This is a genomic window from Micromonospora endolithica (genome assembly GCF_003626595.1).
Taxonomy (GTDB): Bacteria; Actinomycetota; Actinomycetes; order Mycobacteriales; family Micromonosporaceae; genus Micromonospora; species Micromonospora endolithica.
Genome location: NZ_RBAK01000008.1, coordinates 1 through 115,343, shown reverse-complemented (window position 1 = coordinate 115,343; position 115,343 = coordinate 1). Strand labels below are relative to the sequence as shown.

Genomic DNA, 115,343 nt, shown 5'->3' with positions numbered 1-115,343 from the left:
GGCCGCCTCGCCGAGCTGACGATGCCGATCCCGGCCGCCGGCGAGACCAAGGCGCACGAGATCAAGGTCACCTACGCGGACTACGGCAAGGCCACCGGCGCGCAGAAGCCGCCGGCGGACAAGGTCATCGAGGCGTCCCCCGAGACGTACGAGATGTTCCAGTAGCACCCAACACTCGAACGGGGCGGCCCATCGGCCGCCCCGTTCGTCGTCTCCAGGCGGCCTGTCCCCGGTGCGGGCGGGCCGGTCCGGCGGGTGCGCGGATCCTCCCGACGGGGGAACCGGACGAACCGGTGATTGTGCGGCGCGCTGGCAGGGAACTAGGTGGGTGCGACCCGATCGGCCCGCTCCGGCGACCGCCCGGCGTTCGCGCGGCGCAGCCGACAGTCGCTGCGTCGCCCGGTTTCCGGCCGCCACCCGGCGAGTCGGGTGACCCCAACGGGAGACACAGATGACCGTTCGACGCCTGAGCGCCGGCCTGGTGGCCGCCGCGTTGTTCACGCCCGGCCTCGTCGCCTGCAACGCCGCCGGGACCCCGCAGGCCGGCTCCTCCGCCACTCCGACCGCGTCCGGCTCGGCCGCACCCACCGCGTCCGGCGTGAACTCCGACGCCAAGCAGGCCCTGCTCGACTCCACGCGGGAGATCAGCAACGGCAACTTCCGCTTCACCATGTCCGGTGCCGGCTCCAGCGCCGAGGGTCAGGTGCACGAACCGAGCCAGAGCGCCGAGATGCGGATCACCATCGGTCAGCCCACCGACGACCTGGCGATGAAGCTCGACCTGATCCACGCCAAGCCGGACAGCTGGGTCAAGCTGGAACTCGGCGGGAAGACCGCCAACAGCATCCCGGGCGTGCAGAAGCTGAACCTCGGCAAGTACCAGCACCTCGACCAGACCCGGATCCAGGGCAACCGCAACCTGGGCTTCGACTTCGACAAGGTCGACCCGGCCGGCAGCGCCGTGCTCACCCAGGGCATCACCGACGTACGGGAGACCGGCGAGGGCACGTACGCGGGCACGCTCGACGTGTCGAAGGCGGCGGAGGCCGGCTCGGTCGACCCGACCGTGGTCACCGCCCTCGGCCCGCAGGCGAAGTCGGTGCCCTTCACCGCCAAGCTGGACCCGCAGGGGCGGCTCAGCGAGATGGTCGTCCAGATCCCGGCCGCCGGTCAGGCCGCGGCGCAGGAGATCCGGATCACCTACTCCGACTACGGCAACGCCGCCGCCGCCCAGAAGCCGGCGGCGGACCAGGTCGTCGAGGCCCCGGCCGAGCTGTACAACCTGTTCAACTGACCCGACCGGCGCGGGTGGGGCGGCCTCCGGCCGCCCCACCGCTCCGCGTCTGCGCGCGCAGTTTCACAAAACAGTGGCCATTCTCGTCGGGATGGCCACTGTCTTCCCGAAACTGCGGGGTCCGTCGAGGCGGGTCCGCGGGTGGGGGGCTGGGTTCAGGTGGGGCTGTCCTGGCGGGCCGCGTCGATCCGGGCTCGGGCGCCGTCCAGCCACTCCTGGCAGATCTCGGCCAGTTTCTCGCCGCGCTCCCAGAGCGCCAGCGACTCCTCCAGCGTCGTCCCGCCGGCCTCCAGCCGCTCCACCACCGAGGCCAACTCGGCGCGGGCCTGCTCGTAGCTGGGCCGCTGGTCCTTCGTCTCGTCAGTCATCGCCCACATCCCACCACACCGGGCCGACGCGCCCGCCCCCGCGCCGCACCGCCGCTCGCCGCGTCGCCGCGCTCGCCGCGTCGCCCCGCGCTCGCCGCATGATCGCGCTCGATCGCGGATGTAGTGGCATTCCTGCGGCTCGGATGCCACTACATCAGGGTTAGAGCGCGATCATGCGGCTTGCGCAGGGGCAGGGCGGGGAGCGGTCGGCGCCCGCTCAGCGGTCGACGGTGGCGGCCAACTCGCCGTCGGCGAGGCGTACCCGCAGGGGGTCGCCCTTGCCGACCTCGGACGCCGCGCGGACCACGTGGCCGTCGGCGCGTTGCACGATCGCGTACCCGCGGTCGAGGGTGGCGGCGGGGGAGAGCGCGCGGAGCCGGGCGAGGGTGTGTCGCAGGTCCTCGTGGCCGGCCGCGAGGCGGTGGTCCAGGCAGCGGTCCGCCCGGCGGCGCAACGCGGCCAGGTCGGTCTCCCGCTGGTCGACCATCACCTGGGGGCGGGCCAGCACCGGGCGGGAGCGGAGCAGGTCGAGGCGGTGCGACTCCCGGTCCACCAGGTTGCCGACCGCGCGCTCCAGGCGGGAGCGGGCCTGCCGGATGAGGCGTACCTCCTCGGTGAGGTCCGGGACGACGCGCTTGGCCGCGTCGGTGGGGGTGGACGCGCGGACGTCGGCGACGTAGTCCAGCAGCGGCGTGTCGGTCTCGTGGCCGATCGCGCTGACCACCGGCGTACGACAGGCGAAGACCGCCCGGCACAGCGCCTCGTCGGAGAAGGGCAGCAGGTCCTCGATGCCTCCGCCGCCGCGGGCGATGATGATCACGTCGATGCTCGGGTCGGCGTCCAGCACCTTGAGCGCGTCCATGATCTGCGGTACCGCACCCGGCCCCTGCACCGCCACGTTGACCGTGCGGAACTCCACCGCCGGCCAGCGTCGCCGGGCGTTGGTGAGCACGTCCCGTTCCGCGGCCGAGGCACGCCCGGTGATCAGGCCGATCCGCCCCGGCAGGAACGGCGGGCGGCGCTTGCGGGCCCGGTCGAAGAGGCCCTCGGCGGCCAGCAGCTTCTTCAGCTTCTCCAGCCGGGCCAGCAGCTCACCCAGCCCTACCTGGCGGATCTCGTCGGCACGCAGGCTGAGCGTGCCCCGGGCGGCGTAGAACTCCGGCTTGGCGTGCAGCACCACCCGGGCGCCCTCGCGCAACTCCGGGGCGCCGGCGTCGAGGACGTCCCGGTTGGTGGTGACGGTCAGGCTGAGGTCGGCCGACGGGTCCCGCAGGGTCAGGAACACGGTGCTCGCGCCGGGACGCCGGCTGATCTGCGCCACCTGCCCGTCCACCCAGACCCAGCCGAGCTTGGCGATCCAGGCACCGACCTTCTGGCTGACCACTCGGACCGGCCAGGGCTCGTCCGAACTGCTGCGTGGAACCTCTGCCGAACTCACCCGGTCACCCTACGGCCAGTCCCCGGTCAGGTGCCCGTCCGCGCTGTGGCGGGGGTCGCGGCCGCTGCCCGGTACGGGGCCGGCACGTACGATGGACGGGTGACTGAGGCTGAGGCGACCCCCCGGACCGGCAAGCGCGTGCTCCTGGCAAAGCCCCGCGGCTACTGCGCGGGCGTCGACCGCGCGGTGCAGACCGTCGAGGAGGCACTCAAGCTCTACGGCGCTCCGATCTACGTACGCAAGGAGATCGTGCACAACAAGCACGTGGTGCGGACGCTGGAGGCGCAGGGAGCCGTCTTCGTCGAGGAGAACGAGGAGGTGCCCGAGGGGGCCACCGTCATCTTCTCCGCGCACGGCGTCGCCCCCGAGGTCTACGAGCAGGCCAGGCAGCGCTCGCTGAAGGCGATCGACGCGACCTGCCCGCTGGTGACGAAGGTGCACCAGGAGGCGAAGCGGTTCGCCGCCGAGGACTACGACATCCTGCTGATCGGTCACGAGGGGCACGAGGAGGTCATCGGCACCGCCGGCGAGGCCCCGGAGCACATCCAGCTGGTCGACGGCCCGGAGGACGCCGACCGGATCACCGTCCGCGACCCGAACAAGGTCGTCTGGCTGTCCCAGACCACCCTGTCGGTCGACGAGACGCTGGAGACGGTGGCCCGGCTGAAGAAGCGCCTGCCGATGCTCCAGTCGCCGCCCAGCGACGACATCTGCTACGCCACCTCCAACCGGCAGCACGTGGTCAAGGAGATCGCGCCGGACTGCGACGTGGTGATCGTGGTCGGCTCGCGCAACTCCTCGAACTCGGTGCGGCTGGTCGAGGTCGCCCTGGACGCGGGTGCCCGCGCCGGCCACCTCGTCGACTTCGCCCACGAGATCGACGAGGCGTGGCTGGCGGGGGCCACCACGGTCGGCCTGACCTCCGGCGCGAGCGTCCCGGACGAGCTGGTCCAGGACGTCCTGGCCTACCTGGCCGCGCGCGGCTTCACCGACGTGGACGAGGTGGTGACCGCGAACGAGCGGCTCACCTTCTCGCTGCCGCAGGAGCTGAAGCGGGACATGAAGGCCGCCGCGGCGCGCGGCTGAGGATGGGAACGAACCGCGCCCTGCGTACGTCAGATCCGGCATGAGGAACCTTCGGCTCGCCGTCCCCGCGCTGGCCGTCTGCATGGCGCTCGGTGCCTGTGGCGGCCAGGGCGGCGGCGACGGCACCCCCACCTCCACCCCCACGGGAGACCTGCCGGTGACCAGCCAGCCCACGCCCGACCCGAGCGTCCCGCCGACCGCCGGCCCCACCCCGCCGACGGCCGCCCCCACCCCGCCGCCGCCGAGCCTGCCACCGCTGCCCACCGGGAAGCCGGGCAAGCCGACCCTGCCCCCGCCGGTCGGTGGCACCGAGCTCACCGGCACGATCGCCACCGGCGTCGAGCCGAACTGCCTGCTCCTCGACGGGTTCCTGCTGATCGGGGGCCCCCGCGACGTGCTGCGGCCGGGCGCGCGGGTCACCGTCACCGGCCAGGTGCAGCCCGACGTGATGAGCACCTGCCAGCAGGGCACCCCGTTCGTGGTGGAGAACGCCCGCCGGTCCTGAGCGCGGTCGGTCCGGCCGGCCGACACCGCCGTGCCGGACCCCGGCTCGCCCAACCGACCGGTGAGCCGCTCGTCCCGCACCGGACGATCCGCACCGTGACGCGCGGGAGCCCGCCCCCGAAGGTTCGGGGACGGGCTCCAGCGGTGTTACGGACGGATCAGTTGACGGCGCCGACGGAGACGGCACCGCGACCGACGATCGCGCCCTCCGTGGTCACCACGGCGAGCTCGCCGTACAGCTCCCGGCCGGCGGCCGGGGTGGACAGGGCGGTCACCGCACCGGTGAGGGTGGCGGTGGCGCCGTTGGCCAGGGTGAGCGGGGTGCTCGGGGCCGACAGGCTACCCAGCGCGGCCGCCGAGAACGAGTCCCGGTAGTCGTACGCCGTGCTGCCGCCGGCACCGTCCACCGCGTAGCCCTCGACGACCACCCGGTAGGTGCCGGGCGTCGGGTTGGCGAGGGTCACCGCCTCCTCGGAGTCACCGTCGGCCTGCTGCCCGACCAGGGTGGTCCCCCGGAAGACGTACAGGTCCAGGTCGGCGCTGGCGTTGGCCGGGTTGCCGATCCGAGCGGTGAACCGCGAAGCGCCCGCCGGCACCTCGACGGTGTATTCCTGGGTGGCCAGCTCGGCGATGGTCGGCCGCTCGTCGCGGACGCTGGAGAGCGGACCGCCCTGGCCGGTCACCGCGACCGGACCGAAGGTGTTGGTCAGGTTCCAGGTCACCGGGGTCGGCTCACCGGCGTCGACCGCCGGCAGCTCGACCACGGCCGGCTCGACCGCGACGCCCTGCACCCGAGCCGTGAGCTGGTACGGGTTGTTCAGCGACGGCGAGGTGCGGCGCGACTCGACCTCGATCTCCCAGACACCCGGGATCGGGTTCTGGTAGTCCCGCTCCTGCGGCTTGCAGGCGTTGGCGTCCGAGAAGTTGGTGTAGCACGCCAGGCTGGACGTGCTCTCCACCGGAACGCCGTACGGGTTGAAGGCGATGAACCGGGTCTGCGACCCGGTGGCGATGCCGGCGAGGTTCACCTGCAGCGCACCGGTGCCCGGGGGCACCGTCACGAAGTGCGACGTGGTGCTGTTGCGGTCCACCGAGCCCTCGGCCGAGAAGGCGAAGGTCGGCTTCTTGACGTCGTTCGAGGCGACCACGACGGCGGACACCTCGAAGTCGATCATCCCGGTCGCCGGGTCGTCGATCGTCACGATCGTGCCGTGCGCACCGATGGTCCGGGGCCTGGCGGTGACGTTGATCGTGACGGTCCGGTTCAGCGGCAGCGCGACGGTCTTCGGCGCGGAGAACGTGCCGTCGTTGCCGCGCAGACCGACGTTGTGCCGGACGGTGCCGGTCGGGCCGCTGGTGCGGGTCAGCTTGACCTGGTAGGTCTTCGCCTGGTTGACCTTGTGGCCGCCGTCGGCGGAACCACAGCGGTTGTAGACGCCGGTGCCCCGGTTCGGGGTGGCCAGCTGCTCCGACAGGACGGTGCAGACCGCCGCCTCGGAGGTGTACGACCGGGTGGTCAGGTCCGTGCGCAGCAGCTTCCAGGCGCCCGGCACGTTGAACATGCCGTAGCCCTGGCCGTACGTCGGGACGTCCTTGATCGGCTTGGCCGACGAGTAGATCGCCCGGCGCAGCGCGGCCGGCGTGACGCCCCGGTCGGTCGCCTTGGCGGCCGACAGGAGCAGTGCGGCGGCGCCGGCGGCCTGCGGGGAGGCCATCGACGTGCCGTTGAACATGCCGTAGCCCGGCGGGAGGGCGTAGCCGGCCTCGGGGACCGGGCCACCGGCCTGCCAGGTCGGGGTGGTGGAGATGGCCGAACCCGGAGCGGCGATGTTCGGCTTGGCGCCACCGTCCTCACGGGGACCGCGCGAGGAGAAGTTGAACAGCGCGTTCTTCTTCTTCACCACGGAGCCGTAGTTGGCCAGCCAGGTGTCCTTGCTGACGCTCGCCGCGACGCTGACCACGTCGGCCGACGCGGACGGGTCGCCGATGGTGTTCACACCCGGACCGGAGTTGCCGGCCGAGATGAACATCTGCACGCCGTAGGTGTTGATCAGGTTGTTGTACAGCTCGGCGCGGGCGTTGTTGCCGTCGTTCAGCGCCGGCAGGCCGCCGATCGACATGTTGATGACGCTCACGCCCCGGTTGATCACCAGGTCGGCCATGCCGGTGGTGAGGGCGGCGTAGGTGCAGCCGCCGCCCCACGAGCAGGCGCGGGCGGAGACGAGCTTCGCGCCCGGTGCGGCGCCGTCGAAGGCGTCGTTGCCCAGCATGTCGTTGGCGGCGGTGATGCCGGCGACGTGCGAGCCGTGCGCGCTCTCCACGATGCCGATGTTGACGTAGTCGGACGTGCCCGGTTCGCCGATCGGACGCGTGTCGACGTTCTTGCGGTACTCGACCACGAACGACATCCGCTCGGCGATCGCCGTCGCCGGGTTGTCGGTGCCGAAGAAGCCGATGTCGAACTTCTCCTTGTACGGCCGCATCACGGCCTCGTCGGTGAAGTCCTTGTCCTGGTCGGTGTCCACCCAGATGTCGTTGGTCACCGGGTTGTAGAGCACCCCGAACACGTCGGTGATGTCGCCGTCGCGGTTGACGTCACCGCCGGGCTCGCTGTTGCGGGTGATCGACTCGGCGAACAGCCCGAGGCGGAACGTGCCAGCCGGGGAGGTCCAGGTGCCCGCTTCGGTGCTGAAGGACGGGCCCGTGACGGCGGTGTTCATCCGCAGCCAGGTGCCGTCCTCGAGCGGGTCGGTGGCGGTGACCCAGTCGACGATCTTGCGCTCACCGGTCGTGGTCTTCTGCAACGCCGGGTGCATCAGGTCCACACCGGAGTCCATGATGCCGATGGTGACACCCCGGCCGTCCCACGCCGGGTGCTGCTCGACGAAGCGAACGGCACCGGTCTCGTTGGTCGGCATGTAGGGGTTGGCGGCGCGGGTCGAGTCGCCCGGCCCGGCGAGGGTGGTTGCCTGCTTCGCCGCCTTCCGCCCGTTGGACGCGGCTTCCGGCTTGGGATCGGGGAGCTGGATCTTCTCGTCCAGGTCCACCGCGGCGACGCCGGGCAGGGTGGCCGCCTTGACCACCTTGTCGGTGGGCACCTTGGCCAGCACGTAGCCGATCGTGTCGTACCGCTCGCTGACCGCGCCGCCGAGACCCTTCAGGTCCTCGGCGACGTCCTTGGCCTCACCCTTGTCGGTGGCGACGATCAGGGTGACGGTGGGGGCCTTCCTGGCCTCCGCCTCGGCGAGCAGCTTGGCGTCGTGCGATCCGAGCGCCTCGACCGGGGTGGCCGGCGCGGCGTCGGGTCCAGAGGGCGCGGCGCTCGCGGAAGCGGCACCGCCCGCGACGGTCACGGCGCTCGCCGCCATGACCGACGCGAAGAGCGCGGCGGAGGTACGCCGGCTCAGGTTTCGGGGTTTGCTCACGTTCTCTTTCCTCCAGAGAACAGTGCCCTCATATTCAGGGCGCGCGTGAGGGATCCTTCGTGGTATCGACGGGCGCTGTCACTACCGGCGAGTTCGTTGTGACCATCTCGTGACATGAGCGGTCGCACATTGTCACAGCGATTCCGCTATGTGGACCGCGGAAGCGCTTCCACTCACGACGGTGGGGAGGTCTCCTCCGCGGGGGATTCCAGCAGCTCCGGGGCCTGCGGTTGGCGGGGCGCCAGCTCGACCTGGGCGGGGGTCGCCAACTCCTGGTCGGAGACCCCCAGCTCGGCGAGCTTGCGGGCGCTGACCAGCACCCGCGCCTCCAGCGACCCCACCGCCCGGTTGTACGCGGTCACCGCCCCGCCCAGCGACGCGCCGAGCTTGCCGACGTGGTCGCCGAGGGTGGACAGCCGCCCGTACAACTCCTTGGCCACCGAGTGCACGGTGGCCGCGTTGCGGGCCAGCACCTCCTGGCGCCACGAGTAGGCGACGGTCCGCAGCAGCGCCACCAGGGTGGCCGGGGTGGCCAGCACGACGTCCCGGGCGAAGGCGTGCTCCAGCAGTGTCGGGTCGCGTTGCAGCGCCACGTCGAGGAACGGGTCGGCCGGCACGAACAGCACCACGAACTCGGGACTGATGTCGAACGCCGACCAGTAGGACTTCGCGGCCAGCGCGTCCACGTGCGCGCGCAGGTGCCGCGCGTGCGCGTCGAGGTGGGTGTCCCGGCCCCGCTCGTCGCGGGCCTCCATGGCGGTGAGGTACGCGTCGAACGGCGCCTTCGCGTCCACCACCACCGACCTGCCGCCGTGCAGCCGGACCACCAGGTCCGGGCGGACCATCTGGCGGTCCGTGGACGCGGTGACCTGCTCGGAGAAGTCGCAGTGCTCCAGCATCCCGGCCGCCTCCACGATGCGGCGCAACTGGTGCTCGCCCCACCGGCCCCGCACCTGCGGCGCCCGCAGCGCGGCCACCAGTTGCTTGGTCTCGGTGCGCAGTTCCCCGGAGACCGAGGACATGGCCCGGACCTGTTCGCGCAGCTCCGCGTACGCGTCGACGCGGTCGTGCTCCAGCTCGGCGACCCGAGACTCGTAGCGTCGCAGCGTGTCGTGCAGCGGCGCCACGGCCCGAGCCACCGCCTCCTGCGACTGGGCCGTCGCCTCGTAGCTGAGCGCGCGCATGGACTGCTCCAACCGGCCCTCGCCCTCCCGGGTGGCGCGCAGCGTGGCGTCCAGGCGGGCGATCTCCGCCGCCGCCCGGGACCGGGCGGCGAGCCAGCCGACCGCGCCGCCCGCGGCGAGGCAGACGACCACCACGGCCAGCGTCGAGAAGCTCATGCCGCAGAGCTTGCCAAACGGGTACGACCCGCGAACGGTGGGTACGTACCGGGGATGAGAACTCTGCTGTGTCTCGGCATCCTCGCCGTCGGCGCCGTGGTCGCGTTCGCGATCGTCACCGCGCAGTCGAGGGCCCGCCGGGGTGACCAACTCGGTGACGCGCGCGCGGAGGCGCAGCGGTGGTACGAACGCCTCGGCGGCCAGGTGATGAGCCTGCACGGCGACCAGCCGGCGGTACGGCAGGCGTTGGCCGACGCCGGTGAGCGGTACAACGCCGCCGGATCGCAGTTGGAGCAGGCGCGGACGGTCAACCAGTTCGGGCTGGCCCGGGAGACCGCGTTGGAGGGGCTCTCGTACATCCGGGCGGCCCGGACGGCGCTCGGCATCGACCCCGGCCCGGAGCTGCCGCCGCTGGCCGCGGCCCGGGGTGCCGGCCAGCTCACCCTGGAACGCCAGGTGGACGTGCGGGGACAGACCGTGAAGGCCGGCCCGCGACCCGGCCCGGACACGCCCTACTACTACCCGGGTGGGCGGATGCAGGGCCGGCCGGTTCCGGCCGGCTGGTACTCGACGCCCTGGTGGAAGACCGCGCTGGGAGCCGGCGCCGGCGTCGTCGGCGGCCTGCTGATCGCCGACGCCCTCTTCTCGCCCGGGTGGGGAGACCCGGGCTACGGCGAGGGCTACCAGGAAGGCTTCGCCGACGGCACCGATGGTGCGGACGGCGCCGACCAGGGCGACCTCGGCGGCGACGCCGGCGGGACCGATCAGGCGGGCGATTTCGGCGGTGGCGACTTCGGGGGCGGCGGATTCGGCGGTGGCGACTTCGGGGGCGGCGGCGACTTCGGCGGCGGCGACTGGTGACGCCGCCGCCCACGGTGCAAGGAAGGGCCCCTTGTTAACACCCGAGCAGCGCGTGGGTGTTGTTAACAAGGGGCCCTTCCTCTACCGCAGGCGTTAAGAAGGGGCCCTTCCTTACACCTCAGCCGGTGTTGCGCATGCCGGCGGCGATGCCGTTGACCGTGGTGAGCAGCGCCCGTTCCAGCGCGGTGCCGTCGTTGGGCGCGCGGCGGCCGCCCGGTGCGGTCGCCACCGCCCGGCCGGCCGCCCCGGAGTCCCGATACTGCCGCAGCAGCGCCACCTGGAGGTGGTGCAGCGGTTCCAGGTAGGTGTCCCGTACCGCGAGGGTGCGCTGGAGCACCGGCGAGTTGTCCAGCAGGGCCGGCGCGGCGGTCACCGCCAGCACCTCCCGCCGGGTCAGCTCGTACTCCTGCTCGATGGTGTGGAAGATCGGGTGCAGCTTCTTCGGCACCAGGGTCTCCACGTACCGGCGGGCGATGCCCAGGTCGGTCTTGGTCAGCATCATCTCCACGTTCGACAGGAACGTGCGGAAGAAGTGCCAGTTCCGGTTCATCTCGGCCAGCACGTCGGCCAGCCCCGCCTCGCGCGCGGCGGCCAGCCCGGAGCCCACCCCGAACCAACCGGGCACGATCTGCCGGGTCTGGGTCCAGCCGAACACCCACGGGATCGCCCGCAGCCCTCCCAGGCCGGCGCCGGTGTTCGGCCGCTTCGCCGGACGGGAGCCGATGTTCAGCGCGCCGAGCAGTTCCGTCGGCGTCGACGCCCAGAAGTACGCGGGCAGGTCCGGGTCCTCGACCAGGGACCGGTAAGAGCGGAAGGCCGACTCGGAGACGACGTCCATCGCCGCGTCCCAGCGTTCCAGCTGCTCGGCCGGCTGCCGGGGAGCGGTGTGCACCAGCGTGGCCTGGAGGACCGCCGCCACGGTCAGTTCCAGGTTCTCCCGGGCCAGCGCCGGCAGGGTGTACTTGTCGGAGATGACCTCGCCCTGCTCGGTAACCTTGATCGCGCCGTCCAGGGTGCCGTACGGCTGGGCCAGGATCGCGTCGTGCGTCGGCCCACCGCCGCGACCCACGGTGCCGCCCCGGCCGTGGAACAGCCGCAGGCGTACGCCGTGCCGGGCGGCCACGTCGCGCAGCGCCCGCTGGGCCCGGTGGATCGACCACTGGCTGGTGGTGATGCCGGCCTCCTTGTTGGAGTCGGAGTAGCCGAGCATCACCTCCTGCACGTCGCCGCGGGCCGCGACCAGCGCCCTGTACGCGGGCAGCGACAGCAGCTCGTCGAGGAGCTCGCCGCCGGCGTTCAGCTCGGCCGGGGTCTCCAGCAGCGGCACGAAGCCGATCCGCGAGCGGCGGCCGTGCACGTCGACCAGGCCGGCCTCGCGGGCCAACAGCACGGCGGCGAGCACGTCGTCCACGCCGAGGGTCATCGAGATGATGTAGGACTCGATCACCTCGGCGCCGAACCGGTCCTGCGCCTCCCGGATGGTGCCGAAGACGTCGAACGTCTTGCGGGCCGCCTCGGTCAGCGGGGTGTCGGCGGTGGACAGCGGCCGACGGCCGGCCAGCTCGTCGGCGAGCAGCTTGGTGCGCTCCAGCCGACTCAGCGACGGGTAGTCGGAGACCTCACCGACCGCCCGGTAGAACTGGGTGAGCACCTCGTGGTGCTTCTCGGCGTGCTCCCGGACGTCCATCGTCGCCAGGTGCAGGCCGAACGCGGACACCGTACGGATGGTGGACGCCAGCCGCCCGACGGCGGTGAGCTGCCCGGCGTTGCGGGCCAGCGACCCGCGCAGCAGCTCCAGGTCGGCGATCAGCTCGGCGGCGCCGCGGTAGTCCCGGCCGGGCACGTGCGGGGTGGCCTGCCGCAGCCGCTGCCGGGTGTTGGCCAGCTTCGCCTTCACGCAGCGTGCCTTGAGCCGGTAGGGCTCCTCGGCGTTGACCCGGCGGAACCGGGGCGCGACCTCGGGCAGCGCGTCCAGGTCGGCGGCGAGGCTGGCGGAGAGGTCCAGCGACACCCCGCGCAGCCGCCGGGAGACCGACACCTCGTTGATCAGCTCGTCCATCGCCTTCTCGGTGGCGGCGATGCCGTGCTCGTGCTGGATGACCAGCACGTCGCGGGTCACCGTCGGGGTGACGAACGGGTTGCCGTCCCGGTCACCGCCGATCCAGGTGCCGAAGGTCAGCGGCCGGGCCGTCGGGGACGTCTCCACCCCGAGGGCGCGCAGCGTGTCGGCCAGGTCGTCGAGCACCTGCGGGGCCGCCTCGGCGTAGAGGTCGCGCAGGTAGTAGACGGCGTTGCGGGCCTCGTCGGTGGGGTCCGGCCGGTCCAGTCGAAGCTCGTCGGTCTGCCACATCAGGTCGAGCAGTTCGGCGAGGCGGCGGTTGGCCGGACCCTCGTCGCTGGCGCCGTAGAGGATCGCGTTGGCGGTCTCGGTGTCCAGTTCGTCGGCGATGGCGCGCAGCTTGGACAGGATGGACCGGCGGGCCGCCTCGGTCGGGTGGGCGGTGAAGACCGGCCGGACGGCGAGCCGCCGGGCCGCGGCGGCGATCTCCTCGGCCGGCACCCCACGTTCGGCGATCATCTTGGCCGCCTGGTCGAGCCAGCCCCCGTGGGTGGCCCGGCGACGACGCAGGTCCCGGGCCCGGTGCACCTGCTCGGTGATGTTCGCCAGGTGGAAGTAGGTGGAGAAGGCGCGGGCCAGCTTGGTGCCCGTGGTGACGTCGAGGCCACCGAGGCGACGGGCGGCGGAGGGGGCGTCGGAGCGGACCTGGGCGCGGATCTCCTCGACCAGGTCGAGCAGTGGGCGGCCCTCCTGGCGGGCGAGGGTCTGCCCGAGCAGGGTGCCGAGGCGGCGGATGTCGGCGCGTAGCGCGGCGTCGGGGCCGTCGTGGTCGTACTGGTCGGTCACGGTGCGCTCCTTACGTGCGTACGAAGGACAGCGCTGTCCGAACACCTGGATCGTATCCGCGCCGGGGCCGGATGTAAGGAGGGGCCCCTTGTTAACGCCTGGCGTTGTAAAAGGGTCCCTTCCTAACACCTCAGCCGCCGGAGTGAGCATTCGCGCTGGTGGGAGAGCTGTCGGGGCGGGCGGTGCCGCGACGCGCCCGGCGTCGGGCGTGGAAGATCGTGGCGGTGAGCACACCGAGTGCGCCGAGCAGTGTCCAGACGGTGAGACCGGCCAGCGGCCAGCCCGCCCCACGCCGGTCGAAGTACACCACCGACTTGATCAGATCGGTGCAGAGACCGGCGGCGTTCCAGCGGTGCATGCCGCGCAGCACGGTGGGCAGGAACTCCGGCGCGTAGATCCCACCGGACCCCGGGTTGCCCAGCACCACCAGCAGCACGATGACCAGGCCGGTGCCGAGCAGCCCGAGCCACGCCTGGATCGCGGCGGCCACCATCGCCGCCGCGAAGACGGTGAGCGCGCCCGTCGCCGCCACCACCGGCAGGTCGTGGTCCCACACGCCGACCACCGGCCCCACCACCACCGCGCCGGCCACCCCCAGGATCATGGCGTACGCGGCCAGCGCCGCCGTCCGCAGCGCGGCCCACCGGACGGTGCGGGGTGCGGTGCCGGTGCGCAGCCCGAGGGCGGTGGCGGCGAGGTAGCCGCCCAGTACGTACCCGACGGCGAGATAGAAGGGGACCACCCCGCGCGGGTCGCTGTCCTCCACCGGGACCTGGTCACCGACCCGCAACGGGAGTCGCGCCTGCCGGGCGGCCTCGCCGAGCACCCGGTCGACCACGTCGACGGCGGCCGGCGCGGCGGCACTGGCGGTGGTGAGGCGCAACCCGCCGGCCGGGTCGGTGGCGAGCACCGCGTACACCTCGCGGGACAGCAGCCCGTCGTCGGCGGCGGCCTGGTCGTCGTACGCGATGATCTTGATCATGTCGGTGCGGTCCCGGACGGCGGTGAGGAGCGTCCGGGCGCGCTGGTCGCTCGACGCGACGCCGACCGGCACGTCGCGCGGCGTGGGCTCGTGCAGGGCACCGACGTAGGCCCCGATGAACGCGGTCGCGATGAGCAGCGTGCCGAGCAGCAGCCCGGCGGTGCGCGGCAACCAGTCGCGCACGGTGGGTTCCGGCTCCTCCTGCACACCGTCAGCCTAGGGAGGGGATGTACCGCTTCATGGCGTTTCGCCCACCCGGAGGCGGGACGGGCGGACCACGCCGACCTCATCGACGGGACGGCCCGGCGGAGCGCCACCACCCGGGGCGTCCGTGTCGCCGCCCGGCCGGAGGTGCCGCACAGGGGCGTACGGCACCTCCGGGTGGTTGACCGGCGGCGGGCCGCCGGTGCGGCGCCCGGCTGCCGGAGCTGCGGGCCTCCCCGAACAGGTCCGCCCACTCCGGCGGCCACCGTGTGCGCGGTGGCCCGGGGTACGTCATCCATCCTCGGCGCGGGCGGGTGGGAAGTCTTGAAGATCCTTGCGCGTTTGCCGCCCCGCGGCGGGTGAGCCGTCGGCGGCGTTAACAAGGGGCCCTTCCTCTACCGCAGGCGTTAATGGGGGGCCCTTCCTTACACCCCGTCCCTACGCGGTGAGGAGGTGGCGGAGGTGGGCCGGCGGGTGGCCGACCTGGGCCCGGACGACGCGGGTGAGGTGCGCCTGGTCGGCGAAGCCGTACTCGGAGGCGACCACCCGCAGCGGTGGCCCGTCGGACTCGGCGAGGGTGTCCAGGACCGCGCGGACCCGTAGCTGGTTGCGCCAGGCGGTGAGGCTGGTCCCGGTGACCCGCTGGAACACCCGGCTGAGGTGGTGCGGTGAGGCGCCCACCGCCCGGGCGACCTCCTCCAGGCCGATCGAGAAGTCACCGGCGGCGAGCACCTCGCGCGCCCGGTCGGCGAGCTGTCGGTGGGCGGCCAGGGTGGCGGCGCGGCGGCCGACGGCCCGGTCCAGGTCCACGTCGGGCGACTCGCGGTCGGGGGAGACGAACCCGAGCAGCCGGCCGAGGAAGCGATGCAGCCGCTCGGCCATCTCGAAGTGGTCCAGGCCGCGGCGCAGGTCGGCCGCCAGCATCCGGTGGGCCAGGTCCAGCGCGCCGTCCGAGGAGCCCGCCCAGCCGGTGCCGCCGAACCAGCGGCGGGCGTCCGGCCGCCGGGCCAGCACCTCCGCGTCGACCTCCAGGCAGGTGTACGAGTCACCGCAGCCCAGCGGGTGCGACACCGCCATCTCGTCGCCGGGGCGCAGGAGCAGGACGGAGGTGGCGTCGGCGAAGGCGGTGCGTCCGTTCACCCGGCGCCGGTAGACCCCCGCCCGCCCGAGGACGACCTTGTAGGTGGTCTCCGCGGCCGGTGCGGACCAGCCGTGGTTCTCGACGATGCAGCGGGCCTGGTACACCAGGATCCCGTCCGGATGCCCCAGCACCCGCCAACGGGCGGGCGAGGTGCGCCGGCGCGGGTCACTGCCGATTCCTTCCGGCATCTGTCCGTCCTCCCGGGGGTGCTCGCCGCGGCACGTGACCGGATCCACCCGGCACGGGCGTCGGTCGTCCCACCAGAGAGATAGTGTCGACCGGTGGACCCCCCGTCCAGCCCGGACGAGGGGTGATCGTCGTGCCACCGCACTGGAGCAGATCACATGCTGACCGGACTCTTCGCCGCCGCCCTCGCCGACCCGGCGCTGGCCCGGGCCCGCGACCTGGCGCGTTCCGGTGCGGCGCAGGTCGACGGCCTCGACCTGACCGCCCCGGCGGCACTGCGCCCGTTCGCGGTCGCGGCGGTCGCCGCCGACGAGTCCGACGGGGGCGCCGGACGGCCGGTGCTGGCGGTCACCGCGACCAGCCGGGAGGCCGACGACCTCGCCTCCGCGTTGGGCAGCCTGCTGCCCCCGGGGCAGGTGGCGGTCTTCCCGTCCTGGGAGACGCTGCCCCACGAGCGGCTCTCGCCCCGCTCCGACACCGTCGGCCGGCGGCTGGCCGTGCTGCGCCGCCTGGCCCACCCGGCCGCCGCCGACCCGCACGGCCGCACCGGGCCGCTGCGGGTCGTCGTGGCGCCCGTCCGGTCGCTGCTGCAACCGCAGCTCAAGGGGCTCGGCGACCTGGAGCCGGTGCAGCTCGCCGCCGGCGCGGAGGCGGACCTGGAGGGCGTGGCCCGCCGGCTCACCGACATGGCGTACGCGCGGGTCGACCTGGTCACCAAGCGCGGCGAGTTCGCGGTGCGCGGCGGCATCCTGGACGTCTTCCCGCCCACCGACGAGCACCCGTCCCGGGTCGAGTTCTGGGGTGACGAGGTGGAGGAGATCCGCACCTTCGCCGTCGCCGACCAGCGCACCATCGAGCAGGTGGCGCAGCTGTGGGCGCCGCCGTGCCGGGAGTTGCTGCTCACCCCGTCGGTGCGCAAGCGGGCCGCCGCGCTGGCCGAGGAGCACCCGGAGCTGACCGAGATCCTGGACAAGCTGGCCGAGGGCATCCCGGTGGAGGGGATGGAGTCGCTGGTGCCGGCGCTGCTCGGCGACGAGAGCCTGGAACTGCTGGTGGACACCATGCCGGCCGGCACCCACGTGCTGCTCTGCGACCCGGAGCGGATCCGCACCCGGGCGCACGACCTGGTGCGTACCTCCGAGGAGTTCCTCCAGGCCAGCTGGGCCGCGGCCGCCGTCGGTGGCCAGGCCCCGGTCGACCTCGGCGCCGCCGCTTTCAAGACCCTCGCCGACGTACGCTCCGCCGCCCGCGCCCTGCGGCAGCCGTGGTGGACGCTGTCGCCGTTCGGGCTGGCCGGTGCCGACGCGCCGGCCGAGCGGCAGCCCTGGGAGGACGCGCCGACCGAGGTCGACGTGACGCCGGACGACGCGATCGCGGTGACCCTGGCCGCCCAGCCGGCGCCGCTCTACCACGGCGAGACCGCCCGGGTGGTCGACGACATCCAGCGCTGGGCCGGCGCGGGCTGGTCGATCGCGCTGGTCTTCGAGGGGCACGGTCCCGCCCAGCGGGCGGTCGAGGTGCTGCGCGACGCCGGCCTGGGCGCCCGGATGACCGAGGAGGTGCCGACCGCGCCCGCACCCGGCGAGGTGGTCGTCTCCTGCGGCTGCCTGACCGCCGGCTTCGTCGACGAGGCGTCGAGGTTCGCGCTGCTCACCGGCAACGACGTCACCGGCGGGCGGGGCACGTCCACCCGGGACATGCGCAAGATGCCCAGCCGGCGGCGCAACACCATCGACCCGCTGGAGCTGCGGGCCGGCGACCACGTGGTGCACGAGCAGCACGGCATCGGCCGGTACGTCGAGCTGGTGCAGCGCACCGTCAACGGCGCCAGCCGGGAGTACCTGGTCATCGAGTACGCGGCGAGCAAGCGCGGCCAGCCCGGCGACCGGCTCTTCGTCCCCACCGACCAGCTCGACCAGCTCTCCCGCTACGTCGGCGGCGAGCAGCCCACCCTGCACAAGATGGGCGGCTCGGACTGGCAGAAGTCCAAGGCGCGGGCCCGCAAGGCGGTCCGGGAGATCGCCGCGCAGCTCATCCAGCTGTACGCGGCCCGCAAGGCGTCCAAGGGCCACTCCTTCGGCCCGGACACCCCGTGGCAGCGGGAGCTGGAGGACGCCTTCCCCTGGCAGGAGACGCCGGACCAGCTGGCCGCCATCGAGGAGGTCAAGCGGGACATGGAGCAGACCGTCCCGATGGACCGGCTGATCTGCGGCGACGTGGGCTACGGCAAGACCGAGATCGCGGTCCGGGCGGCGTTCAAGGCGGTGCAGGACGGCAAGCAGGTGGCGGTGCTGGTGCCCACCACCCTGCTGGTGCAGCAGCACTACAACACCTTCGCCGAGCGGATGAGCCAGTTCCCGGTCCAGATCCGGCAACTGTCCCGTTTCCAGACGCCGAAGGAGACCGAGCGGACCCTGGAGATGGTCGCCGACGGCACCGTCGACATCGTCATCGGCACCCACCGGCTGCTCCAGACCGCCACCCGGTTCAAACAGCTCGGGATGGTGGTCATCGACGAGGAGCAGCGCTTCGGCGTCGAGCACAAGGAGCACCTGAAGACGCTGCGTGCCTCCGTTGACGTGCTCAGCATGTCGGCCACCCCGATCCCGCGGACGTTGGAGATGGCGATCACCGGCATCCGGGAGATGTCCACCATCGCCACCCCGCCGGAGGAGCGGCACCCGGTGCTCACCTCCGTCGGGGCGTACGACGACCGGCAGGTGGCCGCCGCCATCCACCGTGAGCTGCTTCGCGACGGGCAGGTCTTCTACCTGCACAACCGGGTCGAGTCGATCGACCGGACCGCCCGGAAGCTGCGGGAGCTGGTGCCCGACGCGCGGGTCGCGGTGGCGCACGGCCAGATGGGTGAGGACGCGCTGGAGAAGGTGATGGTCGGCTTCTGGGAGAAGGAGTTCGACGTCCTGGTCTGCACCACGATCGTGGAGTCCGGCATCGACATCCCGAACGCCAACACCCTGATCGTGGAGCGGGCCGACCTGCTCGGCCTGGCCCAGCTGCACCAGATCCGGGGTCGGGTCGGCCGGGGCCGGGAGCGGGCGTACGCGTACTTCCTCTACCCGCCGGAGAAGCCGCTGACCGAGAACGCGCACGAGCGGCTGGCCACCATCGCGCAGCACACCGAGCTGGGCGCCGGCATGTACGTGGCGATGAAGGACCTGGAGATCCGGGGTGCCGGCAACCTGCTCGGCGGAGAGCAGTCCGGGCACATCGAGGGCGTGGGCTTCGACCTCTACGTGCGGATGGTCGGCGAGGCCGTCTCGGCGTTCAAGGGCGAGCGTCAGGAGGAGGAGACCGACGTCAAGATCGACCTGCCGGTCGACGCGCACCTGCCGCACGACTACGTGGCCGTGGAGCGGCTGCGCCTGGAGATGTACCGCAAGCTCGCCGAGGCCCGCGACGACGCGCGCCTGGACGAGGTGGTCGCCGAGATGACCGACCGGTACGGCGAGCCGCCGGCCCCGGTGCAGAACCTGGTCGCGGTGGCCCGCTTCCGCCTGCTGGCCCGGCGGTACGGGCTCACCGACGTGAGCATGCAGGGCAAGCACCTGCGGTTCGGCCCGCTGCCGTTGCCCGACTCCAAGCAGTTGCGGCTCAAGCGCTACCACCCGGACTCGGTCTACAAGCAGGCCCTGGACCAGGTCAGCGTGCCGCGGCCGAGCACCCGCCGGGTGGGTGGCGAGCCGCTGCGCGACCAGGCGCTGCTCCAGTGGTGCGCCCAGCTCCTGAGCGACGTCCTGGGCGAGCCCGCCGCGCTGGCCGGCGCGACACACTGACCACACGACGGGGGTGGGGGGCGTCACAGCGACGGCGGGACAGCGTGAGAGAGTGACCGTCATGCGTGCTCGCCGTCTTGTCGCCGTCGCCAGCGTGGCGGTCGGCCTCGTCGCCCTCGCCGGTTGTCGCACCGAGCCGGGTGTCGCCGCCTACGTCGGCGACGTCCGGATCACCGAAACCGCGGTCGACGCGATCGTCCAGGAGCTGGCCACCGCCTCGCCGGCCCCGCAGGCTCCCGGTGAGCCTCCGGCGGAGCGTCCGGAGTTCCGCCGGCCGCAGATCGTCAGCACGCTCGTGCTGCACGAGGTCTGCCAGCGGGTCTCCGCCGACAAGGGCTACCGGGCGCAGACGCCGCCGGAGCCGGAGCAGGTGCGCCAGGCGCTCGGTCTCGCGCCGGGCAGCGTGTTCGCGCAGCGGCAGGCCGAGCTGAACAGCTGCCTGTCCGGCCTGCCGGTCGGCTCGCCGGTGGCGCCGACGCAGGAGGAGATGACCGACCTGGTCGAGGCCGGCAAGACCGCCGGGGTGATCCCGGCCGAGGTGACCGTGGAGCAGGCCGCCGGCCAGCTCGACGGCGACCAGTTGCGCCGGGCGCTGGCCGCGAAGAAGTCCCTCGGTGACGCGGTCGGCGACTACGACGTGACGGTGAACCCGCGCTACCGGCCGCTGGAGTTCCCGGTGCTGTCGTTCAACAGCGACGCGCCGGCGGTGAGCGTCCTGCTGGGCGAGGAGGGCACCGGCGCGGTCACCGACGTCAGCACCCCGGACCCGCTGCCGTCGGTCGAGCCGACCGACGGTGAGCAGGTCGAGCCGCAGCCCGGGACGGTCGACGGCTGAGCATGACGTCCCGGATCGTCCTGCTGGTCACCTCGCCCCGGCTGCCGGCCGGGTTGCTGACGGCGGCGGCCTGGGACGTCGTACGCCAGGCTCCGGTGCTGGCCGCGGCGGAGAGTGAGCTGACCACGGCGCTGCGGGTGGCCGGCGTCGAGGTGACCGTGGTGGACGGCCCGGCGACGCAGGCGTTGCTGGACGCGGTGGCCGCGCACGGCACGGTGGTCTGGCTGGCCGGTCCGGCAGGCGACGAGTCGCTGGCCCGGCAGCTGGGGTTGCGGCTGGCCCGCGAGCCCGGACTGGCCGAGTTGGAGCTGATGTACGGCTCGTGGGACCCACCGGGTGCCCGTCTCCTCGACGCGGCGGCGGTGATCGACCGGTTGGCGTCGCCGGGTGGCGACCCGTGGAAGCGGGCACAGACCCACCGGAGTCTCGCCGGGTTCCTGCTGGAGGAGTGCTACGAGACGTACGACGCGATCAGCGCCGACGACACCGACGCGCTCCGCGAGGAGCTGGGCGACGTGCTGCTCCAGGTGCTGCTGCACGCCCGGCTCGCCGAGGAGCTGCCGGAGGAGCGGCGGTGGACCGTCGACGACGTGGCCGGTGGGCTGGTCGACAAGATGGTCCGGCGCAACCCGCACGTGTTCGCCGACGGTGCCACCGGCACGCTGGAGGAGATCGAGGCGAGCTGGGAGCGGATCAAGCGGGCCGAGAAGGCGCGTGACTCGGTGCTGGACGGCATCGCGTGGAGCCAACCCGCGCTCGCCCTGGCGGCGAAGATCCTGGACCGGGCCGCCCGGATCGGCCTGGCGGTCCCACCTCCGCTGGCCGCGTCCCAGGTCGACGAGGAGGCCAGGCTGGGAGCATCCCTCCTGACCACGGTCGCCGCCGCGAGGAAGGCCGGCCAGGACCCCGAGGCCGCCCTCCGCCGGGCCACCCTGGCCTATGCCGAAGCCGTCCGCGCCGCCGAGCGGCGGTCCACCCCTCCGCCCCACCCAGGTTGATCATCAAGTGGTTGTCACGACACGCCGATGTGGCGGGTGACAACTTCGTGATCGACGGGGTTCGTCGGGCGCGCGGTGGGGTGCGGGGTCGGTAGGGTTTGGCGGGTGGAGGACTTTGGGACGTTGGCCGAGCGGATTGTCGAGGCCGTCCTCGTCAGCCGACCCGGGCTGGCCACCTCGGTGGGTGACCACCGTTACGACGACCGGCTGCCGGACCGCTCCACCGACGCGGTGGCGGCCGACCGGGCGATGCTGCGCGAGGCCGGTGACGCCCTCGCCGAGATAGACCCGGACTCTCTCGACGTCGAGGAGTCCGTGGACCACGCCCTGCTGACCGCCCTGGTGGACCGGGAGCTGTTCGAGTCCGGGGAGATCCGCTCGCACGAGTGGAACCCGCTCGCGCACAATCCGGGCCCGCTGCTGCACGCGCTGGTCGCCCGCCCGTACGCGCCGGTCGAGGTGCGACTGGACAGCCTCGCCGGCCGGCTCGCCGCCGTACCCGACGCCCTCGCCACCGCCCGCGCGACGCTGCGGGACATGCCGCGGGTGCACGCCGAGACGGCGGTCGGCCAGTTCACCGGCACCGCCGCGCTGATCCGCGACGAGGTGCCGGCGCTGCTCGCCCAGGCACCGGCCGGACACGACCGGTTGGCGCCGGCGGCCACGGCGGCGATCGCGGCCTGCGAGGAGTTCGTCGCCTGGCTGCGCGCCGGCCTGGCCGCCGACCCGGGCCCCGGGCCGGATCCCCGGCTCGGCCGCCGCCGCTGGGAGGCGCGGCTCTGGCACACCCTGGACACCGAGCTGGGCGCCGCCGAGGTGCAGCGTCGCGCCTGGGCCAACCTGGACCGGGTGACCGAGGAGATCCGCGCGGCGGCCGTCGAGCTGGTCGGTGGGCCGGCCGACGACGAGACGGTGCGCCGGGCGTTGGACCTGCTCGGCGCCGAGCACCCGGACAACTCGACCATCGTGGAGCTCGCCTCGGTCACGCTGGACGAGGCGAGCGACTTCGTCCGCCTGCACGACCTGGTGACGCTCGTCGACGACCCGTGCGTCATCCAGGAGATGCCCGAGTTCGCCCGGGGCGTCGCGGTCGCCTACTGCGACTCGCCGGGGCTGCTCGAGACCGCGGACGTGCCCACCTTCTACTGCATCTCGCCGACCCCGGAGGACTGGCCGGCGCAGCGGGTCGAGTCGTTCTACCGCGAATACAACGACCACATGATCCGCAACCTGACCGTGCACGAGGCGATGCCCGGGCACTTCCTCCAACTCGCCCACGCCCGGCGCTGGGCCGGCCGCACCCGGGTGCGACCGCTGACCCAGTCCGGCGTGTTCATCGAGGGGTGGGCGGTGCACGCCGAGGAGGTGATGGCCGGGCTCGGCTTCGGCGGCCTGCCGGTGCGGATGCAGCAGCTGAAGATGCAGCTCCGGATGACCATCAACGCCCTGCTCGACCAGCTGGTGCACTGCGACGACCTGTCCGAGGCCGACGCGACGGCGCTGATGACCGGGCGCGGCTTCCAGGAGGAGGGCGAGGCGGCCGGCAAGTGGCGGCGGGCCCTGCTCACGTCGACGCAACTGTCCACGTACTTCGTCGGTTGGAGCGAGATGGCCGACATCGCCCGCGTCCGGCCGGACGGCGTGTCGGTGCGGGACTGGCACGACGCGATGCTCTCCCACGGCTGCCCCCCGCCCCGCCACCTGCGCACCCTCCTCGCCGCGTGAGGTGTAAGGAAGGGCCCCTTATTAACGCCTGCGGTATAGGAAGGGCCCCCTATTAACGCCGCGGCGGGCGGCGTCGCGGCGGGCGGCGTCGCGGCGGGCGGCGCCGCGGCGGGCGGCGCCGCGGCGGGCGGCGCCGCGGCGGGTGGCGTGGCGGCGGGCGGCGCGTCGGGTGGCGTCGCGGCGGGCGGTGTCGCGGCTCAGGTGGGTGCGGCGGTCACCGCCGCGTCGACCAGCCAGCGGGAGATGGAGTACGCGGGCGGCAGTTCCGCCGGCAGCGCGTCCAGCGGGAACCAGCGCGCCTCGGTCAGCTCGGTGGAGTCGACCACGGGTTCGGCGCGCGGGTCGGTGGCGCGGGCGGTGAAGCCGACCAGCAGGGTTCCCGGGCCGGACAGCGCCCACGGCTGGCTGCCGAAGTAGCGCAGCCCGTCGACGGTCAGGCCCACCTCCTCGCCGACCTCCCGTCGGACGGCCGATTCCAGCGACTCGCCGGCCTCCACGAAGCCGGCCACCAGGGCCCACAGGTGGGTCGGCCCGTACGCGTGCCGGACCAGGAGCAGCTCGTCGGGACGGCCGGGCGGTCCGGGCCGGGTGATCGCCGTCAGGACGGCGGCGGAGAGCCGCATCGGGACGTACAGGTCGCAGTCGGGGCAGCGGCGCGAGGTCTCGCCGGGCACGTCGGCCAGCGCGGCCCGGCAGGCCCCGCACCACCGGTGCGTACGCCGCCAGGTGACCACGGCGACCGCCCGTCCGGCGAGTGCGGCGAGCGGTTCGGGCAGTTCGGCGGCGATGCCCGTCCAGCCGCGCCAGCGGCCGGCGTGCTGGTCGGTCGACGGCACCTCGGTCGCCCACGCCGGTCGTCCGTCGAGGGTGCCGAGCGGCACCCAGGCGGTGCCGGCCGGCAGGTCCGCGACCCGGAGCAGGGTGCCGTCCTCCCGGGTCCCGATGCGGCGTCCGGCGACCGGGAGGGCCGGATCCGCTGGTGCCGGTGGGGTGGACGCGTCCGCGCCCGGCACGAACCCGCCGGCGCCGGGCATGGTCACGGGGCGGCGGTCAGGAGGTGGCGGTGCGGCGGTCCACCACGCCGGCGCCGGGCGGTAGCTCGAACGCGTCTCCGGCCACGGCCTCCTGGTATTCGGTCAGGGCCAGCTCCACCCGCGCGCCGTCGACCTGACCGGTGAAACTGCCGAGGGCCCCCTCGGTGGTCACGCAGGCGGTGAAGTCGTCGCCCGACTGCTGGACGTCGACGCAGGTGGCGTGCCGGCCGGCCAGGGTGGTGTCGCTCTGCTCGATCACCGCCTCGGGGTCCAGGGCGGCGGCGGTCAGCAGCTGCATGACCACCGGCGGGGTGACCAGCCCGCGCTTCTTGGCCTCGGTGAACAGGGTGACCGACGGCTTGGCGTTGGCGGCCGGCGGTGCCTCCAGCGTGCAGACCGTACGGCTGCCGCCGGTCTCGCAGCGGGCCGTGGCGTCCTGGGTGACGGTCAGCTTCCCGCCCGGCCAGGTGTACGCGGACCGGACCGGGTCCTGCGCCTGGGCGATGGTGGCGGTCTGCCCGGCGGGAAGCTGGTATTCGGCCGAGTAGGTCAGCGTCAGCGCCCGGTCGAGGCGGGCGGCGAGGTCGTTGACGAGGTCGGAGCGCCCGATGGCCCGCCCGGCGTCGTCCAGGGTCTGGCAACCGGTGACCGTGAGCGACGCGATGACCGACACGGCGAGAATGCGGAGGGTGGTCGAGGCGGCGGGCATGACGACCAGCCTTGCCGATCGGATCAACCGCGCGCAAACCGGTTGCCGGTTGACGTACGAGAATACGGGAATGTCCGTGTCGCCCGTCCTCCTGGGCAGGATTCGGGCCGGAAGTGGCGCGTGGCGCCGCTTCCGCGTGTCGGTGCGTCCCGGCGGTGGGGTCGGCCCCGAAGGGCGTGTGGGCGGTCGTCGCCCGATACGCTGCGTGGTAACACCTGCCTCAGCCGCACCGTCGCGGCCCATAACGGACCGGTACACACAAACGAGGAGCGACTCAGTGGCAACCATCGAGGGAATCGTCGCCCGGGAGATTCTCGACTCGCGGGGCAATCCCACGGTCGAGGTCGAGGTCGGCCTGGACGACGGCACGATCGCCCGCGCGGCGGTGCCGTCCGGCGCCTCCACCGGCGCCTTCGAGGCGATCGAGCTGCGCGACGGTGACTCCGACCGCTACCTGGGCAAGGGTGTCGAGAAGGCGGTCTCGAACATCGAGGACAAGATCGTCGACGAGCTGATCGGCTACGAGGCCAGCGAGCAGCGGCTGATCGACCAGAAGATGCTGGACATCGACGGCACCGACAACAAGGGCGAGCTGGGCGCGAACGCGATCCTGGGCGTGTCCCTGGCGGTGGCGAAGGCGGCGGCCGGCAGCGCCGAGCTGAGCCTGTTCCGCTACCTGGGCGGTCCGAACGCCCACCTGCTGCCGGTGCCGATGATGAACATCCTCAACGGCGGCGCGCACGCGGACTCGAACGTCGACATCCAGGAATTCATGATCGCGCCGATCGGCGCGCCGAGCTTCCGGGAGGCGGTGCGCTCCGGCGCGGAGGTCTACCACGCGCTGAAGTCGGTGCTGAAGAAGAAGGACCTCTCCACCGGCCTGGGCGACGAGGGCGGCTTCGCGCCGAACCTGCCGACCAACGCCGCCGCCCTGGACCTGATCGCGGAGGCGGTGGAGAAGGCCGGCTACCGGCTGGGCACCGACATCGTGTTCGCGCTGGACGTCGCGGCCACCGAGTTCTTCGACAACGGGACCTACACGTTCGAGGGCACCGCGAAGAGCGCCGAGGAGATGAGCGCCTACTACACCAAGCTCGCCGACGCGTACCCGATCGTGTCGATCGAGGACCCGCTGGCCGAGGACGACTGGTCCGGTTGGCAGACGCTGACCGCGTCGGTGGGGGAGCGGATCCAGATCGTCGGCGACGACCTGTTCGTCACCAACCCGCAGCGGATCGCCCGGGGCATCGCCGAGAAGGCGGCCAACGCGGTGCTGGTGAAGGTCAACCAGATCGGTTCGCTGACCGAGACGCTGGACGCGGTGGACCTGGCCCACCGGGCCGGCTTCAAGTGCATGATGAGCCACCGTTCCGGCGAGACCGAGGACACCACCATCGCCGACCTGGCGGTGGCCACCGGCTGCGGCCAGATCAAGACCGGCGCGCCGGCCCGCTCGGACCGGGTCGCGAAGTACAACCAGCTCCTGCGGATCGAGGAGGAGCTGGCCGACGCGGCGCGCTACGCCGGTGCGGGCGCGTTCCCGCGCTACCGTTCGGCCTGAGCACGCGAAGCCTCGGGGGAGGGGTGTGACGATGCAGCGCCGCACGCCGGGTGGCCAGCGTCCCGCCCGGCCGGGCCAGTCCGGCCGGCCGGGCGGGTCCCGTGCCGCCCGGACGCCGGCCCGGGAGGGCGGCGTCCGCGCCGAGCAGCGGGCGACCTCCGGTCGCGCTCCGGGCACCACCCGGGCGACCGAGGGCGTACGCGCGACGAACCGTCCCGCGGCGGCCCGGCGTACGGCGTCCGGCGGCACCGTCCGGCGGCTCTCCGCTCCCCACCCCCGGGGCTTCACCGGGCGTGCCACCGTGCTGTTCGCGGTGCTGATCGCGCTCGCCCTCGGCTACACCTACCCGGTGCGGGTCTACCTGGACCAGCAGGCCGACATCGAGCGGATGGAGGCGGCGCAGGCGGCCCAGCGCCGGGCGATCGACGAGTTGGCCGTCGAGGCCGCGAAGTGGCAGGACGAGAGATACATCGCGATCAAGGCGCGGGAACGGTTCCAGATGGGCCGTCCCGGGGAGACGCTGCTGGTGGTGCTCTCCGCCCCGGAGGACGCCGCCGGGGACGCCGGTCGACCGGCCGGTGCGGGCCAGCCGACCGCGCCCGCCGCCTGGTACGACACGCTGTGGTCGAGTGTGCAGGGCGCGAACGTCGCCCAGCCCGACCAGTGAGCAGTGGCACCGAAGCACCGACACGAGAGATGGGCACCGTGACTGTCGTACCACCGCAGGAGCCGGCGGCGGCCTCCGTACCCCTGCCGCAGCGGGAGCCGGCCACCGAGGCCGACCTGGCCGCGGTGGCCGCGCAGCTCGGACGCCCGCCCCGCGGCACCCGGGCGGTGGCCCACCGTTGCCCCTGCGGCCTGCCCGACGTGGTGGAGACGACCCCGCGCCTGGCCGACGGCACGCCCTTCCCGACGTTGTTCTACCTGACCTGCCCGCGGGCGACCGCGGCGTGCAGCCGGCTGGAGTCGGCCGGGCTGATGAAGGAGATGGCCGACCGGCTCGCCGAGGACCCGGAGCTGGCGGCCCACTACCGGGCGGCGCACGAGGACTACCTGGCCCGCCGCGAGGCGATCGGGCAGGTGCCGGAGATCGCCGGCGTCTCGGCCGGCGGCATGCCGGGCCGGGTGAAGTGCCTGCACGTGCACCTGGGGCACGCGCTGGGCGCCGGGCCGGGGGTGAACCCGTTCGGCGACGAGGTGCTGGACGTGGTGGAGCCGTGGTGGGCCGCCGGGCCGTGCGTGGACGTGCCGGCGGACGAGTGACCATGGTCGGGCCCGACGAGATCGCGGTGCGGCGGGCGCGGACCTCCGACGTACGGGGGATCCGGCGGCTGGTGGACACCTACACCGACGACCGGCGGTTGCTCAGCAAGGCGACGGTCACCCTCTACGAGGACGTGCAGGAGTTCCGGGTCGCGGTGACCGGCGACGGTGCCGTGGTGGGCTGCGGTGCGCTGCACGTGATGTGGGAGGACCTGGCCGAGATCCGTACGGTGGCGGTGGACCCGGTCTGCCGGGGCCGGAAGATCGGGCACCGGATCGTCGGCGAGCTGATCGACGTGGCCCGGGAGCTGGGTGTGGCGCGGATCTTCGTGCTCACCTTCGAGACCCGGTTCTTCGCGTCGTTCGGCTTCCGCGAGATCGACGCCGCGCCGGTGCCGCAGCCGGTGTACGAGCAGTTGCTGCGCTCGTACGACGAGGGTGTCGCCGAGTTCCTGGACCTGGAACGGGTCAAGCCGAACACCCTGGGCAACACCCGCATGCTGCTGCGCCTGTAGCGCGCCGTCACCGGGCCCGGCGTGGGTGGGCGGCGAAGAAGTCCCAGATCAGTTCGGTCGCGACGAGCCCCGCGTCGGCGTCGGCGAGCTGGCCGCTGCGCGCGCCGGGCCAGCGGTGCCCCATCTCCGGCAGGGTGTAGACGGTGACGTCGCTGCCGTCGGCGCACGTCGCGTCGGTCCGGCTGATCCGCTGCGGGCCCGGCACCCGGGGGGCGGCCTTCGGTCGGCAGCCGAGTCGGCGCTGCCAGGTCCGTACGCCCTCGGCGAACGCCCCGGCGTACTGGTCCTGACCGCCGATGAACGTGATGACCGACACCGGGCTGTCGGGTACGTAGTCCTCCGGTGCCGTCCGGGGACCGCTGTAGCCACCGCTGACCACGCCGACCGCCGCGAAGAGCCCGTCCGCCTCGACGGCGGCCCGGAAGCTCATGTCACCGCCGTTGGAGATACCGGTCAGGTAGACCCGGTCGGGGTCGGCCCGCCACGTCTTCACCAGGTGCTCGGTGAGAGCCCGGAGGAAACCGACGTCGTCCCCGGTGCCGCAACAGATCAACGCGTTGAACCCGCCGTTCTGCCCGTCCGGGTAGGCGACCAGGACGTTCTCCCGGTCGGCCACCGCGTCCAGGCCCACCATCTCGCGGATCCCGCTGCCGCTGCCGGGATAGAAGTGCAGGGCGATCACCAGCGCGGTGGGCCGGGCCGGGTCGTAGCCGGCCGGCGCGTACAGCTGGTAGGTGCGTTCCACCCCGCCGTGCGTGAGGCTCAGCTGGTGCTCGCCGGCGGCGGGACGTTCCACCGGAGCCGAGGGAGACGGCGTGGGCTCGGCCGGGGTACGCCCCCGTGCCCCGCACGCCCCGACCGCGATGGCCACCGACAACCCCGCCAGCACCACCGTCGTCCGCCGCACGCCCGCCCCCCTCGTGGACCCCGCTCCACTCTGGAACCCGGCCGGTGACCGATCAAGCCTTTCGGTTCAGGCCGAAGACCGGCAGTCTGTTGCCATGCTTCGCCTTGAGCTTGGGTCGGCGGACCTGTGCCAGGTGCGGTTCGCCGACCGGCTGCACCCGGTCGGCATGACGATGATGGCCAGCCAGGCGCTGCGCGACTCCACCGGATCCGTGTTGGTGCCGAGCCTGGCCGAGCGGGCGGCATCGGCCAGGGCGGGCGGCGAGGCACGGGCGGCGACCGCGACGCTGCGACACCTGCTGCCCGCCCGGGGGCGGCTGCCGGACTTCCTCACCCCGTTCGGCGGGTCGGAGTCGGTGACGGCCGGTCTGGAGGCGATCCGCGCCACCGCGTCGTGGCGGATCCGGGCCGAGGTCACCGCGGCGTACGCGGACGTCGCCGCGACGCCGCTGCGGCGTCGGTTCGCGGCGGCCGACCCGGAGGCGCTGGACCTGTTCGGGCAGGCCGTGGACACCTGGTTCGGGACCGTACTGAAGCCGCACTGGTCGGAGCTGACGTCGGCGCACCGGCAGCAGGTGACCGGTGCCGCCCAGCGGCTGGCCCTGGGCGGGCTGGCCGGCCTCTTCGCGGGGTTGCACCCGGCGATCCGCTGGCGGCCCCCGGTGCTGGAGGTGCGGACGTGGTGGAGCGGGGAGCTGACCGGCACCGGGCACGGCCTGCTCCTGCTGCCCACCCCGCTGGCCGGTCCGCTGCCCCGGGTGCTGGTCGAGCCGGGTCATCCGGTCCTGCTGGTCTATCCCGTGCCGATGCCGCACCACGGCGCGGCCCCGACCGCGGGTGCCCTCGGCCGGCTCCTCGGCGTCACCCGGGCCGGGGTGCTGCGCCGACTGGCGGAGTCCGGCGAGCTGAGCACCACCGCGCTGGCGGACGCCGCGGGGGTGAGTCTCTCCTCGGCGTCCGAGCACGCCACGGCGTTGCGGGCGGCCGGTCTGATCACCAGCGACCGGCGCGGTGGGGCGGTCGGGCACCGGCTGACGCCGCTCGGCGCGCACCTGCTCGGCCAGGTGCCCGCCACCGCCGTCGACGCGCCTTCACCGGCCGGTCCGCGCCCGGCCCACCTGCCGTAGGGTTGCCGCGTGACGACGCGCGTCGCCGCCATCGACTGCGGCACCAACTCCATCCGCCTGCTGGTGGCCGACCTGCCCGACGCCGACGCCGGCCCGCGGGCCCCACTGGCCGACGTGAGCCGCCGGATGGAGATCGTCCGGCTCGGTCAGGGCGTGGACCGGACCGGTCGGCTGTCCGACGAGGCCATCGAGCGGACCCGGGTGGCGCTCGCCTCCTACGCGGAGGAGATCGGCAAGCTCGGCGTCGAACGGGTCCGGATGTGCGCCACGTCGGCCTCCCGGGACGCTTCCAACGCCGCCGACTTCCGGGGCATGGTGCAGCAGACCCTGGGGGTGGCCCCGGAGGTGGTGACCGGCGACGAGGAGGCGCGGCTCTCCTTCACCGGCGCGGTGCGCGGGCTGCCGGCCGACGCCCGCGAGCCGTACCTGGTCGTCGACATCGGCGGCGGCTCGACCGAGTTCGTGGTGGGCACCCGCTCCGGCGGTGTCCAGGCGGCGATCTCGATGGACATCGGCTGCGTCCGGATGACCGAGCGGCACCTGCACGGCGACCCGCCGAGCCAGGCCGAGATCACCGCCGCGCAGGCCGACATCGCCGATGCGGTGGACCGCGCGCTGGCGGCCGTCCCCGGCCGCGAGGCCGCCACGCTGGTCGGCCTGGCCGGGTCGGTCACCACCGTCGTCGCGATCGCCCAGGACCTTCAGGAGTACGACCCGGAGCGCATCCACCACGCCCGCGTCCCGTACGACCAGGTGGCCGACGTGACGGCCGACCTGCTGGCGAAGACCCGTGAGCAGCGGCTGGCGATCCCGGTGATGCACCCCGGCCGGGCGGACGTGATCGGGGCGGGCGCGCTGGTGCTCCGAGTGATCATGGAGCGGGCCGGGATGGACGCGGTGGTCGCCTCCGAGCACGACATCCTCGACGGCATCGCCTGGAGCCTGCTCTAGACCTGTTCCGCCGCATGATCGACTCGACGTCATTGATGTCGGGGTATCCGGGACAGGTTTCCGCCCGACTTCACGGACATCGAGGGGACCTGTGCCGGGGCGGGCTTCAGTCGGTCGCCAACTCGGGGCGGTGCTCCCGGATCCACGCCTCCACGTCCGACTTCCGCCAGACCTTGCCCATCGCCAACACGGCGATCGGCTCCGGGAAGTTCCGCTGATTGGCGATCACGGACGCACGCTGGCGCGAGACGTTTCCGAGCATCGCCCGAATCTCCGACACGCCGACAAGCTCCACGGGTTGACGATCGCAGTGCACGCGTCGCTAGGCGGCGACAACTACGCAGTCTGTTGACACTGACAACAGCGCCGGACATTATGGGGGGATGGCAGCCTCGAACGTTTCGCCCGTACACGATCGTCAGCGGCGGGTCATTCGGCCGCACCTGGCGATGCGGCCGCTCTGGCGTTGCCGGGTGTGCGCGGGGCCGTGGCCGTGCCAGCCGGCCCGGTTGTTGCTGTTGATGGAGTACCGGCGGGACCGCGTCGGACTGTCGATCTACATGGCGACCTGCCTGTTCGACGCGACCGCCGACCTGATGGCCCTCAACCCCGATCCGGGACCGTCTCCGGCGGAGTTGTTCGAGCGGTTCGTCGGCTGGACGGCCCGACGGGCCGACCACGATCAGGACGCGGTGGACGCCGGTCAGTCCGTCGACGCGGACGACGTGGGTTCGGTGAACGGCACGCCCATCGGTCGTTCCGGCACGGTCGGGCGGCAGCGCGGGTCCAGCACCGGCGACGGCCGGCGCAACCGTCCCGCCCCGGAGAGCACCGAGTCCTCGATGTGCAGGCCGAACACGAACAGCCGGTAGCGGGCGGCCCGTCCCTCGTCCGGGCAGAGGACCCGGTCGCCGACCCGCCGGTTGGGGATGAACTCGACGCCGCCGCTGCTGCGCAGTACGGCGGTGGTGGTGTCGTTGACCTCGACCACGTGACCCCGGACGGGCTGCGGCGGTTCGTCGCCCTCGCCGGTCACGGTGACCACGCCGCGGGGCAGCACCGGCGCGGTGAAGACCGGTGCCGCCGCCAGCACCACCAGGGCCAGGGCGGTGACCTGCGCCACCGAGGAGAACGGCCGGGCCAGGCCGGCCGGGATCGGGCGGGTGGCACCGAGCGCGACCAGCACCGGCGGGGCCAGCACGAGCAGCGCCGGCACCGCGTACCCCTGGATCGTCGCCGAGACCGCGACCGGCCCGAAGACCGCCAGGTAGGCGGCGGCGGCGAGGAGCCAGCCGGTGCGACGCGGACGGGTCGGGTGCAGGCCGAACGCGGCGCAGGCCGCGAGCAGCAGCAGCGGCAGGTAGAGCAGTTGCCAGGTGAGCGCGGCCAGCGCGAACGCCATGATCCGCAGCCAGCGGGGCGCGGCCCAGGAGAGCTGGGCGAACAGCGATCCCCAGGTCAACGTGGCGGTGCCGGTGCGCCGCCCGCGACGGGTGACCGCGCCGACGGTGAAGACCGCGACCAGCGCCGCCGAGACCAGCCAGGTGGCGGTGACCACCAGGCTGGCGAGTAGGTTCACCGGTCCGACGTTGGCCACCAGCAGCAGGGTGGTCTCCAGGTCGCCCGCCTCGGCCCACAGCCGCAGCACCGAGACCAGGGCGGGCAGGCCGACCGCGACCGTCCAGAACGCCTCCCGGTCGAACGGCCGCGCGGAGATCGGTGGCAGAGCCGCGTCCCCGGCCGGCGGCGGAACCGCCCGGTCGGGGGCCGCTCGGTCGAGGGCTGGCCGGTCCGGTGCCGGCCGGTCGGGAGCTGGCCGGTCGGGAGCTGGCCGGTCGGGGGCTGGCCGGTCGGGAGCTGGCTGGTCGGGGGCTGGCCGGTCCGGTGCCGGCCGGTCCGGGGCGCTCACCGGCGGGTGCGGCGACGCGGACGGGTGGCCACGGTGGCCGCGCCCCGGCCCGGTGGCAGGACCGGCTGGTCCGGTGCGGACGCGGTGCCCGGCTGGCCGGCCCGGCCGATGACGCCGGCCGCCCGGTAGCGGTCCCGGTAGTCGCGCAGCCGCTCGTACTCCCGGGGTTGTGGTTGTCGCCGGTCGCCGAGCACCTTGGCCAGCGTCCTGTTCCACGCCTTCTGCCATGCGCCGCTCTCGCCGCGCTCGTAGCTGTCCAGCAGGAAGTTGCCGATCACCACGCGCAGCCGCTCGTCGTCGTTGGCGACCGCGATGCCGTACTCCTCGGTCTGGTCGAGGACCAGCTCGACCAGGTCGAGCTTGGCGCCGTGCCGCTCCTTGTAACCGGCGAGCACCGCCTCGTCGAGCATGAAGGCGTCGTACCGTCCGGCCAGTACGCCGTCCACGCAGTCCTCGCTGGTCGCCGCGCCCTCGAAGCGGTTGAAGCCCCGGCCCCGGAGGGCGTCCTCCGAGGTGGAGCTGCCCACCGTGCAGAGCTTCGCGCCGAGGTCGCCGATCCGGCGCATGCTGACCGAGTCGTCGGCGTCGAAGAGTCCCGGCCTGGTGAGCAGCTCCGGCTGGCTGAGCAGGTACGGCGTGGCGAAGTTGACCACCTCCTCCCGCTGCGGGGTCACCGAGTAGGTGGCCACGACCACGTCGACCGTGTCGTTGTTGAGGTCCACGCTGCGGTTCTGCACCTGCGTCTCGATCAGGTGCACCTGGTCGTCGGTGAAGCCGAGGTAGTGCGCGAGTTCCCGGATCAGCTCGATCTGGAACCCGACGTGGTCCTTGATGGACGTCGAGGCGCGCTTGTCCGGGGCGGCCCAACTGAGCAGCGGTTCGTCCTTGAAGACGCCGACCCGCAGGACGACCCGGTTCTCGCCGAGGCCGGACCGGTCGAGGTACGCGTCGACGGTGTCGTCGTCGGAGGCGACCAGGGCCCAGGAGGTCGTACCGATCGCCAGCAGCAGGGCGGTGGCGGAGGCCAGGACGGCTGTCTTGCCGTTGCGGGAGAGTTCCGAGAACTGTCGGCGGATGTCGGTCACGGTGGCCCTTCCTGATCGACCGGAGGTGCAGCGACGGGAGGTGCAGCGACAGCGTCGGCGCCGGAGGGCCTTTTCATTGAAGCCCACCGCCGCCACGTCCGGTTCGGTGAAACGCTGGCGCTACTTCGCATTGCGCACTACTGTGCATCGCGTGGACACCACACAGTTGCTGAAGGGCGTACTGGATCTCGCGGTCCTCGCCGTGCTCCGCGACGCCGACGGCTACGGCTACGACATCCTGCGCCGGCTGCGCGAGGCCGGGCTGGAGGAGGTCGGCGACGCCTCGGTCTACGGCACCCTGCGCCGCCTCTTCGCCGCCGGCCTGCTCACCACCTACGTCGTGCCCAGCGAGTCCGGGCCGCACCGCAAGTACTACTCACTCAACGCCGCCGGCCGCGACCAGCTCACCCGGTCCGGCAAGCTCTGGCGCTCGTTCGCCACCACCATGGACACGCTGCTCGACGATCGGGGGATGGCGGCATGACCGTCACGGAGCAGGAGATCACGGAATACGTCGACCGGGTTCGCGCCGCTCTGGCCGACCTGCCGCCGGAGGTCCGCGACGAGTTGACCGAGGACCTGCCGGAACACCTCCGGGAGGTCGCCGCCGAGACCGACGGGTCGCTCACCGACCGGCTCGGCGCGCCCGAGGCGTACGCCCTCGAACTGCGCACCGCCGCCGGCGTCGGCACCATCCGGAGGGGGCGCCTGCACCGCCTGACCGGGACGGCGCGCCGAGCCCGCGACCAGATCAGCGCCCTGGACCGTCAACTCGGCCCACCTCTCGGGTATCCCACGGTGAGCGAGTTCCTCCGCCTGCTGCGCCCGGGTTGGTGGGTCCTGCGCGCCTACCTGGCGGCGATGGTCGTCACCACCGTGAGCACGGGCGGCTCGTTCGGTCTGCTTCCCCGCTTCGGTGGCGACCTCCTCACCGGCCTGCTCATGCTGGTCGGCCTCGTGTTGGCCTCGGTCTGGTGGGGGCGTCGCAGTGACGGGTTGCGCGGCTGGCCACGGCAGGCACTCCAGATCGGGAACGTGGCCCTGGTCGTGTTCGCGCTGATCGGGCTGGCGGACATGGAGGATCGAGCCGGCTACGACTTCGACTACGAGTCGATCGCGGTCGACGGCCGTTACGACCACGTCCGCGACGTCTTCGTGTACGACAGCGAGGGCCGGCTGGTACGCGACGCGCGGCTCTTCGACCAGAACGGCGACCCGATCCGGCTCGGCCACCCGGAGTGCCGCGATCCCCGGGACCTCACCGTCCCGGGCAACCCGCGGCTGCGGCCGTATCCGTACTGCCCGGACTCGGCGCCCTTCGCGCCCGGCCCACCGGCGTCCGTCCCGCCGGCGGCGCCCGCGCTGCCGCCGCTGTCCATCCCGCCCGCCACCCCGTCGCCCACCGCCACCCAGTCGCCCACCGCCACCCCGTCGCCCACCGCGACCCCGTCGCCGACGGCCACGCCGTCGCCCACGACGCCCGCGCCCCGTGTGTCCTGAGTGTTAGGAAGGGCCCCTTCCTCTACACCAGGCGTTAACAGGGGGCCCTTCCTTACATCTCGTTCCTGGGAAATGGCTGAACGGATGAGGTTGACGGGGCGGTGTCAGCCGCAGTTGATCGTTACGGTGTCGTCTGCTCACCAACCCCTCGGAAGGAAAACCCGTGTCAGAGCAGGTCGCACCGCCCCCCGCGCCGAACGCCGCGCCGCCCGAGCCCGGCGTCCAGCCGCCGCCACCGGCCGAGCCGCCGGCGAAGAAGACCGGCGGTCGCAAGGCGCTGGGCATCATCGGCGCGATCGTCGCGTTCCTCGTCATCGCCGGCCTGAAGTTCGGTGTCGGCTCGGCGATCGGCAACTTCCTGAACAAGGACGAGACCGCCGAGGCCAAGTCCGGCGACTGCATCGCCGAGCTGCCCGAGGTGACCGGCGCACAGGAGGAGAAGGTCGACGGCGCCAAGGTCGTCGAGTGCACCTCCACCGAGGCGGCGTTCACGGTGGTCGGCCGCGCCGACGGGCAGACCGCCGCCCAGGCTCGTGCCGGCGACGCGTGCGAGCAGTTCTTCAAGGAGGGCGAGGAGGGTTACGTCTTCTCCAGCATCGAGCCGGGCAAGACCGGCTACGTGCTCTGCCTGACCAAGAAGGCCTGATCCGCTCGGCCGTCGATTGTTAAGAAGGGGCCCTTCCTCTACGCCAGGCGTTAAGGAGGGGCCCTTCCTTACGCGAACAGGAGGTGAATGCCACTACTTGCGTGTCTTCCCGGCGCGGGTGCGGCGTGGCAGGCTACCGGCACGTAGGACCACTGGGCGACCAGCCAACGTTGACTGACCGCTAGGAGGACGGGCCGATGGGCGAGATGGTGAGGTACCCCGGTACCGGAGGTACGGGCGAGGGGTATCTCGCGATACCCTCCGGCGGTGCGGCCAGCCCGGCGGTCATCGTCATCCAGGACTGGTGGGGCCTGGTGCCGCACGTCCGGTCGGTCGTGGACCGGTTCGCCGACGCCGGTTTCGTCGCACTCGCCCCGGACTTCCGGCGCGGCCCGGCGGTCAAGCCCGACGAGCCCCGGCAGATGCTGAACGCCGCGCAGATGGACGAGGCCGCGGCGGACATCGCCGCCGCCGCCGACTACCTCGCCGGGCGTACCGAGGTCACCGGCAAGGTCGGCGCGGCCGGCTTCTGCGCGGGCGCCAGCCTGGCCCTCTGGGCGGCCACCCGCTCGGAGCGGATCGTGGCCACCGCCGCGTTCTACCCGAGGCTGCCGTGGGACGGCATGCGCGCGGAGTGGGACGACTACGCGGGCAAGGCCGCGGTCATCCACTGCTCGGAGGCCGACGGCCTCTCCGCCGACGACGGCGTGCAGGGCGCCCGCCGGGCCATCGAGGCCGCCGGTGGCACCTGCCAGACCTACGACTACCCGGGCACCGCGCACGCGTTCTTCAACGAGGACCGGCCGGAGAACTACGACCAGCGGGCCGCCGCGACCGCCTGGGCGCGCACCCTCGAACTCTTCCGGGCCAAGCTTGGCTGAGCCGCGTACCCCCGGCGAGGTCGTCGCCCGCGCCGCGCGGGCGACCGACCTGGCCGACCTCGACGCCGGGGTCGCGGAGTGCTTCGCCTGCCCCCGGCTGGTCTCCTGGCGGGAGGAGGTCGCGCGGACCCGGCGGGCCGCCTTCCGGGACCAGGAGTACTGGGGGCGACCGGTGCCCGGCTTCGGCGCACCGGACAACCGCACCGGCCGGGGCGGGTCCGGCCCGCCGGCCGCGGTGCCGGCGACGGAGGCCCGGATCGCCGTCCTGGGGCTGGCGCCGGCCGCGCACGGCGGTAACCGCACCGGCCGGGTCTTCACCGGTGACCGCTCCGGCGACGTCCTGTTCGCCGCGCTGCACCGTGCCGGCCTGGCCAACCAGCCCACCAGCGTGGCCGCCGACGACGGACTGGCTTTGCGGCACACCCGCATCTTCGCCGCGGTGCGCTGTGCGCCGCCGGACAACAAGCCCACCCCGACCGAGCGCGACACCTGCGCACCGTGGGTGCACCGCGAGGTCGCGCTGATCCGGCCCACCCTGCGCGTCGTGGTCGCGCTGGGTGCCTTCGCCTGGGCCGCCTGGTGGCCGGTGCTCCGCGACGTGTACGGCGTGCGTCCGCCCAGCCCGCGACCCGCGTTCGGTCATGGGGCACACTGGTCCGGAACGGCCGCACCGGAACTCCTCGGCTGCTACCACGTGAGCCAGCAGAACACCTTCACCGGGCGGCTCACACCAGGGATGCTGGACGATGTGTTCGCCCGGGCGAAGCGGTTGGCCGGGGTGGACTGAGGCTGCGGGGCGGTGGCGATGACGGACCTCAACGCGCTGCGCAGGTGGTGGCCGGTGGCGGCGGTGGCGCTCCTGCTGGCCGGCCTCACCGTGGCCGCCGCCCACTCCTCGATCGGGGCCAGCCGGATCCCGCCGGCGGCGGAGAACGTGCCGTTCGTTCCGGAGTACCCGACCGCCGAACCGGTCCCGTCGATCCCGGTGGAACCGCGCGACACGACGGCGTCGACCGGGGCCTCCGTTCCGAGGTGGATCGTCGTGGTCGCGCTCGGGCTGCTCGGCCTGGCCGTGCTGGGCGTGTTCGGCTGGCTGCTCTGGACGCTGGTCCGCGGCGCGGTCCGCCGCACCACCCGCAAGCTGCCGGCCGGCCGGCCCCGCCGCGACGCCGAGGGCACCGCCCGCGAGGTGGTCGCCGCCCTCGACGCCGGCCTGGTCGACCTGGACGACGCCGACACCGACCCGCGCACCGCGGTGATCGCCTGCTGGGTACGGCTGGAGGAGGCCGCCGCCGGCGCGGGCCTGTCCCGGCTGCCCGGTGACACGCCGACCGACCTGGTCACCCGCCTGCTGCGCGGCGACCCGGCCACCGGCGTCCCGGCAATCGCGAGCGCCGACGTGCTCGGCGAGTTCGCCCACGTCTACCGGGAGGCCCGGTACGCCACCCGGCCGGTCGACGAACGCACCCGCGACCAGGCCCGCGCCGCCCTGCGCCGGTTACGCGGTGAACTGGCCGCCGTGGTGGCCGGAGCCGGCGAGGTGGTGCCGTGAGTGAGGTGACGGCGTGAGCAGCACCAGCATCGACGATCTGCTCAGCTCGTCGGAGGAGGGCTCCGGCCCGGTCGAGCGTCCACGTGGCGGACGCCTCCGGCGGGTGCTGCGTACGCTCGTCGTCACGGCGGCCATGGTGGTCGTCCTGGTCGCCGGCCTGCGCGCGGTCGGGTTGCGGGTGCCGCTGGTGGTGCTGGTGGCCGCGGTGCTCGCGGTGCTCGCGGTCCGGCGGGTGACCGCCGGCCTGGCGCCCCCGCCGCCGCCCCGCGCCGGCTCCCGCACGTTCGACGGCGACGTCCCGGCTCCCCGGGACGCGGTGCGGACCGCCATCAACGGGTGGGAGGTGCCGCTGGACTGGTCGGCCAACCGCCCGGAACGCTTCACGCAGGTGGTGCTGCCCCGGATCGGTGACCTCGCCGACGAACGCCTGCGGCTGCGGCACGGCGTCACCCGCGAATCGGACCCGGCCCGGGCCCGCGCCCTGCTGGGCGAGCGGCTCTGGACCTTCCTGGAAACACCGCCCCGTCGCACCCCGTCGCCGCGCGACCTCGCGGCGATCGTCGCCGAACTGGAGAAGACATGAACGACGTGGACCGCAGCATCCCCGCCACCGAGGTCGGCCACCTCGCGCGGGCGGTGCTGGACGCGGTAGGCCAGGTCGTCGTCGGCAAGCGGGACGCGCTGGAGCTGGTGCTGGCCGGGATCCTGGCCGGCGGGCACGTGCTGCTGGAGGACCTGCCCGGCCTGGGCAAGACGCTCACCGCGCGCTCGTTCGCGCAGGCGCTCGGGCTGGACTTCCGCCGGCTCCAGTTCACTCCCGACCTGCTCCCCGCCGACGTCACCGGTTCCTTCCTGTACGACCAACGCACCGGCGACTTCTCGTTCCGCGCCGGCCCGGTCTTCACCAACCTGCTGCTGGCCGACGAGATCAACCGGACCCCGCCGAAGACGCAGTCCGCCCTGCTGGAGGCCATGCAGGAGAAGCAGGTGTCGGTGGAGGGCGTCACCTACCGCCTGGACGAGCCGTTCCACGTGCTCGCCACCGCCAACCCGATCGAGTACGAGGGCACCTACCCGCTGCCCGAGGCGCAGCTCGACCGGTTCCTGCTGCGGGTCTCCTTCGGCTATCCCCGGCACGACGAGGAGTGGGAGGTGCTGCGCCGGCGGATGGCCCGCCGCCGCGAGGAGGCGGAGATCAAACCGGTCGTCGACGCCGCCACCCTGCGGGCGATGCAGTCGGCGCTGGAGGACGTGGTGGTCGAGGATTCCGTCGGCCACTACATGGTGTCGCTGACCGCGGCCACCCGTGAGCACCCGTCGGTGCTGGTCGGCGCGTCGCCGCGTGGCTCGCTGGCGCTGCTGCTGCTGTCCCGCGTCCGCGCGGTGATGGCCGGTCGGGACTACGTGGTGCCGGAGGACGTGAAGGAGGTGGCGGTGCCCGCGCTGGCGCACCGCATCACGCTGCGGCCGGAGATGTGGCTGCGCCGGGTCGATCCGTCCTTCGTGGTCGGTGAGGTGCTGGAGGGCACGCCGGCCCCGGCCAGCGGCGCGCTGCCCAGCTACGCGGCCGGCCGGCCCGGACGCTGATGGTCACGGCCACCGGACCCGCCCGGAGCGAGGTGTCGGACCCGGAGCCGGCGACCGGTTGGACGCCGACCCGGGCGCTGGGCCGTGCCGTGCTGCTGACCGGTCTGCTCCTGGTCGCCGGGGTGCTGCTGGGCCGGGTCGACCTGATCGTGCTCGCCGCGCCCCTCGCGCTGGGCACCGCGTACGCGCTGCGCCGCCGGCCGGTCGCCCTGCCGCAGGTGTGGATCAGCCAGGACGAGGAGCACCTGGTGGAGGGCGGCGAACTGACCGCCACGGTCAGCGTCGGCAACCCGGACCTGGTCGACTACGACGTGGCGGTGGCCCGCGCCCGGGTGTCGTCCTGGCTGCGGATCGAACGGAGCACGATCGGCGGGGCGACCCACCTCTCCGACGCGGCGTCGCCGGCCGACCGTCCCTTCGTGACCGGCGTCCCCCGGGACACCGCCGTGGACCTGACCCTGCAGGGACGCGCCCTGCGCTGGGGCCGGCACCCGATCGGTCCGGCCGGCGCCCGGGTGGCCGCCGCGCAGGGCCTGCTGGTGTCCCGCGCGGTCATCGCCGAACCGGCCCGGGTGCGGGTGTACCCGGTGACCGAGCCGTTCGAGGCGGTGGAGGCGATGCCCCGTGCGGCCGGCCTGGTCGGCGCGCACCACTCGCGCCGCCCCGGCGAGGGCGGCGAACTGGCCGGCGTACGCGTCTTCGCACCCGGCGACCGGCTGCGCCGCATCGACTGGCGGGTGTCGCTGCGGGCGCGGCAGTTGCACGTGGCGGCCACCCTGTCCGACCGGGACGCCGAGGTGGTGGTCCTGCTCGACGTGCTGGCCGAGGCGGGCCGGTCCGGCGGGGTGCAGGGAGCGGCCTCGGTGCTGGACACGACCGTCCGGGCCGCCGCCGCCATCGCCGAGCACTACCTGTACCGGGGCGACCGGGTGGCCCTGCTGGAGCACGGCCCGGCCGCCCGTCGGCTCCGCCCGGCCACCGGCCGCCGGCAGTACCTGACCGTGCTGGAGTGGCTGCTCGACGTGCGCGCCGAGTCCGCGCCGCAGCAGTCGTACGACCATCTCTTCGGCCCACAGCTGCTCTCCGCCGACGCGCTGGTGGTGGTCCTCACCCCGCTGCTGGACGAGCGGTCCGCGCAGATGCTGGCCGGGCTGGCCCGCTCCGGACGGTTCGTGGTGGCGGTGGACACCCTGCCCGCCGACCTTCCGTCGCCGAAGGACCGGGGGTGGGCCGAGGTCGCCTACCGGCTGTGGCGGCTGGACCGGGACACGATGATCGACCAGTTGCGCGAGCACGGGGTGCCGGTGGTCCGCTGGGCCGGTGCCGGCAGTCTCGACCAGGTGCTGCGGGACGTGGCCCGGCTGGCCCTCGCCCCCCGGGTCGGTGGCCGGTGAGCGCGAGGAACGCGGCGGAGCGGAGTCCCGCGGTCGCGAACGAAAGGCCGGCACGGTGAGGGCTGTCACGTCGCGGCTGCGGGACGCGCGGACCGCGCTGGTCCGGGTCAGCCCCACCGTGCTGCTGGTGCGGGCCGGGATCTTCCTCGGGGTGCTGGTCGGGCTGGTGCTCGCGTACCCGGCGGAGGTCTTCCTCGGCCGAGCTCTCGGCGGCCTGCTGCTGGTGGCGTTGCTGCCCGCGCTGAGTCCGCGCCGGGTCTGGCCGACGTTCGCGGCGCTGGTCACCGTCGGCGGGTGGTTGCTCGCCACCGACGGGTACGGCCGGCCGATCGCGCTGTGGCGGCTGCTCGCGGTGGCGGCGGTGCTCTACGTCACGCACACCCTCTGTGCGCTGGCCGCCGTCCTGCCGTACGACGCGGTGGTGGACCCGGAGGTGGTCGTCCGCTGGCTGGTCCGGGCGGGCGCCGTGGTGCTCGCCGCCTCGGTTCTCGGCGTCCTGCTGGTGGAGCTGGCGGCCCTCGGCGGGGGCGAGGGTTTCCAGGTGGCGACCCTGGCGGGGCTTCTGGTGGCGGCTCTGGTGACCGCGTTGCTGGGGTGGCTGCTGCGCCGCAGGTGAACCGTCGGACAGGAGAGTTACCCAGCTCACAGGGGTTGTGCTCCGTCACAGATGGGGGCCGCGCGCGGGATTAGCGGAGCCGGCCGGGGAAAGATAGATGACGTGAACCCGAAGCGGATCCTTGTGGTGGGTGCCGGGCACGTCGGTCTCTACGCGGCCCTGCGCCTGTCGAAGAAGCTCAGCTCCCGTGAGGCTGAGGTCATCGTGGTCGACCCCCAGCCCCACATGACCTACCAGCCGTTCCTGCCCGAGGCCGCGGCCGGCAACATCTCGCCGCGGCATTCCGTGGTGCCGCTGCGTCGCGAGTTGCGCAAGTGCAAGGTCGTGGCGGGGGCGGTGAAGCGGATCGACCACGACCGCAAGACCGCGGTGGTGCAGCCGATCAGCGGCCCCGCCCGGGAGATCCCGTACGACCACGTGGTCGTCGCCCCCGGTTCGGTGTCCCGGACGCTGCCGATCCCCGGCCTGCACGAGCACGGCATCGGGTTCAAGACCATCGGCGAGGCGATCTACCTCCGTAACCACGTGCTGGACCGGCTCGATGTGGCGGCGGCCACCGCCGACCCGCGGGTCCGGCGCTCGGCGCTGACGTTCACCTTCGTCGGCGGTGGCTACGCCGGCATCGAGGCGCTCGCCGAGATGGAGGACATGGCCCGGGACGCGCTGAAGTACTACCCGGAGCTCCAGCCGGAGGACATGCGCTGGGTGCTGGTCGAGGCGACCCAGCGGGTGCTGCCCGAGGTCGACCGGGACATGGGTGCCTACACGGTGCAGCAGCTGCTCAAGCGGAACATGGACATCCGGCTGGACACCCGGCTGGAGTCCTGCGTCGACGGGGTGGTGAAGCTCTCCGACGGTGACAGCTTCTCCTCCGACACCATCGTCTGGACGGCGGGCGTCAAGCCCTCGCCGATGCTCGACGCGACCGACTTCCCGCGCGACGAGCGCCGCCGGGTCACCTGCCTGCCCACCCTCCAGGTCGTCGACGGCGACCGGGTGTTGGACGGCGCGTGGAGTGCCGGTGACTGCGCGGCCGTGCCGGACCTGACCAAGGAGCCGGGCAACTACTGCTCGCCGAGCGCGCAGCACGCGGTGCGGCAGGCCGCCCGGATGGCCGACAACATCGTCAACGTCATCCGTGGCCGTGAGCCGGTGGACTACAAGCACAAGCACGCCGGCAGCGTCGCCAGCCTCGGCCTGCACAAGGGCGTCGCGCAGGTCTACGGGATCAAGATGACCGGCTGGCCGGCGTGGTTCATGCACCGGACCTACCACATGAGCCGGATCCCGTCGTTCAACCGGAAGGTCCGGGTGGTGGTCGACTGGTCCCTGGCGTTCTTCCTCAAGCGCGAGGTGGTCGCCCTCGGGCAGCTGCACGACCCGCGCGAGGAGTTCGTCGAGGCCTCCCAGCCGGTCGGCGCAACCCGGGTGTAAAAGGTGTAAGCAGGGGCCCCTTCCTAACGTTTGCGGTAGAGGAGGGGCCCCTTCTTAACGCCCGGACGCGGTCTCAGACCCGCCAGATCCAGGCGTCGGCGATCCGGGTCGACGGGCCGTAGAGCTGCTCCAGGGTGGCCCGCAGGCTGTCCGCGTACGGGGTGTCCTCCGCCAGTGCCACGCAGGACGCGCCCCAGAAGTCGGCGTCCGCCGCCGCCTGGCGCCGCTGCTCCTCCCCGACGACCGGGCGCAGGCCCCGCTTGGCGATGTCGGCCAGCAGGACCGAGGTGGGCTGCTTGGACGTGCCCATGGTCGGCGAGCCGTTCCGCCCGTACGGGCCGATGAAGAATCCCTCCGGCATTCCGAACCCGGCGTCGGCCGCGGTCGCCCACCGCATCGGCCAGGGATCGCTCGGCGTGGCCGGTGGCACCGGCACCAGCACCCCGCCCGGCGGCACGCACTGCCGCCAGTGCCCGCCGGTGACGAACTCCGGCAGCGGCGGGCGCTCGGCGGTGGGCAGCGGCATCGGGAACAACGGCAGCAGCGCCGCGCCGACCGCCGCCGGCACCAGCCGCCGTACCGGGCCGGTGCCCGCCGCCGCCCGGTCGACGGCCAGCACCAGAAGGGTGCCGGCCAACGGGAGCACCGCCAGCGCGAACCGCATCGGCAGCGCGCCGTCCACCACCGGCAGGCCCGCCAGCAGCGCGTACGGTCCGGGCACCCCGGTGCGCTCCCCGTCCACCACGAGCCGGGGACCGAGCGACAGCGCGCCCATCGTCACCGCGGCGACCAGGCAGGCGACCGCCAGCGGCCGGCGGCCCAGCCACACCGCGCCTGCGACGGTGACCAGGAGCAGCGGCCAGCCGAGGAAGGTGTTGTACTCGGCCGGGCCGGTGGTCAGCCGGGCCGCCTCGTCACCGCCGGCCACGGACAGCGGCGACACCGTCCACCAGCTGCGCAGGTCCGCCGAGAAGTAGCGCGGACTGAACAGGCCCTCGGCGACGCCCTGCGGCCCGAGGAACTGGAACCACAGCGGCCAGCCGACGACCAGCAGGGCCAACCCGGCGGCGGTCAGCAGCCCGCCGGCGAAGCCGGGCAGGGCGCGCCGCACCAGGTCCCGGTCCACCACGGCGTACGTGACGGCCATCACCAGCAGGGTGACGAACGTCAGGAAGAGCACCTCCTCGCCGACGAAGACCTGGGCGCTGACCGCGGCGGCCAGGCCCACCGCCGAGCTGAGCAGCCGCCGGCGGTCCGGCATCCCGGCCGGCGTACGCGTGGGGTCGGCGGCGCGCAGCATCCGGACGACCAGCCAGACGATCACCGGGACCAGCCACTGCGCGGTCATGTGCAGGTGGCTGTTGGTCTGCGAGACCATTCCCGGCCCAAAGCCGCACAGCCCGGCGCCCAGCGCGGCGGCGAGCCGGCGGGCGCCCAGCGTCCGGGTGAACAGCAGGTACCAGGCGACCGCCGTCCCGACCAGGTTGCCGGCGGCCAGCAGCGCGAAGGTCACCGGCGCACCGAAGGCCAGGGTGACCGGGGCGAAGAGGACACCGAGGGCGATGACGGTGGTGTTCGCCATCAGGTTCACCCCGTCCGGGGCGTTGAGCCGGTCGCTGAGCAGGTCGAAGTCGCCGAGCAGGGCCCGCGCGTCGACCGCCAGGAACCACTCGTAGAGGGCCTGGTCGGCCGGGTTGAGGGCCATCGTCCGGCTACCCGGGTCGGGCCACAGGCCGCCGGTGAGCCAGCCGGCCACCGCCACGAAGAGCAGGGCCACCGCCAGATCGGCCCGAGCCCGCGTCGCCGCCTGCCGGGTTCGCGTCCCGGCGACCCGCAGCCCGCTCGACCAGCGCCGAGGTGATCGGGCGGTGCGGCGTACGTCCTGGTCAGAGGCGGCGTCGGGGGCCGTGGGGGCTGCGCTGCTCACGGCATCGACCCTAGTGCCGGCACCGCCACGGGGTACGCCGGGTCACGGCCGACCCGCTACGGTGGCACTGCACCGTGCGTGCGCCTCACCCGCCCGGGTGGTGGAACGGCAGACACGGCCGCCTTAAAAGCGGCTGCCGCAAGGCGTGCGGGTTCGACCCCCGCCCCGGGCACCACCGCTTTCCGCCTGGTGATCTCCACGGACGTGGCTTCGCCGTCTACTCTTGACCTGCACGTGACGTGCAATGACCCCCTGAGGGAGGCCTGACAGTGAAGACTTCGAACCCGGTGCTCGCCCGGCTCGGCCAGGCGGCCGAGCGGGAGCGCTCCGCCGGGTACGCCCCGACCGGGCCGTACGGACAGCCCGGCTACCCCCAGCAGTACCCGACGGAGGCCGGCTACCCGGCTGCTCCGCCGGCCGTCAACACCATGTCGGTCGACGACGTGGTGGTCAAGACGGTCACTCTCCTCGGCATCCTCGGCATCTCCGCCGCGGCCGCCTGGGTCCTGGTCCCGGACGCGCTGCTCGGCGCGGCCTGGATCGGCGCGGCGGTGGTCGGTCTGGTGCTCGGCCTGATCATCTCGTTCTCCCGGATGGCGAACCCGGCGCTGGTCGTCGCGTACGCCGTCGTCGAGGGCGTCTTCGTCGGCATGGTCAGCAAGTTCTTCGAGTCGCTCTACGACGGCATCGTGCTCCAGGCGGTGACCGCCACGTTCGGCGTGTTCTTCCTGATGGCGGTGCTCTACCGGGCGAAGGTCATCCGGGCCACGCCGGCGTTCGTCAAGGGCATGATCGCCGTGATGGCGGGCCTGTTCGCCGTCATGCTGATCAACCTGGTGCTGGCACTGTTCGGCGTCAACACCGGTCTGCGCGACGGCAGCCCGCTGGCCATCGGTTTCAGCCTGGTCTGCATCGTGGTGGCCTCGCTGAGCTTCGTGCTCAGCTTCAAGGAGGTCGAGGACGGGGTCCGGATGGGGCTGCCGCAGCGCTACTCCTGGGTCGCCGCCTTCGGCATCCTGGTCAGCCTGGTCTGGCTCTACATCGAGATCCTGCGCCTGCTGAGCTACTTCCAGGGCGACGACTGACAAGTCCCCGACAGCACCCATCCCAAGCGGCGCCCGGCCCCACCCAGGGGACGGGCGCCGTCCCGTCCCACTCCACCCGCACCCGTGTTGATCATGGGGTTGACGGGCGAGTTGATCACGAATCCACCCGTCAACCCCATGATCAACGCAGTTGGGGGGGTGGATCCGTAGACTGCGGGGGTGGGGTTGGGGTGGGGCGGGGAACTCGGGCGGGCGGTGGAGCTGCTCGTGCGGCAGGTGGGGCACTGGCAGCAGCCGCGGTGGGCGGCGCCCGCCGCGACCGGGAACGTGTCGCGGGCGGATCTGGTGCACCGGCTGGTCCAGGAGATCGCCAACCTGGCCGCCGACGCCGAGGGCCAACCACGCCGTACCGTTCCCCGGCTCGACAACGACCTCGCCCTGCCCGACCAGCTCCGGGTGATCGCCGCCGACCTGATGGCGGCCGGCCCGTCCGCCGAGGTGCTGGCCCGGGCCACCGCCGAGGTCACCGCCACCCGCACGGCGCTCTGACCGACCCCGGTCCGGGTACGCGACGGCCCGCCGACCCGGTGCCGGGTGGGCGGGCCGTCGTACGGGTGTCAGCTCAGCCGCTCGAGCACCATGGCCATGCCCTGACCGCCGCCGACGCACATGGTCTCCAGACCGATGGTCTTGTCGTGCCAGTCGAGGGCGTTGAGCAGGGTGCCGGTGATCCGGGCGCCGGTCATGCCGAAGGGGTGGCCGATCGCGATCGCCCCGCCCATCACGTTCAGCTTCTCCTCCGGGATGCCGAGCTGCCGGTAGGAGGGGATCACCTGGGCGGCGAACGCCTCGTTGATCTCCACGAGATCCACGTCGTCGATGGTCATGCCGGCCCGCTTGAGCGCCTGCTTGGAGGCCTCGACCGGGCCGAGGCCCATGATCTCCGGGGAGAGCGCGGTCACGCCGGTGGAGACGATCCGGGCCAGCGGGGTCAGGCCCAGGTCACGGGCCCGCTGGGCGCTCATCACCACCACGGCGGCGGCCCCGTCGTTGAGCGGGCAGCAGTTGCCGGCGGTGATCCGGCCGTCCGGACGGAACACCGGCTTGAGCCCGGCGACCCCCTCCAGGGTCACCCCGGCCCGCGGGCCGTCGTCGGTGCCGACCACGGTGCCGTCCGGCGTGGTGACCGGGGTGATCTCCCGGGCCCAGAAGCCGTCGGCGATCGCCTTCTCGGCGAGGTTCTGGCTGCGTACGCCGAACTCGTCCATGTCGGCGCGGCTCACGTCGTACGCCTGGGCCAGGTTCTCGGCGGTCTGGCCCATGGTCAGGTAGATGTCCGGCAGCTCGCCGGCCTCCCGCGGGTCGGACCACACCTCGGCCCCACCCTGCGCCCGGCGGGCGGACCGCTCGCGGGCGGCGGCGAAGCGCGGGTTCTCCCAGCCGCCGCCGACCAGCGCCTGCGCCTCCGGGGGCAGACCGTCGGAGTTGCCCCGGGCGTACCGCGAGACGGTCTCCACACCGGCGGAGACGAACACGTCGCCCTCGCCGGCCCGGATCGCGTGCATGGCCATCCGGGTGGTCTGCAACGACGAGGCGCAGTAGCGGGTCAGCGTGGCACCCGGCAGACCGTCGAGGCCCATCAGGGTGGCGACCACCCGGGCCATGTTGAAGCCCTGCTCGCCACCGGGCAGGCCACAACCCAGGTAGAGGTCGTCGATCTCCGTCGGGTCGAGCTGCGGGATCTTGTCGAGGGCGGCCCGCACGATGGTCGCGGCGAGATCGTCCGGGCGGACGTCGCGCAGGGACCCCTTGTGCGCCCGGCCGATGGGGGAGCGGGCGGTGGCGACGATGACGGCGTCGCGGGACGACTCGGTCGGCATGAACCAACGTTAACCCGCCGGTAACATCGCCCGGAAGACGCGCCGCCGGCGGGAAATGTCACCCCGAGACGTCGATGATCACGCTCGATCCCGGAAGTAGTGGCCTCCGTCGTCCCTCGATGCCACTACATCAGGGATCGAGCGCGATCTTGCCCGCGCAGCGGGGCGGGCGCGCCCGGCGGGCGCGGCGCGCGCGGCGGGCGCGGCGGGGCCCGCGCGGCGGGCGCGGCAGGGTGGGGCGTACTCCGTGGTCAATGCCGTTGGGCGACCGCCGCGGCGGCGGCCACCGCGGGCAGCAACGCGTGCGCCCACACCCGGTAGCCGTCGGCGGAGGGGTGGAAGCCGTCGTGGCAGAGGGTCCCGGCGTCGGCGCGGAAGACCGGCCCGGTCTCGGTGCCCAGGTCGACCACGGTGCCGCCCGCGTCGAGCACCGCGGCGGTCTGCGCCCGGGCGACGCGCCGCCCGGACCAGCCGACCACATGCCGCAGGGGCGGCGCGATCGCCCGGACCGCGCCGAGGTCGGGGCAGGTGCCGACGACGACCTCGACCCGCGCCTCGCGCAGCCGGTGCACGGCCGAGCCGAGGTACGCGGCGGCGTCGCCGGGCCGGCGCAACGTGGTGGCGTCGTTGGCGCCGATCAGGATCACCGCCACGTCGGGGCGGTCGCCGAGCAACGCCCGGGCAACCTGGGTGGCCAGGTCGGTCGAGCGGGAGCCGGAGACGCCGACGCTGGACAGGTGCACCTGCCGGCCGGTGGGGCCGTCGGCGAGCAGGTTGGCCAACTGCCCGCCGATGGTGTGGTCGAGCCGGTCGACGCCGACGCCGAGGGCCGACGAGTCGCCCAGCAGCACCAGCCGCAGCGGGGGCGCGCCGGCCCGGCCGACCGTGGCCCGCAGGGCCAGGCCCAGTTCGGGTTGCGCGTAACGGCGGTGCCGGGCGGCGAGGGCCTGACCGGCCAGGACGGCTGCGCTGCCGACCGTGCCGGCGACCATCCAGAGGGCCGCCGCGCGGCCCATCCGGCCGGCGATCGTCGAAGGGGACGGGGAGTCGCTCATGGCGCGGCCTCCAGGTGCTCGTGGCCGGCGGGACGACCCGCCGGCCCGGTGGTGGTCGGCTCACTCATGCCAGTCCCTCCACGGTGGGTGACTCGGCGGCCGGGCCGGACGGGGCGACGGCGCTGACACCGAAGAAGGCCCGGCGGCGCAGCTGCGCCCACCGGCCCCCGGGGCCGCGGTCACGACCCCGGACCTGGACGCCGCTGACCTCCGTGCCGGCGTGCCGGGCCGCCTCCTGCGCGGCCTCCGGCAGCGACCGTACGCCTTCGCCCGGAGCCGCCGCGGCCCGCCGTTCCCGGCCGGTGCCGAGGGCGGACAGCACGGTCGGCAGGAGCGCGGCGGCGGCCACCGCGTAACCCTCCGCCGAGGGGTGGAACCGGTCCCAGGCGAACATCCGGGTGGGTTCGGCGGCGAAACGGGGCCCGAGCAGGTCGCCCAGGGAGACCGTCCAGCCGCCGGCCTCGACGATGGCCACCGTCTGGGCGGCGGCGAGCTGCCGGCTCCAGCGACGGGCCAGCCACCGCAGCGGCGGCTGGATCGGTTGGATGGCGCCCAGGTCCGGGCAGGTGCCGACGACCACCTCGCAGCCGGCGGCGCGCAGCCGCCGGACCGCGTCGACCTGGTAGCGCACGGCGAGTGTGTGCGGGGTGCGGTTGGTGATGTCGTTGCCGCCGATCAGGATCACCGCCACGTCCGGCTGGCACTCCAGCGCCGCGTCGACCTGGTGGCGCAGCACGGCGGAGACCGCGCCGACCACGGCGAACCGGTGCAGCCGGACCGGCCGTTGCAGCCGCCGGGACAGGCCGGTGGCGAGCAGCGCGCCGGGAGTCTCCCGCCGGCGGAGCACCCCGTAACCGGCGGCCGACGAGTCGCCGAGCACCACCATGGTCACCGCCGGCCCGGGGAACTTCGCGCCGTACACCCCGTCGCAGCGCGGTGGCGGGGCCTCGGCCATCGGGATGGTCCGGCGGGCCTGGCGCGCCTGGCCGAGGAGGACGCCGCCGGTGGCGAAGGCGGCGGCGGCGGTCGCGCCCGTGCCGATCGCCGCGAAGCGGGCGACCTGTCGGACGCGCTGCCAGCGCGGACCAACTGCGACGGCGGAACCAGCGACCCCCATGAACCGACATTATCGCGCCGGCACGACACGCCGCTGTCGTCGTGCCGGCGCTCGGGTGCCTGGAAGACGACGCAGCGGGGTATCTGTCAGAGCGGACGGCCGGGCTTGCGCGGACCCGCCACCCTGGCGTACGGAGAGGGGCTGGAGAGCATGGGGAAGACACTGCAACGCAGCGCGGCGCTCACCGCGCTGGCGCGGGCGCTGATGGCCGGGGCACGCGGCGGCCCGTCGCTGGGCAAGCGGGTCGCGGCGCTGCCGCGGATGATCCGGGCCACCGCCCGGGGGGAGTACGACGGAGGGCTGCGGCTGGCGCTGATGACCGCCGCCACGGCCTACATCGTGTCGCCGGTCGACCTGCTGCCGGAGCTGCCGCTGGGGCTGTTCGGGCTCGCCGACGACGCGGTCATGGTCACCTGGCTGGCCGGCAGCGTGCTGTCGGAGACCGAACGGTTCCTGGAGTGGGAGGCGCGGCGCAGCTCCGTCGTCCCGGGGCAGGTGGTGGGCTGACGGCACGTAGGCTGGGCGACGAGTATTCGTCTGCCCGGCCGCCTCCGGCGGCGCCGGAGGAGAAGGGCACAACCACGTGCAGTACTACGACAACGTCGTCGAGCTGATCGGCAACACCCCGCTGGTACGGCTGCGCAACGTCACCGAGGGCATCCAGGCGACCGTGCTGGCGAAGGTCGAGTACCTGAACCCGGGCGGTTCGGTGAAGGACCGGATCGCCCTGCGGATGGTGGAGGACGCCGAGGCGGCGGGAATCCTGAAGCCGGGCGGCACCATCGTCGAGCCGACCAGCGGCAACACCGGCGTCGGGCTGGCGCTGGTGGCCCAGCTCAGGGGCTACCGGTGTGTGTTCGTCTGCCCGGACAAGGTCAGCCAGGACAAGCAGGACGTGCTGCGGGCGTACGGGGCCGAGGTCGTGGTCTGCCCGACCGCGGTGGCCCCGGAGGACCCGCGCTCCTACTACAACGTCTCCGACCGGCTGGCCCGCGAGATCCCCGGCGCGTGGAAGCCCGACCAGTACAGCAACCCGGCCAACCCGCGCTCGCACTACGAGGAGACCGGCCCGGAGCTGTGGCGGCAGACCGAGGGGGCGATCACCCACTTCGTCACCGGTGTGGGCACCGGTGGCACCATCTCCGGCATCGGTCGCTACCTGAAGGAGGCGTCCGAGGGTCGGGTGCGGGTCGTCGGCGCGGACCCGGAGGGATCGGTCTACTCCGGCGGCACCGGCCGGCCGTACCTGGTCGAGGGCGTCGGTGAGGACTTCTGGCCGGAGACGTACGACCGGGGGGTCGCCGACGAGATCATCGAGGTCTCGGACAAGGCGTCGTTCGAGATGACCCGCCGGCTGGCCCGCGAGGAGGGCCTGCTGGTCGGCGGTTCCTGCGGGATGGCCGTCGTCGCGGCGCTGGAGGTGGCCCGCAGGGCCGGCCCGGACGACGTGGTGGTGGTGCTCCTGCCGGACTCCGGCAAGGGTTACCTGTCGAAGATCTTCAACGACAAGTGGATGGCCCGGTACGGCTTCCTGGACGACTCGGGCACCGAACCGACCGTGGCCGACGCGCTGGCCAGCAAGCCGGGCGGCCTGCCGGAGCTGGTGCACGTGCACCCGACCGAGACGGTCCGCGACGCGATCGACTACATGCGCGAGTACGGCGTGTCCCAGCTCCCGGTGCTCAAGGCCGAGCCGCCGGTGGTAACCGGTGAGGTCGCCGGCTCGATCGCCGAGCGGGACCTGCTCGACGCGCTGTTCACCGGGCAGGCGCACCTGCACGACACCATCGAGCGGCACATGGGCGATCCGCTGCCCATGATCGGCGGAGGTCAGCCGGTCAGCGAGGCGGTGACGATGCTGGAGAAGTCCGACGCGGCCCTGGTGCTGGTCGACGGCAAGCCGAAGGGCGTCCTCACCCGCCAGGACCTGCTGGCCCACCTCGGCGCGCGCTGAACTGTCTGAACGGTCCCCTGCCGCCCTGGGCGGCGGGGGACCTTTCGAGCACCGCTGAGGAGGCAGGATGGCGAGTCGGCACTGGGATCTGGGAGTCGAGGGAAACCTCGTCTGGCGTTACTTCCCCGAAGGGCGGGAGACCATCGCCCGGCTCGTCGCCGACTCCTTCGAGTACGGCACCGACGACGACCTGCCACCGCAGGTGTTGGACCAGTTCGAGTACTACACCCACGTGGTCGGTCCGCTGGTGTACGACCACCTCGGGAGCCGACCGTTGGATCCCGACCTGCTGCGCCGCTTCTGCGCGTTCTGTCGGGAGCTGCTCGCGCACGCCGACGCCCATCCCGGCCCGGTCGCCTGGGAGATCGAGTATCACCTGCAGATGTACGCGCTGTACGACCTCGACGCCCCGAAGGTGACCGAGGCGCTGCGGGCGGCGGATCCCGAACTGGTGAGGATCATCGACCAACGGTGGCCCGGCATGGCGGCCGAGTCGACGGAGTGAGTCAGAGGCGTCGTTCGTAGCGGAGCTGGGGGACGGACACGGGCCCGATCCGGTCCTGCCGCTCCTCGCCGGTCGGCCGCCAGTCGCCCCGCTCGTAGAATCGTCGCGCGACGGCGTTCTCCTTGAGCACCCAGAGCACCCCCCGGGACCAGCCGCGGGCCCGCATGGCGGCGAGCGCGTCCACCATCAGGGTCCGGCCGGTGCCCCGGCCGCGCTCGTCCGGCTCCAGGTGGATCGCGTTGAGCAGGCCGGTGGCCGGGTCGCCATCGTCGTCCGGCCCCAGGTAGCTGAAGCCCACCAACCGGCCGTCGCGTTCGGCGACGGTCATCCGGTGGTCGGTGCCCTCCCAGAGCAGCCGCTCCACCCAGTAGCGCCCCATCTCCTGCGGCGAGGGTGAGACCAGCCCTTCCGGTGGCAGGATGTCCGAGTATGCCGCCACCCGGGAACGTTGGTGCAGGGCGCCCACCGCCATCAGGTCGTCGACGGTGGCGCGGCGGAGCGTGACGGTCACCCGGCCGAGGCTACCCGGCGCGGCGGCACCGGCACGGTGGTCAGGTCCGCCGCGATCACCAGGTCGCCGTCGAAGTGTTCCCGGGCCTCGTCGGCGAAGCGGCCGGTGCCGGCGTACCGCTGGGAGAAGTGGGTCAGCACGAGCCGGCGTACGCCCGACTCGGTGGCCACCCGCGCGGCCTGCGCCGCGGTGAGGTGGCCGACCTCGGCGGCCAGCGCGGCCTCGGAGTTGAGGAAGGTCGACTCGATGACCAGCAGGTCGGCGTGCTCGGCGAGGGCGTACACCCCGTCGCACAGGCCGGTGTCCATCACGAAGGCGAACCGCTGACCCGGCCGGGGCACGCTCACCTCGTCCCGGGTGACGCGGCGTCCGCCCACGTCGAGGTGGCCGACGCGGAGCAGCTCGCCGACCGCCGGACCCGCGATGCCGTACGCGGACAGCCGCTCCGGCAGCATCCGGCAGCCGTCCGGCTCCACCAGCCGGTAGCCGTAGGTGTCGATGGGGTGCCGCAGCCGGCGGGCTTCGAGCGTGCCGCCGCGCAGCGCGATCCGTTGCCCGTCGGCCTCGATCGGGGTCACGGCCAGCTCGGCGGTCTCGTGGAAGGAACTGGCGTGCCGGAGCCGGGCGAAGTAGTCGGCGCCCTCGGCGGGGAAGTGCACCGCCACCGGGTGCGGTACCCGGTCCAGGGAGAGGCGTTGGATGGTGCCGGGCAGGCCGAGGCAGTGGTCGCCGTGGAAGTGGGTGACGCAGATCCGGGTCAGGTCGGTGGCGGTGACCGTGGTGTGCAGCAGTTGCCGTTGGGTGCCCTCGCCCGGGTCGAAGAGGATCACCTCGTCGTCCCAGCGCAACACGTAACCGTTGTGGTTGCGCGCGCGGGTGGGTGCCTGACTGGCCGTACCGAGCACCACCAGCTCGCGCATCGACACGTGACCGCTCCAGAATTGAACGACCCCCGGGGCTTCCGCGCTGACGCGCGGGCCGGCTGGACTGGGCCGGCACCCCGGGGGTCGGGTGGCTGTCGTGGTTTCGCCGCACCGCTGCCACACGGTCTCGACGATCATGCATTGTCCGCCTCGCGGCGGACGGGTTTTCACTGTCGAGGACAGCGGCTAGCGGACAGCCACCTCACGAGTCCGATTGCTATACAAGTCTGGACCACCTCCTTTCCCGTGTACCGTCACGCTATCCAGATCCCGGGGGCCTCGGCAACGGATTTCGATCACAGGCTCGCCGGGAATGCCGGGCGCCGAGGTCAGAACGAGTCGACGATGCCGATCGGGCCCTCGCGCGGACCCTCGGTGTTGGCCGGCTGCACGGCCAGCGACGGGAAGTCGGCCAGGTCGCCCTCCGGCTCGGCGTCCCACTCGGGGAACACCAGGTCGCTCTGGAGGTAGAGGCAGAGCAACTGGGTGAGGTGCCGCAGCCCGTCGAGGTGGGTGCGCTCGTGCCCGTGGGTGGCGTCCACCCCGAAGCCGAGCAGCGCCACCCGGGCGTGCGCGCCCGCCTCGACCGCCGCCGCCACGTCCGAGCGGTAGTACTCGAAGACGTCGCGGACCAGGTCGACGTCGTGCTCGCGGGCGATCGAGGCGAGGTTGCGGGTGAGGTGGTAGTCGAAGGGGCCCACGCCGTCGCCCATGGCCAGGGTGGCCGACTTCTCCCGGGACTGCTGGCCCGGCGCGACCACCGCCGCGTCCACCGACACGATCTCCGCGACGTCGGGGTCCAGGCCGTGCGAGGCGCCGTGGCCGATCTCCTCGGTGACGGTCACCAGCAGGTGCGCGGTGACCGCCGGGGTCACCCCCGAATCGACCATCGCCTTGAACGCGGTCAGCACCGCCGCCACGCCGGCCTTGTCGTCCAGGTGCCGGGACTTGACGTACCCGCTCGGGGTGAACTGCGGGTTCGGCAGGAACGCCACGAAGTCACCGGCGTCGATCCCGAGCGCCCGCAGGCCGGCGACGTCCTCCACCGGCTCGTCCACCCGGACCTCGACGTGCTGCCAGCCGACCCCCTGGACGTCGACGTCCTCGTTGTAGCGGTGACCGCTGGCCTTGAGCGGGAGCACCTGCCCGGTGATCACCCGCTCCAGGTCGTCGGTGAAGATCCGTACGTGGGCGCCCTCGGCGAACCGGGCGCTGTGCGTACCGATGGTCTTCAGCTCCAGGCGGCCGTTGTCCTTCAACAACTTGACCATGCCGCCGATGGTGTCGGTGTGCACCACGATCGCCCGGTCGGCGCCGGTGGACCGGGGGCCGGGCAGGCAGGCGCTGAGCGCTCCGCGTCGGGTGAGCGTGGAGGAGATCCCGAGCGCCGAGAGGCGCTCGCCCACGTACTGCTGCACGTGGTCGGTACGCCCCGACGGACTCGGGATCTCCAGCAGTTCCAGCAGCACCTGGCGCAGGTATTCCATGTCGAGCTTGAGCGGAGCGGGCTTGCGTGCGGTCATGCCCCAGAGCTTGCCGCACCCGCCGGGGACCAGAGACGCTGAGGTGCCCGTGTCCCGGGGAAGAGCAGGTCCACGAAGCGCTCGGCGGTCGGCTGCGGCTCGTGGTTGGCCAGTCCGGGCCGCTCGTTCGCCTCGATGAAGACGTGCTCCGGCCGCTCCGGGGTGGGAACCAGCAGGTCGAGCCCGGTCACCGGGATGTCCAGGGCCCGGCTCGCCGTCACGCACGCCTCGGCGATCTCCGGGTGCAGCTCCGCGGTGACGTCGTGGATGGTGCCGCCGGTGTGCAGGTTGGCGGTTCGCCGGACGACGAGCACCTGCCCCTCGGGCAGGACGTCGTCCATGCCGTACCCGGCCTCGGCGACCACCTCGCGGGTCATGTCGTCGACCGGGATCCGGGACTCACCGCCGGTGGCGGCGGCCCGGCGGCGGCTCTGCCGGTCGATCAGCTCGGCCACGTCGTGCACCCCGTCGCCGGTGATGGCGGCCGGCCGGCGGACCGCCGCGGCCACCACCTCGTGGTCGATCACGATGACCCGCAGGTCCTCGCCGGTGCACAGTTCCTCCAGCAGCACCTCCGGGCAGAACCGGGTGGCCAGTTCCACGGCGGCGGCCAGCGCCTGAGGGGTGCGTACCCCGACCGTGATGCCGTTGCCCTGTTCGCCCCGGGCCGGCTTGACCACCAGCTGGCCCACCTCGGCGAGGAACGCCGCGTCGGTCTCGTCTCCGGCGGCGGTCCGCCCCCGGGGCACGCTGAGTCCCGCCTCGGCCAGGATCCGTCGGGTGACCCGCTTGTCGTCGCAGCGGCTCATCGCCACCGCCGAGGTCAGCTCGGACAGCGACTCACGGGTCAGGACGGTCCGTCCGCCGCTGGTCAGCCGCAGCTCGCCCCAGGCCGGGTCGGTCACCTCCACCCGGATGCCGCGCCGCATCGCCTCGTCCGCGACGATCTTCGCGTACGGGTTGAGCCGGTCGTAGCCGGTGGGCATGGCGGGCAGGAACAGCCGTTCGTTGATCGGGTTCTTGCGCTTCACGCACAGCGTCGCGGTCCGGTAGAAGCCGAGGCGCTCGTAGAGCCGGATCGCGCCGGAGTTCTCGGCCAGCACGGACAGGTCCACGAACGCGCGACCGCGTTCGACCAGCCGGGCGGCCAGCGCGGTGATCAGGGCCTGCCCGGTGCCCGGCGGGGCGGCGTTGAAGTCGACGGTCAGGCACCAGAGGCTGGCGCCGTTGTCCGGGTCGTCGAAGACCGCCACGTGGTCCACGCCGGTGATGGTGCCGACGATCTCGCCGGCGGCGTTCTCCGCCAGCAGGTGCAGGAAGCGGTCGGTGCCGGCGTTGTCGACAAGCACCTCGACCGGCGCGGTGACCATGCCGTTGGCCGCGTAGATCCGGTTGACCGCCTCGGCGTCGTCGGCGTCGCGCAGCTGACGGAACGTCAGGCCGGGGATCACGCCGTCGTCGGGCAGCTCGTGGTCCAGCGGCAGCCGGTAGGTCAGCGACGGGTCGATGAACAACTCGTCGGGCAGCCGGGACACCAGCACGTGCGGATCGCGCAGGTAGATGCAGATGTCCCGCGCGCCGGCGACCTCGGAGCGCAGCACGTCCGCGACGGCGGCCTGGTCGGTGAAGGTCTGGCCGAACACCAGCCGGCCCCAACCGCAGTCCAGCACGACGCGGGGGCCGCCGGCCTGGTTGTCGGCGTCGGTGGCCGGCGGAGCGTGCGTGGCCACCGGATCGCCACCCGGCCCCACCCGCTCGTAGCGACGGGTGCGGCCACGCAGCTGGTCCACGTTGGCCACCCCGGTTGCGAGGGTGTCGGTCACGGTCAGTCGATTCCGTGGCTCTGGAGCCACATTTCCAGGAGTCCCAGTTGCCACAGCTTGTTTCCGTTCAACGGGGTCAGTTCGGCATTCGGGTCAGCGAGGAGCGCGTCGACGTACTCGGAGCGGAACAGGTCGCGGCGACGGGCCTCGGGCGCGGACAGCGCGTCGGAGACCCGGTCGAGGAGCTTGCCTTCCAGGTGAGTCAGGCCGGGGACCGGGAAGTAGCCCTTCGGGCGGTCGATCACCTCGTGCGGCAGCACCCGGCGGCCGATCTCCTTGAGCACGCCCTTGCCGCCCTGGGCCAGTTTCAGCTCCGGCGGGCAGCTCGCGGCGAGCTCCACGAACTCGTGGTCGAGAAACGGCACCCGGGCCTCCAACCCGTGCGCCATGGTCATGTTGTCCACCCGCTTGACCGGGTCGTCGGTCAGCATGATCTGGGTGTCGATGCGCAGGCCCGCGTCCACCGCGGTCTGGGCGCCGGCCCGGGCCAGGTGCGCGGCCACGAACTCCCGTGCCGGGTCGCCGTCGGCCAGCCGGTCCGGGTTGAGCACCGCGGCCAGGCCGGCCGCGTCGCGGTCGAAGAACGCCCGGGCGTACGTGTCGAGGGCGTCCTCGCGGCCGACCCGCGCCAGCGGCGGGTACCAGTGGTAGCCGCCCAGGATCTCGTCCGCGCCCTGCCCCGACTGCACCACCTTGACGTGCCGGGCCACCTCCTGGCTGAGCAGGTAGAAGGCGACGCAGTCGTGGCTGACCATCGGCTCGCTCATCGCCGCGACGGCGGCCTCCAGCGGCGGCACCAGGTCACCGGTGGGCACCTTGATCTGGTGGTGGTCGGTGTCGAAGGTCTTCGCCACCAGGTCGGAGTAGCGGAACTCGTCGCCCTCCCGGCCGCCGACCGAGTCGAAGCCGATGGAGAACGTGGACAGGCCGCGCTGCCCCTCACCGGCGAGCAGGGCCACCACCAGGCTGGAGTCCAGGCCGCCGGAGAGCAGTACGCCGACCGGCACGTCGGCCACCATCCGCCGGCGTACGGCGGTGGTCAGCGATTCCAGCAGGGCGTCCTGCCAGTCCTTCTCCGACCAGCCGGCGCGCCCGGCGTCCCGGGTGAACGACGGGTCCCAGTAGACCCGCTCGGTCGTGGAGCCGTCCGGCTCGTAGACCCGGACGGTCGCCGGGGGAAGCTTGGTGACGCCCCGCAGGATGGTCCGGGGAGGCGGCACGATGCTGTGGAAGCTCAGGTAGTGGCCGAGCGCCACCGGGTCGATGGTGGTGTCGATCCCGCCGCCGGCCAGCAGCGCGGGCAGGGTGCTGGCGAAGCGCACCACGCCGGGCGTCTCGGCCAGGTAGAGCGGCTTGATGCCGAGCCGGTCCCGGGCCAGCACCAGCCGGCCGGTGTCCCGCTCGGTGATCGCGACGGCGAACATGCCGATCAGGTGGTCGACGAAGTGCAGACCCCATTCGGCGTACGCCTTGACGACCACCTCGCTGTCGCCGGAGGAGAAGAAGCGGTGCCCCTTGGCCTGGAGTTCGGCGCGCAGTTCGCGGTAGTTGTAGATGCAGCCGTTGAAGACTCCGGTGAGACCGGCGCCCGCGTCGACGAGCGGTTGGCCGCTCGCGGCGGAGAGGTCGATGATCTTGAGGCGTCGGTGCCCGAGGGCGGTCGCGCCCTGCGCCCACACCCCGCTGTCGTCGGGCCCTCGGTCACTCATCGTGGCCGCCATGCGTTCCACCGTCGCCACGTCGGCGCGTGACCCGTCACGCCGGAACTCTCCCGCAAGTCCGCACATGCCAGGCAATGCTGCCAGAGGATATTGCGGTTTGCCTGTTGGGACGATGACAGTCACGTAACAGGGTTGCTAAAGTGCCCGCCCATCGTTCACTATGCGTGATCCCTGGCCCGGTCCCGCACCGAGGCTCGGCCGGTGCCCGAATCGGCACTGGCCTGCGGTGTGACAAACACCGCAGGCCAGCTGAACACCGCCGAGTCGGTCAGCCGGCGGTACGGGCCACGCCGACCGGGCAGCTCAGCCCGTTCGGGCCGTGATTGCAGTACCCGTTCGGGTTCTTCGTCGGGGCCAGGTACTGCTGGTGGTAGTCCTCGGCGAAGTAGTACTCGCCGAGCTGGCCGATCTCGGTGGTGATCTCACCCTTGCCGGCCCGCGCCACGATCGGCGCGAACGCGTCCCGGGACGCCTGCGCGGTGGCGAGCTGGTCGTCGGTGGTCGTGTAGATCGTCGACCGGTACTGGGTGCCGACGTCGTTGCCCTGGCGCATGCCCTGGGTCGGGTCGTGGTTCTCCCAGAAGACCTTGAGCAGGTCCTCGTAGCTGATGATCTTCGGGTCGTAGACCACCTGGACCACCTCGGCGTGCGCGGTCCGGCCCGAGCACACCTCCTCGTACGTCGGGTTCGGGGTGCTGCCACCCGCGTAGCCGACGGAGGTGGTGACGACGCCCGGCAGGGTCCAGAACAGCCGCTCGGCACCCCAGAAACAACCCATTCCGAAGACCGCCACCCGCGCGCCCTCCGGGAACGGGCCCTTCAACGGGGTGCCCAGCACCTCGTGCCGGTCGGCGATCGGCATGGCGATCAGCCGGCCCGGCAGGGCCTGGTCGGGGGTGGGCAGGTCGGCCTTCATACGGCGGAGGAACACGTGGGACTCCTTTCGTACCCTTCGCAGCGTGCAACGCCACCGGGTCCCGGTTCCTTACCCGCCCGGCCACCACTCAGGCACACACGCCCGTCTGTGCAGGCCGACGGGCTTCCCCGGCGGGTGACGCCGCCGTTACCGTGTGCTGTTCCGGCGCGTCTGTCCGGTCCGGTCGTTGGTGGAGGTGAGCGGTGGCGGGTTCGGCACTGGTGGAGCTGTTCGCCGGGGAACTGCGTCGGGCGCGCTGCGCGGCCGGGCTGTTCCAGGAGTCGTTGGGGGAGCAGATCAGCTACTCGGGGTCGCTGATCGCGGCGGTGGAGCAGGGGCGGCGACTGCCCCGACCGGACTTCACCGCCCGCTGCGACGAGGCACTGCGCACCGACGGGCTGCTCGGTCGCATCCGGGAGCAGTTGAGCCGTGAGGTGCTGCTGCCCTGGTTCCGCGAGTGGGCGCGGATCGAGCAGGAGGCCACGGTGCTGCGGTCGTACCAACCGCTTGTCGTGCCGGGCCTGCTCCAGACCGAGGAGTACGCGCGGGCGCTGCTCACCGGCGCCGGCCGGTTCAGCGACGAGCAGGCCGAGCAGCTGGTGGCCGCCCGGCTGGAACGCCAGGCGGTGCTGGCGCGCGGTGCGCCGCCGCAATTCGTCGTGGTCCTCGACGAGTTCGTGCTCCGCCGGCCGGTCGGCGGGCCGGCGGTGATGGCCGCCCAGCTCGCCCACCTGGCCGAGGTCGGCCGCCGCTACCACGTACACCTGCATGTCGTGCCGGTCGCCGCCGGCGCCTATCCGGGCCTCAACGGGGCGTTCGTGGTCGCCACCACCGCCGACGGCGACGACGTGGCCTACCTGGACAACCAGCTCCAGGGGCACGCGGTGTCGCGCGCCCCGGACGTACTATCGCTGCTGCGGACCTGGGAGTCGGTGCGCGCCGAGGCGTTGCCCGCCCGGGCGAGCGCCGAGCTGATCGAGGAGGCGGCACGGGCATGGACCTGACCGGAGCACGGTGGCGCACCAGCACCCGCAGCAGCGGCAACGGCGGCGACTGCGTCGAGGTGGCCGACAACCTGCCGGGCGTCGTCGCCGTACGCGACAGCAAGGACCGGTCGGGGCCGGCGCTGGCGTTCCCGCCGGCCGCCTGGCGGGCCTTCGTCACCACCCCGCCCACCCGCTGACCGGGTGAGCGCCCGGCCCACGGTCGTCCCGATCCACCCGGAGGCCGACGAGGCGCTGGCCCGGTCGCTGCTCGCGGTGCAGCACGCCGCATACGCGGTCGAGGCCGCGCTCATCGGCGACGACCGCATCCCGCCGCTGCACGAGACCCTGGCCGACCTGCGCGCCGCACCGCTGCGGTGGCTCGCCGCCGGTCTCGGCGAGCAGCTCGCCGGGGCGATCGCCTGGACCGAGGACGCGGAGGTGGTCGACATCGAGCGGCTCGTGGTCGACCCGGCCGCACACCGGCGCGGCGTCGGTCGGGCCCTCGTCGGCGCGGTGCTGGAGCGGGCCGGGGGCCGACGGGTGATCGTCGCCACCGGCCGGGACAACCAGCCGGCCCGGACCCTGTACGAGTCGTTCGGCTTCACCCCCACCGGCGACCAGGAGGTCATCGAGGGCCTGTGGGTGACCCGCTACACCCTCACAGGGCGGCGGTGACGCGGGCGGCGTACTCCTCGGCCTCCGCGTCGTCGGCGTAGCGGGTGCGTGGCCAGAAGAAACCGCGCAGGCCGTCGCCCTTGGTCCTCGGCACCACGTGGGTGTGCAGGTGCGGCACCGACTGGGACACCTTGTTGTTCATCGCCACGAACGTCCCACCCGCGCCGAGCCCGCCCTCCACCGCCGCCGCGAGTCGCCGGACCAGGCCGAAGTAACCGGCGATCGACTCGACCGGCAGGTCGGTCAGGGCGACCAGGTGGGTACGCGGCACGACCAGCACGTGTCCCTTGAAGACTGGCCGGGTGTCCAGGAACGCCACCCCGTCCGGCTCGTCGACCACCCGGATCGCCGGCACGTCACCCGCCACGATCCCGCAGAACACACACCCGGCCATCGGACGAGCGTAGTTCCGTCAGCGGAGGGTCGCCGGTCGGCGCGTGTTAACAGGGGGCCCTTCCTCTACCGGAGGCGTTAACGGGGGGCCCTTCCTTGCACTGGACTAACGTTCCGGGCATGAACCACGGCTTCGAGACGCTCGCCATCCACGCCGGTCAGGACCCCGAGGCCCGTACCGGCGCGGTGATCCCACCGATCTACCAGACCAGCACCTACGCCCAGGACGCCGTCGGCGCTCCCCGGCTGGGCTACGAGTACAGCCGTTCCGGCAACCCGACCCGGGACGCGCTCCAGGAGTGCCTCGCCGCGCTGGAGGGCGGGCCGGTCGCGCTCGCCTTCGCCAGCGGCCTGGCCGCCGAGGACACCCTGCTGCGTACCGTCTGCACGCCCGGTGACCACGTCGTCATCCCCGACGACGCGTACGGCGGCACCTACCGCCTGTTCGCCAAGGTCGCCGAGCGCTGGGGCCTCGCGTACACCCCGGCGAAGGTCTCCGACGTCGACGCCGTGCGAGCCGCGATCCGGCCGGGCACGACGAAGATCGTGTGGGTGGAGACGCCGACCAACCCGCTGCTGGGCATCGCCGACATCGCCGCCCTGGCCGCCGTCGCGCACGACGCGGGCGCCCTGCTGGTGGTCGACAACACGTTCGCCTCGCCGTACCTCCAGCAGCCCATCGCGCACGGCGCGGACGTGGTCGTGCACTCCACCACCAAGTACGTCGGCGGGCACTCCGACGTGGTCGGTGGTGCGCTGGTCGCCGCCGACCGGGACCTCGGCGAGGAACTGCGCTACCACCAGAACGCGATGGGCGCGATCAACGGCCCGTTCGACGCGTGGCTCACCCTGCGCGGCATCAAGACCCTGGGCGTACGCATGGACCGGCACTGCGACAACGCCGAGCGGATCGCGGCGTACCTGGACGGACACGCCAAGGTCGGTCAGGTGATCTACCCGGGGCTGTCGTCGCACCCCGGGCACGAGGTGGCCGCGAAGCAGATGCGCCGCTTCGGCGGCATGATCTCCTTCCGGGCGGCCGGCGGTGAGGACCACGCCGTCCAGATCTGCAACCGGGCGAAGTTGTTCGTCCTCGCCGAGTCGCTCGGCGGCGTGGAGTCCCTGATCGAGCACCCGGGCCGGATGACACACGCAAGTGCCGCCGGCTCGCCGCTTGAAGTTCCCGGTGATCTCGTGCGACTGTCTGTCGGCATCGAGACGGTCGACGACCTGCTCGCCGATCTGGAGCAGGCACTGGGCTGACCGCCGTTTGGGGAGGGTGGCCGTGCAGGACATCATGCCGACCTGGGTCGGTGCGACCGCCAAGCAGATCGCCCGGGGCGTACGCCGGGGTGACGTGTCGGCCACCCAGGTGGTCGCCGACCACCTCGACCACATCGCGCGCGCCGACGCCGACCTCGCCGCGTTCCGCGCGGTACGCGGCGGGGAGGCGATCACCGAGGCCGAGAAGGTCGACGAGCAGGAGGAACTGGCCAACCTCCCGCTGGCCGGCGTGCCGGTGGCGGTGAAGGAGAACACCCCCGTCGCCGGCCTGCCCACCTGGAACGGATCGGCCGCGGTGCGTACCGCCGTCGCCGAGGCCGACCACGAGGTGGTCCGGCGGCTGCGCGGTGCCGGCGCGGTGATCCTCGGCGTGACCCGGATGCCGGAACTCGGCCTGTGGGGCCTCACCGACGACGAGAGCGCGGTGACCCGCAATCCGTGGGACCGCTCGCGTACGCCCGGTGGTTCCTCCGGCGGCGCGGCCGCCGCGGTCGCCGCCGGCCTGGTGCCGATCGCGCACGGCAACGACGGCCTCGGCTCCATCCGCATCCCGGCGGCCTGCTGCGGCCTGGTCGGGTTGAAGCCGGGCCGGGGCGTGATCCCCTGCCAGCTCGGCGCCGACGACTGGTTCGGCCTCACCGAGCACGGCATGCTCGCCACCACGGTCGCCGACGCGGCGGTGGGCTTCCAGGTGCTCGCCGGCCGCCGGCAGGAGAAGCTGGTCCCGCCGCAGCGGCTGCGGGTCGGTGTGTCGCTGCGGTCGCCGGTGCGCGGCGTGCAGCCCGACCAGCCGAACCGGGACGCGGTCGCCGCCGCCGGTCGGCTGCTCGCCGCGGCCGGCCACGACACCATCCCCGCCGACCCGGTCTACCCGACCGCGCTGGGCCTGCAGGGCATCGCCACCTGGTTCGCCGCGGCCGCCGCCGACGTGCGGGCCGCCGGTGTCGACCGGGCCGGGCTCCAGCGGCGCAGCCGCCGGCACGTCGCGCTCGGCGAGTGGGCGCAGAAGCGTGGGTACGTCCGGGAGGCCGACCGGGACGCCTGGCGGGACCGCTCGATCGGCTTCTTCGCCGACCACTCGGTCGACCTGCTGCTCACCCCGGCGCTGGCCACCGCGCCGCCGGCGGCCGCCGGCTGGTCGGCCCGGTCCTGGCGGGCGAACATGGTGACCAACATCCGGTACGCCCCGTACGCGGCACCGTGGAACATCGCCGGCCTGCCGGCCATCGTCGTGCCGGTCGGCCGCCGCCCCGACGGGCTGCCGGTGGCGGTGCAGCTGGTCGGCCCGCCCGGCTCGGAGCTGCTGCTGCTCGGTGTCGCCGGCCAGTTCGAGCTGGAAGCCCCCTGGACCCGCCACGCCCCCGGCTACCCGAGAGTCCCCACCCCGACCCGGTGACCGGGACAGGTGGCACGATCGGGGCATGACGGAACTGGTCAGCCTGGACGACATACGCGCGGCGCGGGAACTGCTCGCCGGCGTCGTCCGCACCACCCCGCTGGAGCCCTCGCGACCGCTGAGCGCGCAGTTGGGCGGTCCGGCGTGGCTCAAGTGCGAGAACCTGCAACGGGCCGGGTCGTACAAGGTGCGCGGGGCGTACGTGCGGATCTCCCGGCTGTCCGCGGCGGAGCGGGCCGGGGGTGTGGTCGCGGCCAGCGCCGGCAACCACGCGCAGGGGGTGGCGCTCGCCGCCGGCCTGGTCGGTACGCACGCCACCGTCTTCATGCCGGTGAACGCGCCGCTGCCGAAGGTGGCGGCCACCAAGGGGTACGGCGCGCAGGTGGAACTGGTCGGCAACACGGTCGACGAATCCCTGATCGCGGCGCAGACGTTCGCCGAGCGGACCGGCGCGGTGCTGATCCACCCGTTCGACCATCCGGACGTGATCGCCGGCCAGGGCACGGTGGCGCTGGAGATCCTCGAACAGTGCCCCGACGTCAAGACGATCATCACCGGGGTGGGTGGCGGCGGGCTGGTGTCCGGCATCGCGGTCGCGGCGAAGGCGCTGCGGCCGGACGTCCGGATCGTCGGCGTGCAGGCGGCCAGCGCCGCCGCCTTCCCGCCCTCCCTGGTGGCGGGTGAACCGGTGCGCCTGCCGTCCTTCAGCACGATCGCCGACGGCATCGCGGTCGGGCGGCCCGGGGAGCTGACCTTCACCCACGTCCGCAAGCTCGTCGACGAGATGGTGACGGTGTCCGAGGAGGACATCTCGCGGGCCCTGCTGACGCTGCTGGAACGGGGCAAGCAGGTGGTCGAGCCGGCCGGCGCGGTCGGCGTGGCCGCTCTGCTCGCCGGTGCGGTGCAGGTCGAGACGCCGGTGGTGGCGGTGCTCTCCGGCGGCAACATCGACCCGCTGCTGATGATGCGGGTGATCGAGCACGGACTGGCGGCGGCCGGCCGCTACCTGCGGGTCACCGTGCGCTGCACCGACCGGCCGGGGCAGCTCGCCTCACTGCTCGGCGAGATCGCCGAGCACCGGGCCAACGTGGTCGACGTGGAGCACCAGCGGGCGAACCCGCACCTGCGCCTGGGCGAGGTCGAGGTGGCGTTGTCGGTGGAGACCCGGGGCGTGGAGCACTCGGACAAGCTGATCAGCGCCCTGCGGGCCAGCGGCTATCAGGTCTTCGCCGCCGGGGCGTGACACCGACCGGCGTCACGCCCCGGCGGGGACCGCTCAGCCGGAGAACGGCTCGAAGCTGACCACGGTCACCTTGATGTCCGCGCCGCTGGGGGCGGTGTAGGTGCAGGTCTGACCGGGGCGGCAGTGCAGGATCGCCTTGCCCAGCGCCGACTCCGGGCTGTAGACCGTGAGGTCGGTCGTGGCCGAGATCTCCCGGGACCCGAGCAGGAACGTCTCGGTGTCGTCCTTGTCGTCGTCGAAGTAGATCGTCACGACCATGCCGGGCGCCACCGTGTCGGCGGTCGGCGCCTCGCCGACCTGGGCGGTGCGGAGCAGCTCCTTGAGGTAGAGGATGCGGCCCTCGGCCTTGCCCTGCTCCTCGCGGGCGGCGTGGTAGCCGCCGTTCTCCCGCAGGTCGCCCTCCTCGCGCCGGGCGTTGATCTCGGCCGCGATGACCGGCCGGTTGGCGATCAGCTCGTCGAGCTCAGCCTGGAGACGGTTGAACGCGTCCTGGGACAGCCAGGTGGCGGGCGCCTCGTTTCCAGTGGACACAGGCGTACTCCTCGTTTGTGCGTGCTGGCTGACAGGTGAACTTCCAAGTTACCAGTGCCGTACGACACAGGTTGCCGGTGATCAACCGACGGTGGGCCGGTCGCCGGCGGTGGCGGTGGGTCCCGGACCGGTCAGGCGGGCCGGCAGCGCAGCACCTCGCCGATGAACGGCCGGCCGCTGGTGGTCAGGCGGTGCTGGGTGGTGATGTGCCGCTCACCGGGGCGGGCGGCGACGGTGACCTCTTCCAGCGCGACCTGCGCGCCGTCCCGGGACCGGGCCCGCAGGACACACACCGCCCGACCGCCGTCCGGCACGGTGACCCGGAAGTCGACGAGCACCTGCTCGTCGGTGATCCCGGTGTAGGTGATCACCTCGGCCCGGTAGTTCGGATCCCCGTACTGCTGGTAGAGGCGCACGCTGACCACGCCCAGGACGGCCAGCAGCGCGAGCGCCAGCAGCGCGACCAGCAACGGTCGGCGACGGCCCGGCTCCCGGCGGCGGCCGTAGCGGCCGGGCGGGAATACCGGCGCCCCCGGTGCGGTTGTGGCGTGCGTCTCGGTCACCGGCGGGAATCTCCTGGCGTTGTTGTCGGCGGCATCGGCAAGAATGGCAGGGTTCCATTCTCCCAGCCGGTCCTGTTGTCAAGAATGCCAGGTCGGCCGCCGGCAGGTCCGGGCGCGGGGGAGGATTCCGGCAGGTCAGCCAGTCGGCCCGGGGGTGTGGCCGTCGGTTGGCAGAGACGAGGAGCGCCAAAGGTGGCAGAGCGACTGCGACTCATGGCTGTGCACGCGCATCCGGACGACGAGTCCAGCAAGGGTGCGGCGACGATGGCCAAGTACGTGGCCGAGGGCGTGGACGTCCTGGTGGTCACGTGCACCGGGGGTGAACGCGGCAGCGTGCTGAACCCGAAGATGGACCGGCCGGACGTCTGGGCCGACATCGGGCAGATCCGCCGCGCCGAGATGGACGCCGCCCGCGCCATCCTCGGTGTGGAGCAGGCGTGGCTGGGCTTCGTCGACTCCGGGCTGCCGGAGGGCGACCCGCTGCCGCCGTTGCCGGAGGGCTGCTTCGCCCTCCAGGACGTCGAGGTGGCGGCGGGGCCGCTGGTCCGGCTGATGCGGCAGTTCCGCCCGCACGTCGTCACCACGTACGACGAGGAGGGCGGATACCCGCACCCCGACCACATCATGACCCACAAGATCAGCGTCGCGGCCTTCGAGGCGGCCGGCGACCCGGAGCGCTACCCGGAACTGGGCGAACCGTGGCAGCCGCTCAAGCTCTACTACGACATCGGGTTTTCCAAGGGCAAGATCATGGCCCTGCACGAGGGGATCCTCGCCGCCGGCCTGGAGTCGCCGTACGGAGAGTGGATCAAGCGCTGGGAGGACCGGCCGGACAAGGGCCCCCGGATCACCACCCGGGTCGAGTGCTCCGACTACTTCCCGGTCCGGGACGACGCCCTGCGCGCCCACGCCACCCAGATCGACCCGGACGGCTTCTGGTTCCAGGTGCCGATGGAGCTGCAGAAGCGGTCCTGGCCGACGGAGGACTTCGAGCTGGTCCGCTCACTGGTGGACAGCCCACTGCCCGAGTCGGACCTCTTCGCCGGTGTGCGGGAGACGGCCCATGTCCGCTGACCGGGCACGGGTCTACCCTGGTCACCAACCGCGCATCGGAGGAACACCATGTTGACCACCGCCCAGGTGCTCGCCCAGAACAACTTCGGGGACACCCGCACGGGTGGGCTGGCCGGTCCGATGGGCCTGTTCCTCATCCTGCTCCTGGCGACCGCCACCGTCCTGCTGATCCGCAACATGAACGCCCGGCTGCGCCGGCTGCCCGACCGGTTCCCGCAGCAGCCGCCGTCGGCCGAGCACGGCCGGGCCGACGCGGCAGTCGGTGATCCGACAGACGGGACGGGAACGCAGGATTCATCGACGAACGCACCCGACGGGCGTCAGCAGCACCGGAACGGCTAGTCCGGGCATGAATCACGTCGAACCCGGTGGCCGCCCCCTGTTGCGGCCACCGGGTTTGGCTTAGCCTTCCGCCGGGGGACCAGAAGTCCCGCAAGGCCGTGCGCGGGAGGGGGCGCCGATGACCGTCACAGCAGCGACGGCTCGTCGTACCTCCGGCCGGCCCGTGGCGGGAGGAGATCGGTGACGTCCGGCAGCGCCGGCGAACCGTGGCGGGAGGTGCCCGGCGTACGCGCCCGGCTGTTCCTGCTGACCGCCGCGGTCACGGCGACCGCCCTGGTGGCCTCCGCCCTCGGGGCGACCCTGCCGACCGGGCTGCCGGCCGACGACCCGCTCGGCGGGCCGGCCCGCTTCGGGATCGCCGTCGCGATCCTCGCCCTCGCCCAACTCGCCCGCCTGCGGTTCCGCACCTCCGCCGGCATGGTGAGCATCACCTGGGGCGAGGCGGCCCTGATCGTCTGCCTCTTCCTGACGCCCGCCGGCTGGCTCCCGTCGGCCACCCTCTGCGGCACCGGCCTCGCCTGGGCGGCCATGTCGCTGTTCGGCGACCGCCGAGGCGGCTGGGAGGTCGTCCGCATCGCGGCCTCGCTGTCCGCCGCCACCGCGTTGGCGGTCACCGTCACCGCCGCGCTCGGCCGGCCGCTGCTCGCCCCGCTCACCCCGGTGCTCGCGGTGGCGCTGATCGCCGGCTCGGTCACGTACCTCCTTGCCAGCGCCCTGCTCGGCGGCGGCACGCTGGCCCTGCGGTACGGCGTACCCGCCGTCCCCCTCCTGCTCGCGGCGCTGCGCGGCAAGCTGCTGATGTTCGTCGGCAACGTCGCGGTCGGCCTGGTCGTGGTGGCCCTGCTGCAACGGGATCCGCGCTGGCTGCTGCTGCTCCCGCCGCCGCTCTGGCTGCTCCAGCAGACCTACCGGCACCGGCTCCGGGCCGACCAGGAGCGGCGCGCCTGGCGGGCCTTCGCCGACGCCACGGCGGCGCTCAACCAGCTCGACGAGCGGGGCGTCGCCACCGCCGCGGTGACCGGCGCGCTGACCCTCTTCCACGCCGAGCTGGTCGACATCGACGTGGCGCGCGCCGACGGCCGGTGGCGGCGGTACCGGGGCGACCCGAGTGGCCAGCTGGTGGACCTGGAGGTCGGCGCGCCCGCCGGGGCCGCACCGGAGGAACACGAGCTGGTCCGCGCCCTCACCGTCGGCGACACCAAGGTGGGTGAGCTGCGGGTGCGGCTGCCCCGGTCCGCACCGCCCTCCCCCCGCGAGCACGACGCGGTGGCGGCGTTCTCGGACGCCCTCGCCGCCGCCCTGCACGACGCCGCGACCCACCGGGAGCTGCGCCTGGTCACCGCGCGTTCCTCGTACGAGGCGGTGCACGATCCGCTGACCGGGCTGGCCAACCGCGCGGCCATGCTGGGCAAGGGCGACCAGACGCTCCGGCAGCTCGCCCACGACCATCCGGTGGCGCTCCTGCTGCTCGACGTCGACCAGTTCAAGGAGGTCAACGACACGCTCGGGCACGCGGCCGGCGACCAGCTGCTGCGGCTGACCGCCAACCGGCTGGGTTCGCTTGCCCGCGGCGGCGACCTGCTGGGCCGCCTCGGCGGCGACGAGTTCGCCCTGCTGCTCACGTCGGTCCCGGTGATCGGTGACCGCACCGCCCCGATGGCGTACGCGCTGCGCCAGGCGCGCGAGATCGCCGAGCGGCTCGCCGCTCCCACCGAGGTGGCCGGGGTGCGGATGTCCGTCGAGGTCTCGGTGGGCGTGGTGGTGGCCGACGCGGGCACCGCCGACATGACCGAGCTGCTGCGCCGGGCCGACATCGCGATGTACCAGGCCAAGGAGGGCGGCGGCAGTGTCGCCGCGTACGACCCGGCCCGGGACGCGGCCAGCACCGACCAGCTCGCGTTGCTGGCCGAGCTGCGCGAGGCGCTGGCCACCGACGACCAGCTGGTGCTGGCCCTCCAGCCGGCGGTGGACCTGGCCACCGGCGCACCGACCGGGGTGGAGGCGCTGATCCGGTGGCGGCACCCGCGCCGGGGCTGGCTCGGGCCGCACGACTTCATCCGCCCGGTGGAGAACAGCGAGCAGCTCGGCACCTTCACCCGGTACGTGCTGGACAAGGCGCTGGGCGTCGCCGCCGGGTGGGCCCGGGAGGGCCTGGACGTGCCGATCTCGGTGAACCTCTCGGCCCGCAGCCTGCTCGACCCGAAGCTCCCGGTGGAGATCGCGGACGCGCTGCGACGGCACCAGGTGCCGCCGCACCGGCTGGTCCTGGAGATCACCGAGACGGTGGTGATGAGCGAGCTGGAGGTCATCGACGAGGTGCTGGCCACCGTGCGGGCGATGGGCGTGCAGTTGGCGGTGGACGACTTCGGCACCGGCTTCTCGTCGTTGACGTTCCTCACCCGCATCGCGGTGGACGAGCTGAAGGTGGACCGCTCCTTCGTCATCCGGATGGCGGACTCGCCGGAGGCGGCGGCGATCGTCCGGACCACCGTGGGACTGGCTCAGGAGCTGGGCCTGCGGGTGGTCGCCGAGGGCGTGGAGACGGCCGAGCAGCGGTCCGTGCTGGCCGAGCTGGGCTGCACCGCCGCGCAGGGCTACCACTTCTTCAAGCCGATGCCGGCGGACAAGATCGGCGCCGTTCTCGGCACCCTCCTCGACGAGGCCCGCCCCAACGTCTTCCCCCTGCGCGCCGACGGCGCCGGCTGACCGACGTTCACTGGTTAAGGTCGTCGGGTGAACCGACTCGCTGACGCCACCAGTCCGTACCTGCTCCAGCACGCCGACAACCCGGTCGACTGGTGGCCCTGGTGCGACGAGGCCTTCGCGGAGGCGAAGCGGCGCGACGTGCCGGTGATCGTCTCGGTCGGTTACTCGGCGTGTCACTGGTGTCACGTGATGGCCCACGAGTCGTTCGAGGACGCCCAGGTCGGTGCCCTGATGAACGACAACTTCGTGTCGATCAAGGTGGACCGGGAGGAGCGCCCCGACGTCGACGCGGTCTACATGACCGCCACCCAGGCGATGACCGGGCAGGGTGGCTGGCCGATGACCGTCTTCGCCACGCCGGACGGCACCCCCTTCTTCTGCGGCACGTACTTCCCCCGGGCCAACTTCGTCCGCCTGCTGGAGTCGGTCACCACGGCCTGGCGTGAGCAGCGCGAGGCGGTGCTCCAGCAGGGTGCCGCCGTGGTCCAGGCGATCGGCGGCGCGCAGGCCGTGGGCGGGCCCACCGCGCCGCTCGACGCGGCCGTGCTCGACGCCGCGGCCGAGCAGCTCGCCCGGGAGTACGACGAGACCAACGGCGGCTTCGGCGGCGCGCCGAAGTTTCCGCCGCACATGAACCTGCTCTTCCTGCTGCGGCACCACCAGCGCACCGGCTCGGCGCGCAGCCTGGAGATCGTCCGGCACACCGCCGAGGCGATGGCCCGGGGCGGCCTGCACGACCAGCTCGCCGGCGGCTTCGCCCGGTACTCGGTGGACGGCCACTGGACCGTGCCGCACTTCGAGAAGATGCTCTACGACAACGCGTTGCTGCTGCGGACGTACACCCAGCTCTGGCGGCTGACGGGCGATTCCCTCGCGCGGCGGGTGGCCCGGGACACCGCACGGTTCCTCGCCGACGAGCTGCACCGCCCGGGCGAGGGCTTCGCCTCCGCGCTGGACGCCGACACCGACGGCGTCGAGGGCCTGACCTACGTCTGGACGCCGGCGCAGCTCGTCGAGGCGCTCGGCGAGGACGACGGCCGGTTCGCCGCCGACCTGTTCGAGGTCACCGCCGAGGGCACCTTCGAACACGGCGCGAGTGTGCTGCGGCTGGCCCGTGATGTCGACGACGCCGACCCGCAGGTGCGGGCCCGGTGGCGGGACGTGGTCGGCCGGCTGCTCGCGGTCCGGGACAACCGGCCGCAGCCGGCCCGCGACGACAAGGTGGTGGCCGCGTGGAACGGTCTGGCGATCACCGCGATCGTCGAGTTCCAGCAGGTCGCCGCCGGCTACGCGCAGGAGGGCCCGGCCGAGGACGCGAACCTCATGGAGGGTGTCACCATCGTCGCCGACGGGGCGATGCGGGACGCCGCCGAGCACCTGGCCCGGGTGCACCTGGTGGACGGGCGGCTACGCCGCACCTCCCGGGACGGGCGGGTCGGCGAGTCGGCCGGGGTGCTGGAGGACTACGGCTGCGTGGCCGAGGCGTTCTGCGCCCTGCACCAGCTCACCGGGGAGGGCCGCTGGCTCGCCCTGGCCGGGCAGCTCCTCGACGTCGCGCTGGAGCGGTTCGCCGCGCCGGACGGCGGGTTCTACGACACCGCCGACGACGCCGAGCAGCTCGTCGCGCGGCCCGCCGACCCCACCGACAACGCCACCCCGTCGGGCCGCTCGGCCATCGTCGCGGCGCTCGTCGCGTACGCGGCGCTGACCGGGGAGACCCGCTACCGGGAGGCGGCCGAGGCGGCGCTGTCGACCGTCGCGCCGATCGTCGGCCGGCACGCCCGGTTCACCGGTTACGCGGCCACCGTCGGCGAGGCGCTGCTCTCCGGGCCGTACGAGGTCGCGGTGGTCACCGACGACCCGGCGGGTGACCCGCTGCTCGTGGCCGCGCACCGGCACGCCCCACCCGGCGCGGTGATCGTGGCCGGTCCGTCGGACGCGCCGGGGGTCCCGCTGCTCGCGGACCGGCCGATGATCGACGGGCGGCCGGCCGCGTACGTCTGCCGGGGTTTTGTCTGTGACCGTCCGGTCACCGAGGTGGCCGACCTCATCGCGCAGCTCGCTGGCCGGTAGGAGCGCGGGCCCGCAGGCCGGATAGGCTGTCGCCGCTATGGATTCCCGTACCGGTCTGCCTGTTGTCGGCATGGTGGGTGGCGGCCAACTGGCCCGGATGACCCACCAGGCCGCGATCGCCCTCGGCCAGTCGTTGCGTGTGCTCGCCCTCGCCCCGGACGACGGGGCCGCGCTGGTCGCGGCCGACGTCCAGTACGGCGACCACACCGACCTGGCCGCGCTGCGCACCTTCGCGAAGTCCTGCGACGTGGTCACGTTCGACCACGAGCACGTGCCCACCGGGCACATCCGCGCGTTGGCGGAGGAGGGTGTGAAGCTGTTCCCGCCGGCCGACGCGCTGCTGCACGCGCAGGACAAGCGGATCATGCGGGAGCGCCTCGGCGCGTTGGGCGCGCCGAACCCCGCCTGGCGGCCGGTGGCGGAGCCGGCGGACCTGGTCGACTTCGGCGCCGAGGTCGGCTGGCCGGTCGTGCTGAAGGCGGCCCGGGGCGGCTACGACGGGCGTGGCGTGTGGATGGTGGCGGACGCGGCGCAGGCCGCGGACCTGGCCGCGACCCTGCTCGCCGGGGGCACCTCGCTGATCGTCGAGGAGCGGGTGGCCCTGCGTCGGGAGTTGGCCGTGCAGGTGGCCCGGTCGCCGTTCGGGCAGGTCGCCGCCTATCCGGTGGTGGAGACGGTGCAGCGCGACGGGATCTGCGTCGAGGTGCTGGCCCCGGCACCGGACCTGCCGGAGGAGTTGGCGGTCGCCGCGCAGCAGCTCGCCATCGACCTGGCCACCGCGCTCGGGGTGGTGGGCCTGCTGGCGGTGGAGCTGTTCGAGGTGGCCGACCCGGCCGCGCCGGGCGGGGCCCGCGTCGTCGTCAACGAGCTGGCCATGCGCCCGCACAACTCCGGGCACTGGACCATCGAGGGTGCCCGGACGTCGCAGTTCGAGCAGCACCTGCGGGCGGTCCTGGACTACCCGATGGGGGACACCTCGCTGACCGCGCCGGTGGTGGTGATGGCCAACGTCCTCGGCGGAGAGCCGGGCGGGATCCCGATCGACGAGCGGCTGCACCACCTGTTCGCGGCGGAGCCGGGGGCGAAGGTGCATCTCTACGGCAAGCAGGTACGCCCCGGACGCAAGATCGGGCACGTGACCGTGCTCGGTGCCGAGCTGGACGAGGTACGGACGCGGGCCGCGCGGGCCGCCCGCTGGCTGCGGGAGGGACACCAGTGAGCGTGGTCGGCCTGATCATGGGTAGTGACTCGGACTGGCCGACCATGCGGGCCGCCGCCGAGGTGCTGGACGAGTTCGAGGTGCCGTACGAGGTCGAGGTGATCTCCGCGCACCGCACCCCGGTCAAGATGATCGACTACGGGCGGGCCGCCGCCGACCGGGGCCTCAAGGTGATCATCGCCGGGGCCGGCGGAGCCGCCGCCCTGCCCGGCATGGTCGCGTCGGTCACCCCGCTGCCGGTGATCGGCGTACCGGTGCCGCTGAAGCATCTCGACGGGATGGACTCGCTGCTCTCCATCGTGCAGATGCCGGCCGGCGTCCCGGTGGCCACCGTGTCGATCGGCAACGCCCGCAACGCCGGCCTGCTCGCCGTCCGGATCCTCGGTGCCGGCGACCACACCCTGCTCGACCGGATGGCGGCCTACCAGGCGGACCTGGAGCAGTTGGTGGCCGAGAAGGACGCCGCCCTGCGCGCCTCGCTCGCCTGAGCGCCGCCCCCGCGGCGGGACCGGCCCGCAGCGCCCGGTCAGCGCATGCCGCGCAGGGCGGTCTGGAGGCGGTCCTGGGCGCGGCGGCGGCGCTCGTTGCTGGCACCCAGGATCAGCAGCAGCAGACCGACCGGGATCAGGACCAGCCATGGTCCCAGGCTGAACAGCGCGTGCACCGCCGCGATCGCGGTGACCGCCGCACCGATGATCACCGGGGCCTGCTGCTGGCTCATCGAGCCGAAGACCAGCACGGCCACCGCGCCGAGCAGCAGGAGTACCTGGCGCAGCGTGCTGGACTCGGTGGCGAGGACGATCGCCAGGGTGGGTACGAACGCGGTGACCAGGGCCGGCCCGTACGCCACCCAGCTGCTGAGGTCGGGCCGCTGGCGCAGCTCCAGCACCCCGACCAGCAGGGCGAGTGCGGCGAACGGCAGGGTGTAGGCCTCGGGCAGTGCCACGTCGGCGACCCGCATCAGGATCCACCAGGCGGTGATCTCGCAGACCACGACGGCCCAGAACAGGATCCGCCGTTCCACCGGCCGGCGGCCCGGGCGGCTGGCCGCCACGCCGAGCACCGCACCCCACGCGGCCAGCAGCGCGGCGATGTGCCGGGGCGAGTCGAACGCGAGGGCGAGGGCGATCAGCGCGGCGGCGTACCCGCTCCACTCGACGGTCGCCGCCTCGCGCTGCGCCTCGGGGCGGCGCAGCCGGGGCAGGGTGGCCGCGAAGACCTGTAGGGCCGCGCCCACCGCCAGGACGCCGAACGCGGACCACACGGCGGCGAGACCGGCGACCAGACCGGCGGTGAGGACGAAGAGCTGCGCGGTCAGCGAGGCGAAGAGCCAGCCCAGGATGCGGGCCCGCTGGGTGGTGCCGAAGAGTGCCCCGACGGTACCCACGCCGACCGCCCCACCCAGGGTGAACAGGGTCAGCTCCCGGGTGGCCAGCGAACCGGCCAGCCCGGCACCCCCGGCGGCCAGGCCGATCACGAAGACGAGGATCCGGGCCAGCCGCAGCGAACGGGCCCGCTCGGCCAGCGCCGGCGGGGGCGTCAACGCCAGCCCCAGCATCGAGATGGTGAACACGGCCAGCGCCGCCAGGCTGCTGCCCGGCCAGCCCTGACCCAACACGATCGGCGTGATCAGCAGGGTCACCGCGGCACCCGGCAGGATCACCGGCACCGCCCGGGACCGCCGCCCACCGCTGAACCCGACCGCCGCCAGCGCGGCGGTCGCGGTCAGCAGCAGCGCGGTCAGCACGTGGGTGGGGTCGACCGCGCCCGGTGGCGGGGTGAGCAGCTCCGGCGGCGGACCCTGCCAGACCCGGGCGAGGGTGCGGTGCGGCTCCACCAGCGCCACGAACAGCGGCGGCGCGATGGACACCAACGCCAGCAGGGTCGGCACGCTGGCGGCGGCCAGCGCCCCGGCCGCCGGGCTGAACCGCCAGCGCCGGACGCCGGTGTCCGCCCGGCGCAGCGCCCCGTCCAGCAGGACCGACCAGCGGCGGATCGGCTGGGCCGCGCCGGCCGGCGGCTCGGTGGCGCCCCGGACCAGCTCGGCGAGCACGCCGAGCAGCGCCGCGGCGGCGGCGTACACGCCGAGGGGCAGGCCGGTCGGTACGGCCGCGAGGGCGCTGATCGACGCGCCGCCGACGATCGCCGCGCTCGCCCAGGGCAGGTACTGCGGCACCTGCCGCCGGACCGCCGCCACGCCGGCCAGGCCGAGGCTGGACGCGGCCAGCGCGGCGGTCACCACGACCTGCGGGTCCCGGCCGAACTCGGCGGCCAGGGCGGCCACCGCTCCCGGCAGGGCGAGCAGCGCGGCCGCCGTGGCGGCACCGCCGATCTGTGCCAGGTGCGGCGGCATGCCCTCGGTGTCGATGTCGTCGACCAGCGGCTCGGCGAAGGAACGGGCCAGGCCGGCGACCACGACACCGATCAGCGCGATACCGCCCAGGGCCAGCGCGGTGGTCCACGGGCGGACCAGGCCCGCGCCGGCCGCGTGCAACGCGACCACCCCCGCCACCACCGCCCGGGAGAGCGCGGCGCGCGGGTCCACCGAGGCCACCGCCGCCATGCCGTACGCGGTGGCCACGGCGGTGCCGAGCAGGACCGGTGACCACCACGGCAGGTCGAACGCCGCCGCGGCGCCCATGGTGGCCAGCGCGGCGGCCACGCCCGACACGTCGTACCGCCACGGCGGCGGGAGCAGGATCGCGGCGGCGACGGCGAGCAGCACCAGGGCCACCGGCCCCTGCCAGGTGGCGCCCCCGGTCGGCGCGGCCGGCCAACCGGTCAGGTCACCGGCCCAGATCGGCCCCGGTGTGGCCAGTACGCCCACCGCGCCACGCAGCGCGGTCCAGCCGGCCAGCACTCCGATCAGCACCCCGCCGAGCGCGACGCCGACGATCGGACCGCGCCGCCACTGGACCGGCATCGCCCGGGCCGCCACGGCCACCAGCAGCACCAGCCCGGCGGCCACCACCAGTTGACCGCCCGGCGCGAGCACCGAGGCGATCCGCACCATGGTGGCGACCAGGGCGGTGGTGACCGCCGCGACGGCCAGGTCCGAGCCGTCCACGGTGAGGTCGGAGCGGCGGCCGGCGTCGATGTTCGGGGCGAGCAGGAGCAGGGCACCGGCGATCAGCAGCAGCGCGCTCACCCAGGCGTCGGCGGCGGTGGCACCGGGCGCGCCGAAGCCGGCCGCCGCCACCACCAGCGCGCCCAGGCCGGTGCCCACCGCCAGCGGTGCCGGCAGCCGCCGCTCCGACACCTGCACCAGGGCGGCGTACCCGAGCGTGACGCAGACCGCCAGGAAGCTCGCGGCGAGCACCGGGACGGTGACCTCGCGCAGGCTCGCCGGGGTGGGGGTCGGATCGGTCGGCACGGTGGCGGCGACGAAGGCGGCGACCGCGCCGGGCAGCGCGAACGCGGCCCCACCGGCCGCCCACGCCGACCCGGTGTCGGCGGCGGCCGGCGCCAGCCGGAACCGGGGCGCCGCGGCGACCAGCGCCCCGGCGACGAAGAGCGCGATCAGCACGGCGGCGGTGGACGCCGGCCGGGCCAGGCCGGCGCCCGCCCCGGCCAGGCCCACCACGGCGGCGCCGGCGGAGTGTGCCAGGGCGGCTCGCTCGGTCCGGGCGGAGAGGCCGGTCACGCCGATGCCGATCGCGGTCAGCACCATCGGCCACGGCGCCGCCGCCCAGCCGAGGCCGAGGGACGCCGGCACGGCCAACGCGGTCAGCACCGCACCGGCCACCGCGAACTCGCGGCGGATCTCCGCCGGAAGCGCCACCATCGCCGCGACGGTGAGCAGGAACGCGCTCGCGGCGAGCTGCCAGGTGGTCGGACCGACCGCCGCCGCCAGTTCGCCCGGGTAACGGTCCAGGTCCGCGGCCCAGGCCGGCAGGGCGGCCCGGACCGGGGCCAGGCCGGCGCGCAGCGCGCCGCCGGCCACCACCACACCGCTGACCGTGAGGGCGATCGCCGAGGCGAACTGCGGTCCGCGCCGGGCCGTCTCGGGCACCGCACGTACGGCCAGGCCGGTGAGCGTGATGACCGCCGCGATGATCAGCAGCGACCGGCCGGGCAGCGCGACCGAGGCGATCCGGCTCAGCGCGCCGATCACGGCCAGGGTGAGAACCGCCGCTCCGATGTCCGGCAGCGGCGCGCGACGTACCGCCAGCGTCCCGACCAGACCGACGGCGGCGGCCAGCAGCAGCACCGCGCCCGCGCCGGTCGCGCCCGGCACGGTGGTCGCCCGGAGCAGGGCGAGGACGGCGTACGCGAGGGCGACCACCACCGCCACCCCGTGCAGCGCCACGGCCAACTCACGCAGCCACGGCACCGGCCGGGTCGCGGGTGTCGTCCCCGCCGCGGTGGTGGTGCCGGCGAGCACCTCGGCGGACTCCTCCGGCGCCGCCTCCGGCCGGCCCGCGTCGGGGCGCTGCCGCGGTGCGGTCGCCGGCCCGGGGGACCTCTCGGTCGGGTCGCTGCCCGGGTCCGTCGGGTCGACGGTCGAGCCGGCGTCGAACCGCGGCTCCGGCCGGTCCCGGCCCGCCGGCCGCTCGACGGTGACCGCGGAGCGGGCCAGCCACAGGTCGAGCACGGCGACCGCGGTGAGCACCAGCGCCCAGCCGCCCGGGCCGCCGATCAGGTCGTACGCGAGCAGCGGCAGCACCGGCTGGGCGGCGAGGACGGTGGCGAAGCGGGGGGCGCGCAGGCCGGTGAAGAGGGCGTACCCGAAGGACACGCCGGCGGTGGCCGCGAAGATCAACCCGGCGAAGACCGCCCCGGACGCGCCTCCCCCGCCGATCGCGTCCACGGCCCACAGCGCGTACCCGGCCAGCGGCACCATGAGCAGGCCCACCGCGGAGATCGTCTCGGCGGTGGACGTCAGGCCCCGGCGGGCCAGCACCGGCGCGGCGAGCAGCAGCAGCACGGTCGCCAGCAGCAGGATGCCCAGTCGGGCCAGCGCGTCGATCGAACTGGTGGCGACCGCGGCGAAGACCACCGCGGCGACGCCGAGCAGCAGCGCGCCCAGCCCGAGCGGGATGTTCTGCACCTCACGGGAGGACGCCTCCGGCGGGTGCTCCGGATCGTCGGCGGCCAGCCAGGTGGCCGGCGGCGGCGTCGGGGGTTGCTCGTCCGGCCCCGACGGGGTGCCCTGCCGGGGCACCCGGGGTGGCGCGCCGGTGGCGGCCGTCGGGGGGCGTCGCCCGGGACGGCGGCGCAGCACCCGGCGCGGTCGGGTGGCCTGCTTGACGCGCTCCTCACCGGCGTGCGCGAGGATGTCCCGCTGGAAGAGGGCGGCCTGCATCTTGGCGGCGAGTTGTCGCTGCTCGCTGGCGATGGCGGCCTCCCGGGCCTTCATCTCCGCGATCGAGCGTTCGATGTCCGCCAGGTGCTCCAACCACTGTGGTTGGTGGGCACCGCAGTGCGGGCAGCTGACGGCCGGCTTGATCTCCCGGCCGCACGAGGAGCACTTGAACGTCGCCACGACTGCCCTCCACCCGCACTGTGGACTCCCACTGTCGCAGCATGCCCAATACGGGCGCGGATTTCGACAGTTGTCGGCGGGTCCAGGGCAAAGATCGTCGGGGGGTACCGAGAACGGCCGGTCGCGGAGGTTGCTCCGGGACCGGCCGTTCACACGCCGGGGTGTCCGGCGAGAAGCCTCAGGGGCGGCCCATGCCCCGGTACTCCCAGCCGGCCTGGGTCCACAGAGCCGAGTCGAGGCAGTTGCGGGCGTCGACGACCTTGCGGCCGGCGGCCAGCTCGCCGAGGACCACCGGGTCGGCGTTGCGGAAGTCGGCCCACTCGGTGAGTACGCAGACCAGGTCGGCGTCGGTGACCGCCTCGTTGATGCCCGGCTCGTAGGTCAGCTCGGGCGCCACCGCGCGGGCCCGCTCCATGCCCTGCGGGTCGTAGACGTGCACGTCGGCCCCGGCCTTGCGGAGCAGCGCGGCGACGTTCAGCGCGGGCGCGTCGCGTACGTCGTCGGTGTTGGGCTTGAAGGTCGCGCCCAGCACCGCGATCCGGGTGCCGGACAGGTCCGGGCCGGCGGGCCCCGAGCGGCGGCCGAGCAGTTCCGCGGCGAGCTGGACCACCCGGGTCCGGCGACGCAGGTTGATCAGGTCGACCTCGTGCAGGAAGCGCAGCGCCTCACCGGCGCCCAGCTCCTGCGCCCGAGCCTGGAAGGCGCGGATGTCCTTGGGCAGGCAGGCGCCGCCGAAGCCGAGGCCGGCCTGGAGGAAACGGTTGCCGATCCGCGGGTCGAAGCCGATCGCGCGGGCCAGGTGGGTGACGTCGCCGCCGGACGCCTCGCACACCTCGGCCATCGCGTTGATGAACGAGATCTTGGTGGCCAGGAAGGCGTTCGCGGCGACCTTGACCAGCTCGGCGGTGGCGAAGTCGGTGACCACCAGCGGGACCTCCCGGTCCTCGGTGGCGGCCAGGTCGAAGACGCCCTTGTGGGCGGCGTAGAGCATGCCGTTGGCCCACTCGCTCTTCACGCCCACCACGATCCGGTTCGGGCGCAGCACGTCGTCGACGGCGAAGCCCTCCTGGAGGAACTCCGGGCTCCACGCCACCTCGACGCCGAGGTCGGTGGGGGTGTGCTTGCTCACCAACTGCTCGACCCACTCGGCGGTACCCACCGGCACGGTCGACTTGCCGACGATGAGCGCCTTGCGGCTGAGGTGCTGGGCGAGGCTGGTGACCGACGCCTCGACGTACGACAGGTCGGCGCCCATCCCGTCGGCCCGCTGCGGGGTGCCGACGCAGATGAAGTGCACGTCGCCGAAGTCGGCGACCTCGGCCATGTCGGTGCTGAACCGCAGCCGGCCGGCGGCCAGGTTGCGCTTGAGTAGCTCGTCCAGGCCGGGCTCGTGGATCGGCACCTCGCCGTTGTTCAACATCGCGATCTTGTCGGCGTCCACGTCGTAGCCGAGGACCTCGTACCCCAGTTCCGCGTAGCAGATGGCGTACGTGGCGCCGAGATATCCAGTGCCCAGGAAGGTCACCCGGGGACGAGAGGCACCCGAGGGGGGCGTGACGGCCGCGATGGCGGGCGTCGGCTGAGTGGTCGGGTACGGGATCGTCACGCCTGTCTTCTCCGCTCGCACTGGCGACTGCGTTGTCGAGTCGCATTCTGCTGCGGCGCCCGGTGGGGCGCCGAGGGGTTGGTGTTGTTCTTCACATGGTCGCCGTGCGGCGTCGGTGGTCGGAGGTGCCCGGGCCTACGCGGCGGTAACATCGCCTGAACTGTGGTCGCTATCCTTCAGTCTGCGTGGTCGGCGGTCGGTTCACGCTACAGACCTGCGCATGATAGCGGTGAAGGGGAGGGGCTCACATGCCCGCAGAGGAGTCGTTCGACGTCTACCGGTTGCCCGAGGAGCACGAGGCGATCCGGGAGGCGGTCCGTGAGGTCTGCACGGCCAAGGTGGCTCCGCACGCCGCCGAGGCCGACGAGACGGCCGAGTTCCCGAAGGCCTCGTACGACGCCCTCCGGGCCGCCGACTTCCACGCGCCGCACATCCCCGTCGAGTACGGGGGCGCGGGCGCGGACGCGCTGGCCACGGCCATCGTGATCGAGGAGGTGGCGCGTGCCTGCGCCTCGTCCTCGCTGATCCCGGCGGTCAACAAGCTCGGCACCATGCCGCTGCTGCTGGCCGGCTCGGAGGAGCTGAAGCGGAAGTACCTGACCCAGGTCGCCTCCGGTGACGCCATGTTCTCGTACTGCCTGTCCGAGCCGGAGGCGGGCAGCGACGCGGCGTCGATGACCACCCGCGCGGTGCGCGACGGCGACCACTGGGTGCTCAACGGTGTGAAGCGGTGGATCACCAACGCCGGGGTGTCCGAGTTCTACACGGTCTTCGCCGTCACCGACCCGGCCGCGCGGTCCCGGGGCATCTCGGCCTTCGTGGTCGAGAAGTCCGACTCCGGGGTCAGCTTCGGCGCGCCGGAGAAGAAGCTCGGCATCAAGGGTTCGCCGACCCGCGAGGTCTACCTGGACAACGTGCGGATCCCGGCGGACCGGATGATCGGCGCCGAGGGCACCGGCTTCGGCACCGCGATGAAGACCCTGGACCACACCCGGGTCACCATCGCCGCCCAGGCCGTCGGGATCGCGCAGGGCGCGCTCGACTACGCCAAGGGGTACGTGACCGAGCGCAAGCAGTTCGGCAAGGCGGTCGCCGAGTTCCAGGGCATCCAGTTCATGCTCGCCGACATGGGCATGAAGCTGGAGGCGGCCCGGCAGTTGACGTACGCCGCCGCCGGCAAGTCCGAGCGTGGCGACGCCGACCTGACCTACTTCGGCGCGGCCGCCAAGTGCTTCGCCTCGGACGCCGCCATGGAGATCACCACGGACGCGGTCCAGCTGCTCGGCGGGTACGGCTACACCCGGGACTACCCGGTCGAGCGGATGATGCGGGACGCCAAGATCACCCAGATCTACGAGGGCACCAACCAGGTGCAGCGGATCGTCATGGCGCGCCAGTTGCTGGCCGGCGTCGCCTAGCACGGACCTTCCGGTGGTCCGGTGTGCCGGTCGTGGCACGCCGGACCACCGCATGCTTTCGGCACCGGTCGGGCCTGCCCCGGGGGTGACTCCGGGTGGGGGCGCGGCGTGACTCCCCCCACACACCGGGATCGTCGTACGCCTCTCCGGCGTTGGGGCCCAGAGGAATCACCCCAGCGGATGATCGCTCATCCGACCACCCCCGCCTGACCCGCGCCTCGTCATCTCCTCGCCGCCCGACGTCGGGCCCCCGCACCGTGCCGCGCTCCGGGACCGCGGTGACTTACCAGCACCGCGGGTGACGACGCGTCAGCCTCCGCAGAGAGATCGAGATGATGGAAAAGTTGGTGGACGGGACCGGACCCGGCTCGCGGGTCGCGGACCCGGGCCCGGCCGGGGAAGTGCCGCCCGGTGACCTGATGACCGGTCGCCAGCGGGTCCGACTCGTCCTCGTGCTGGGCGCGATGATCGCGATCGGGCCGTTGACCATCGACATGTACCTGCCCGCGCTGCCCGCCATCACGGCGGGCCTGGAGACCACCGAGACCGCGGTGCAGTTGACGCTGACCGGCACGCTCGTCGGTCTCGCGTTGGGCCAGTTGCTGATCGGGCCGCTCTCCGACGTGCTGGGGCGGCGGCTGCCGCTGCTGGGCGGTCTGGCCGCGCACGTCGTGGCCTCGGTGCTGTGCGTGTTCGCGCCCGACATCACCGTGCTCGGCGCCCTGCGCGTGTTGCAGGGCCTCGGCGTCGCCGCCGCCACCGTGGTCGCCACGGCCGTCGTACGCGACCTGTTCAGCGGTGCCTCGTTCGCCCGGATCTTCTCCCGGTTGATGCTGGTCATGGGCCTGGCTCCGATCCTCGCGCCGACCCTGGGCAGCGGCCTGCTGCGGTGGACCGAGTGGCGGGGCGTCTTCGCGGCGCTGGCGGTGCTGGGCGCGCTGCTGATCGTCGTGGCCGCGTTCGGACTGCCGGAGACCCTTCCGGTGACGCGTCGGCGGCGAGGTGGGGTGGGTGCCACCCTGCGCGACTACCGGGGGCTGCTCCGCGACCGGGCGTTCGTCGGCCTGGTCCTGGTCGCCGGGCTGGCGATGGCGGCCCTGTTCGCGTACGTCTCGGGGTCGTCCTTTGTGCTCCAGGGCCAGTACGGCCTCGACGAGCAGCAGTTCGGTCTGGCCTTCGGGGCGGGCGCGGTGGGTCTGATCGCGGCCACCCAGTTCAACGTCCGGCTGCTGCGCCGCTACACCCGCAGCAGATCCTGGTCGGCGCCCTGATCGCCGGAACGGCGGCCGGGCTCCTGCTGGTCATGTTCGCCGCGACCGGCCTCGGTGGCCTGGGCGCCCTGCTCGCGTCGCTGTGGCTGGTCCTGGCCGCGGCGGGCCTGGCCCTGCCGAACGCGCCGGCGTTGGCGATGACCCGGCACCGCGAGGCCGCCGGCACCGCGGCGGCGCTGCTCGGCGCGGTGCAGTTCGGCGTGGGCGCCCTGGTGGCGCCCCTGGTCGGCCTGTTCGGCACCGGGAGCGTACCGATGGCGGTCGTCATCGCGGGCAGCATGGCCGCGTCGCTGACGGTCATGCTGCTGGTCGTTCCCCGCGCCGGCCTCGGCCCGGTCGACCCGGAGCTGGCGGTCGCGGCGCACTAGCCACCGGGCGGGCCGGGCGACCGGCCCACCCGGTGCGGGTCAGCGGATCTCGGTGGTGTCCTCCGGCCGGTGCGGACTGCGCGGTGGTGCCGACCAGGGTGACTCGCCCCCGGTACGGCGGGGCAGCGGGTCGGTCGGGGTGGGGTCCGGGTAGCCGAGGGTCATCGGGGCGGTGTCCCGCTCCTGCTGGGTGACCGGCGGCCAGTCGGTGAGCGTGTAGTCCTGCCGTTCCGGGCCTTCGGCCGGGGTCAGCTCCACCCCGGTCGCGGGCCGTGGCCACCGCCGCCAACGCTGCACACTGAACGTGGCCAGCACCAGCATCAGGCCGATCAGGAACAGGGTGCCGTTCTCCACCGGCAGGCGCAGCGGCAGCGGGTCCCCGAGGACCTTCCAGCCGTCCGGGATGCGGTCGCGCACCTCGAACGGCGCGACGAACATCCCCACGTACGGGGTGACCAGCAGCAGCCCGGCGATCAGCGGGCCGGCCGGCGACGTGCGCAGACTGCCGATCAGGCCGAGCAGCAGCCCGGCGACGGCGAGCCAGACGGCCGGCTCGATGAGGTTCGCCGAGTTGTACTTACCGATGTCCACCCATCGGTCGACGGTCCGGGCCGACCCGTCCTGCCCGAGGGTGACCAGTACCCACGTGACGGGTGCCACCACCAACCCGGCGAGGAAGCTCCAGAGATGACGCATTCGCGCACCGTACCGTTTCCGCCATGACCGAGCACCTTCCGACCACGCCGCCGGGCAAGCCGACCTCGTACTCCCGGGTGACGCTCAGCCGCATCATGACCGCCGTCGACGTCAACCTCTACGGCACGGTGCACGGCGGTGTGCTGATGAAGTTCGTCGACGACGTCGCGGGGGCGGCGGCGGCCCGACACAGCGGCGGCACCGCGGTCACCGCGGCCATCGACGAGATCGTCTTCTCCGAGGCGGTACGGGTCGGCGACCTGGTGCACGCGCACGCCCAGGTGAACTGGACCGGGCAGACCTCGATGGAGGTGGGGGTGCGGGTGGTGGCCGAGCGCTGGGACTCGGCCGAGGAGGAGCCGGTGCGGGTGGCCACCGCGTACCTGGTCTTCGTCGGCGTCGACGTGGGCGGCTCCCCGCGGACGGTGCGTCCGGTGCTGCCGGAGACCCCGGAGGACGAGCGTCGGTTCCGGGAGGCGGAGATCCGACGGGCCCACCGGTTGGCCCGCCGCCGCGCGATCCAGGCTCACCGGGCCGGCTGAGTCGCGGCGCTGCGTCGCGCCGCGCTGCGTGGCGGCGCGCTGCGCTGTTAGGAAGGGACCCTTTTACTACTCCAGGCGTTAATAAGGGGCCCTTCCTTACACCCCGCCCACACAGGTTGCGGCGGCGGCATGTGGGGCGGGCACGCCCCTTCGCCGGTACCCGGTGCGGAGAATGGCGCTTCGAGGTAGGGCAAGATGGCGCCACGGCCCATGCACAGCGTCGTGCCGGGGCCCGAGGGAGGGTGGAGCAGTGGGTGACGTGCTGTGGACGCCGCCGGCGGACATACTCCAGCGGTCGCGGATCGGGAACTATCTGAGCTGGCTGCGGGAGCACCGGGGGCTGGACTTCGCCGACTACGACGCGCTGTGGCGCTGGTCGGTCACCGACCTGGACGCGTTCTGGCGCTCGATCTGGGACCACTTCGAGGTGGTCGCGCACACCCCGCCGACCGCCACGCTGACCGACCGCGGGATGCCCGGGGCCAAATGGTTCCCCGGTGCCACGCTCAACTACGCCGAGAACGTGCTGCGGATGCCCGGCCGGGCCGACGACGACCCGGTGGTGATCGCCCACGGGCAGACCCGCCCGCCGGTCACCCTCACCGCCGCGCAGCTGCGCGATCAGGTCCGCCGGGTGGCGGCCGGGCTGCGCCGGCTGGGCGTCGTCGCCGGCGACCGGGTGGCCGCGTACGCGCCGAACATCCCGGAGACGTACGTGCTGCTGCTGGCCACCAGCAGCCTGGGCGCGATCTTCTCCTCCTGCGCGCCGGAGTTCGGCACCCGCAGCGTCACCGACCGGTGGCAGCAGATCGCGCCGAAGGTGCTGGTGGCGGTGGACGGCTACCGCTACGGCGACAAGCCGGTGGACCGCCGGGGCGAGGTGGCCGCCATCCGGGCCGCTCTGCCGTCGCTGGAGCACACCGTCGGCATCGCGTACCTGGACCCGTCCGGCGCCACGCCGTCGGACGCGCTCTCCTGGGCCGAGCTGGCCGCCGATACCGACGAGTCGCTGACCTTCACCCCGGTCGCCTTCGACCACCCGTTGTACGTGCTGTACTCCTCCGGCACCACCGGCCTGCCGAAGCCGATCGTGCACGGGCACGGCGGCATCCTGCTGGAACACCTGAAGATGCTCGCCCTGCACCACGACCTGGGCCCGGCCGACCGGTTCCTCTGGTTCACCACGACCGGCTGGATGATGTGGAACTTCCTGGTCTCCGGTCCGGCGGTGGGCGCGGCGATCGTGCTCTTCGACGGCAACCCGGGCCACCCCGACCTGGGCGCGCTGTGGCGGCTGGCCGAGGAGACCGGCACCACGTACTTCGGCACCTCGGCGCCGTTCCTGCTGGCCTGCCGCAAGGCCGGGCTGGTGCCGGCGGACATCGCCGACCTGTCCGCGCTGCGCGGGCTGGGCTCGACCGGCGCGCCGCTGCCGGCCGAGGGCTTCGCCTGGGTGTACGAGACGGTCGGTGACCGCCTCCAGCTCCAGTCGCTGTCCGGTGGCACCGACGTCTGCACCGGCTTCGTCGGTGGGGTGCCGCTGCTGCCGGTGCACGCCGGGGAGATCGCCTGCCGGGCGCTGGGCGCGAAGGTGGAGGCCCGCTCGGCGGACGGCACCCCGGTCATCGGGGAACTGGGCGAACTGGTGATCACCGAGCCGATGCCGAGCATGCCGGTCGGGTTCTGGAACGACGCCGACGGCAGCCGCTACCGGGAGGCGTACTTCGACCTCTACCCGGGCGTCTGGCGGCACGGCGACTGGATCACGATCAACTCCCGGGGCGGCTGCGTGATCACCGGCCGTTCCGACGCCACCCTGAACCGGGGCGGCGTGCGGCTGGGCACCGCCGAGTTCTACTCGGTGGTGGAGGGGCTGGCCGAGGTCGTCGACTCGGTCGTGGTGCACCTGGAGGACGACGAGGGCGGCGCCGGTGAGCTGCTGCTGTTCGTGGTGCTCGCCGAGGGGCTGGAACTGGACGACGAGCTGCGCCGGACGATCTGCCGCGAGCTGCGTACCGCCCTGTCACCCCGGCACGTGCCGGACGAGATCCACCAGGTGCGGGCCGTGCCGCGCACCCTCTCGGCGAAGAAGCTGGAGGTGCCGGTGAAGAAGATCCTGACGGGCACCCCGGTCGACTCGGCGGCGGCCAAGGGCGCCCTGGCCAACCCCGAGTCCCTGGCCGCCTTCGCCACATTCGCCCAACGCCGCACCCCCACCCACCCCTGACCCAGGTCGGCGGAGGAGCGGAAGAGCGCGGACTGTCAGCTATCGCCTGTGGGAGGCATCAGAAGTACCGTGTTGACGGTTCCACCGGCAAGGTTGAGGCACAGACGACAAGGGTTGACATGACCAAGCGCGCCATCGAGTTCACCAAGCAGGTCACGCCGAATTCGCTGCGAATCGTCGCGCGACGCGCACAACTCGAAGCTCACAACGCGAGAATGCGGCTCACCGTTCCCGTGGTCAGCCGTTGCGAGTTCCAGAACATCTATCACTGCACGGTGCACAAGACGGGCAGCCAATGGATCAAGGCGCTCTTCAGCGACCCCGTGGTCTACCGCTACTCCGGCCTGCTGCCCTTCGACCCGCGCTTCCACGGGCGACTCCCGATCCCCGTCGTACCGACCGGCCGCGCGGCGTTGGCGCTCTTCCACTCCTACCCGAAATTCAAGAAGATCGAGAAGCCCGAGCGGTATCGCGCCTTCTTCGTCATGCGGGACCCGCGGGACATCGTCGTTTCCAGCTACTTCTCGCTGCGTAATTCGCACGCTCCGATGGGTGACATCCCGCAGGCCCGGAAGATCCTGCGGGAGAAGCCGATGAAGGAGGGGCTGCTGTACGTCATCGAGCGCCTCTCCCGGCGATACACCTTCAAGCAGCTCCGGTCGTGGGCGGTCGCCCCGCCCTCCGAGACCTTCCGGATCTTCCGCTACGAGGACCTGACCAGCGAGCGGCAGCAGGAACAGGTGGACGAGCTGATGCGGCACTGCGGGATCGTCCTGCCGCCGGCGGAGCTGGAGGCACTCCTGGCCCGCTACAGCTTCTCCAAGATGCGCCAGGACCGGGCGGCCGCGGGCCAGATCTCGCACTACCGCAAGGGCAAGGCCGGCGACTGGCGCAACCACTTCGACGACGAGATCTACGACGCCTTCGCCGCGACGACCGGTGATCTCGTCGAGATCCTCGGCTACCCGCCCCGGGTCGTCGACGAGTCGGCGCCGGCGGCCCAGACCGGCCCGGTCGACGGCCGGGTGCCGTAGGCCGTCGCTGCCAACTGCCGCACCCGAAAGGGGCGCGCCGAGGTCAGGGAAGCGTCTGGGTGACGTTCTCGGACGCGGTGCGCGTGGGGAGGTTGGCGGGGTTCAGGTGGGCGCAGAGGACCACGGTGGCACGTCGGGTCAGGGGGGCCAGCAGCCAGTCGAGCGGGTCGGGATGCGCGGCCGTGTCGATCAGCACGCGGGCGCCGCGGGCGAGGCCGAGCTCGTCCGCGCGTCGCCGGGCGCGCTCCACCAGCTCCGCACCCCCGGCGGCGTACGGCGTGAAGTGGTCGCCGTGCGCGCGTACCTCCAGCACGTAGTCGGCGAAGCCCGCCGGCACATGCCGCAGGGGCAGCGCGAAGGGGTCCAGGGCGAGGGCGTACCGGTCGCCGGCCGACCACTTCTCCGCGTCGGGGAGCCGGTCGACGGCGGCGAAGAGAACATCCACGTCACCCGGTGCCTCGGCCACGGTCAGACCGGCCGACCAGCAGCCGAGCAGCACCGCCGCGGTCTGCCAGTGCGGCGGGAGCAGTACGCCGGCGGTGCCGCCGGAGCCCAGGCCCAACTCGTCGACGAGCAGGTTGGCGGTCTTGGACACCCAGTTCGTCAGCGTCGCCCCGGACAGCTCGGTCCGCTCGCCGGTGGCGTCGTCGTACCAGGTCAGCAACGGTCGGGTGGGGTCGGCCGCAGTCGCGTCGGCGAAGACCCGGGAAATGTTCTCGGCCATCGGCGCGAACGATACGCCCCCGCGGGCCGTAGGAAAGGGTAGTGACAAGTCGGCGTACCGTCGGGTCGCAGTCACCGCCCGCCGGGGCCCGCGGCGTAGGCTTGCCCCGGAGTGTTGTTCCCCACAGACCCGCCAGTGCAAGGAGTCGCCCCGTGACCGCCGGTCGCCCGCCCCGCGTGCTCATCGACGCCACGAGTGTCCCCGCCGACCGTGGCGGCGTCGGTCGATACGTCGACGGCCTGCTCGGCGCCCTCGGCAAGGTGTGCGGGTCGGGAGTGGAACTGGCCGTGGTCAGCCTCCGCACCGACCTGGAGCGCTACACCCGGATGCTTCCGGGTGCCGAGATCATCCCGGCCCCGGCCGCGGTGGCGCACCGTCCGGCCCGGCTCGCCTGGGAGCAGACCGGCCTGCCCCTGCTGGCGCAGCAGGTCGGCGCCCAGGTGCTGCACTCGCCGTTCTACACCTGCCCGTTGCGCGCCGGTTGTCCGGTGACGGTGACCGTGCACGACGCGACGTTCTTCACCGAGCCGGAGCACTACGACAAGTCGCGCCGCACCTTCTTCCGCAGCGCGATCAAGACGTCGCTGCGGCGCGCGGACCGGGTGATCGTCCCCAGCAAGGCGACCCGGGACGAGCTGATCCGGCTGCTCGACGCCGACCCGACGAAGATCGACGTGGCCTACCACGGCGTCGACCACGCCGCCTTCCACGCGCCGAGCGAGGAGGAGAAGGCGCGGGTCCGGGCCCGGTTGGGGCTGGGCGGCTCCACCTACGTCGCGTTCCTCGGGGCGAAGGAACCGCGCAAGAACGTACCCAATCTGATCCGCGGCTGGGCCCGTGCGGTGGGCGACCGGACGGACCCGCCGGCCCTGGTGATCGCCGGCGGCCAGGGCCACGACGACGACATCGATCGGGCGGTGGCCGAGGTGCCCTCGCACCTGCGGCTGCTGCGCCCGGGCTACCTGCGCTACGCCGACCTGCCCGGCTTCCTCGGTGGGGCGCTCGTCGCGGCCTACCCGTCGTACGGCGAGGGTTTCGGGCTGCCGATCCTGGAGGCCATGGCGTGCGCCGCCCCGGTCCTGACCACACCGCGGCTGTCGCTGCCGGAGGTCGGCGGCGACGCCGTCGCGTACACCAGTGAGGCCCCCGACCAGATCGCGACGGACCTGGCGGCCCTGCTCGACGACGAGCAGCGCCGGCTGACCCTCGCGAAGGCCGGCTTCGACCGGGCCAAGGAGTTCACCTGGGAGTCCAGCGCCGAGGTGCACATCGCCGCCTGGACCCGGGCACGGGCCTGACCCGTGCTGGTCACGCTGACCGGGTCTTCCCTTTCAGGTGGGTCGGGCATGATGTGCGGGTGATTTACGCCGTCATCCCGGCGGGCGGCAGCGGCACAAGGTTGTGGCCGCTGTCCCGCGCGGGTCATCCCAAGTTCCTCCATCCGCTCACCGGCTCGGCCGCCTCGCTGTTGCAGGCCACGGTGGAGCGACTGGGTCCGCTGGCCACACCGGAACGCACGCTGGTGGTCACCGGGGCCGCGCACGTCGCGGCGGTGGCGCGCCAACTGACCGGGCTTCCCGAGGAGAACATCCTGGTCGAGCCGTCGCCACGGGACTCGTGCGCGGCGATCGCGCTCGCCGCCGCGGTCATCGCGCAGCGGGACCCGGAGGCGGTGATGGGCTCCTTCGCCGCCGACCACCTGATCGGTGACCCGGACCGCTGGCGCGACGTCGTCCGGCAGGCCGTCGTCGGCGCGGAGCAGGGGCTGCTGATGACGGTGGGGATCACCCCGACCCGGGCCGAGACCGGCTACGGCTACCTGGAGACCGGCACGCCGAGCGGCGACGGCCCGCTGCGGCCGGTCGCCGAGTTCAAGGAGAAGCCGAGCGCCGACGTCGCCGAGACGTACGTGCGCTCCGGCCGGCACCTCTGGAACGCCAGCATGTTCGTCTGGCGGGTCGACGTCTTCCTCGCCGAGCTGGAACGTCAGCAGCCGGCGCTGCACGCCGGCATCGTCGCGATCGCGGCGGCGTGGGGCACCGACGGGCAGGACGACGTGCTGGGCACGGTCTGGCCGACGCTGCCGAAGATCTCCGTCGACTACGCGGTGATGGAGGGTGCGGCGACCGCCGGCCGGGTGGCGACCGTCCCCGGCGACTTCGGCTGGAACGACGTCGGCGACTTCCACACCCTCGGCGAGGTGCTGCCGGCCGACGCCGACGGCAACGTGGTGCTCGGCGCGGACGCCAAGCCCGGCGTGTTGCTGCGGGACAGTCGCGACCTGGTGGTGGTGCCCTACTCCGGGCGGCTGGTGGCCACCATCGGGGTGCGCGACCTCATCGTGGTCGACACGCCGGACGCGCTGCTGGTGTGCCCGCGTGACCGCGCCCAGGACGTCAAGAAGATCGTCGACGAACTCAAGGAACGGGGCGCAGAGGGGCTCGTCTGAGGGCCGCCAACGCGGGTGGGACCAGCTTCGCGGTCCCGCCCGCCAGCGGTTCCGGCAGCCGGTCCGGCGGGAACCAGCCCAGGTCGTCGGACTCGTCGCTGACCGCGCACACCGCGCCGGGCGGGGCGAGGACGGCGAAGCGTACGTCGTGGTGGAACGAGCCTCCCTGGCAGCCGACCGGGTGGATGTCCACGTCGATCGGCACCGGGTCGATCCGCAGGCCGGCGATGCCGGACTCCTCGGTCGCCTCGCGCAGCGCGGCGCCGGCCAGCGTACGGTCGCCCGGCTCGCAGTGGCCGCCGAGTTGCACCCACCGGTGGAACTTGCCGTGCAGGCACAGGAGCACCCGGGAACCGGTGGCGTCGAGGACCAGCGCGCTGGCGGTGACGTGCCCGGCGCGGTGCTCCCGGCCCAGCGTCACCGGCCCGGCTTCCAGCAGCTCCAGGGTGCGGTCCCGGGCGGTCGCCGCCGCCGACGACGTCGGCACCCACCCGCGCAGCACGGTGCGGGTGTCCGCGTGCAGCTCCGCGTTAGGAAGGGGCCCTTCTACTACACCAGGCGTTAACAGGGGGCCCTTCCTTTCATCCGAGCGCACCTGGTCACTCTACGGGCGGCGGATTCGTGGGCTGGGCCGTGGGTTGAGCCGGGTTCGGACCGGCGACCGGGGCGGCACCTCTGCGGACGTGTCGAGCCGCAGACCCTCGTACGGTGCCGCCCGGGGCCGCCGGTCCACCCCGCCCCCGAGGTCCCGGTGAGCCGGCGTCGGTGACGTCCCGGCCCGGTCCGGGCACGGGAAGCATGCCGAAAGCGGCAGGTGAGCGTCGAGGTCTTTCAGCTCTGGCTTAAAGATGGAGAACCGTAACGCCCGGTACAGTGCGAAACGTCGCCCGGCAACCCCTCTGCCGGCGGCAGGGAGCGCTCCATGCTGAAGATCCACTTCACCGCCGAGGACATCCTCCGGACCCGGGTGGCGCCGGCCGCGGACCCGGTCTGGGAACTGGTCCTCAGTCTGCACCTGCTGCCCGGCCGCAGCCGGGATCCGTTGCTGGCCGGATGGCGGCGTGGCGTCACCCGTGGCCTGCGGGCGCAGAGCCGCTCGCCGGGGATGCGCCTGCTGATGGCGCTGAACCCGCCGCGCGGCTACTTTCCCGACTTCCTCACCCCGTACGCGAGCGTGTCCGGCTTCGAGGCGGGCCTGGAGGCGGTACGCAGCACACCGGCGTCGCTGCTGCGCCGGGACCTGTCGCTGCTGGCCGCCGGGGGAGGGCTGCCCGACGGGGCGGTGTCACTGTCCCGGGGGGAGCCCGCCGCGCTGCGCCACCTGACCGCCGCGATGACCGACTACCACGCGCTGGCGCTCGGCCCGTACTGGGAACGCATCCAGGCGGCGGTGGAGGCCGACCGGACCCGCCGTGCCCGGGCGCTGCTCGACGGCGGGGTCGAGGGGCTGCTGGCCAGCCTGCGGCCGGCGGTGCGGTGGGAGTCGGGCCTGCTGGAGGTCCGCGACTACCCGCGCAGTCGCGAACTGCACCTGGACGGGCGGGGCCTGCTGCTGGTGCCGTCGTTCTTCTGCGCGCGTACGCCGGTGGCCCTGCTCGACCCGGCGCTGCCCCCGGTCCTGGTCTACCCGGTGGACCGGCTGGGCGGCCTCGCCCCGACCGACGGTGACCGGCCCGCCTCCTCGGGGATGGGCCGGGAGGCACTCGCCGCGCTGCTCGGCCGGACCCGCGCGGCGGTGCTGGAGGCGAGCGACGAGGGCTGCACCACCGGCGAGGTGGCCCGCCGGCTGGGCATCTCGGCCGCCGCGGCCAGCCAGCACACCACCGTGCTGCGCAACGCCGGCCTGTTGGTCAGCCACCGGGACCGCAACACGGTGCTGCACACCCTGACCCCGCTGGGCCGCGCCGTCCTCGACGCCTGAGGGCCGCCGGTCAGAGGGCCAGGGCGGCCACCGCGGTGGTGCCGGGTGGCGGGCGCAGGAGCACCGACGGGATGCCCTCGGCGGACAGGGCGGTGCGCAGCCGGTGCACGTCGGCGCCGAACCGGACCAGGTCGAACGTCTCGACCGGGGTGGCCGGCGAACCGAGCACCAGCGTGGTGGCCTCCGCCGGCCAGCCGGGCACGGTGGCGGCCAGCGCCGCGCGTACCCCCTCGTCGGTGACCAGGGTGAAGACCGTGCCGGGAGCGACCGCCGGGCGCACCGCGAGGATCGCCCGCCCGACCGCCTCCCGGTCCGGCCGGGTGCCGACCGGCCCCTCGGGCAGGATGGCGGCGGCGGTCAGCCCGGCGGCCCGCGCCTCGGCGGTGCCGAGCGAGAACAGGTCCAGCTCCGCGTCCCGGATCAGGACCCGCGCGCCGGGGCCGTCCTCCGGTCCGGGCGTACGCAGGTAGCCGCGGACCACCGCGACCGGCATCTGGTCGCACTTGCCCTTGATCAGCTCCCCGGCACCGGCCAGCTCGTCGACCACGGCCATCTGGGTGAGCTGGAGTTCGTTGCCGTACGGATCGACCTCGCCCCGGTGGTCGCGGATCGCGTCCATGCCGGCCACCCCGAGCGCCACGTCGGTGAGCCCGTTGCGCCAGGGCCGGCCCATCGTGTCGGTGACGATCACCGCCACGTCGACGCCGAAACGTTCCCGCAGCGCGCCGCGTAGCGCCCGCGCCGAGGCGTCCGGGTCCTCCGGCAGCAGCACCAGCCGGGTCTTGTCCACGTTTGACGCGTCGATTCCGGCGGAGGCCATCACGAACCCGTGCCGGGTCTGCACGATCCGGGTCGCCCCGCGGGTGGCCACCACCCGCGCCGTCTCCGCGGCCAGCACCTCGTCCCGGGCGGTCAGCCGCTCCGGCCCGTCGGCGGGTACGTCGACCAGCCGCCCCTCCGCCTTCGAGACGATCTTGCTGGTGACCACCAGCACGTCGCCGTCGCGCAACCACGGTGCCGCACCGGCGATCATCGCCGCCAGGTCGTCACCCTCGGACACGTGACCGATGCCCGGCACCGGCAGGATCTCCAGCCTCACGTCAGCTCCAGCGCGGCCCGGACCATCGCCACCGTCGCCGCCTCGTCGGTCATCCGCAGCGGCACCGCGCGGACCGTCACCTCGGGCACCACCGTCCCGGCGTCCTCCTCGTCCACCAGCCAGCCGTCGAGCAGCCCGCCGGCCGCCCGAGGGCCGTAGAGCCGGCCGACACCGGCGGCGCTGCACTCCACGCCGAGCACCGCCAGGCACCGGTCGGCCATTCCGCGTACCGGCGCGGCCCCGATGATCGGCGACACGCCCACCACCGGCGCCGGACCGTCCGTGACGGCCTCCCGCAGGCCGGGCACGGCCAGGATCGGCGCCACGCTGACCACCGGGTTGCTCGGCGCGATCAGCACCACGTCGGCCCCGGCGATCGCCTCCGCCACGCCGGGCGCCGGCTTCGCCGTCTCCGCGCCGACGAAGACGAACTGGTGGGTGGGGACCTCCGCCCGGTACCGCACCCACCACTCCTGGAAGTGGATCGCCCGCCGGCCGCCGTCGAGGTCGGCCACCACGTGGGTCTCCAGGCGGTCGTCGGTCGCCGGCAGCAGGCGTACGCCGGGCTGCCAGCGCGTGGCCAGCGCCTCGGTGACCCGGGACAGCGGGTATCCGGCGTTGAGCATGGTGGTGCGGACCAGATGCGTGGCGACGTCCTTGTCGCCGAGGCCGAACCAGCTCGGCTCCGCCCCGTACGCGGCCAGTTCCTCCTTGACCGTCCAGCTCTCCCCGACCCGCCCCCAGCCCCGCTCCGGGTCGGCTCCGCCGCCCAGGGTGTACATGACGCTGTCCAGGTCCGGGCAGACCTTGAGCCCGTGCAGGAGCAGGTCGTCGCCGACGTTCACCACGGCGGTCACGTCGGCGCCCACCTCGCGGGCGTACGCCCGGACGCCGAGCAGGAACCGGGCGCCACCGATGCCGCCGGTCAGAACCACGATGCGCATGTCGACCATCCTCGCGTACGCGTCGCCTCCGGTCCGCCGGTGGTCCGGGAGACTAGGCTCACGTCCGCAACCGTCCGCCCACGCCCGAGGGGGAGTTCGTGACCAGCCCCGCCGACCCCGCGTCCACCGACGCCCGGCACCTGACCAGTCCACTGCGGGAGCCCGCCGCGCTCGTGCTCCTCGGCGCGAACGCCGTGTTCCTCTTCGTCGGCCTGGTCCGGCTCCTCGCACCCGCCCAGTACGGGACGTTCACCGGCCGCGCCGGCAGCAGCTTCTTCGCGTTCGTCGGCGTCGAGGCGGTGGCACTGCCGTTGCTGGCGGTGCTGCTCGCCACACACATCCGTCCGGTCGTACCCCGGGCGAAGCTGATCACCCAGGTCGCCCTCGCGGAGTACGCGGTGAGCGCCGTCCTGGGCGCGTTCACGTTCCTGATCTGGACCGTCGGCCGGCTGGCCGAGGGGGAGGTGCTGGACTCCTTCCTCGGGCTGCTGGTGCGCCTCGCCTGGCTGGGGATCCTCGCGGTGGCCGGCTGGGCGGTCTACACGATCTGGCGCACGCTCTACCACGTGCCGCGGCCCAAGCCGCAGCCCGGCGTGTACGGCCAGCCGCAGCCGGGCTGGCCGGCGTCGTCCGGCTGGTCCACCCCCGGTCAGCCCGGTCACCCGGGCGGCCCGGTCCCCGGCCAGCCGGGTCACCCGGGCGGCCCGGTCCCGGGTCAGCCGGGTTATCCGGGACCGGGCGGTTACGGGTACCCGGGCGCCGGCCAGCCGGGCGGTCACCCGGGCGCGGCCCAGCCGGGCTGGCCCGCGCCGGGCCAGTACGGCCAGCCCTACCCGGGCGTTCCGCAGCCCGGACATCCGCAGTCCGCCCCGCCGGCCGACGCGAGCCCGCCGGCGAACCCGGCGCCGCCGGTCAACCCGGCCCCGCCGGCGAACCCGGCGCCGCCGTTCGGCCCGCCGCCGTCGGTCGATCCCACCCAGGCGATCCCGCGCCAGCCGGCCGACCCGCACGAGGACGAGTCCCACCGCACCCAGCGCCTCAACCCCGGCGAGGACCCCCGCTAAGTCCCACCCACCCCGGCCCCCGCGCCCCGGCCCCCGCGCCCCGCGCGTAGCGCCCCGCGCGTCGCAGTTTCACGGAAAGAGTGGTCATTCCGCGTCGGATGGCCACTCTTTCCGTGAAACTGCGCGCACGGTGGAGGCGCGCTGGTGTGCGCGCGGCGGAGGCGCGCAGGCATGCGCGTGCGCGGCGACGCGCGCTGGCGTGCTCGGGGCGGGGGTGGGCGGACGCTGGGACGCGCGCTGGACGGGGGTGCGGGTGGGCGGGGAGGGTGGGTGTTCGCGGGGTTGCGCCTAGGCTGGGCGGATGGTTGATCGCACCGTGCCGGGTCCGACCGACGCCAGCGCGCGGCGGGCACTACGCCGGGCCGCGACCGGGCGGGCGTTGGACGTCGACGAGGCCACCGCGTTGCTGGCCGCCCGGGGCGTGGTGCTGGACGAGTTGCTGGAAATAGCCGGGGCGGTCCGCGACGCCGGGTTGGTCGCCGCCGGGCGGCCGGGCGTGGTCACGTACTCGAAGAAGGTCTTCGTCCCGCTCACCCGGCTGTGCCGGGACCGTTGCCACTACTGCACCTTCGCCACGGTGCCGCACCGGCTGCCGGCGGCGTTCCTGGAGCAGGAGGAGGTCCTGGCGATCGCCCGGGCGGGCGCGGCGCAGGGTTGCAAGGAGGCCCTGTTCACCCTCGGCGACCGGCCGGAGGAGCGCTGGCCGGCGGCCCGGCGTTGGCTGGACGAGCGGGGCTACGACTCCACGCTGGACTATCTGCGCGCCTGTGCGGTGGCGGTGCTGGAGGAGACCGGCCTGCTGCCGCACCTGAACCCGGGTGTGCTGTCGTGGGCGGAGTTGCAGCGGCTCAAGCCGGTCGCGCCGAGCATGGGCATGATGCTGGAGACGACCGCGACCCGGCTGTGGTCCGAGCCGGGCGGCCCGCACTTCGGCTCCCCGGACAAGGAGCCGGCGGTCCGGCTGCGGGTGCTCGACGACGCCGGCCGGGTGAACGTGCCGTTCACCACCGGCATCCTCATCGGCATCGGTGAGACGCCGGCCGAGCGGGTGGACGCGATCTTCGCGATCCGCCGGGCGCACCGGGAGTACGGCCACCTCCAGGAGGTGATCGTGCAGAACTTCCGCGCCAAGCCGGACACCGCGATGCGCGGCATGCCCGACGCCGAGCTGCACGACCTCGCCGCGACGGTGGCGGTGACCCGGATCCTGCTCGGCCCGAAGGCCCGCATCCAGGCCCCGCCGAACCTCATCGAGGGCGAGTACGACCTGCTGCTGCGCGCCGGCATCGACGACTGGGGCGGGGTGTCCCCGCTGACCCCGGACCACGTGAACCCGGAGCGCCCCTGGCCGCAGCTCGACGAGCTGGCCGCGCACACCGCGAAGGCCGGGTTCACCCTGCGGGAGCGGTTGACGATCTACCCGGAGTACGTCCGGGGTGGCGACCCTTGGCTGGACCCGCGCCTGCTGCCGCACGTCACCGCCCTGGCCGACCCGGAGACCGGGCTCGCGGTGGCCGACGCCCGCCCGGTCGGCCGGCCGTGGCAGGAGCCCGACGAGGCGTACGGCGGGCGGACCGACCTGCACGCCACCATCGACACCACCGGGCGGACCGGGGACCGGCGGGGCGACTTCGACCACGTCTACGGCGACTGGTCGGAGGTGGCCGGCAAGGTCACCGCCGGCGCGACCGCCGGAGCGGGCCACGACGACCTGCGCGCCGGGCTGCGCTTGGTGGCCGACGACCCGGCGGCGCTGCTGGAGCCCCGGCACGAGGCGTTGGCGTTGGCGCTGTTCGCCGCCGACGGGCCGGCCCTGGACGCGCTGTGCCGGCTGGCCGACGACGTCCGGCGGGACGCCGTCGGCGACGACGTGACGTACGTGGTCAACCGCAACATCAACTTCAGCAACGTCTGCTACGTGGGCTGCCGGTTCTGCGCGTTCGCGCAGCGCGAGCGGGACGCCGACGCGTACCGGCTCTCGGTCGAGCAGGTGGCCGACCGGGCCGCGCAGGCGTGGGCGGCCGGCGCGAGCGAGGTGTGCCTCCAGGGCGGCATCGACCCGAAGCTGCCGGTCACGATCTATCCCGACCTGGTCCGGGCGATCAAGGCGCGGGTGCCCGGCATGCACGTGCACGCGTTCTCGCCGATGGAGATCGTCACCGCCGCCGCCAAGGCCGGCGTGCCGGTCCGCGAGTGGCTGACCCGCCTGCGCGAGGCGGGCCTGGACACCATCCCCGGCACCGCCGCGGAGATCCTCGACGACGACGTGCGGTGGGTGCTCACCAAGGGCAAACTGCCGGCCGCCGCCTGGGTCGAGGTGGTGAGCACGGCGCACGAGCTGGGCATCCGGTCCAGCTCCACGATGATGTACGGCCACGTCGACCACCCGGGCCAGTGGCTCGCGCACTTCCGGGTGCTGGCCGGGGTGCAGGGCCGCACCGGCGGGTTCACCGAGTTCGTGGCGCTGCCGTTCGTGCACACCAACGCTCCCATCTACCTGGCCGGCATCGCCCGGCCGGGCCCGACCTGGCGGGAGAACCGGGTGGTGCACGCGATGTCCCGGTTGCTGCTGCACGGCCGGATCCCGAACATCCAGTGCTCGTGGGTCAAGCTGGGCGACGAGGGCACCGTGGCGATGCTGCGGGGCGGCTGCAACGACCTGGGTGGCACGCTGATGGAGGAGACGATCTCCCGGATGGCCGGCTCCGGCAACGGCTCGGCGCGTACCGAGGAGCAGTTGGTCACCATCGCGAAGGCCGCCGGACGTCCGGCGCGCAAGCGGACGACCGCGTACGGTCACGCTCCGGCCTAGTGTCGAACCTTTCCCCGTCGCCGACCGTACCAGTGCGTGCCGGCGGCGGTTGCGGCGAGGACCGCCGCCGGCGTCCCCTCGCGGGGTGGGCGGACGTCGCCGGTCCCCGCGATCGTGCTCGCGGGCGCGTCACGCGCCGCCGCCGGAAAGGTTGCCCATGACCACTGATCAGCGGAAGCGGCCCTGGCCGCGACTGACCCGCCGGCAGACGTTGACCGCGGCGGCCAGCGCCACGCTCGGCGCGGCCGCCCTCACCGTGCCCGGCCTGTCCGCCGCGCAGAACGCCCCGGGGGCGGCGGGCGACGCCGACGACCCGATCGTGGTCCACCTCCGCGACGCCGACTCGGGGACCATGGACGTCTTCGTCGGCACGTCCCGCATCGAGGTACGCGACCGCGGCCTGGCGGACCGGCTGCGGCGCGCCGCCCGGCGCTGACGCCGACCCGTCCTCCTTCCTCGTCCGGTCCGGCGGGGGCTCTCGACGCCGGTCCCGGGATTCCTCTTTCGCTCAGTGAGGTGGCTGCGCCATGTCTTCGCACCGCGAGGCGCCGGAAATCGCCAAGGATCCGGTCGCCGACTCGTCCGACCTGTACGCCTTCGTCAGCCCGGACCGTCCCGACTCGGTCACGCTGATCGCCAACTACGTGCCGTTGCAGTTGCCGTCGGGTGGCCCGAACTTCTTCGAGTTCGGCGACGACGTGCGGTACGAGATCAATATCGACAACAACGGCGACGGGCGGGCGGACGTCACGTACCGTTTCGAATTCACCACCGAGATCACGAACGCGAACAGTTTTCTCTACAACACCGGGCCGATCGACTCGCTGGACAGCGAGAACTGGAACCGCCGGCAGTTCTACAGCCTGACCCGCGTCGCCGACGGCCGGGAGCACCGGCTGGCCCACAAGCTGCCCTGCCCGCCGTGCAACGTCGGCCCGCTGTCCACCCCGAGGTACGCCGAACTCGTGCGGCAGGCGACGTACTCGCTCTCCACGGGCGAGCGGGTCTTCGCCGGGCAGCGGGCGGACGGCTTCTTCGTCGACCTCGGCGCCATCTTCGACCTCGGCACGTTGCGGCCGTTCCAGCAGTTGCACGTCGCCGGGAAGAAGATCTTCAAGGCGGAGGGGGAGCCGGTCAACGCCACCGACCGGATGAACGTGCACAGCATCGCCGTGCAGGTGCCGCTGGACAAGGTGCGCCGCAAGGCCGACCGGTACGCGGTCGGCGACGCCGCCTCGGTGATCGGGGTGTGGACGACGGCGTCCCGCCGCCAGGTGCGGGTGCTCGGTGACCGGGGCGCGGCGGACACCGCCGCCGGACCCTTCACGCAGGTGTCCCGGCTGGGCAACCCGTTGTTCAACGAGGTCATCGTGCCGATGTCCCGCAAGGACGAGTGGAACACGCTGCCACCGTCGGAGGACAAGCGGTTCGCGACGTTCGTCGAGCAGCCGGAGCTGGCCGCGTTGCTGCCGGTGCTCTACCCGGACGTCTTTCCCAACCTGGCCGCGCTGAACAAGTCCGGGAAGGCCCGCGCCGACCTGGTCGCGATCCTCCTCACCGGAATCCCGGCCGGCCTGATCGACGGCTTCACCAACGCCACCGGCGACCTCCAGGCCGACATGCTGCGGCTGAACACGGCGATCCCGCCGACCCGCGAGCCCAACCGGTTCGGCGTGCTCGGCGGCGACCTGGCCGGCTTCCCGAACGGCCGCCGGGTGACCGACGACGTGGTCAGCATCGCGTTGCGGGCCGTCGCCGGGCTGACCGTGCCGCTGGTGGACCGGGCGTTCCGACCGGACGCCGCCGCGGCGGCGGTCACCCCGGGCTTGAGCGCGGCCGACGTGACCGCGCCGTTCCTCGGCAAGTTCCCCTACCTCGGTACGCCGTACGACGGGTTCAACAACCCGCCCGTCCCGGCCTGACCCGTCGGAGGTCGTCATGCACAGCCACGAGCACGCGTACGGGCCGTCGGAGACCGGCAGCGTCGTCCTCGACATCGGCGGCGACACCGGTGCGTTGATCATCTACACCGGACGCGACCAGCACGGTCGGGAGATCGAGGTCGGTCGGGCCGACGAGCCGCGTACCCACTCGGCGGTGCGGGAGCGCCGGGTGCAGGACGGCACGTTCCACAGTGCCGTCTACCCGGAACTGCCGGCCGGCGTCTATACCGTCTGGTGGGACGACACCACACCGGCCGGAACGGTCGCCGTCACCGGCGGCGTGATCGCCGAGTTCGCCTGGCCGAGCAGCGCTCCGCGCACACCCGGCTGACCGGTCCGCCTCCCTGGCCACCGCGCCCCGTCCACAGTGTGGACGGGGCGCGTTCGGCGTTGGCGGCTCGACGAGCGGTTCGCCGCGTGGCGCGTTAACCTGTGCCCCACCAAGATCAACGATCTCGGTGGACGGCGTTCCGATGTCGTTGTCGACCCGTCACGGTACGTCACCGGGCGGTCGCCACAGGAGAAAACTCGCGCAACTCGCCGGAGAGGGCGTTACTCGGCCGGGGTCTGAATCGATAGGGCAGGTTGCGAGGGCCGGGTGGTCGGGTGGCCGCCCGGGCGTGTCGGGAGGGCGACTCCATTATCAAGATTGGCTTGACGGCGCACGCATTACACGCGTGTAATTTGAATGGGGTTGTTCGCACGGAACGCAACAAATCCGGACCGGACGGACACGCACGCCTTTCGCGTGGGGGGTTGCAGCGGCGATGACGCCGGTGCGCGACAAGGAGGCAATTGATGGACGGCCAGCTTGAGGTGGCCGACCTGCTCGGAAACGCGCCGGAGTGGCAGGAGCGGGCACTGTGCTCGCAGACCGATCCGGAGGCGTTCTTTCCCGAGAAGGGCGGCTCGACCCGCGAGGCGAAGCGCATCTGCTCGCGTTGCGAGGTGAAGACGGAATGCCTGGAATACGCTCTCGGCCACGACGAGCGGTTCGGCATCTGGGGTGGACTCTCCGAGCGGGAGCGGCGGAAGCTCAAGCGGCGCGTCGCCTGAGCGCGGTGCCGGGCCGGGGTGGTGGGGGCCGCCCGGTCCGGACCGGTGGGCCTCCGGTCTCAGGCCAGTTCGTCGGGGTCGACGCCGAGCAGGTTCGCCACCTGCTCGATGATGACGTCGTGGACGAGGTCGGCGAGGTCCTCACGGTCCATCGCCCGGAACTCCAGCGGGCGGCGATAGAGCACGATCCGGGGCGGCACCTCCTGCCGGCCCGGCCGGCCGGGGAGCAGCCGCGCCAGCGGGACCTCGCCGTCCTCCAGCACGTCGGAGTCGTACACGTTCAGGTCCGGCGGCACGTCCTCGACCGCGAACTCGACGCCCGCCAGCTCCTTGGCGAAGCGTCGCTCCAGGGTCTCGACGGTGTCCAGCACCAGGTCGTCGAAGATCTCCGCCTTGGTACGCGCCAGCGGCACCGTCGCCGGCACCAGCCGCCCGCGCAGGCCACGGCCGTGCCGGTCGCGGCGTACGCGCCGACCCGAGCCGGGGCGACGGTGTTCCGGGCTTCCCATGAGGCACAGGGTAGCCCCCGGCCGGCCCCGGCCCACGGCAGCGGCGACCGGCTGGCGCGCCGACCTCCGGGGCGCCGAATTGTGATCACCGTGACGGGCGTGTCGCAACGCGAAGCGATGCGGCGGAGCCGGTATTGGAGATACCCTGCCGCACGTGAGGTCACCACGGCGCTGCTCCCGTAACGGCTGCCCCCGGCAAGCGGTCGCCACATTGACCTATGTCTACAACGAGTCGACCGCCGTGGTGGGCCCGCTGGCCGCCTTCGCGGAGCCGCACACGTACGACCTCTGCGAACCGCACGCCCGGAGCCTCACCGCACCCCGGGGCTGGGACGTGGTCCGCCACGAGGGCGAGTTCGAGCCCCCGCCGCCCACCACGGACGACCTGGTGGCCCTGGCCGAGGCGGTCCGCGAGGCGGCCCGCCCGATCACTCCCCGCCCACCCGAGGACGACCAGCACCACCACAACCAACCCCCCGGCGCCCCCCAGACGGGCCGCCGGGGCCACCTCCGGGTGATCCCCCCCAACCACTGACCCCGCCGTCGGGCGGGTGGGGGTCAGAGGCGGGACCACGCCTCGGTGAGGACGGCCCGCAGGATCTGCTCGATCTCGTCGAACTGCCGCTGCTCGGCGATCAGCGGCGGGGCGAGCTGCACCACCGGGTCGCCCCGGTCGTCGGCGCGGCAGTAGAGGCCGGCCTGGAACAGGGCGGTGGACAGGAAACCGCGCAGCAGCCGCTCGGACTCCGCCTCGTCGAAGGTCGCCCTCGTCGTCTTGTCCTTGACCAGTTCGATGCCGTAGAAGTAGCCGTCGCCGCGGACGTCGCCGACGATCGGCAGGTCGTACAGCTTCTCCAGGGTGGACCGGAAGGCGTCCTCGTTGGCGCGTACGTGCCCGATCAGGTCCTCGCGGGCGAAGACCTCCAGGTTCGCCAGCGCCACCGCGCAGGAGACCGGGTGCCCGCCGAAGGTCACCCCGTGGGCGAACATGCCGGTCTCGGTGAGAAACGGCTCCATCAGGCGCTCGCTGGCGATCATCGCGCCGAGCGGGGCGTAACCGGAGGTGATGCCCTTGGCGGTGGTGATGATGTCCGGCTGGTAGCCGTAGCGGACCGCGCCGAAGTACTCCCCGAGCCGTCCCCAGGAGCAGATCACCTCGTCGGAGACGAGCAGCACGTCGTACGCGTCGCAGATCTCCCGGACCCGCTCGAAGTAGCCGGGCGGCGGCGGGAAGCAGCCGCCGGAGTTCTGCACCGGCTCCAGGAACACGGCGGCGACGGTGTCCGGCCCCTCGCGCTCGATGGCCCGGCCGATCTCCTCGGCGGCCCACCGGCCGAACGCCTCGGCGGAGTCGCCGTGCTCGGGGGCGCGGTAGAAGTTGGTGTTCGGCACCTTGATGCCGCCCGGCACCAGCGGCTCGAAGTCGCTCTTGATGCCGGGTAGGCCGGTGATCGACAGCGCGCCCATCGAGGTGCCGTGGTAGGCGATGTAGCGGCTGACCACCTTGTGCTTGTTCGGCTTGCCGGTGCGCTTGAAGTAGGCCCGGGCGAGCTTCCACGCCGCCTCGACCGCCTCCGAGCCGCCGGTGGTGAAGAAGACCCGGTTCAGGTCGCCGGGGGCCAGTGCGGCGATCTTCTCGGCCAGCTCGACGGCGGTCGGATGGGCGTACGACCACAGCGGGAAGTAGGCCAGCTCGGCGGCCTGTTTGGCGGCGGCCTCGGCCAGCTCGGTGCGGCCGTGGCCGGCGTTGACGACGAAGAGCCCGGCGAGCCCGTCCAGGTAACGACGCCCCTGGGAATCCCAGACGTACGCGCCCTCGCCGCGGACGATGGTCGGCACCTCGCCGGCGGAGTAGCTCGCCATCCGGGTGAAGTGCATCCAGAGGTGGTCGGTGGCGTTGGCCATGTCAGCCCCATCGGGTCTCGGGCCGGGCAGGGGTGACACCGGCCGCTCTGCCCACGGTTATCCCACAGCCCCGACCCAGAAGGCAAGTGGTATCGGTGGCAATATGAGCTGCGAGCGACGGATTCAGAGCGTGACCATCGCCTTGGCAACGGATTTCGCACTCGGCGGTCTGCGGGCGGGCGGCGGGCGGCCGGGCCGGTGTGCCGCTCGTCGCGGGCGGCCCGGGTGCCGGTGTGCGCGTCCCGTCTCCTGTCGAGCTGAGCCACCGGTGACGTCACGGCGGGGGATCGGGACGCAGGGGCCGGGCGCCGGCCGGGATGGCGCGATTCATCTGCGACATCAGATCGACAGCCTCCGCGGCGATGCCTGCACCCCGGCCCGCTGATCCACTCGGGATCACGGAAGTCGGGGCATCGGCCCGGCGCGGACACCCTGACTTCCAGGGGGCCGAGTCGATCCAGGATGGGTCAGGCGGTGCCCCAGGTGTAGGTCTGCTTGCGCAGCTTCAAATAGACGAACGCCTCCGTGGAGAGCACGCCCTCGACCGCGCGGAGTCGTTGCAGGATCTCCAGCAGGTGGTCGTCGTTGCGGCACACCACCTCGGTGAGCAGGTCGAACGAGCCCGCGGTGATGACGACGTAGTCGACCTCCACCAGTTCGGCGAGTCGGTCGGCGACCGCCTCCAGGTCCCCGTCGGTGCGCAGGCCGATCATGGCCTGCCGGGGGAAACCGAGCTGGAGCGGGTCGGTGACCGCGACGATCTGCATCACCCCGGCGTCGAGCAGGCGCTGCACCCGCTGCCGGACCGCCGCCTCGGAGAGCCCGACGGCCTTGCCGATCGTCGCGTACGGGCGGCGCCCGTCCTCCTGGAGCTGTTCGATGATCTGCTTCGCCACGTCGTCGAGCAGAGCGTGGGTGGCACCGTCACGGACGGTTACTCTCCGTCCGCCGTTACCGTTGTCGTTCTGCCGGTTCGTCATCGATCGCTCCCCATGCCGGATCCCGGGCCTGAGCCTAGTGCCCCGGTGCAGTCTTGCGTATCTCGTCGTCCAAGGCTATTCCCGCAACGGAATCCCTTGTAAGGGAGGTCACCTCATGTCAGGATCAGTCGTCCACCGCGACCTGACCCTCCCGCTGGCGTGCCACCCCCGTCCTGCCGCCGGCGAAGACCCCTTAGGAGTCGTCATATGCGATCTCCCCTTCGGCCCCTCACCCGGCGTGGACTTCTGACCGGCACGCTCGGCTCGGCGGCGCTCCTCGCGGCCGGTGGCTCCCTCGCCGGCTGCGGCACGAAGGCCGCGACCCAGACCGAGGCCGGCTGCGTCAGCGACGACCTCTCCGGCACCGAGAAGACGTTGGCCTTCTCCAACTGGCCGCAGTACATGGACGTCGACGAGAAGGACGAGTCGAAGCGGCCGAGCCTGGACGAGTTCGTCACCCGGACCGGCATCAAGGTGACGTACACCGAGGACATCAACGACAACAACGAGTTCTTCGGCAAGGTGCAGAACCAGCTCGCGGCCTGTCAGGGCACCGGGCGGGACATCATCGTGCTCACCGACTGGATGGCCGCCCGGATGATCCGGCTCGGCTGGATCCAGAAGCTCGACAAGGCGAAGATCCCGAACGTCCAGGCCAACCTGTTGCCGTCGCTGCTCGACCGCTCGTTCGACCGGGAGAACCGGATCGCCGTCCCGTGGCAGTCCGGGCTGGCCGGTCTGGCCTACAACGGCAGCGTCGCCAAGGAGATCCGCACCGTCGACGAGCTGCTCACCCGCCCCGACCTCAAGGGCAAGGTCACCGCCCTGTCGGAGATGCGGGACACCATCGGCCTGCTGCTCCAGTCCAACGGTCACGACCCGGCGAACTTCACCGCCGCGCAGTTCGACGACGCGCTCAACAAGCTGAAGAAGGCGGTCGACTCCGGGCAGATCCGCCGGTTCACCGGCAACGACTACGCCCCGGAGCTGGCCAAGGGCGACATCGCCGCCTGCATCGGCTGGTCCGGCGACGTCATCCAGCTGGCCGGCGAGAACGAGAAGATCCGGTTCGTCGCGCCGGACTCGGGCGTGATCCTGTTCAGCGACAACATGATGGTGCCGAACAAGGCCACCCACAAGGCGAACGCCGAAGAGCTGATCAACTACTACTACGAGCCGGCCGTGGCCGCGAAGCTCGCCGCGTACGTCAACTACATCTGCCCGGTGAAGGGCGCCCAGGCCGAGATGGAGAAGATCGACCCGGAGCTGGCGGCCAACCCGCTGATCTTCCCGGACGAGGCGTTGCTGGCCAAGTCCAAGGTCTTCATGGCCCTGGACGAGCAGCAGGAGCGCGAATACGAGGGCAAGTTCCAGCAGGTCATCGGGGCGTGAGGCAGATGGGACGCGACGCGGGTCCGGCCGGCGACCTCCGGCTGGCCGACCTCACCAAACGGTTCGGCGTCTTCACCGCGGTGGACGACCTCAGCCTGACCGTCCCGCAGGGTTCGTTCTTCGCCCTGCTCGGAGCGTCCGGCTGCGGCAAGACCACCACCCTGCGGATGATCGCCGGCCTGGAGGAGCCGACCGGCGGGCGGGTGCTGCTCGGCGACCGGGACATCACCCGGCTGCGTCCGTACAAGCGGCCGGTGAACACCGTGTTCCAGTCGTACGCCCTCTTCCCGCACCTGGACATCGCCGAGAACGTGGCGTTCGGGCTGCGCCGGCGCGGCATCCGCGCGGTACGCGACGAGGTCACCCGGATGCTGTCGCTGGTGCAGCTCGACGGCTACGGTCCCCGCCGGCCGGCCCAGCTCTCCGGCGGCCAGCAGCAGCGGGTCGCGCTGGCCCGCGCCCTGATCAACCACCCGCAGGTGCTGCTGCTCGACGAACCACTCGGCGCCCTCGACCTGAAGCTGCGCCGGCAGATGCAGATCGAGCTGAAGCGCATCCAGACCGAGGTCGGCATCACCTTCCTGCACGTCACGCATGATCAGGAAGAGGCGATGTGGATGGCGGACACCGTCGCCGTGATGAATGCCGGCAGGGTCGAGCAACTCGGTGCCCCCGCCGACATCTACGAGTACCCGGCCACCCCGTTCGTGGCCAACTTCCTCGGCCAGTCCAACCTGGTCGAGGCGGAGGCGACCGGCCTGGACGGGGATGACCTGCTCGTCACCGCACACGGCAGCCGGTTCGCCGTGCCGGTGGGCCGGGCTCGGTCCCGGCACGGCCGGGTCTGGCTCGGCGTCCGACCCGAGAAGCTGCAGCTGGTCGCCGATCCGGGTCGGGTTCCGGACGGGCGCAACGCGTTCCGCGCGGTCCTGACCGACATCTGCTACGCGGGCGTGAGTACCGAGTTCCTGCTCCGGACCGGATGGGGGCAGGAGTTGTCGGTGTTCACCGCCAACGCCGACCCGGACCCCCGGCTGGTGCCCGGCGCCGAGGTCACCGCGCACTGGCACCCCCGGCACTCCTTCGTCCTGCCGCGTGGCGGGGAGCACGACGTGCCGGCGGAGGAGACCGCCGAGCCGGTACCCGACCGCCTGGGGGCCGGCACATGACGGCGCTGGCGCACCTGGGCGGGGCGCCCACACCGACTGCCCCGCCCGGCGATCGGGACGCCACCCGAGGGTCGTACCGGCTCCTGCCGTACCTGCTGCTGCTGCCGGGCGCGGCCTGGCTGTTCCTGTTCTTCACCGTGCCGCTGCTCCAACTGGCCGCCGCGAGCCTCTACGACCCCGCCGGCTCGCTCTCCACCGGGTACGCGCTGACCTGGGCGTTCGGCAACTACCCGGACGCGTTGCAGGCGTACTGGCCGCAGTTCGGCCGGTCGTTCCTCTACGCCGGCGTCGCCCTGGTGCTGGCACTGTTGATGGGTTACCCGCTGGCGTACGCGATCGCGCAGAAGGCCGGCCGGTGGAAGAACCTGCTGCTGGTGTGCGTGGTCGCGCCGATGTTCACCAGTTTCCTGGTGCGTACGCTCGCCTGGAAGACCATCCTGTCGGACAACGGCTGGCTGGTCGGGCTGCTGCGCGACGTGCACCTGCTCGGCCCCGACGGCCGGCTGCTGGCCACCCCCGTCGCGGTGGTCCTCGGGCTGACGTACAACTTCCTGCCGTTCCTGGTGCTGCCGCTGTACGCGAGCCTGGAGCGGCTCGACGCCCGGCTGCTGGAGGCGGCGAGCGACCTGTACGCGAGCCCGACGCAGGCGTTCCGGCGGGTCACCCTGCCGCTGTCGATGCCCGGCCTGGTCGCCGGCACGCTGCTGTTCTTCATCCCGGCCAGCGGTGACTACATCAACGCCGAACTGCTCGGCACCCCGAACGAGTACATGATCGGCAACGTCATCGACTCGGCGTTCCTGGTCCGGCTCGACTACCCGCAGGGCGCGGCGCTGTCCTTCCTGCTGATGGCGGCGATCCTCGCGGTGGTGTTCGTCTACCTCCGCCGGGCCGGCACCGAGGAGGTGCTGTGAGGTTCTCCCGTTGGCTGGCCGACCGGTGGGTGGTGGGGGTGGCCCTGCTGGTGCTCGGCTATCTGCTCCTGCCGATCGCGGTGGTCGCCGCGTTGTCGTTCAACCGCCCGTCCAGCCGCCTGTCGTACGACTTCCACGAGTTCACCCTGGACAACTGGCGCAACCCGTGCGCCACCGCCGACATGTGCGACGCGGTGGTGCGCAGCGTGCAGATCGGCTTCCTCGCGACCGTGGTGAGCACCCTGCTCGGCACGCTGATGGCGTTCGCCCTGGTCCGGCACCGGTTCCGGGGCCGCTCCGGGATCAACGTGCTGATCTTCCTGCCGATGGCGACGCCGGAACTGGTGCTGGGCACCTCGCTGCTCGCCCTCTTCGTCGCCGGTGGCGTGCCGCTCGGCTTCTGGACCGTGGTCGTCGCGCACGTCATGTTCTGCGTGTCGTTCGTGGTGGTCACGGTGAAGGCGCGGCTGGCCGGCATGGACCGGCGGCTGGAGGAGGCCGCGATGGACCTCTACGCCAACGAGTGGCAGACCTTCCGCCGGATCACCCTGCCGCTGGTGCTGCCCGGCATCGTCGCCGCCGCGCTGCTGGCGTTCTCGCTGTCCTTCGACGACTTCATCATCACGAACTTCAACTCGGGCACCACGGTCACCTTCCCGATGTACGTCTGGGGCGCCGCCCAGCGGGGCATCCCGCCGCAGGTCAACGTCATCGGCACGGCGATGTTCGGGATCGCGCTGCTGTTGGTGCTGGCCAGCGGTCTGCGCGGCCGGCGGGCACGTCGGGCCGCCCTGGCCGCGCCGGTGCCGGTGGGCCGCGCCGGAGGCCGGTCGTGACCGGGTCCGACCCCGGCCGGACGTCGTCCCGCACCCCGGCTCCGTCCCGTGCCGGCCGGATCTCCTTCCAGGCCCCGGCCCGACGGCCGGGAGCGGGCCGGCCCGCGCTGGCCGACGCGGCGCGGGTGCCGTACTGGCTGGACCGGCCGGAGCGCCCCGACCCGCTGCCGCCGCTGACCGGGGACACCGAGGCCGACCTGCTGGTCGTCGGCGGTGGCTACTCCGGGCTGTGGACCGCCCTGCTGGCCAAGCGGGACGACCCGGACCGGGACGTGCTGCTGGTCGAGGCCGGCACCTGCGGCTGGGCCGCGTCCGGGCGCAACGGCGGCTTCTGCGCCGCCTCGCTCACCCACGGCCTGGCCAACGGGGTGGACCGGTTCCCCGACGAGATCGACGAACTGGAACGGCTGGGCCGGGCCAACCTGGACGCCATCGCCGCCACCGTTGCCGAGTTCGGCATCGACTGCGACTTCGCCCGGACCGGCGAGCTGTCGGTGGCGGTCGAGCCGTACCAGCTCGACGGGATCGCCGCGGACGCCGCGCAGGCCCGCCGGTACGGCCACGACGTACGCCTGCTCGACGCCGACGAGGTCCGGGCCGAGGTGGACTCACCGACGTACCTCGGCGGCATGTGGGACCGCGACCGGGTCGCCATGCTGGACCCCGCGCGGCTGGCCTGGGGCCTGCGCCGCGCCGCCCTCGGCCTGGGCGTCCGGATCCACGAGCACACCCGGGTCACCGGCCTGCACCGCGACTTCGCGGCGCTGCGGGCGGGCACCGTGGGCGGACCGGACCGCGGTCCCGGATCGGTGCGCGCCCGGCAGGCAGTGCTCGCCACCAGCGCGTTCCCGCCGCTGCTGCGCCGGCTGCGCGCGTGGATCGTGCCGGTGTACGACTACGCGCTGATGACCGAACCGCTGACCGACCCGCAGCGCGCCTCGATAGGCTGGGCGAACCGGCAGGGCATCGCGGACACCGGCAACCAGTTCCACTACTACCGGATCACCGGCGACGGGCGGATCCTCTTCGGCGGGTACGACGCGGTCTACCACTACGGCAACCGGGTCGCGCCGTCCCTGGAACAGCGCGACGCCACCTTCACCGCCCTGGCCGACCATTTCCGCACCACGTTCCCGCAGCTCGACGGGCTGCGCTTCAGCCACCGGTGGGGTGGCGTCATCGACACCTGCACCCGGTTCTGCCCGTTCTTCGGCACCGCGTACGACGGCCGGCTCTCCTACGCCGCCGGCTACACCGGCCTCGGTGTCGGCGCGACCCGGTTCGGCGCGCGGGTGATGCTCGACCTGCTCGCCGGCCGGGACACCCCGCTGACCCGGCTCGACCTGGTCCGCCGCAAGCCACCGCCGTTCCCGCCGGAGCCCGTCCGGGCCGCCGGCATCCACCTCACCCGATGGTCGCTCGCCCGCGCCGACGCGCACGGCGGGCGGCGCAACCGCTGGCTCCGTACGCTCGACCGTCTTGGTTTGGGGTTCGATTCCTGATGCGTGTCCTCCTCGTCGGCGCCGGTGGCGTCGGCTCCGCCGCCGTATCCATCGCCGCCCGCCGTACCTTCTTCGAGACCATGGTCGTGGCCGACCACGACCTCGGCCGCGCGTCCCGGGCGGTGGCCGAGCACGACGCGCGCTTCGTGGCGGCGCGGGTCGACGCCGCGTCGGCCGACGCGGTCGCCGCGCTCTGCCGCGAACACCGGATCACCCACGTGCTGAACGCGGTCGACCCACGCTTCGTCATGCCGATCTTCGACGGCGCGTACGCGGCCGGCGCGGACTACCTCGACATGGCGATGTCCCTGTCCCACCCGCACCCGGAACATCCGCACGCCGAGACCGGGGTGAAGCTCGGCGACGACCAGTTCGCGGTGGCCGACCGGTGGGTCGACGCCGGGCGGTTGGCGCTCTGCGGCATCGGCGTCGAACCGGGGCTGTCCGACGTGTTCGCCCGGTACGCCGCCGACGAGCTGTTCCGCGACATCGACGAGATCGGTGTCCGGGACGGCGCGAACCTGACCGTCGACGGGTACGACTTCGCGCCCTCGTTCTCCATCTGGACCACCATCGAGGAGTGCCTCAACCCGCCGGTGGTCTGGGAGGAGTCGCGCGGCTGGTTCACCACGCCGCCGTTCAGCGAGCCGGAGGTGTTCCACTTCCCCGCCGGCATCGGTCCGGTCGAGTGCGTCAACGTGGAGCACGAGGAGGTGCTGCTGATCCCGCGCTGGGTGAAGGCGAAGCGGGTCACCTTCAAGTACGGCCTCGGCAACGAGTTCATCGAGGTGCTGAAGACCGTGCACAAGCTGGGCCTGGACTCGACCGCCCCGGTGCGGGTCGGCGGCGTCCAGGTGTCGCCCCGGGACGTGCTCGCCGCCTGCCTGCCCGACCCGGCGACGCTCGGTGACCGGATGCGCGGCAAGACCTGCGCCGGCACCTGGGTCCGCGGGACCGGCGTGGACGGAAACCCGCGCGAGGTCTACCTCTACCACGTGGTCGACAACGAGTGGTCGATGGGCGAGTACGGCCACCAGGCCGTCGTCTGGCAGACCGCGGTCAACCCGGTCGTCGCCCTGGAACTGCTCGCCACCGGGGCCTGGTCCGGCGTCGGCGTGCTGGGCCCGGAGGCGCTGCCCCCGGTACCCTTCCTCGACCTGCTGACCGACTACGGCTCGCCGTGGGGGATGGAGGAGCGGTGACCCGCTACGGCCCGATGTACGGCCCGGACGTGACCTTCCTCGGGGTGCCGCCGTGCACCATCGCCGAGCCGGTCACGTACGCCGACGCCGACGTGGTCATCCTCGGCGCGCCGTTCGACGGCGGCACCTCGCACCGGCCCGGCACCCGGTTCGGCCCGTCGGCCATCCGGCAGGCCTGCTACCTGCCGCACGACGGCTCCCGACCGTCCCTCGCCCTGCGCGTCGACGCGTTGCGGGACCTGCGGGTGTACGACGCGGGCGACGTCGAGATGTTCTCCGGCGACATCGAGCGATCGCTGTCCGCCCTGGAGGAGGCCGTCTTCGCGGTGGCGTCCGCCGGGGCGATTCCGGTCGTCCTCGGCGGCGACCACTCCATCGCCCGGCCCGACGCCACCGGAGTCGCCCGGCACCACGGGCACGGACGGGTGTCGCTGGTGCACTTCGACGCGCACGCCGACACCGGCGACGTCGAGTTCGGCTCCCTGCACGGGCACGGCCAGCCGATGCGCCGGCTGATCGAGTCCGGCGCGGTACGCGGCGACCGCTTCCTCCAGATCGGCCTGCGCGGGTACTGGCCCGGCCCGTCGGTTCTGGAGTGGATGGCACAGCAGCGGATGCGCTCGTACGAGATGACCGAGCTGGTCTCCCGTGGCCTCGACACCTGTCTGACCGAGGCGTTCACGATCGCCGTCGACGAGTGCGAGGGCGTCTTCCTCTCCGTCGACGTCGACGTGGTCGACCCCGGCATGGCACCCGGCACCGGCACCCCCGAACCGGGCGGACTCACCTCCCGGCAACTGCTCGACGCGGTCCGCCGGGTCTGCTACGAACTGCCGGTGGTCGGCGTCGACGTGGTCGAGGTCGCCCCGCCGTACGACCACGCCGACATCACCGCCTACCTGGGCAACCGGGTGGTCCTGGAGGCCCTGTCCGCGATCGCCAGACGCCGCCGGGACGCCACCGGCGGCCCCCCCTGGAACCCCACCCAACCCCTCCTCGAAAACCGCTGACCCACCCCACCCCCACCCCACCCCCACCCCACCCCACCTTTCAAACCGCCGCGATTTTGCACTTTCGGTTACCAATTAGTCCGCATTGCATCATTCGCGACGACACAAAGTGCAAGATCGCGG

100 protein-coding genes, 1 tRNA gene and 1 pseudogene (1 of these 102 running past the window's edge) are annotated in these 115,343 nt (G+C 73.1%); 66 read left to right on the top strand and 36 right to left on the bottom strand.

Annotated features, from left to right (window positions below):
* Both D7223_RS20440 and D7223_RS20435 read left to right on the top strand, forming a co-directional pair.
* Positions 1 to 165, top strand: partial view of a hypothetical protein gene (locus D7223_RS20440; RefSeq protein WP_238162132.1) — the 3' end only. Its footprint begins 633 nt before the window's first position; 165 of the gene's 798 nt are visible here — the last part of the coding sequence; its start codon lies beyond the left edge, outside the window; the stop codon is at positions 163 to 165.
* A gap of 286 nt (positions 166 to 451) precedes the next feature.
* The gene (locus tag D7223_RS20435) at positions 452 to 1,294 is read left to right on the top strand and encodes a hypothetical protein (RefSeq protein ID WP_120730019.1); all 843 of its coding nucleotides are present in this window, start codon (positions 452 to 454) and stop codon (positions 1,292 to 1,294) included.
* Positions 1,295 to 1,449: 155 nt separating this feature from the next.
* On the opposite strand, the gene D7223_RS20430 is transcribed toward D7223_RS20435, so the two are convergent.
* Both D7223_RS20430 and xseA read right to left on the bottom strand, forming a co-directional pair.
* On the bottom strand, positions 1,450 to 1,662 hold the full coding sequence (locus D7223_RS20430; protein ID WP_120730191.1) for an exodeoxyribonuclease VII small subunit: 213 nt from the start codon (positions 1,660 to 1,662) through the stop codon (positions 1,450 to 1,452).
* A gap of 217 nt (positions 1,663 to 1,879) precedes the next feature.
* A complete protein-coding gene (gene xseA / locus D7223_RS20425; RefSeq protein WP_222622284.1) occupies positions 1,880 to 3,046 on the bottom strand; it encodes an exodeoxyribonuclease VII large subunit in 1,167 nt (388 codons plus the stop codon).
* Between the two features lie 153 nt (positions 3,047 to 3,199).
* On the opposite strand from xseA, the gene D7223_RS20420 reads away from it, so the two are divergent.
* The gene (locus D7223_RS20420) at positions 3,200 to 4,186 is read left to right on the top strand and encodes a 4-hydroxy-3-methylbut-2-enyl diphosphate reductase (protein ID WP_120730190.1); all 987 of its coding nucleotides are present in this window, start codon (positions 3,200 to 3,202) and stop codon (positions 4,184 to 4,186) included.
* Positions 4,187 to 4,226: 40 nt separating this feature from the next.
* The gene (locus tag D7223_RS20415; RefSeq protein ID WP_120730017.1) at positions 4,227 to 4,691 is read left to right on the top strand and encodes a hypothetical protein; all 465 of its coding nucleotides are present in this window, start codon (positions 4,227 to 4,229) and stop codon (positions 4,689 to 4,691) included.
* A 157-nt stretch (positions 4,692 to 4,848) separates the two neighbouring features.
* Here D7223_RS20415 and D7223_RS20410 read toward each other — a convergent pair whose 3' ends face one another.
* Together D7223_RS20410 and D7223_RS20405 are read right to left on the bottom strand one after the other, a co-directional pair.
* Complete coding sequence (locus D7223_RS20410) at positions 4,849 to 8,115, bottom strand: S8 family serine peptidase (protein WP_120730016.1); 3,267 nt, start codon at positions 8,113 to 8,115, stop codon at positions 4,849 to 4,851.
* A gap of 173 nt (positions 8,116 to 8,288) precedes the next feature.
* Positions 8,289 to 9,455, bottom strand: coding sequence for a DNA recombination protein RmuC (locus D7223_RS20405; RefSeq protein WP_120730015.1), 1,167 nt, complete (start codon positions 9,453 to 9,455; stop codon positions 8,289 to 8,291).
* A 54-nt stretch (positions 9,456 to 9,509) separates the two neighbouring features.
* Here D7223_RS20405 and D7223_RS20400 point away from each other — a divergent pair, with 54 nt between their 5' ends.
* Entirely contained in the window at positions 9,510 to 10,316 is an 807-nt protein-coding gene (locus D7223_RS20400) for a hypothetical protein (protein ID WP_120730014.1), read from the top strand.
* Between the two features lie 118 nt (positions 10,317 to 10,434).
* Here the strand turns inward: D7223_RS20400 and ppc are convergent, their stop codons facing one another.
* The 3 genes from ppc to D7223_RS20385 all read right to left on the bottom strand — a co-directional run bounded on the left by ppc (position 10,435) and on the right by D7223_RS20385 (position 15,736).
* A complete protein-coding gene (gene ppc, locus D7223_RS20395; protein WP_120730013.1) occupies positions 10,435 to 13,221 on the bottom strand; it encodes a phosphoenolpyruvate carboxylase in 2,787 nt (928 codons plus the stop codon).
* Between the two features lie 130 nt (positions 13,222 to 13,351).
* The gene (locus D7223_RS20390; RefSeq protein WP_120730012.1) at positions 13,352 to 14,410 is read right to left on the bottom strand and encodes a hypothetical protein; all 1,059 of its coding nucleotides are present in this window, start codon (positions 14,408 to 14,410) and stop codon (positions 13,352 to 13,354) included.
* A 435-nt stretch (positions 14,411 to 14,845) separates the two neighbouring features.
* Positions 14,846 to 15,736 (bottom strand): helix-turn-helix domain-containing protein, encoded by an 891-nt coding sequence (locus tag D7223_RS20385; RefSeq protein WP_147252598.1) that lies wholly within the window; start codon positions 15,734 to 15,736, stop codon positions 14,846 to 14,848.
* 156 nt (positions 15,737 to 15,892) lie between these two features.
* Here D7223_RS20385 and mfd point away from each other — a divergent pair, with 156 nt between their 5' ends.
* From mfd to D7223_RS20365, 4 genes are all read left to right on the top strand, one after another.
* Entirely contained in the window at positions 15,893 to 19,528 is a 3,636-nt protein-coding gene (gene mfd, locus D7223_RS20380) for a transcription-repair coupling factor (protein ID WP_120730010.1), read from the top strand.
* Positions 19,529 to 19,589: 61 nt separating this feature from the next.
* The gene (locus D7223_RS20375) at positions 19,590 to 20,363 is read left to right on the top strand and encodes a hypothetical protein (RefSeq protein WP_120730189.1); all 774 of its coding nucleotides are present in this window, start codon (positions 19,590 to 19,592) and stop codon (positions 20,361 to 20,363) included.
* A gap of 2 nt (positions 20,364 to 20,365) precedes the next feature.
* On the top strand, positions 20,366 to 21,361 hold the full coding sequence (locus D7223_RS20370) for a nucleoside triphosphate pyrophosphohydrolase (RefSeq protein ID WP_120730009.1): 996 nt from the start codon (positions 20,366 to 20,368) through the stop codon (positions 21,359 to 21,361).
* A 105-nt stretch (positions 21,362 to 21,466) separates the two neighbouring features.
* Complete coding sequence (locus tag D7223_RS20365; RefSeq protein WP_120730008.1) at positions 21,467 to 23,086, top strand: DUF885 domain-containing protein; 1,620 nt, start codon at positions 21,467 to 21,469, stop codon at positions 23,084 to 23,086.
* Positions 23,087 to 23,283: 197 nt separating this feature from the next.
* On the opposite strand, the gene nudC is transcribed toward D7223_RS20365, so the two are convergent.
* A complete protein-coding gene (gene nudC / locus D7223_RS20360) occupies positions 23,284 to 24,120 on the bottom strand; it encodes an NAD(+) diphosphatase (protein ID WP_120730188.1) in 837 nt (278 codons plus the stop codon).
* Between the two features lie 16 nt (positions 24,121 to 24,136).
* Positions 24,137 to 24,829: a hypothetical protein gene (locus D7223_RS20355; RefSeq protein WP_120730007.1), complete on the bottom strand. Its 693-nt coding sequence runs from the start codon at positions 24,827 to 24,829 to the stop codon at positions 24,137 to 24,139.
* A gap of 277 nt (positions 24,830 to 25,106) precedes the next feature.
* Here D7223_RS20355 and eno point away from each other — a divergent pair, with 277 nt between their 5' ends.
* Genes eno through D7223_RS20335 form a run of 4 tightly spaced genes read left to right on the top strand, consistent with a single transcriptional unit; the run spans position 25,107 to position 28,168 of the window.
* Positions 25,107 to 26,390: a phosphopyruvate hydratase gene (gene eno / locus D7223_RS20350; protein ID WP_120730006.1), complete on the top strand. Its 1,284-nt coding sequence runs from the start codon at positions 25,107 to 25,109 to the stop codon at positions 26,388 to 26,390.
* 31 nt (positions 26,391 to 26,421) lie between these two features.
* Complete coding sequence (locus D7223_RS20345; protein WP_120730005.1) at positions 26,422 to 27,057, top strand: FtsB family cell division protein; 636 nt, start codon at positions 26,422 to 26,424, stop codon at positions 27,055 to 27,057.
* Between the two features lie 38 nt (positions 27,058 to 27,095).
* Positions 27,096 to 27,653, top strand: a complete 558-nt coding sequence (locus D7223_RS20340; RefSeq protein WP_120730187.1) for a DUF501 domain-containing protein — start codon at positions 27,096 to 27,098, stop codon at positions 27,651 to 27,653.
* Between the two features lie 2 nt (positions 27,654 to 27,655).
* Positions 27,656 to 28,168, top strand: a complete 513-nt coding sequence (locus D7223_RS20335; RefSeq protein ID WP_120730004.1) for an amino-acid N-acetyltransferase — start codon at positions 27,656 to 27,658, stop codon at positions 28,166 to 28,168.
* 7 nt (positions 28,169 to 28,175) lie between these two features.
* On the opposite strand, the gene D7223_RS20330 is transcribed toward D7223_RS20335, so the two are convergent.
* Positions 28,176 to 29,075, bottom strand: coding sequence for a CE1 family esterase (locus D7223_RS20330; RefSeq protein ID WP_238162131.1), 900 nt, complete (start codon positions 29,073 to 29,075; stop codon positions 28,176 to 28,178).
* Between the two features lie 94 nt (positions 29,076 to 29,169).
* Here D7223_RS20330 and D7223_RS20325 point away from each other — a divergent pair, with 94 nt between their 5' ends.
* Positions 29,170 to 30,201, top strand: a complete 1,032-nt coding sequence (locus D7223_RS20325; RefSeq protein WP_158610918.1) for an ArsR/SmtB family transcription factor — start codon at positions 29,170 to 29,172, stop codon at positions 30,199 to 30,201.
* 9 nt (positions 30,202 to 30,210) lie between these two features.
* Positions 30,211 to 31,152, top strand: a complete 942-nt coding sequence (locus D7223_RS20320; protein ID WP_120730002.1) for a Ppx/GppA phosphatase family protein — start codon at positions 30,211 to 30,213, stop codon at positions 31,150 to 31,152.
* A 106-nt stretch (positions 31,153 to 31,258) separates the two neighbouring features.
* On the opposite strand, the gene D7223_RS34000 is transcribed toward D7223_RS20320, so the two are convergent.
* The 3 genes from D7223_RS34000 to D7223_RS20305 all read right to left on the bottom strand — a co-directional run bounded on the left by D7223_RS34000 (position 31,259) and on the right by D7223_RS20305 (position 34,146).
* Positions 31,259 to 31,381, bottom strand: coding sequence for a hypothetical protein (locus tag D7223_RS34000; protein ID WP_272948741.1), 123 nt, complete (start codon positions 31,379 to 31,381; stop codon positions 31,259 to 31,261).
* Between the two features lie 474 nt (positions 31,382 to 31,855).
* A complete protein-coding gene (locus D7223_RS33065) occupies positions 31,856 to 33,061 on the bottom strand; it encodes a hypothetical protein (protein ID WP_186832273.1) in 1,206 nt (401 codons plus the stop codon).
* A complete protein-coding gene (locus D7223_RS20305; protein WP_120730001.1) occupies positions 33,058 to 34,146 on the bottom strand; it encodes a transporter substrate-binding domain-containing protein in 1,089 nt (362 codons plus the stop codon). Before D7223_RS20305 ends, D7223_RS33065 begins: the two co-directional genes overlap by 4 nt.
* A 151-nt stretch (positions 34,147 to 34,297) precedes the next feature.
* Here D7223_RS20305 and D7223_RS20300 point away from each other — a divergent pair, with 151 nt between their 5' ends.
* The 11 genes from D7223_RS20300 to D7223_RS20250 all read left to right on the top strand — a co-directional run bounded on the left by D7223_RS20300 (position 34,298) and on the right by D7223_RS20250 (position 43,756).
* Positions 34,298 to 34,630 (top strand): PadR family transcriptional regulator, encoded by a 333-nt coding sequence (locus tag D7223_RS20300; protein ID WP_120730000.1) that lies wholly within the window; start codon positions 34,298 to 34,300, stop codon positions 34,628 to 34,630.
* Positions 34,627 to 35,646 (top strand): HAAS signaling domain-containing protein, encoded by a 1,020-nt coding sequence (locus D7223_RS20295; protein WP_120729999.1) that lies wholly within the window; start codon positions 34,627 to 34,629, stop codon positions 35,644 to 35,646. Before D7223_RS20300 ends, D7223_RS20295 begins: the two co-directional genes overlap by 4 nt.
* A 163-nt stretch (positions 35,647 to 35,809) precedes the next feature.
* On the top strand, positions 35,810 to 36,292 hold the full coding sequence (locus D7223_RS20290) for an LppU/SCO3897 family protein (RefSeq protein ID WP_238162130.1): 483 nt from the start codon (positions 35,810 to 35,812) through the stop codon (positions 36,290 to 36,292).
* Positions 36,293 to 36,489: 197 nt separating this feature from the next.
* The gene (locus D7223_RS20285) at positions 36,490 to 37,173 is read left to right on the top strand and encodes a dienelactone hydrolase family protein (protein WP_120729998.1); all 684 of its coding nucleotides are present in this window, start codon (positions 36,490 to 36,492) and stop codon (positions 37,171 to 37,173) included.
* Positions 37,166 to 37,960, top strand: coding sequence for a uracil-DNA glycosylase (locus D7223_RS20280; RefSeq protein ID WP_120729997.1), 795 nt, complete (start codon positions 37,166 to 37,168; stop codon positions 37,958 to 37,960). Before D7223_RS20285 ends, D7223_RS20280 begins: the two co-directional genes overlap by 8 nt.
* 18 nt (positions 37,961 to 37,978) lie before the next feature.
* Positions 37,979 to 38,725, top strand: coding sequence for a DUF4129 domain-containing protein (locus D7223_RS20275; protein ID WP_120730184.1), 747 nt, complete (start codon positions 37,979 to 37,981; stop codon positions 38,723 to 38,725).
* A 13-nt stretch (positions 38,726 to 38,738) separates the two neighbouring features.
* Positions 38,739 to 39,308, top strand: a complete 570-nt coding sequence (locus D7223_RS20270; protein WP_120729996.1) for a hypothetical protein — start codon at positions 38,739 to 38,741, stop codon at positions 39,306 to 39,308.
* Positions 39,305 to 40,312 (top strand): AAA family ATPase, encoded by a 1,008-nt coding sequence (locus tag D7223_RS20265; RefSeq protein WP_120729995.1) that lies wholly within the window; start codon positions 39,305 to 39,307, stop codon positions 40,310 to 40,312. Before D7223_RS20270 ends, D7223_RS20265 begins: the two co-directional genes overlap by 4 nt.
* Positions 40,312 to 41,706 (top strand): DUF58 domain-containing protein, encoded by a 1,395-nt coding sequence (locus D7223_RS20260; protein ID WP_120729994.1) that lies wholly within the window; start codon positions 40,312 to 40,314, stop codon positions 41,704 to 41,706. Before D7223_RS20265 ends, D7223_RS20260 begins: the two co-directional genes overlap by 1 nt.
* A 55-nt stretch (positions 41,707 to 41,761) precedes the next feature.
* Positions 41,762 to 42,322: a hypothetical protein gene (locus D7223_RS20255; protein ID WP_120730183.1), complete on the top strand. Its 561-nt coding sequence runs from the start codon at positions 41,762 to 41,764 to the stop codon at positions 42,320 to 42,322.
* Between the two features lie 102 nt (positions 42,323 to 42,424).
* A complete protein-coding gene (locus tag D7223_RS20250; RefSeq protein WP_120729993.1) occupies positions 42,425 to 43,756 on the top strand; it encodes an NAD(P)/FAD-dependent oxidoreductase in 1,332 nt (443 codons plus the stop codon).
* A gap of 73 nt (positions 43,757 to 43,829) precedes the next feature.
* Here D7223_RS20250 and D7223_RS20245 read toward each other — a convergent pair whose 3' ends face one another.
* Positions 43,830 to 45,683 carry a hypothetical protein gene (locus D7223_RS20245; protein ID WP_120729992.1) on the bottom strand — a complete coding sequence of 618 codons (1,854 nt, stop codon included), beginning with the start codon at positions 45,681 to 45,683 and terminating at the stop codon, positions 43,830 to 43,832.
* Between the two features lie 91 nt (positions 45,684 to 45,774).
* Here D7223_RS20245 and D7223_RS20240 point away from each other — a divergent pair.
* The 3 genes from D7223_RS20240 to D7223_RS20230 all read left to right on the top strand — a co-directional run bounded on the left by D7223_RS20240 (position 45,775) and on the right by D7223_RS20230 (position 47,278).
* Positions 45,775 to 45,858, top strand: a tRNA-Leu gene (locus D7223_RS20240).
* Between the two features lie 94 nt (positions 45,859 to 45,952).
* Entirely contained in the window at positions 45,953 to 46,768 is an 816-nt protein-coding gene (locus D7223_RS20235; RefSeq protein ID WP_120729991.1) for a Bax inhibitor-1/YccA family protein, read from the top strand.
* A 186-nt stretch (positions 46,769 to 46,954) separates the two neighbouring features.
* Entirely contained in the window at positions 46,955 to 47,278 is a 324-nt protein-coding gene (locus D7223_RS20230; RefSeq protein WP_120730182.1) for a hypothetical protein, read from the top strand.
* 68 nt (positions 47,279 to 47,346) lie between these two features.
* Here the strand turns inward: D7223_RS20230 and D7223_RS20225 are convergent, their stop codons facing one another.
* The 3 genes from D7223_RS20225 to D7223_RS20215 all read right to left on the bottom strand — a co-directional run bounded on the left by D7223_RS20225 (position 47,347) and on the right by D7223_RS20215 (position 50,781).
* Positions 47,347 to 48,609 carry an acetyl-CoA C-acetyltransferase gene (locus D7223_RS20225; protein WP_120729990.1) on the bottom strand — a complete coding sequence of 421 codons (1,263 nt, stop codon included), beginning with the start codon at positions 48,607 to 48,609 and terminating at the stop codon, positions 47,347 to 47,349.
* Between the two features lie 251 nt (positions 48,610 to 48,860).
* Positions 48,861 to 49,664 (bottom strand): SGNH/GDSL hydrolase family protein, encoded by an 804-nt coding sequence (locus D7223_RS20220; protein WP_120729989.1) that lies wholly within the window; start codon positions 49,662 to 49,664, stop codon positions 48,861 to 48,863.
* 64 nt (positions 49,665 to 49,728) lie between these two features.
* Positions 49,729 to 50,781, bottom strand: coding sequence for an SGNH/GDSL hydrolase family protein (locus tag D7223_RS20215; RefSeq protein ID WP_120729988.1), 1,053 nt, complete (start codon positions 50,779 to 50,781; stop codon positions 49,729 to 49,731).
* 150 nt (positions 50,782 to 50,931) lie between these two features.
* Here D7223_RS20215 and D7223_RS20210 point away from each other — a divergent pair, with 150 nt between their 5' ends.
* The 3 genes from D7223_RS20210 to D7223_RS20200 all read left to right on the top strand — a co-directional run bounded on the left by D7223_RS20210 (position 50,932) and on the right by D7223_RS20200 (position 53,240).
* The gene (locus D7223_RS20210; protein ID WP_120729987.1) at positions 50,932 to 51,288 is read left to right on the top strand and encodes a YkvA family protein; all 357 of its coding nucleotides are present in this window, start codon (positions 50,932 to 50,934) and stop codon (positions 51,286 to 51,288) included.
* 76 nt (positions 51,289 to 51,364) lie between these two features.
* Positions 51,365 to 52,735, top strand: coding sequence for a cystathionine beta-synthase (locus D7223_RS20205; protein WP_120729986.1), 1,371 nt, complete (start codon positions 51,365 to 51,367; stop codon positions 52,733 to 52,735).
* 67 nt (positions 52,736 to 52,802) lie between these two features.
* The gene (locus D7223_RS20200) at positions 52,803 to 53,240 is read left to right on the top strand and encodes a hypothetical protein (RefSeq protein ID WP_120729985.1); all 438 of its coding nucleotides are present in this window, start codon (positions 52,803 to 52,805) and stop codon (positions 53,238 to 53,240) included.
* A 1-nt stretch (position 53,241) separates the two neighbouring features.
* Here the strand turns inward: D7223_RS20200 and D7223_RS20195 are convergent, their stop codons facing one another.
* From D7223_RS20195 to msrA, 6 genes are all read right to left on the bottom strand, one after another.
* Complete coding sequence (locus tag D7223_RS20195; protein ID WP_120729984.1) at positions 53,242 to 53,751, bottom strand: GNAT family N-acetyltransferase; 510 nt, start codon at positions 53,749 to 53,751, stop codon at positions 53,242 to 53,244.
* Positions 53,748 to 54,677, bottom strand: a complete 930-nt coding sequence (locus D7223_RS20190; protein WP_120729983.1) for a ribonuclease Z — start codon at positions 54,675 to 54,677, stop codon at positions 53,748 to 53,750. The genes D7223_RS20195 and D7223_RS20190 overlap by 4 nt, the downstream gene beginning before the upstream one ends.
* 326 nt (positions 54,678 to 55,003) lie before the next feature.
* On the bottom strand, positions 55,004 to 56,197 hold the full coding sequence (locus D7223_RS20185) for an osmoprotectant NAGGN system M42 family peptidase (RefSeq protein WP_120729982.1): 1,194 nt from the start codon (positions 56,195 to 56,197) through the stop codon (positions 55,004 to 55,006).
* Complete coding sequence (gene ngg / locus D7223_RS20180; RefSeq protein WP_120729981.1) at positions 56,194 to 58,020, bottom strand: N-acetylglutaminylglutamine synthetase; 1,827 nt, start codon at positions 58,018 to 58,020, stop codon at positions 56,194 to 56,196. Before ngg ends, D7223_RS20185 begins: the two co-directional genes overlap by 4 nt.
* A 2-nt stretch (positions 58,021 to 58,022) precedes the next feature.
* Positions 58,023 to 59,807 carry an N-acetylglutaminylglutamine amidotransferase gene (locus D7223_RS20175; protein ID WP_120729980.1) on the bottom strand — a complete coding sequence of 595 codons (1,785 nt, stop codon included), beginning with the start codon at positions 59,805 to 59,807 and terminating at the stop codon, positions 58,023 to 58,025.
* 202 nt (positions 59,808 to 60,009) lie between these two features.
* On the bottom strand, positions 60,010 to 60,672 hold the full coding sequence (gene msrA / locus D7223_RS20170; RefSeq protein ID WP_120729979.1) for a peptide-methionine (S)-S-oxide reductase MsrA: 663 nt from the start codon (positions 60,670 to 60,672) through the stop codon (positions 60,010 to 60,012).
* 188 nt (positions 60,673 to 60,860) lie between these two features.
* On the opposite strand from msrA, the gene D7223_RS20165 reads away from it, so the two are divergent.
* From D7223_RS20165 to D7223_RS20155, 3 genes are read left to right on the top strand one after another with little or no spacing between them, the layout of a single operon-like run.
* Positions 60,861 to 61,661: a helix-turn-helix domain-containing protein gene (locus D7223_RS20165; protein ID WP_120729978.1), complete on the top strand. Its 801-nt coding sequence runs from the start codon at positions 60,861 to 60,863 to the stop codon at positions 61,659 to 61,661.
* Entirely contained in the window at positions 61,652 to 61,840 is a 189-nt protein-coding gene (locus tag D7223_RS20160) for a DUF397 domain-containing protein (RefSeq protein ID WP_120729977.1), read from the top strand. Before D7223_RS20165 ends, D7223_RS20160 begins: the two co-directional genes overlap by 10 nt.
* A 4-nt stretch (positions 61,841 to 61,844) precedes the next feature.
* The gene (locus tag D7223_RS20155; protein ID WP_120729976.1) at positions 61,845 to 62,318 is read left to right on the top strand and encodes a GNAT family N-acetyltransferase; all 474 of its coding nucleotides are present in this window, start codon (positions 61,845 to 61,847) and stop codon (positions 62,316 to 62,318) included.
* Here the strand turns inward: D7223_RS20155 and D7223_RS20150 are convergent.
* The gene (locus tag D7223_RS20150; protein WP_120729975.1) at positions 62,302 to 62,712 is read right to left on the bottom strand and encodes an HIT family protein; all 411 of its coding nucleotides are present in this window, start codon (positions 62,710 to 62,712) and stop codon (positions 62,302 to 62,304) included. The genes D7223_RS20155 and D7223_RS20150 overlap by 17 nt on opposite strands.
* Positions 62,713 to 62,831: 119 nt before the next feature.
* On the opposite strand from D7223_RS20150, the gene D7223_RS20145 reads away from it, so the two are divergent.
* Genes D7223_RS20145 through ilvA form a run of 3 tightly spaced genes read left to right on the top strand, consistent with a single transcriptional unit; the run spans position 62,832 to position 66,634 of the window.
* Positions 62,832 to 63,974 carry a cystathionine gamma-synthase gene (locus D7223_RS20145; protein WP_120729974.1) on the top strand — a complete coding sequence of 381 codons (1,143 nt, stop codon included), beginning with the start codon at positions 62,832 to 62,834 and terminating at the stop codon, positions 63,972 to 63,974.
* 16 nt (positions 63,975 to 63,990) lie between these two features.
* On the top strand, positions 63,991 to 65,391 hold the full coding sequence (locus D7223_RS20140; protein ID WP_120729973.1) for an amidase: 1,401 nt from the start codon (positions 63,991 to 63,993) through the stop codon (positions 65,389 to 65,391).
* 25 nt (positions 65,392 to 65,416) lie between these two features.
* A complete protein-coding gene (gene ilvA, locus D7223_RS20135; RefSeq protein ID WP_120729972.1) occupies positions 65,417 to 66,634 on the top strand; it encodes a threonine ammonia-lyase in 1,218 nt (405 codons plus the stop codon).
* A 33-nt stretch (positions 66,635 to 66,667) separates the two neighbouring features.
* Here the strand turns inward: ilvA and greA are convergent, their stop codons facing one another.
* Both greA and D7223_RS20125 read right to left on the bottom strand, forming a co-directional pair.
* The gene (gene greA / locus D7223_RS20130) at positions 66,668 to 67,165 is read right to left on the bottom strand and encodes a transcription elongation factor GreA (protein ID WP_120729971.1); all 498 of its coding nucleotides are present in this window, start codon (positions 67,163 to 67,165) and stop codon (positions 66,668 to 66,670) included.
* Between the two features lie 131 nt (positions 67,166 to 67,296).
* Entirely contained in the window at positions 67,297 to 67,728 is a 432-nt protein-coding gene (locus D7223_RS20125; RefSeq protein WP_120729970.1) for a DUF4307 domain-containing protein, read from the bottom strand.
* Positions 67,729 to 67,920: 192 nt separating this feature from the next.
* On the opposite strand from D7223_RS20125, the gene mca reads away from it, so the two are divergent.
* From mca to purE, 6 genes are all read left to right on the top strand, one after another.
* Positions 67,921 to 68,802, top strand: coding sequence for a mycothiol conjugate amidase Mca (gene mca / locus D7223_RS20120; RefSeq protein ID WP_120729969.1), 882 nt, complete (start codon positions 67,921 to 67,923; stop codon positions 68,800 to 68,802).
* A gap of 48 nt (positions 68,803 to 68,850) precedes the next feature.
* Positions 68,851 to 69,144, top strand: a complete 294-nt coding sequence (locus tag D7223_RS20115; RefSeq protein WP_120729968.1) for a hypothetical protein — start codon at positions 68,851 to 68,853, stop codon at positions 69,142 to 69,144.
* A 216-nt stretch (positions 69,145 to 69,360) separates the two neighbouring features.
* Positions 69,361 to 71,850, top strand: coding sequence for a putative bifunctional diguanylate cyclase/phosphodiesterase (locus tag D7223_RS20110; RefSeq protein WP_238162141.1), 2,490 nt, complete (start codon positions 69,361 to 69,363; stop codon positions 71,848 to 71,850).
* A 27-nt stretch (positions 71,851 to 71,877) separates the two neighbouring features.
* Positions 71,878 to 73,923: a thioredoxin domain-containing protein gene (locus D7223_RS20105; protein ID WP_120729966.1), complete on the top strand. Its 2,046-nt coding sequence runs from the start codon at positions 71,878 to 71,880 to the stop codon at positions 73,921 to 73,923.
* A 37-nt stretch (positions 73,924 to 73,960) separates the two neighbouring features.
* A complete protein-coding gene (locus D7223_RS20100; protein ID WP_120729965.1) occupies positions 73,961 to 75,142 on the top strand; it encodes a 5-(carboxyamino)imidazole ribonucleotide synthase in 1,182 nt (393 codons plus the stop codon).
* A complete protein-coding gene (purE, locus tag D7223_RS20095) occupies positions 75,139 to 75,630 on the top strand; it encodes a 5-(carboxyamino)imidazole ribonucleotide mutase (RefSeq protein WP_120729964.1) in 492 nt (163 codons plus the stop codon). The genes D7223_RS20100 and purE overlap by 4 nt, the downstream gene beginning before the upstream one ends.
* 38 nt (positions 75,631 to 75,668) lie before the next feature.
* On the opposite strand, the gene D7223_RS20090 is transcribed toward purE, so the two are convergent.
* Positions 75,669 to 80,627, bottom strand: a complete 4,959-nt coding sequence (locus D7223_RS20090) for an SCO7613 C-terminal domain-containing membrane protein (protein ID WP_120729963.1) — start codon at positions 80,625 to 80,627, stop codon at positions 75,669 to 75,671.
* A 178-nt stretch (positions 80,628 to 80,805) separates the two neighbouring features.
* Complete coding sequence (locus D7223_RS20085) at positions 80,806 to 82,233, bottom strand: UDP-glucose dehydrogenase family protein (protein ID WP_120729962.1); 1,428 nt, start codon at positions 82,231 to 82,233, stop codon at positions 80,806 to 80,808.
* A 248-nt stretch (positions 82,234 to 82,481) separates the two neighbouring features.
* On the opposite strand from D7223_RS20085, the gene D7223_RS20080 reads away from it, so the two are divergent.
* Both D7223_RS20080 and D7223_RS20075 read left to right on the top strand, forming a co-directional pair.
* Positions 82,482 to 83,651 carry an acyl-CoA dehydrogenase family protein gene (locus D7223_RS20080; RefSeq protein WP_120729961.1) on the top strand — a complete coding sequence of 390 codons (1,170 nt, stop codon included), beginning with the start codon at positions 82,482 to 82,484 and terminating at the stop codon, positions 83,649 to 83,651.
* Positions 83,652 to 83,986: 335 nt separating this feature from the next.
* Positions 83,987 to 85,290 (top strand): annotated as a pseudogene (locus D7223_RS20075) (multidrug effflux MFS transporter).
* Positions 85,291 to 85,329: 39 nt separating this feature from the next.
* Here D7223_RS20075 and D7223_RS20070 read toward each other — a convergent pair.
* On the bottom strand, positions 85,330 to 85,986 hold the full coding sequence (locus D7223_RS20070) for a hypothetical protein (RefSeq protein ID WP_120729960.1): 657 nt from the start codon (positions 85,984 to 85,986) through the stop codon (positions 85,330 to 85,332).
* Between the two features lie 23 nt (positions 85,987 to 86,009).
* On the opposite strand from D7223_RS20070, the gene D7223_RS20065 reads away from it, so the two are divergent.
* From D7223_RS20065 to D7223_RS20055, 3 genes are all read left to right on the top strand, one after another.
* Entirely contained in the window at positions 86,010 to 86,528 is a 519-nt protein-coding gene (locus D7223_RS20065; RefSeq protein ID WP_120729959.1) for an acyl-CoA thioesterase, read from the top strand.
* A gap of 250 nt (positions 86,529 to 86,778) precedes the next feature.
* Positions 86,779 to 88,755: an acetoacetate--CoA ligase gene (locus D7223_RS20060; protein ID WP_120729958.1), complete on the top strand. Its 1,977-nt coding sequence runs from the start codon at positions 86,779 to 86,781 to the stop codon at positions 88,753 to 88,755.
* 119 nt (positions 88,756 to 88,874) lie between these two features.
* Entirely contained in the window at positions 88,875 to 89,789 is a 915-nt protein-coding gene (locus tag D7223_RS20055) for a sulfotransferase domain-containing protein (RefSeq protein WP_120729957.1), read from the top strand.
* A gap of 43 nt (positions 89,790 to 89,832) precedes the next feature.
* On the opposite strand, the gene D7223_RS20050 is transcribed toward D7223_RS20055, so the two are convergent.
* Positions 89,833 to 90,513, bottom strand: a complete 681-nt coding sequence (locus D7223_RS20050; protein WP_120729956.1) for a TIGR03089 family protein — start codon at positions 90,511 to 90,513, stop codon at positions 89,833 to 89,835.
* Between the two features lie 152 nt (positions 90,514 to 90,665).
* Here D7223_RS20050 and D7223_RS20045 point away from each other — a divergent pair, with 152 nt between their 5' ends.
* Both D7223_RS20045 and D7223_RS20040 read left to right on the top strand, forming a co-directional pair.
* Entirely contained in the window at positions 90,666 to 91,811 is a 1,146-nt protein-coding gene (locus D7223_RS20045) for a glycosyltransferase family 4 protein (protein ID WP_120729955.1), read from the top strand.
* A gap of 59 nt (positions 91,812 to 91,870) precedes the next feature.
* A complete protein-coding gene (locus tag D7223_RS20040) occupies positions 91,871 to 92,962 on the top strand; it encodes a mannose-1-phosphate guanylyltransferase (RefSeq protein WP_120730180.1) in 1,092 nt (363 codons plus the stop codon).
* Here D7223_RS20040 and D7223_RS20035 read toward each other — a convergent pair.
* A complete protein-coding gene (locus tag D7223_RS20035) occupies positions 92,931 to 93,530 on the bottom strand; it encodes an NUDIX hydrolase (RefSeq protein ID WP_120730181.1) in 600 nt (199 codons plus the stop codon). The genes D7223_RS20040 and D7223_RS20035 overlap by 32 nt on opposite strands.
* Positions 93,531 to 93,884: 354 nt before the next feature.
* Between D7223_RS20035 and D7223_RS20030 the strand changes: the two genes are divergently transcribed.
* Positions 93,885 to 94,883, top strand: coding sequence for an ArsR/SmtB family transcription factor (locus D7223_RS20030; protein WP_120729954.1), 999 nt, complete (start codon positions 93,885 to 93,887; stop codon positions 94,881 to 94,883).
* Positions 94,884 to 94,893: 10 nt separating this feature from the next.
* Here D7223_RS20030 and D7223_RS20025 read toward each other — a convergent pair whose 3' ends face one another.
* Both D7223_RS20025 and cofD read right to left on the bottom strand, forming a co-directional pair.
* The gene (locus D7223_RS20025) at positions 94,894 to 95,982 is read right to left on the bottom strand and encodes a coenzyme F420-0:L-glutamate ligase (RefSeq protein ID WP_120729953.1); all 1,089 of its coding nucleotides are present in this window, start codon (positions 95,980 to 95,982) and stop codon (positions 94,894 to 94,896) included.
* Complete coding sequence (gene cofD, locus D7223_RS20020) at positions 95,979 to 96,926, bottom strand: 2-phospho-L-lactate transferase (RefSeq protein ID WP_120729952.1); 948 nt, start codon at positions 96,924 to 96,926, stop codon at positions 95,979 to 95,981. The genes D7223_RS20025 and cofD overlap by 4 nt, the downstream gene beginning before the upstream one ends.
* Before the next feature lie 98 nt (positions 96,927 to 97,024).
* On the opposite strand from cofD, the gene D7223_RS20015 reads away from it, so the two are divergent.
* The 6 genes from D7223_RS20015 (at position 97,025) to D7223_RS19990 (ending at position 103,801) form a co-directional block, all read left to right on the top strand.
* Positions 97,025 to 97,990: a hypothetical protein gene (locus tag D7223_RS20015; RefSeq protein WP_120729951.1), complete on the top strand. Its 966-nt coding sequence runs from the start codon at positions 97,025 to 97,027 to the stop codon at positions 97,988 to 97,990.
* Positions 97,991 to 98,291: 301 nt separating this feature from the next.
* The gene (locus tag D7223_RS20010) at positions 98,292 to 100,802 is read left to right on the top strand and encodes a bifunctional FO biosynthesis protein CofGH (protein ID WP_120729950.1); all 2,511 of its coding nucleotides are present in this window, start codon (positions 98,292 to 98,294) and stop codon (positions 100,800 to 100,802) included.
* A gap of 157 nt (positions 100,803 to 100,959) precedes the next feature.
* Complete coding sequence (locus D7223_RS20005; protein WP_120729949.1) at positions 100,960 to 101,238, top strand: hypothetical protein; 279 nt, start codon at positions 100,960 to 100,962, stop codon at positions 101,236 to 101,238.
* Positions 101,239 to 101,329: 91 nt separating this feature from the next.
* Entirely contained in the window at positions 101,330 to 102,724 is a 1,395-nt protein-coding gene (locus D7223_RS20000) for a DUF4331 domain-containing protein (protein WP_120729948.1), read from the top strand.
* A 16-nt stretch (positions 102,725 to 102,740) separates the two neighbouring features.
* Positions 102,741 to 103,076, top strand: a complete 336-nt coding sequence (locus D7223_RS19995) for a phospholipase (RefSeq protein WP_120729947.1) — start codon at positions 102,741 to 102,743, stop codon at positions 103,074 to 103,076.
* Positions 103,077 to 103,543: 467 nt separating this feature from the next.
* On the top strand, positions 103,544 to 103,801 hold the full coding sequence (locus D7223_RS19990; protein ID WP_088980572.1) for a WhiB family transcriptional regulator: 258 nt from the start codon (positions 103,544 to 103,546) through the stop codon (positions 103,799 to 103,801).
* Positions 103,802 to 103,860: 59 nt separating this feature from the next.
* Here D7223_RS19990 and D7223_RS19985 read toward each other — a convergent pair whose 3' ends face one another.
* On the bottom strand, positions 103,861 to 104,310 hold the full coding sequence (locus D7223_RS19985) for a metallopeptidase family protein (protein ID WP_120729946.1): 450 nt from the start codon (positions 104,308 to 104,310) through the stop codon (positions 103,861 to 103,863).
* 154 nt (positions 104,311 to 104,464) lie between these two features.
* Here D7223_RS19985 and D7223_RS19980 point away from each other — a divergent pair, with 154 nt between their 5' ends.
* Positions 104,465 to 104,845 carry a DUF3499 domain-containing protein gene (locus tag D7223_RS19980; protein WP_120729945.1) on the top strand — a complete coding sequence of 127 codons (381 nt, stop codon included), beginning with the start codon at positions 104,465 to 104,467 and terminating at the stop codon, positions 104,843 to 104,845.
* Between the two features lie 23 nt (positions 104,846 to 104,868).
* On the opposite strand, the gene D7223_RS19975 is transcribed toward D7223_RS19980, so the two are convergent.
* Both D7223_RS19975 and D7223_RS19970 read right to left on the bottom strand, forming a co-directional pair.
* Positions 104,869 to 106,215: an aspartate aminotransferase family protein gene (locus D7223_RS19975; RefSeq protein ID WP_120729944.1), complete on the bottom strand. Its 1,347-nt coding sequence runs from the start codon at positions 106,213 to 106,215 to the stop codon at positions 104,869 to 104,871.
* Positions 106,216 to 106,682: 467 nt separating this feature from the next.
* Entirely contained in the window at positions 106,683 to 107,195 is a 513-nt protein-coding gene (locus D7223_RS19970; protein WP_120729943.1) for an Lrp/AsnC family transcriptional regulator, read from the bottom strand.
* Between the two features lie 207 nt (positions 107,196 to 107,402).
* Between D7223_RS19970 and D7223_RS19965 the strand changes: the two genes are divergently transcribed.
* From D7223_RS19965 to speB, 7 genes are read left to right on the top strand one after another with little or no spacing between them, the layout of a single operon-like run.
* Positions 107,403 to 108,587, top strand: a complete 1,185-nt coding sequence (locus tag D7223_RS19965) for a polyamine ABC transporter substrate-binding protein (protein ID WP_120729942.1) — start codon at positions 107,403 to 107,405, stop codon at positions 108,585 to 108,587.
* Between the two features lie 5 nt (positions 108,588 to 108,592).
* Entirely contained in the window at positions 108,593 to 109,756 is a 1,164-nt protein-coding gene (locus tag D7223_RS19960) for an ABC transporter ATP-binding protein (RefSeq protein WP_120729941.1), read from the top strand.
* Positions 109,753 to 110,670: an ABC transporter permease gene (locus D7223_RS19955; protein WP_120729940.1), complete on the top strand. Its 918-nt coding sequence runs from the start codon at positions 109,753 to 109,755 to the stop codon at positions 110,668 to 110,670. Before D7223_RS19960 ends, D7223_RS19955 begins: the two co-directional genes overlap by 4 nt.
* Positions 110,667 to 111,506 (top strand): ABC transporter permease, encoded by an 840-nt coding sequence (locus tag D7223_RS19950; protein WP_120729939.1) that lies wholly within the window; start codon positions 110,667 to 110,669, stop codon positions 111,504 to 111,506. The genes D7223_RS19955 and D7223_RS19950 overlap by 4 nt, the downstream gene beginning before the upstream one ends.
* A gap of 59 nt (positions 111,507 to 111,565) precedes the next feature.
* On the top strand, positions 111,566 to 113,008 hold the full coding sequence (locus D7223_RS19945; protein WP_120730179.1) for an NAD(P)/FAD-dependent oxidoreductase: 1,443 nt from the start codon (positions 111,566 to 111,568) through the stop codon (positions 113,006 to 113,008).
* A complete protein-coding gene (locus D7223_RS19940; RefSeq protein ID WP_120729938.1) occupies positions 113,008 to 114,210 on the top strand; it encodes a saccharopine dehydrogenase family protein in 1,203 nt (400 codons plus the stop codon). The genes D7223_RS19945 and D7223_RS19940 overlap by 1 nt, the downstream gene beginning before the upstream one ends.
* On the top strand, positions 114,207 to 115,220 hold the full coding sequence (gene speB, locus D7223_RS19935) for an agmatinase (RefSeq protein ID WP_120729937.1): 1,014 nt from the start codon (positions 114,207 to 114,209) through the stop codon (positions 115,218 to 115,220). The genes D7223_RS19940 and speB overlap by 4 nt, the downstream gene beginning before the upstream one ends.
* Positions 115,221 to 115,343 lie beyond the last annotated feature (123 nt).

Excerpts from the sequence above, each read along its gene's own strand:
- D7223_RS20030 (WP_120729954.1), top strand. The coding sequence starts at position 93,885 with ATGCTGAAGATCCACTTCACCGCCGAGGACATCCTCCGGACCCGGGTG.
- D7223_RS20115 (WP_120729968.1), top strand. The coding sequence starts at position 68,851 with ATGTTGACCACCGCCCAGGTGCTCGCCCAGAACAACTTCGGGGACACC.
- D7223_RS20375 (WP_120730189.1), top strand. The coding sequence starts at position 19,590 with ATGCGTGCTCGCCGTCTTGTCGCCGTCGCCAGCGTGGCGGTCGGCCTC.
- D7223_RS19940 (WP_120729938.1), top strand. The coding sequence starts at position 113,008 with ATGCGTGTCCTCCTCGTCGGCGCCGGTGGCGTCGGCTCCGCCGCCGTA.
- D7223_RS20080 (WP_120729961.1), top strand. The coding sequence starts at position 82,482 with ATGCCCGCAGAGGAGTCGTTCGACGTCTACCGGTTGCCCGAGGAGCAC.
- D7223_RS20435 (WP_120730019.1), top strand. The coding sequence starts at position 452 with ATGACCGTTCGACGCCTGAGCGCCGGCCTGGTGGCCGCCGCGTTGTTC.
- D7223_RS20100 (WP_120729965.1), top strand. The coding sequence starts at position 73,961 with ATGGATTCCCGTACCGGTCTGCCTGTTGTCGGCATGGTGGGTGGCGGC.
- D7223_RS20355 (WP_120730007.1), bottom strand. The coding sequence starts at position 24,829 with ATGCCCGCCGCCTCGACCACCCTCCGCATTCTCGCCGTGTCGGTCATC.
- D7223_RS20215 (WP_120729988.1), bottom strand. The coding sequence starts at position 50,781 with ATGGGGGTCGCTGGTTCCGCCGTCGCAGTTGGTCCGCGCTGGCAGCGC.
- D7223_RS20275 (WP_120730184.1), top strand. The coding sequence starts at position 37,979 with ATGACGGACCTCAACGCGCTGCGCAGGTGGTGGCCGGTGGCGGCGGTG.
- D7223_RS20430 (WP_120730191.1), bottom strand. The coding sequence starts at position 1,662 with ATGACTGACGAGACGAAGGACCAGCGGCCCAGCTACGAGCAGGCCCGC.
- D7223_RS20405 (WP_120730015.1), bottom strand. The coding sequence starts at position 9,455 with ATGAGCTTCTCGACGCTGGCCGTGGTGGTCGTCTGCCTCGCCGCGGGC.
- D7223_RS20185 (WP_120729982.1), bottom strand. The coding sequence starts at position 56,197 with ATGACCGCACGCAAGCCCGCTCCGCTCAAGCTCGACATGGAATACCTG.
- D7223_RS19985 (WP_120729946.1), bottom strand. The coding sequence starts at position 104,310 with ATGGGAAGCCCGGAACACCGTCGCCCCGGCTCGGGTCGGCGCGTACGC.
- D7223_RS20010 (WP_120729950.1), top strand. The coding sequence starts at position 98,292 with ATGGTTGATCGCACCGTGCCGGGTCCGACCGACGCCAGCGCGCGGCGG.
- D7223_RS20325 (WP_158610918.1), top strand. The coding sequence starts at position 29,170 with ATGCTTCGCCTTGAGCTTGGGTCGGCGGACCTGTGCCAGGTGCGGTTC.
- D7223_RS20400 (WP_120730014.1), top strand. The coding sequence starts at position 9,510 with ATGAGAACTCTGCTGTGTCTCGGCATCCTCGCCGTCGGCGCCGTGGTC.
- D7223_RS20200 (WP_120729985.1), top strand. The coding sequence starts at position 52,803 with ATGGCGAGTCGGCACTGGGATCTGGGAGTCGAGGGAAACCTCGTCTGG.
- D7223_RS20150 (WP_120729975.1), bottom strand. The coding sequence starts at position 62,712 with ATGGCCGGGTGTGTGTTCTGCGGGATCGTGGCGGGTGACGTGCCGGCG.
- D7223_RS20065 (WP_120729959.1), top strand. The coding sequence starts at position 86,010 with ATGACCGAGCACCTTCCGACCACGCCGCCGGGCAAGCCGACCTCGTAC.
- mfd (WP_120730010.1), top strand. The coding sequence starts at position 15,893 with ATGCTGACCGGACTCTTCGCCGCCGCCCTCGCCGACCCGGCGCTGGCC.
- D7223_RS20265 (WP_120729995.1), top strand. The coding sequence starts at position 39,305 with ATGAACGACGTGGACCGCAGCATCCCCGCCACCGAGGTCGGCCACCTC.
- D7223_RS19970 (WP_120729943.1), bottom strand. The coding sequence starts at position 107,195 with ATGACGAACCGGCAGAACGACAACGGTAACGGCGGACGGAGAGTAACC.
- D7223_RS20220 (WP_120729989.1), bottom strand. The coding sequence starts at position 49,664 with ATGAGCGACTCCCCGTCCCCTTCGACGATCGCCGGCCGGATGGGCCGC.
- D7223_RS20055 (WP_120729957.1), top strand. The coding sequence starts at position 88,875 with ATGACCAAGCGCGCCATCGAGTTCACCAAGCAGGTCACGCCGAATTCG.
- D7223_RS19990 (WP_088980572.1), top strand. The coding sequence starts at position 103,544 with ATGGACGGCCAGCTTGAGGTGGCCGACCTGCTCGGAAACGCGCCGGAG.
- D7223_RS20210 (WP_120729987.1), top strand. The coding sequence starts at position 50,932 with ATGGGGAAGACACTGCAACGCAGCGCGGCGCTCACCGCGCTGGCGCGG.
- ilvA (WP_120729972.1), top strand. The coding sequence starts at position 65,417 with ATGACGGAACTGGTCAGCCTGGACGACATACGCGCGGCGCGGGAACTG.
- D7223_RS20295 (WP_120729999.1), top strand. The coding sequence starts at position 34,627 with ATGACCGTCACGGAGCAGGAGATCACGGAATACGTCGACCGGGTTCGC.
- D7223_RS20160 (WP_120729977.1), top strand. The coding sequence starts at position 61,652 with ATGGACCTGACCGGAGCACGGTGGCGCACCAGCACCCGCAGCAGCGGC.
- cofD (WP_120729952.1), bottom strand. The coding sequence starts at position 96,926 with ATGCGCATCGTGGTTCTGACCGGCGGCATCGGTGGCGCCCGGTTCCTG.
- D7223_RS20285 (WP_120729998.1), top strand. The coding sequence starts at position 36,490 with ATGGGCGAGATGGTGAGGTACCCCGGTACCGGAGGTACGGGCGAGGGG.
- D7223_RS19965 (WP_120729942.1), top strand. The coding sequence starts at position 107,403 with ATGCGATCTCCCCTTCGGCCCCTCACCCGGCGTGGACTTCTGACCGGC.
- D7223_RS19960 (WP_120729941.1), top strand. The coding sequence starts at position 108,593 with ATGGGACGCGACGCGGGTCCGGCCGGCGACCTCCGGCTGGCCGACCTC.
- D7223_RS20385 (WP_147252598.1), bottom strand. The coding sequence starts at position 15,736 with ATGCCGGAAGGAATCGGCAGTGACCCGCGCCGGCGCACCTCGCCCGCC.
- D7223_RS20345 (WP_120730005.1), top strand. The coding sequence starts at position 26,422 with ATGCAGCGCCGCACGCCGGGTGGCCAGCGTCCCGCCCGGCCGGGCCAG.
- D7223_RS20145 (WP_120729974.1), top strand. The coding sequence starts at position 62,832 with ATGAACCACGGCTTCGAGACGCTCGCCATCCACGCCGGTCAGGACCCC.
- D7223_RS20070 (WP_120729960.1), bottom strand. The coding sequence starts at position 85,986 with ATGCGTCATCTCTGGAGCTTCCTCGCCGGGTTGGTGGTGGCACCCGTC.
- D7223_RS20335 (WP_120730004.1), top strand. The coding sequence starts at position 27,656 with ATGGTCGGGCCCGACGAGATCGCGGTGCGGCGGGCGCGGACCTCCGAC.
- D7223_RS19955 (WP_120729940.1), top strand. The coding sequence starts at position 109,753 with ATGACGGCGCTGGCGCACCTGGGCGGGGCGCCCACACCGACTGCCCCG.
- D7223_RS20050 (WP_120729956.1), bottom strand. The coding sequence starts at position 90,513 with ATGGCCGAGAACATTTCCCGGGTCTTCGCCGACGCGACTGCGGCCGAC.
- D7223_RS20225 (WP_120729990.1), bottom strand. The coding sequence starts at position 48,609 with ATGCCGACCGAGTCGTCCCGCGACGCCGTCATCGTCGCCACCGCCCGC.
- D7223_RS20000 (WP_120729948.1), top strand. The coding sequence starts at position 101,330 with ATGTCTTCGCACCGCGAGGCGCCGGAAATCGCCAAGGATCCGGTCGCC.
- nudC (WP_120730188.1), bottom strand. The coding sequence starts at position 24,120 with ATGCCCGGCGCCGGCGGGTTCGTGCCGGGCGCGGACGCGTCCACCCCA.
- D7223_RS20370 (WP_120730009.1), top strand. The coding sequence starts at position 20,366 with ATGACGTCCCGGATCGTCCTGCTGGTCACCTCGCCCCGGCTGCCGGCC.
- D7223_RS19995 (WP_120729947.1), top strand. The coding sequence starts at position 102,741 with ATGCACAGCCACGAGCACGCGTACGGGCCGTCGGAGACCGGCAGCGTC.
- D7223_RS20415 (WP_120730017.1), top strand. The coding sequence starts at position 4,227 with ATGAGGAACCTTCGGCTCGCCGTCCCCGCGCTGGCCGTCTGCATGGCG.
- D7223_RS20260 (WP_120729994.1), top strand. The coding sequence starts at position 40,312 with ATGGTCACGGCCACCGGACCCGCCCGGAGCGAGGTGTCGGACCCGGAG.
- D7223_RS19975 (WP_120729944.1), bottom strand. The coding sequence starts at position 106,215 with ATGGCCAACGCCACCGACCACCTCTGGATGCACTTCACCCGGATGGCG.
- D7223_RS20005 (WP_120729949.1), top strand. The coding sequence starts at position 100,960 with ATGACCACTGATCAGCGGAAGCGGCCCTGGCCGCGACTGACCCGCCGG.
- D7223_RS20175 (WP_120729980.1), bottom strand. The coding sequence starts at position 59,807 with ATGTGCGGACTTGCGGGAGAGTTCCGGCGTGACGGGTCACGCGCCGAC.